The 114,733-nt window shown below is 61.3% G+C and carries 103 protein-coding genes and 1 tRNA gene (2 of these 104 only partly in view); 59 read left to right on the forward strand and 45 right to left on the reverse strand.

What is annotated here, in order from left to right; all coding sequences use genetic code 11:
- From B9A19_RS08120 to B9A19_RS08130, 3 genes are all read left to right on the forward strand, one after another.
- Positions 1 to 117 carry the 3' end of a DUF1223 domain-containing protein gene (locus tag B9A19_RS08120; protein WP_084090291.1) on the forward strand. Its footprint begins 654 nt before the window's first position, so the window shows 117 of its 771 coding nt (coding positions 655–771); the start codon falls outside the window, past its left edge; it ends in the stop codon at positions 115 to 117.
- A 101-nt stretch (positions 118 to 218) separates the two neighbouring features.
- Complete coding sequence (gene pgsA, locus B9A19_RS08125; protein WP_084090388.1) at positions 219 to 788, forward strand: CDP-diacylglycerol--glycerol-3-phosphate 3-phosphatidyltransferase; 570 nt, start codon at positions 219 to 221, stop codon at positions 786 to 788.
- Positions 789 to 792: 4 nt separating this feature from the next.
- Complete coding sequence (locus B9A19_RS08130) at positions 793 to 1,956, forward strand: MFS transporter (protein WP_084090292.1); 1,164 nt, start codon at positions 793 to 795, stop codon at positions 1,954 to 1,956.
- On the opposite strand, the gene B9A19_RS08135 is transcribed toward B9A19_RS08130, so the two are convergent.
- Positions 1,944 to 2,798 carry an HD domain-containing phosphohydrolase gene (locus B9A19_RS08135; protein WP_084090293.1) on the reverse strand — a complete coding sequence of 285 codons (855 nt, stop codon included), beginning with the start codon at positions 2,796 to 2,798 and terminating at the stop codon, positions 1,944 to 1,946. The two genes, B9A19_RS08130 and B9A19_RS08135, sit on opposite strands and share 13 nt — an antisense overlap.
- Positions 2,799 to 2,971: 173 nt before the next feature.
- On the opposite strand from B9A19_RS08135, the gene aroF reads away from it, so the two are divergent.
- The 11 genes from aroF (at position 2,972) to rfaE1 (ending at position 13,162) form a co-directional block, all read left to right on the forward strand.
- Positions 2,972 to 3,988 (forward strand): 3-deoxy-7-phosphoheptulonate synthase, encoded by a 1,017-nt coding sequence (gene aroF / locus B9A19_RS08140; protein ID WP_084090294.1) that lies wholly within the window; start codon positions 2,972 to 2,974, stop codon positions 3,986 to 3,988.
- Positions 3,989 to 4,049: 61 nt separating this feature from the next.
- Positions 4,050 to 4,709 carry an META and DUF4377 domain-containing protein gene (locus tag B9A19_RS08145; protein WP_176216848.1) on the forward strand — a complete coding sequence of 220 codons (660 nt, stop codon included), beginning with the start codon at positions 4,050 to 4,052 and terminating at the stop codon, positions 4,707 to 4,709.
- Positions 4,706 to 5,572, forward strand: a complete 867-nt coding sequence (locus tag B9A19_RS08150) for a prephenate dehydrogenase (RefSeq protein WP_084090296.1) — start codon at positions 4,706 to 4,708, stop codon at positions 5,570 to 5,572. The genes B9A19_RS08145 and B9A19_RS08150 overlap by 4 nt, the downstream gene beginning before the upstream one ends.
- Before the next feature lie 73 nt (positions 5,573 to 5,645).
- A complete protein-coding gene (cmk, locus tag B9A19_RS08155) occupies positions 5,646 to 6,320 on the forward strand; it encodes a (d)CMP kinase (protein ID WP_084090297.1) in 675 nt (224 codons plus the stop codon).
- A 193-nt stretch (positions 6,321 to 6,513) separates the two neighbouring features.
- Positions 6,514 to 8,187 (forward strand): 30S ribosomal protein S1, encoded by a 1,674-nt coding sequence (rpsA, locus tag B9A19_RS08160; protein WP_176216856.1) that lies wholly within the window; start codon positions 6,514 to 6,516, stop codon positions 8,185 to 8,187.
- A gap of 20 nt (positions 8,188 to 8,207) precedes the next feature.
- Positions 8,208 to 8,492, forward strand: coding sequence for an integration host factor subunit beta (locus tag B9A19_RS08165; protein WP_035054101.1), 285 nt, complete (start codon positions 8,208 to 8,210; stop codon positions 8,490 to 8,492).
- 181 nt (positions 8,493 to 8,673) lie between these two features.
- Positions 8,674 to 8,976, forward strand: a complete 303-nt coding sequence (locus B9A19_RS08170; protein ID WP_084090298.1) for a LapA family protein — start codon at positions 8,674 to 8,676, stop codon at positions 8,974 to 8,976.
- Between the two features lie 35 nt (positions 8,977 to 9,011).
- On the forward strand, positions 9,012 to 10,199 hold the full coding sequence (lapB, locus tag B9A19_RS08175; RefSeq protein ID WP_084090299.1) for a lipopolysaccharide assembly protein LapB: 1,188 nt from the start codon (positions 9,012 to 9,014) through the stop codon (positions 10,197 to 10,199).
- Positions 10,199 to 10,894, forward strand: a complete 696-nt coding sequence (gene pyrF, locus B9A19_RS08180) for an orotidine-5'-phosphate decarboxylase (RefSeq protein WP_139798735.1) — start codon at positions 10,199 to 10,201, stop codon at positions 10,892 to 10,894. The genes lapB and pyrF overlap by 1 nt, the downstream gene beginning before the upstream one ends.
- The gene (locus B9A19_RS08185) at positions 10,891 to 12,207 is read left to right on the forward strand and encodes a UDP-glucose dehydrogenase family protein (RefSeq protein ID WP_084090301.1); all 1,317 of its coding nucleotides are present in this window, start codon (positions 10,891 to 10,893) and stop codon (positions 12,205 to 12,207) included. Before pyrF ends, B9A19_RS08185 begins: the two co-directional genes overlap by 4 nt.
- Positions 12,208 to 12,217: 10 nt before the next feature.
- Complete coding sequence (gene rfaE1 / locus B9A19_RS08190) at positions 12,218 to 13,162, forward strand: D-glycero-beta-D-manno-heptose-7-phosphate kinase (RefSeq protein WP_084090302.1); 945 nt, start codon at positions 12,218 to 12,220, stop codon at positions 13,160 to 13,162.
- Positions 13,163 to 13,193: 31 nt separating this feature from the next.
- On the opposite strand, the gene B9A19_RS08195 is transcribed toward rfaE1, so the two are convergent.
- The 6 genes from B9A19_RS08195 to fdxA form a co-directional block, all read right to left on the reverse strand.
- Positions 13,194 to 15,017, reverse strand: a complete 1,824-nt coding sequence (locus B9A19_RS08195; protein WP_084090303.1) for a GGDEF domain-containing protein — start codon at positions 15,015 to 15,017, stop codon at positions 13,194 to 13,196.
- A 136-nt stretch (positions 15,018 to 15,153) separates the two neighbouring features.
- Positions 15,154 to 15,603 carry a 50S ribosomal protein L9 gene (gene rplI / locus B9A19_RS08200; RefSeq protein WP_084090304.1) on the reverse strand — a complete coding sequence of 150 codons (450 nt, stop codon included), beginning with the start codon at positions 15,601 to 15,603 and terminating at the stop codon, positions 15,154 to 15,156.
- A gap of 15 nt (positions 15,604 to 15,618) precedes the next feature.
- A complete protein-coding gene (gene rpsR / locus B9A19_RS08205) occupies positions 15,619 to 15,846 on the reverse strand; it encodes a 30S ribosomal protein S18 (protein WP_084090305.1) in 228 nt (75 codons plus the stop codon).
- 8 nt (positions 15,847 to 15,854) lie between these two features.
- Positions 15,855 to 16,157: a primosomal replication protein N gene (gene priB, locus B9A19_RS08210; protein WP_217807013.1), complete on the reverse strand. Its 303-nt coding sequence runs from the start codon at positions 16,155 to 16,157 to the stop codon at positions 15,855 to 15,857.
- Positions 16,158 to 16,520, reverse strand: a complete 363-nt coding sequence (gene rpsF, locus B9A19_RS08215; protein ID WP_084090306.1) for a 30S ribosomal protein S6 — start codon at positions 16,518 to 16,520, stop codon at positions 16,158 to 16,160.
- Between the two features lie 174 nt (positions 16,521 to 16,694).
- Positions 16,695 to 17,018 (reverse strand): ferredoxin FdxA, encoded by a 324-nt coding sequence (fdxA, locus tag B9A19_RS08220; RefSeq protein WP_084090307.1) that lies wholly within the window; start codon positions 17,016 to 17,018, stop codon positions 16,695 to 16,697.
- A 67-nt stretch (positions 17,019 to 17,085) separates the two neighbouring features.
- On the opposite strand from fdxA, the gene gluQRS reads away from it, so the two are divergent.
- The 15 genes from gluQRS (at position 17,086) to B9A19_RS22775 (ending at position 34,137) form a co-directional block, all read left to right on the forward strand.
- A complete protein-coding gene (gluQRS, locus tag B9A19_RS08225; protein WP_084090308.1) occupies positions 17,086 to 18,030 on the forward strand; it encodes a tRNA glutamyl-Q(34) synthetase GluQRS in 945 nt (314 codons plus the stop codon).
- A gap of 303 nt (positions 18,031 to 18,333) precedes the next feature.
- Positions 18,334 to 21,033 carry a motility hub landmark protein FimV gene (locus B9A19_RS08230; RefSeq protein ID WP_176216849.1) on the forward strand — a complete coding sequence of 900 codons (2,700 nt, stop codon included), beginning with the start codon at positions 18,334 to 18,336 and terminating at the stop codon, positions 21,031 to 21,033.
- Between the two features lie 174 nt (positions 21,034 to 21,207).
- Positions 21,208 to 21,993, forward strand: a complete 786-nt coding sequence (gene truA / locus B9A19_RS08235) for a tRNA pseudouridine(38-40) synthase TruA (protein ID WP_084090310.1) — start codon at positions 21,208 to 21,210, stop codon at positions 21,991 to 21,993.
- A complete protein-coding gene (locus B9A19_RS08240) occupies positions 21,993 to 22,616 on the forward strand; it encodes a phosphoribosylanthranilate isomerase (protein ID WP_084090311.1) in 624 nt (207 codons plus the stop codon). The genes truA and B9A19_RS08240 overlap by 1 nt, the downstream gene beginning before the upstream one ends.
- Before the next feature lie 19 nt (positions 22,617 to 22,635).
- Positions 22,636 to 23,847, forward strand: a complete 1,212-nt coding sequence (gene trpB, locus B9A19_RS08245) for a tryptophan synthase subunit beta (RefSeq protein ID WP_084090312.1) — start codon at positions 22,636 to 22,638, stop codon at positions 23,845 to 23,847.
- An 18-nt stretch (positions 23,848 to 23,865) separates the two neighbouring features.
- Positions 23,866 to 24,669 carry a tryptophan synthase subunit alpha gene (gene trpA / locus B9A19_RS08250; protein WP_084090313.1) on the forward strand — a complete coding sequence of 268 codons (804 nt, stop codon included), beginning with the start codon at positions 23,866 to 23,868 and terminating at the stop codon, positions 24,667 to 24,669.
- 43 nt (positions 24,670 to 24,712) lie between these two features.
- Positions 24,713 to 25,585: an acetyl-CoA carboxylase, carboxyltransferase subunit beta gene (accD, locus tag B9A19_RS08255; protein ID WP_084090314.1), complete on the forward strand. Its 873-nt coding sequence runs from the start codon at positions 24,713 to 24,715 to the stop codon at positions 25,583 to 25,585.
- A complete protein-coding gene (gene folC, locus B9A19_RS08260) occupies positions 25,585 to 26,862 on the forward strand; it encodes a bifunctional tetrahydrofolate synthase/dihydrofolate synthase (RefSeq protein ID WP_084090315.1) in 1,278 nt (425 codons plus the stop codon). Before accD ends, folC begins: the two co-directional genes overlap by 1 nt.
- Before the next feature lie 3 nt (positions 26,863 to 26,865).
- Positions 26,866 to 27,633: an SPOR domain-containing protein gene (locus tag B9A19_RS08265; protein ID WP_084090316.1), complete on the forward strand. Its 768-nt coding sequence runs from the start codon at positions 26,866 to 26,868 to the stop codon at positions 27,631 to 27,633.
- Positions 27,634 to 27,641: 8 nt separating this feature from the next.
- The gene (locus tag B9A19_RS08270; protein WP_084090317.1) at positions 27,642 to 28,133 is read left to right on the forward strand and encodes a CvpA family protein; all 492 of its coding nucleotides are present in this window, start codon (positions 27,642 to 27,644) and stop codon (positions 28,131 to 28,133) included.
- Between the two features lie 92 nt (positions 28,134 to 28,225).
- The gene (purF, locus tag B9A19_RS08275; RefSeq protein WP_084090318.1) at positions 28,226 to 29,770 is read left to right on the forward strand and encodes an amidophosphoribosyltransferase; all 1,545 of its coding nucleotides are present in this window, start codon (positions 28,226 to 28,228) and stop codon (positions 29,768 to 29,770) included.
- A gap of 105 nt (positions 29,771 to 29,875) precedes the next feature.
- A complete protein-coding gene (locus B9A19_RS08280; RefSeq protein WP_084090319.1) occupies positions 29,876 to 31,057 on the forward strand; it encodes an O-succinylhomoserine sulfhydrylase in 1,182 nt (393 codons plus the stop codon).
- Between the two features lie 155 nt (positions 31,058 to 31,212).
- Entirely contained in the window at positions 31,213 to 31,539 is a 327-nt protein-coding gene (gene sugE / locus B9A19_RS08285; RefSeq protein ID WP_084090391.1) for a quaternary ammonium compound efflux SMR transporter SugE, read from the forward strand.
- Between the two features lie 182 nt (positions 31,540 to 31,721).
- The gene (locus B9A19_RS08290) at positions 31,722 to 33,791 is read left to right on the forward strand and encodes a carbon starvation CstA family protein (protein WP_084090320.1); all 2,070 of its coding nucleotides are present in this window, start codon (positions 31,722 to 31,724) and stop codon (positions 33,789 to 33,791) included.
- Positions 33,784 to 34,137, forward strand: a complete 354-nt coding sequence (locus tag B9A19_RS22775) for a YbdD/YjiX family protein (protein WP_084090321.1) — start codon at positions 33,784 to 33,786, stop codon at positions 34,135 to 34,137. The genes B9A19_RS08290 and B9A19_RS22775 overlap by 8 nt, the downstream gene beginning before the upstream one ends.
- Before the next feature lie 90 nt (positions 34,138 to 34,227).
- Here the strand turns inward: B9A19_RS22775 and B9A19_RS08300 are convergent, their stop codons facing one another.
- The 9 genes from B9A19_RS08300 to B9A19_RS08340 all read right to left on the reverse strand — a co-directional run bounded on the left by B9A19_RS08300 (position 34,228) and on the right by B9A19_RS08340 (position 42,932).
- Positions 34,228 to 36,105 carry an MFS transporter gene (locus B9A19_RS08300; protein ID WP_084090322.1) on the reverse strand — a complete coding sequence of 626 codons (1,878 nt, stop codon included), beginning with the start codon at positions 36,103 to 36,105 and terminating at the stop codon, positions 34,228 to 34,230.
- 93 nt (positions 36,106 to 36,198) lie between these two features.
- Positions 36,199 to 38,253: a methyl-accepting chemotaxis protein gene (locus B9A19_RS08305; protein ID WP_084090323.1), complete on the reverse strand. Its 2,055-nt coding sequence runs from the start codon at positions 38,251 to 38,253 to the stop codon at positions 36,199 to 36,201.
- Between the two features lie 106 nt (positions 38,254 to 38,359).
- Positions 38,360 to 39,460, reverse strand: a complete 1,101-nt coding sequence (locus B9A19_RS08310) for an anhydro-N-acetylmuramic acid kinase (protein WP_084090324.1) — start codon at positions 39,458 to 39,460, stop codon at positions 38,360 to 38,362.
- 154 nt (positions 39,461 to 39,614) lie between these two features.
- Entirely contained in the window at positions 39,615 to 39,815 is a 201-nt protein-coding gene (locus tag B9A19_RS08315; protein WP_084090325.1) for a Lar family restriction alleviation protein, read from the reverse strand.
- A gap of 47 nt (positions 39,816 to 39,862) precedes the next feature.
- Positions 39,863 to 40,330 (reverse strand): DUF2269 family protein, encoded by a 468-nt coding sequence (locus tag B9A19_RS08320; protein WP_084090326.1) that lies wholly within the window; start codon positions 40,328 to 40,330, stop codon positions 39,863 to 39,865.
- Between the two features lies 1 nt (position 40,331).
- Complete coding sequence (locus tag B9A19_RS08325; protein ID WP_084090327.1) at positions 40,332 to 41,558, reverse strand: NAD(P)H-binding protein; 1,227 nt, start codon at positions 41,556 to 41,558, stop codon at positions 40,332 to 40,334.
- A gap of 3 nt (positions 41,559 to 41,561) precedes the next feature.
- Positions 41,562 to 41,951 (reverse strand): thiol-disulfide oxidoreductase DCC family protein, encoded by a 390-nt coding sequence (locus B9A19_RS08330; protein WP_084090328.1) that lies wholly within the window; start codon positions 41,949 to 41,951, stop codon positions 41,562 to 41,564.
- Complete coding sequence (locus B9A19_RS08335; protein WP_084090329.1) at positions 41,932 to 42,300, reverse strand: thiol-disulfide oxidoreductase DCC family protein; 369 nt, start codon at positions 42,298 to 42,300, stop codon at positions 41,932 to 41,934. The genes B9A19_RS08330 and B9A19_RS08335 overlap by 20 nt, the downstream gene beginning before the upstream one ends.
- 104 nt (positions 42,301 to 42,404) lie before the next feature.
- Positions 42,405 to 42,932: a GbsR/MarR family transcriptional regulator gene (locus tag B9A19_RS08340; protein WP_084090330.1), complete on the reverse strand. Its 528-nt coding sequence runs from the start codon at positions 42,930 to 42,932 to the stop codon at positions 42,405 to 42,407.
- A 273-nt stretch (positions 42,933 to 43,205) separates the two neighbouring features.
- Here B9A19_RS08340 and B9A19_RS08345 point away from each other — a divergent pair, with 273 nt between their 5' ends.
- From B9A19_RS08345 to B9A19_RS22080, 6 genes are all read left to right on the forward strand, one after another.
- Positions 43,206 to 44,303: an RHS repeat domain-containing protein gene (locus tag B9A19_RS08345; RefSeq protein ID WP_084090331.1), complete on the forward strand. Its 1,098-nt coding sequence runs from the start codon at positions 43,206 to 43,208 to the stop codon at positions 44,301 to 44,303.
- A 24-nt stretch (positions 44,304 to 44,327) separates the two neighbouring features.
- Positions 44,328 to 47,228, forward strand: coding sequence for an RHS repeat-associated core domain-containing protein (locus tag B9A19_RS08355; RefSeq protein WP_176216850.1), 2,901 nt, complete (start codon positions 44,328 to 44,330; stop codon positions 47,226 to 47,228).
- A gap of 3 nt (positions 47,229 to 47,231) precedes the next feature.
- Entirely contained in the window at positions 47,232 to 47,594 is a 363-nt protein-coding gene (locus B9A19_RS22075) for a hypothetical protein (RefSeq protein WP_139798737.1), read from the forward strand.
- Positions 47,595 to 47,757: 163 nt separating this feature from the next.
- Positions 47,758 to 48,606 carry an REP-associated tyrosine transposase gene (locus tag B9A19_RS08360; protein ID WP_084090333.1) on the forward strand — a complete coding sequence of 283 codons (849 nt, stop codon included), beginning with the start codon at positions 47,758 to 47,760 and terminating at the stop codon, positions 48,604 to 48,606.
- A gap of 113 nt (positions 48,607 to 48,719) precedes the next feature.
- On the forward strand, positions 48,720 to 49,202 hold the full coding sequence (locus B9A19_RS08365; protein ID WP_084090334.1) for a type II secretion system protein GspG: 483 nt from the start codon (positions 48,720 to 48,722) through the stop codon (positions 49,200 to 49,202).
- Positions 49,203 to 49,352: 150 nt separating this feature from the next.
- Positions 49,353 to 49,763, forward strand: coding sequence for a hypothetical protein (locus tag B9A19_RS22080; RefSeq protein WP_139798738.1), 411 nt, complete (start codon positions 49,353 to 49,355; stop codon positions 49,761 to 49,763).
- A 207-nt stretch (positions 49,764 to 49,970) separates the two neighbouring features.
- Here B9A19_RS22080 and torT read toward each other — a convergent pair whose 3' ends face one another.
- From torT to B9A19_RS08390, 5 genes are all read right to left on the reverse strand, one after another.
- Positions 49,971 to 51,014, reverse strand: a complete 1,044-nt coding sequence (gene torT, locus B9A19_RS08370; RefSeq protein WP_217807014.1) for a TMAO reductase system periplasmic protein TorT — start codon at positions 51,012 to 51,014, stop codon at positions 49,971 to 49,973.
- A gap of 408 nt (positions 51,015 to 51,422) precedes the next feature.
- Complete coding sequence (locus B9A19_RS08375) at positions 51,423 to 52,253, reverse strand: transporter substrate-binding domain-containing protein (RefSeq protein WP_084090335.1); 831 nt, start codon at positions 52,251 to 52,253, stop codon at positions 51,423 to 51,425.
- 84 nt (positions 52,254 to 52,337) lie between these two features.
- Entirely contained in the window at positions 52,338 to 53,228 is an 891-nt protein-coding gene (locus B9A19_RS08380; protein ID WP_084090336.1) for a histone deacetylase family protein, read from the reverse strand.
- 7 nt (positions 53,229 to 53,235) lie between these two features.
- Positions 53,236 to 53,934 carry a lipoprotein-releasing ABC transporter ATP-binding protein LolD gene (gene lolD, locus B9A19_RS08385; RefSeq protein WP_084090337.1) on the reverse strand — a complete coding sequence of 233 codons (699 nt, stop codon included), beginning with the start codon at positions 53,932 to 53,934 and terminating at the stop codon, positions 53,236 to 53,238.
- Positions 53,927 to 55,162: a lipoprotein-releasing ABC transporter permease subunit gene (locus tag B9A19_RS08390; protein WP_084090338.1), complete on the reverse strand. Its 1,236-nt coding sequence runs from the start codon at positions 55,160 to 55,162 to the stop codon at positions 53,927 to 53,929. Before B9A19_RS08390 ends, lolD begins: the two co-directional genes overlap by 8 nt.
- A gap of 132 nt (positions 55,163 to 55,294) precedes the next feature.
- Between B9A19_RS08390 and B9A19_RS08395 the strand changes: the two genes are divergently transcribed.
- Positions 55,295 to 55,630 (forward strand): c-type cytochrome, encoded by a 336-nt coding sequence (locus B9A19_RS08395; protein WP_084090339.1) that lies wholly within the window; start codon positions 55,295 to 55,297, stop codon positions 55,628 to 55,630.
- A 21-nt stretch (positions 55,631 to 55,651) separates the two neighbouring features.
- Here B9A19_RS08395 and B9A19_RS08400 read toward each other — a convergent pair whose 3' ends face one another.
- Positions 55,652 to 56,554, reverse strand: a complete 903-nt coding sequence (locus tag B9A19_RS08400; protein WP_084090340.1) for a helix-turn-helix transcriptional regulator — start codon at positions 56,552 to 56,554, stop codon at positions 55,652 to 55,654.
- Between the two features lie 166 nt (positions 56,555 to 56,720).
- On the opposite strand from B9A19_RS08400, the gene nagZ reads away from it, so the two are divergent.
- Positions 56,721 to 58,268, forward strand: coding sequence for a beta-N-acetylhexosaminidase (gene nagZ / locus B9A19_RS08405; RefSeq protein WP_084090341.1), 1,548 nt, complete (start codon positions 56,721 to 56,723; stop codon positions 58,266 to 58,268).
- Between the two features lie 64 nt (positions 58,269 to 58,332).
- Here the strand turns inward: nagZ and B9A19_RS08410 are convergent, their stop codons facing one another.
- Positions 58,333 to 59,511: a DUF2863 family protein gene (locus B9A19_RS08410; protein ID WP_084090342.1), complete on the reverse strand. Its 1,179-nt coding sequence runs from the start codon at positions 59,509 to 59,511 to the stop codon at positions 58,333 to 58,335.
- Positions 59,512 to 59,540: 29 nt separating this feature from the next.
- Positions 59,541 to 60,041 carry a GNAT family N-acetyltransferase gene (locus B9A19_RS08415; RefSeq protein WP_176216851.1) on the reverse strand — a complete coding sequence of 167 codons (501 nt, stop codon included), beginning with the start codon at positions 60,039 to 60,041 and terminating at the stop codon, positions 59,541 to 59,543.
- A 100-nt stretch (positions 60,042 to 60,141) separates the two neighbouring features.
- Between B9A19_RS08415 and B9A19_RS08420 the strand changes: the two genes are divergently transcribed.
- Positions 60,142 to 60,477 (forward strand): YkgJ family cysteine cluster protein, encoded by a 336-nt coding sequence (locus B9A19_RS08420; protein ID WP_176216852.1) that lies wholly within the window; start codon positions 60,142 to 60,144, stop codon positions 60,475 to 60,477.
- 10 nt (positions 60,478 to 60,487) lie between these two features.
- Here the strand turns inward: B9A19_RS08420 and B9A19_RS08425 are convergent, their stop codons facing one another.
- From B9A19_RS08425 to B9A19_RS08435, 3 genes are all read right to left on the reverse strand, one after another.
- Entirely contained in the window at positions 60,488 to 60,865 is a 378-nt protein-coding gene (locus B9A19_RS08425; RefSeq protein ID WP_217807015.1) for a VanZ family protein, read from the reverse strand.
- A gap of 149 nt (positions 60,866 to 61,014) precedes the next feature.
- Positions 61,015 to 63,018 (reverse strand): DEAD/DEAH box helicase, encoded by a 2,004-nt coding sequence (locus B9A19_RS08430; protein ID WP_084090344.1) that lies wholly within the window; start codon positions 63,016 to 63,018, stop codon positions 61,015 to 61,017.
- A 558-nt stretch (positions 63,019 to 63,576) separates the two neighbouring features.
- On the reverse strand, positions 63,577 to 64,437 hold the full coding sequence (locus B9A19_RS08435; RefSeq protein WP_084090345.1) for a mechanosensitive ion channel domain-containing protein: 861 nt from the start codon (positions 64,435 to 64,437) through the stop codon (positions 63,577 to 63,579).
- Positions 64,438 to 64,549: 112 nt separating this feature from the next.
- Between B9A19_RS08435 and B9A19_RS08440 the strand changes: the two genes are divergently transcribed.
- Positions 64,550 to 65,026, forward strand: a complete 477-nt coding sequence (locus B9A19_RS08440) for a WbuC family cupin fold metalloprotein (protein WP_084090346.1) — start codon at positions 64,550 to 64,552, stop codon at positions 65,024 to 65,026.
- Positions 65,027 to 65,028: 2 nt separating this feature from the next.
- Here the strand turns inward: B9A19_RS08440 and B9A19_RS08445 are convergent, their stop codons facing one another.
- From B9A19_RS08445 to gcvA, 3 genes are all read right to left on the reverse strand, one after another.
- Positions 65,029 to 65,385 carry a hypothetical protein gene (locus B9A19_RS08445; RefSeq protein WP_084090347.1) on the reverse strand — a complete coding sequence of 119 codons (357 nt, stop codon included), beginning with the start codon at positions 65,383 to 65,385 and terminating at the stop codon, positions 65,029 to 65,031.
- A gap of 95 nt (positions 65,386 to 65,480) precedes the next feature.
- Positions 65,481 to 65,774, reverse strand: a complete 294-nt coding sequence (locus B9A19_RS08450) for a GIY-YIG nuclease family protein (protein WP_084090348.1) — start codon at positions 65,772 to 65,774, stop codon at positions 65,481 to 65,483.
- A 1-nt stretch (position 65,775) separates the two neighbouring features.
- The gene (gcvA, locus tag B9A19_RS08455; RefSeq protein WP_084090349.1) at positions 65,776 to 66,690 is read right to left on the reverse strand and encodes a transcriptional regulator GcvA; all 915 of its coding nucleotides are present in this window, start codon (positions 66,688 to 66,690) and stop codon (positions 65,776 to 65,778) included.
- A gap of 151 nt (positions 66,691 to 66,841) precedes the next feature.
- Here gcvA and acnB point away from each other — a divergent pair, with 151 nt between their 5' ends.
- The 5 genes from acnB to trhO all read left to right on the forward strand — a co-directional run bounded on the left by acnB (position 66,842) and on the right by trhO (position 73,154).
- A complete protein-coding gene (acnB, locus tag B9A19_RS08460; RefSeq protein WP_084090350.1) occupies positions 66,842 to 69,427 on the forward strand; it encodes a bifunctional aconitate hydratase 2/2-methylisocitrate dehydratase in 2,586 nt (861 codons plus the stop codon).
- 168 nt (positions 69,428 to 69,595) lie between these two features.
- On the forward strand, positions 69,596 to 70,708 hold the full coding sequence (gene ada / locus B9A19_RS08465) for a bifunctional DNA-binding transcriptional regulator/O6-methylguanine-DNA methyltransferase Ada (protein ID WP_084090396.1): 1,113 nt from the start codon (positions 69,596 to 69,598) through the stop codon (positions 70,706 to 70,708).
- Entirely contained in the window at positions 70,705 to 71,436 is a 732-nt protein-coding gene (locus tag B9A19_RS08470) for a 2OG-Fe(II) oxygenase (RefSeq protein ID WP_084090351.1), read from the forward strand. Before ada ends, B9A19_RS08470 begins: the two co-directional genes overlap by 4 nt.
- Positions 71,423 to 72,082 carry a DNA oxidative demethylase AlkB gene (gene alkB / locus B9A19_RS08475; RefSeq protein WP_084090352.1) on the forward strand — a complete coding sequence of 220 codons (660 nt, stop codon included), beginning with the start codon at positions 71,423 to 71,425 and terminating at the stop codon, positions 72,080 to 72,082. The genes B9A19_RS08470 and alkB overlap by 14 nt, the downstream gene beginning before the upstream one ends.
- 124 nt (positions 72,083 to 72,206) lie before the next feature.
- Positions 72,207 to 73,154, forward strand: coding sequence for an oxygen-dependent tRNA uridine(34) hydroxylase TrhO (gene trhO, locus B9A19_RS08480; RefSeq protein ID WP_084090353.1), 948 nt, complete (start codon positions 72,207 to 72,209; stop codon positions 73,152 to 73,154).
- Positions 73,155 to 73,217: 63 nt separating this feature from the next.
- Here the strand turns inward: trhO and B9A19_RS08485 are convergent, their stop codons facing one another.
- A complete protein-coding gene (locus B9A19_RS08485; RefSeq protein ID WP_084090354.1) occupies positions 73,218 to 73,679 on the reverse strand; it encodes a YehS family protein in 462 nt (153 codons plus the stop codon).
- A gap of 335 nt (positions 73,680 to 74,014) precedes the next feature.
- Positions 74,015 to 74,088: transfer RNA gene (locus B9A19_RS08490), tRNA-Gly, on the reverse strand.
- Positions 74,089 to 74,249: 161 nt separating this feature from the next.
- Between B9A19_RS08490 and B9A19_RS08495 the strand changes: the two genes are divergently transcribed.
- The 4 genes from B9A19_RS08495 (at position 74,250) to B9A19_RS08510 (ending at position 80,735) form a co-directional block, all read left to right on the forward strand.
- Positions 74,250 to 74,852 carry a TetR/AcrR family transcriptional regulator gene (locus B9A19_RS08495; RefSeq protein WP_084090355.1) on the forward strand — a complete coding sequence of 201 codons (603 nt, stop codon included), beginning with the start codon at positions 74,250 to 74,252 and terminating at the stop codon, positions 74,850 to 74,852.
- Between the two features lie 95 nt (positions 74,853 to 74,947).
- The gene (locus B9A19_RS08500) at positions 74,948 to 76,165 is read left to right on the forward strand and encodes an efflux RND transporter periplasmic adaptor subunit (protein WP_084090356.1); all 1,218 of its coding nucleotides are present in this window, start codon (positions 74,948 to 74,950) and stop codon (positions 76,163 to 76,165) included.
- Positions 76,166 to 76,180: 15 nt separating this feature from the next.
- Positions 76,181 to 79,327, forward strand: a complete 3,147-nt coding sequence (locus B9A19_RS08505; RefSeq protein ID WP_281249550.1) for an efflux RND transporter permease subunit — start codon at positions 76,181 to 76,183, stop codon at positions 79,325 to 79,327.
- Between the two features lie 10 nt (positions 79,328 to 79,337).
- The gene (locus B9A19_RS08510) at positions 79,338 to 80,735 is read left to right on the forward strand and encodes an efflux transporter outer membrane subunit (protein ID WP_084090398.1); all 1,398 of its coding nucleotides are present in this window, start codon (positions 79,338 to 79,340) and stop codon (positions 80,733 to 80,735) included.
- Positions 80,736 to 80,807: 72 nt separating this feature from the next.
- On the opposite strand, the gene phbB is transcribed toward B9A19_RS08510, so the two are convergent.
- Positions 80,808 to 81,542, reverse strand: a complete 735-nt coding sequence (phbB, locus tag B9A19_RS08515) for an acetoacetyl-CoA reductase (RefSeq protein ID WP_084090357.1) — start codon at positions 81,540 to 81,542, stop codon at positions 80,808 to 80,810.
- A 139-nt stretch (positions 81,543 to 81,681) separates the two neighbouring features.
- Between phbB and B9A19_RS08520 the strand changes: the two genes are divergently transcribed.
- The 6 genes from B9A19_RS08520 to B9A19_RS08545 all read left to right on the forward strand — a co-directional run bounded on the left by B9A19_RS08520 (position 81,682) and on the right by B9A19_RS08545 (position 88,611).
- Complete coding sequence (locus B9A19_RS08520; protein ID WP_084090358.1) at positions 81,682 to 82,569, forward strand: SDR family NAD(P)-dependent oxidoreductase; 888 nt, start codon at positions 81,682 to 81,684, stop codon at positions 82,567 to 82,569.
- A 92-nt stretch (positions 82,570 to 82,661) separates the two neighbouring features.
- A complete protein-coding gene (gene pyrG, locus B9A19_RS08525; protein ID WP_084090359.1) occupies positions 82,662 to 84,314 on the forward strand; it encodes a CTP synthase in 1,653 nt (550 codons plus the stop codon).
- A gap of 51 nt (positions 84,315 to 84,365) precedes the next feature.
- A complete protein-coding gene (gene kdsA, locus B9A19_RS08530) occupies positions 84,366 to 85,217 on the forward strand; it encodes a 3-deoxy-8-phosphooctulonate synthase (RefSeq protein ID WP_084090360.1) in 852 nt (283 codons plus the stop codon).
- A gap of 67 nt (positions 85,218 to 85,284) precedes the next feature.
- Positions 85,285 to 86,580 carry a phosphopyruvate hydratase gene (gene eno / locus B9A19_RS08535; protein WP_084090361.1) on the forward strand — a complete coding sequence of 432 codons (1,296 nt, stop codon included), beginning with the start codon at positions 85,285 to 85,287 and terminating at the stop codon, positions 86,578 to 86,580.
- A 77-nt stretch (positions 86,581 to 86,657) separates the two neighbouring features.
- Entirely contained in the window at positions 86,658 to 86,999 is a 342-nt protein-coding gene (gene ftsB, locus B9A19_RS08540; protein ID WP_084090362.1) for a cell division protein FtsB, read from the forward strand.
- 115 nt (positions 87,000 to 87,114) lie between these two features.
- Positions 87,115 to 88,611 (forward strand): aminotransferase-like domain-containing protein, encoded by a 1,497-nt coding sequence (locus B9A19_RS08545; RefSeq protein ID WP_084090363.1) that lies wholly within the window; start codon positions 87,115 to 87,117, stop codon positions 88,609 to 88,611.
- A gap of 26 nt (positions 88,612 to 88,637) precedes the next feature.
- Here the strand turns inward: B9A19_RS08545 and B9A19_RS08550 are convergent, their stop codons facing one another.
- The 9 genes from B9A19_RS08550 to B9A19_RS08590 all read right to left on the reverse strand — a co-directional run bounded on the left by B9A19_RS08550 (position 88,638) and on the right by B9A19_RS08590 (position 102,899).
- Positions 88,638 to 88,928 (reverse strand): hypothetical protein, encoded by a 291-nt coding sequence (locus tag B9A19_RS08550; protein ID WP_084090364.1) that lies wholly within the window; start codon positions 88,926 to 88,928, stop codon positions 88,638 to 88,640.
- A gap of 131 nt (positions 88,929 to 89,059) precedes the next feature.
- Positions 89,060 to 89,365, reverse strand: coding sequence for a DUF2917 domain-containing protein (locus tag B9A19_RS08555; RefSeq protein WP_176216853.1), 306 nt, complete (start codon positions 89,363 to 89,365; stop codon positions 89,060 to 89,062).
- 160 nt (positions 89,366 to 89,525) lie between these two features.
- Positions 89,526 to 91,517 (reverse strand): bifunctional tRNA (5-methylaminomethyl-2-thiouridine)(34)-methyltransferase MnmC2/FAD-dependent 5-carboxymethylaminomethyl-2-thiouridine(34) oxidoreductase MnmC1, encoded by a 1,992-nt coding sequence (gene mnmC, locus B9A19_RS08560; protein ID WP_308418222.1) that lies wholly within the window; start codon positions 91,515 to 91,517, stop codon positions 89,526 to 89,528.
- A 66-nt stretch (positions 91,518 to 91,583) separates the two neighbouring features.
- Positions 91,584 to 92,297: a ceramidase domain-containing protein gene (locus tag B9A19_RS08565; RefSeq protein WP_084090367.1), complete on the reverse strand. Its 714-nt coding sequence runs from the start codon at positions 92,295 to 92,297 to the stop codon at positions 91,584 to 91,586.
- Positions 92,298 to 92,409: 112 nt separating this feature from the next.
- Positions 92,410 to 93,819 (reverse strand): NADP-dependent phosphogluconate dehydrogenase, encoded by a 1,410-nt coding sequence (gnd, locus tag B9A19_RS08570; protein ID WP_084090368.1) that lies wholly within the window; start codon positions 93,817 to 93,819, stop codon positions 92,410 to 92,412.
- Positions 93,820 to 94,175: 356 nt separating this feature from the next.
- Positions 94,176 to 95,684, reverse strand: coding sequence for a lysine--tRNA ligase (lysS, locus tag B9A19_RS08575; RefSeq protein WP_084090369.1), 1,509 nt, complete (start codon positions 95,682 to 95,684; stop codon positions 94,176 to 94,178).
- A 56-nt stretch (positions 95,685 to 95,740) separates the two neighbouring features.
- Positions 95,741 to 96,844 carry a peptide chain release factor 2 gene (gene prfB / locus B9A19_RS08580; protein ID WP_084090399.1) on the reverse strand — a complete coding sequence of 368 codons (1,104 nt, stop codon included), beginning with the start codon at positions 96,842 to 96,844 and terminating at the stop codon, positions 95,741 to 95,743.
- Between the two features lie 50 nt (positions 96,845 to 96,894).
- On the reverse strand, positions 96,895 to 97,998 hold the full coding sequence (locus B9A19_RS08585) for an HD-GYP domain-containing protein (protein ID WP_084090370.1): 1,104 nt from the start codon (positions 97,996 to 97,998) through the stop codon (positions 96,895 to 96,897).
- 170 nt (positions 97,999 to 98,168) lie between these two features.
- On the reverse strand, positions 98,169 to 102,899 hold the full coding sequence (locus B9A19_RS08590; protein WP_084090371.1) for an NAD-glutamate dehydrogenase: 4,731 nt from the start codon (positions 102,897 to 102,899) through the stop codon (positions 98,169 to 98,171).
- Between the two features lie 255 nt (positions 102,900 to 103,154).
- On the opposite strand from B9A19_RS08590, the gene B9A19_RS08595 reads away from it, so the two are divergent.
- From B9A19_RS08595 to B9A19_RS08605, 3 genes are all read left to right on the forward strand, one after another.
- Positions 103,155 to 105,437: a DUF1631 family protein gene (locus B9A19_RS08595; RefSeq protein ID WP_176216854.1), complete on the forward strand. Its 2,283-nt coding sequence runs from the start codon at positions 103,155 to 103,157 to the stop codon at positions 105,435 to 105,437.
- Positions 105,438 to 105,521: 84 nt separating this feature from the next.
- Positions 105,522 to 107,417: an ATP-binding cassette domain-containing protein gene (locus B9A19_RS08600; protein WP_084090373.1), complete on the forward strand. Its 1,896-nt coding sequence runs from the start codon at positions 105,522 to 105,524 to the stop codon at positions 107,415 to 107,417.
- Positions 107,414 to 107,905 (forward strand): retropepsin-like aspartic protease family protein, encoded by a 492-nt coding sequence (locus B9A19_RS08605; protein WP_084090374.1) that lies wholly within the window; start codon positions 107,414 to 107,416, stop codon positions 107,903 to 107,905. Before B9A19_RS08600 ends, B9A19_RS08605 begins: the two co-directional genes overlap by 4 nt.
- Before the next feature lie 12 nt (positions 107,906 to 107,917).
- Here the strand turns inward: B9A19_RS08605 and B9A19_RS08610 are convergent, their stop codons facing one another.
- Positions 107,918 to 109,048, reverse strand: coding sequence for a metallophosphoesterase (locus tag B9A19_RS08610; RefSeq protein ID WP_084090375.1), 1,131 nt, complete (start codon positions 109,046 to 109,048; stop codon positions 107,918 to 107,920).
- A gap of 231 nt (positions 109,049 to 109,279) precedes the next feature.
- Between B9A19_RS08610 and B9A19_RS08615 the strand changes: the two genes are divergently transcribed.
- Positions 109,280 to 110,461, forward strand: a complete 1,182-nt coding sequence (locus B9A19_RS08615) for a phosphatidylserine decarboxylase (protein WP_217807016.1) — start codon at positions 109,280 to 109,282, stop codon at positions 110,459 to 110,461.
- Between the two features lie 220 nt (positions 110,462 to 110,681).
- On the opposite strand, the gene xylB is transcribed toward B9A19_RS08615, so the two are convergent.
- On the reverse strand, positions 110,682 to 112,139 hold the full coding sequence (xylB, locus tag B9A19_RS08620) for a xylulokinase (protein WP_084090377.1): 1,458 nt from the start codon (positions 112,137 to 112,139) through the stop codon (positions 110,682 to 110,684).
- Between the two features lie 103 nt (positions 112,140 to 112,242).
- Entirely contained in the window at positions 112,243 to 114,234 is a 1,992-nt protein-coding gene (locus B9A19_RS08625) for a TonB-dependent receptor (protein WP_245804309.1), read from the reverse strand.
- A 289-nt stretch (positions 114,235 to 114,523) separates the two neighbouring features.
- On the opposite strand from B9A19_RS08625, the gene B9A19_RS08630 reads away from it, so the two are divergent.
- Positions 114,524 to 114,733, forward strand: the beginning of a protein-coding gene (locus B9A19_RS08630) for a Fur family transcriptional regulator (protein ID WP_084090379.1). 285 nt of this gene lie beyond the right edge of the window; the window shows 210 of its 495 coding nt (coding positions 1–210); it begins with the start codon at positions 114,524 to 114,526; its stop codon lies off the right edge, out of view.

Here is a 114,733-nt window from a genome sequence, read left to right on the forward strand (position 1 = left end):
CACGTGGTATTGCAGCCACCGCCAGGGCAGGATTTGCAGCGCAGCGGGGTAGCCGCCTGGCTGGAAGATGCCCAAGGCGGGGTGGTGCAGGCCATTGCCGCGCAGTGTGTACGTTAGCTGTCGCAGACCATTTACGCTTACTTAACAAGCTTACTGCTTCAAGCAAGCCCCGCTTGTGGCTAAAATACAGCATTTACCGCCTCCCGGATCGCCTGTCGATGCCGTTCAATCTGCCCATATTCCTGACCTGGCTGCGCGTGGCGCTGATTCCGGTCTTCGTCGGCCTGTTCTACATGCCGAACGACCTGCCAAGCATCGAGGTCAAGAACATCGTTGGGACGCTGATTTTTGCCGTCGCCGCGCTGACCGACTGGTTCGACGGCTATCTGGCGCGCCGCTGGAACCAGACCTCCAGCTTCGGCGCCTTCCTCGACCCGGTGGCCGACAAGCTGATGGTGGCCGCGGCGCTCATCCTGCTGGTCGAGCTGGGCCGCGCACCGGCGTGGCTGGCGGTCATCATCATCGGGCGCGAGATCACCATCTCGGCACTGCGTGAGTGGATGGCGCAACTGGGCAAATCGAAAAACGTGGCGGTTGCCTACATCGGCAAGCTCAAGACTGCGGCGCAAATGATCGCCATCCTGCTGCTGCTGTGGTGGGGGCCGCTGCTGCCGGGCATTCCCACCCCGCTGTTCGGGCAACTGGCCCTGTATGTGGCCGGGGTGCTGACCATCATGTCGATGTTCTATTACCTGCGCGTCGCCGCCCAGCAGTTCAAGGGCCAGTGAGCGCATGACCCAACCCCGCACCGCCGGTCTGTTTGCGATCGGCGGTTTTTATTTCTGCTACTTCGCATTTACCGGCTTGTTTCAGCCTTTCTGGGGTGTTTATCTGGCGGCGCTGTCGTTTCCGGCCTGGCAGATCGGCATCCTCACCTCGCTGACGCAGATCAACCGCATCTATGCCCCCGTAGCATGGGGCTGGCTGGCCGATCACACCGGGCGGCGCTCGCTGATCTTGCGGGTGGCCGGTGCGGGCGCGGTGGCCGGTTTCGTCTTTCTGCCTTTCGTGCACGGTTTTGGCGGCATCCTGGCTGCCGTCCTGTTTGCCACCTTTTTCTGGAGTGCTGCGCTGCCGCTGGTCGAAGCCCTGACCATGAATCTGCTCAAGGGCGATGGCGGGCGCTATGCGCGCTTGCGCGTTTGGGGATCAATCGGCTTCATCGTGACCTCGATTGTTGGCGGGTACTGGATGCAGGCATTCGGCATCCAGGTGCTGCCGTGGACGGTGCTGGGGGTCATGTGCGGCCTGGCGGCCTATGCCTGCCTGCTGCCCAAGGCACCCGCGCAGGCGCATGCACACGAACGCGCCGCAGGCTTTGGCGAAATCATGGCCCGGCGCGAGGTGCAGGTGGTGTTTGGTTGCTGTTTTCTGATGCTGCTGTCGCACGGACCGTATTACAGCTTCTATTCGATCTTCGTCACTGATCTGGGCGTGGCCAAAAGCAGCGTGGGCTGGCTGTGGGCGCTGGGCGTGACGGCCGAGGTTTGCGTGTTTCTGTCCATGCCATGGCTGACCGCGCGTTGGTCCACGCGGCAATTGTTCCTGTCGTGTTTCCTGGTGGCTACCGGGCGCTGGTTGCTGATTGCCTTCAGCGGCGGCCATCTGGCCTTGCTGTTGCTGGCCCAGCTTGGCCATGCCTGGACCTTTGCCATCTGCCACGCTACCGGCATGAGCTATGTGCACAGGCATTTTGCCGGGCCACACCAAGGCAAGGGGCAGGCGCTGTATATCGGCGCTTCGTTCGGCTTGGGGGGCAGTCTGGGTGGTGTGCTGGCGGGAGCGGCCTGGGTGCCGCTAGGCGGCACTAGCTGTTTCCTGATTGCAGCGGGCATCGCCTTGCTGGGCTGGCTGGTGGCGCGTGCCGGCCTGCGCGAACCGCCTCAGGCGGCCTGAAGCAAGGCCGGGTCGAGGTGCTGGCGGGCGCTTTGCACCAGCCCGGCAATCAATTCGTGGTCAATGGGCAAGGGCTGCGCGGCTGCTTTGCGCCCCGTCGCTACAAAGCGCCAGTCGCCATTGCTGCCAACCGTGCGCAACTCGCTGCGGCAATTGGGGCAATCAAGCAAATCGCCGCTGCGCGCCTTGCGCGGCACCGCAATGATGGGGCCGCAGGCCGGACAGCTTTGCAGCGGGATGCCGGGTTCGGAATGTCCAATGATATGAGTCAGTGCGCCGGCATGACCCAGTGCGATAAAGCGCTCACCCAGCTCCCGGTCGAATTGCCGGCCCAGATTGTCCCCGATGATGTCCAGCGCGCGCTCGATCGGCATGCCGGCGCGGTAAGGACGCGTCGACGTCATCGCGTCGAAGGCATCGGTGAGGCCGACGATGCGCGCAACCAGCGGAATCTGCTCGCCATGCAGCCCGGCCGGGTAACCTTGGCCATCCGGCGTTTCGTGATGCATCAGGATGGCTTCGCGTACCAGTGCGGCCAACGGGTGTTGTGCCAGCAATTTGTCGCCCGTGGCCGGGTGCGTCTTGATGACTGCGTATTCTTCGTCGGTCAACTTGCCAGGCTTGTTGAGGATGGCATCCGGCACGCCGATCTTGCCCAGGTCATGCAGAAAGCCGCCCAGCGTGATGCGTGCCACTTCGGCATCGGGCAGGGCCATGTCCTGCGCCAGCAGGCGGGAGAATTGCGACACACGCCACAAATGGCCGCCGGTATAGGCATCGCGTGCTTCGACCATGGCGGCCATGGTGTAGAGGCTGTTGAGCAGGTGGGTAAACAGGTCCATGAGGCACTCACTGGCGTTGATTCAGGCATTTTAGTCGGCGAATCCGGTAATTTCTGACAGTCGATTTTAGGATTTGCCCCAATAGTGATGAAAGGGTGGATGACCTAGCGTCAGACGCATCGACAACGTGACCCGGTGCCATGCGGCACCGTGCAGACAGAGAGAGCCGGAACATGATTATCGTGATGCAACGTCAGGCCACCCCCGCGCAGGTTGACGGCGTGGTGCAATACATCCGCGACAACGGCTTGCAGGAGCATGTATCGCGCGGCGCCGAGTTGACCATCATTGGCGCGATTGGCGACGAGAACAAGCTGGATTTGGCGCACCTGGAAATCCTGCCTGGCGTCGAGCGCGCTACGCGTATTGCCAAGCAATACAAGATTGTCGCGCGTGATACGCATCCGCAAGGCTCGGTGGTGAACGTGCGCGGCATTCCTGTCGGCGGGCCGCAGGTACAGATCATCGGCGGGCCGTGTTCGGTCGAGACGCAGGAGCAGATGAACTTGTCCGCCGACGCGGTGGCTGCTGCCGGCTGCAGCATGATGCGCGGCGGTGCATTCAAGCCGCGCACCAGTCCCTACGCCTTCCAGGGTTTGGGGGTAACCGGGCTGGAATACTTCCAGAAAGCGGCAAAACGTCACAATCTGCCCGTGGTGACGGAACTGATGGACGTGCGCATGCTCGATACCTTCATGGCGTACGACGTGGATGTGATCCAGATCGGCGCGCGCAACATGCAGAATTTCGATCTGCTCAAGGAAGTCGGGCGGGTCAACAAGCCGGTCATCCTCAAGCGCGGCCTGTCGGCAACGATCGCGGAATGGCTGATGGCCGCCGAATACATCGCTGCCGGCGGCAACCACAACATCATTTTTTGCGAACGCGGCATCCGCACTTTCGAGACCGCCTACCGCAACGTGCTCGACATCACCGCGATACCGGTGCTCAAGCGTGAAACACACTTGCCGGTCATCGTCGACCCCAGCCATGCCGGCGGCAAAGCCTGGATGGTGCCGGCGCTGGCACAAGCCGCCGTTGCCGCCGGGGCAGACGGCCTGCTGATTGAAATGCATCCCAGCCCGTGCGATGCATGGTGCGATGCCGATCAGGCCTTGACGCCGGAGGAGCTGAAAACGCTGATGGGCAGCTTGCGCGCCATTGCGCAGGCTATAGGCCGTCATGTGTGACGTGCAGTGTGGTCGCATCCCGCTGTCGCCACGAACCGATATTCATTACAGGAGAAAATACATGCATCCTTCCATCTGGCTGTCTGCACTGGCCCTGTGTAGCGTGACTGGCATGGCTCAGGCCCGTTCGCTACTGGACGGCGACTACCGCATCGACCGCGTGATTACCACCGAGGGCGAGGTGATCCGCCCGACCGATACACGCATCGGCATGACCGTCGAGGGTGATCGCGTTAGCGGTTTTTCAGGCTGCAACCGCTTCATGGGCGGTATCCGCTACATGGACAGCACTATCAAGCTGGGCCCGCTGGCCGGCACGCGCATGATGTGCATCCAGAATGAAGTCGCCACCATCGAACACGCGGTGCTGGCTACGCTGGACAAGGTCAGCAGCTTCGGGCTGAACCCGCAGCAGCACAGCGTGGTGTTGCGCGGCGCCCACGGCGAACTGGTGTCGCTGCAGCGCCGTGATGGTGTGGAGAAAGAGCTGAGCGTGGCGCCGCAAAAGGTGGGCTGCAGCGGCGTGGGGAAGATGGAATGCCTGCAGGTGCGCAGCAAGGACAGCGAGCCGTGGACGTTGCTTTATCAGCAAATCGAAGGCTTTGAGTCCAAACCCGGTGTAAGCTATCGCCTTCGCGTGCGTGAAGAAGCGGTGGCCAACCCACCGGCCGATGCGCCTGCCACGCGGCTTATCCTGGTGGACATCCTCGAATCGCAATGAACTCAGTCAACAAACTGGTGCTGCTGGGCACTGGCCTGATCGGCGGCTCGTTCGCGCTCGCACTCAAGCGGGCAGGGCGGGTGGGCAAGGTGGTCGGTGTCGGGCGCAATCCCGACAATCTGCAGCGTGCGCTGCAGCTGCGCGTCATCGACGAGGCCTCGTCTGACGCTGCGGCGGCAGTGCAGGGCGCCGATCTGGTCTTGCTGGCCACGCCGGTGGGCCAGATGGGCCGGCTGATGACCCAGATTGCGCCGCATTTGCCGACGGGCTGCATCGTGACCGATGGCGGCAGCACCAAGCAGGATGTGGCCGCCTTGTTCCGTGCCCATTTGCCGCAGCACCTGCTGTATTGTGTGCCCGGGCACCCGATTGCCGGGTCCGAGCTGTCGGGCGCTGCGGCGGCGCAATATGGTTTGTATGAAGGCCGCCGCGTAGTGCTCACGCCGCTGGCCGAGAGCAATCCCGGTGCGGTCGCCACAGTGCGTGCGTTGTGGGAGGCCTGTGGCGCCAACGTTTACGAAATGGATGCGGCCGAGCATGACGGCATCTTTGCTGCCGTCAGCCATGTACCGCACCTGCTGGCGTTCTCCTATATGAACGCAGTACTGGATCGTCGCAATGCCGCCGCCTGTCTGGATTTTGCCGCCAGTGGCTTTCGCGACTTCACCCGCATTGCCGGCAGCCACCCCGATATGTGGCGCGATATCGCGCTGGCCAACCGCGATGCCATTCTGGCCGATCTCAAGGCCAATGCCGCGCAGCTGCAACACGTGATCGAGCTGGTCGAGGGCGGTGACAGCAACGGCCTGACCAGCTATATCGAACGTGCCAGCGCAGCGCGCAGCAGCTGGGGGCGTGGCTGAGCCACGCTCGACCGGTTGTACGGCCCTAACTCGCCCGGCGGCCCTGACCGCCGGTTTGTTTTCTGGAGTATTCATGTCCCTCATTCCCGTCATTGCCATCGACGGCCCGTCCGCTTCCGGCAAAGGCACGGTTGCCCAGCGCGTGGCCGATGCCCTCGGTTTTCACTACCTCGATTCCGGTGCCATTTACCGGTTGACCGCACTGGCTGCACAGCAGCAGGGCGTAGGCTGGCAGGACGAGGCGGGTGTCGCCGCTGTGGCGGCTGGGCTGGATGTGGTGTTCGACGGGGCGCTCATCCTGCTGGGCGGTATGGACGTCAGCGAGGCCATCCGCAGCGAGCAGATCGGCGTTGGTGCGTCGGTGGTGGCCGCGCTGCCGGCGGTACGTGCCGCCTTGCTGGCGCGCCAGCAGGCATTCGCGCAGCTGCCGGGCCTGGTGGCCGATGGCCGCGACATGGGCGCGGTCGTGTTCCCGCACGCACCGCTCAAGGTCTTCCTGACGGCCACCGCCGAGGCACGTGCCGAGCGCCGCTACAAACAATTGCTGGGCCGTGGTGAGGCTGCCGATCTGGCCGCCATCACCGCCGACCTGCAGGCGCGTGATGAGCGCGACCGTAACCGTGCGGTAGCGCCGCTGCAACAGTTGCCTGACGCCGAGCTGCTGGAAACCACGCAACTGGGCATCGAAGAGGCCGTTGCGCAGGTTCTGGCGTGGTGGCAGTCGCGAATAAACCAGCCAAGTGCTTGAACTGCTTAAAAGAAATCCTTAAAATACTGCGATTGATCTGACCCGGGCGTTGTGGCCGGGCTGGATCGCTTTGGGGTCAAACCGGCGCAAGGCCGGGGCGACTGTTGTACAACTAACCCCCCGCTCCCCGCCTGTCTGGGCATGGGAGTATTTGGAAAATTCCTCAATGACTACTGCAACTCTGTCGGGCTCCATGGAGAGCTTTGCCGCCCTGTTCGAAGAAAGCCTTCAGAACCAGGAAATGCGCTCGGGTGAAGTCATCACCGCTGAAGTCGTGGCTATCGACAACAACTTCGTGACCGTGAATGCCGGTCTGAAGTCCGAATCCCTGATCCCGGTCGAAGAATTCAAGAACGACAATGGCGAAGTTGACGTCAAGGTCGGCGATTTCGTACCGGTAGCAATCGACAGCCTGGAAAACGGCTACGGCGAAACCAAGCTCTCCCGCGAAAAGGCCAAGCGCCTGGCCGCCTGGATCGAGCTGGAAGACTGCCTGGAACGTGGTCAGGTCATGACCGGTGTGATCTCGGGCAAGGTCAAGGGCGGTCTGACCGTCATGGTCAACGGCCTGCGCGCATTCCTGCCGGGTTCGCTGGTCGACATCCGTCCGATCAAGGACACCACCCCGTTCGAAGGCAAGCAAGTCGAATTCAAGGTCATCAAGCTGGACCGCAAGCGCAACAACGTCGTTGTGTCGCGTCGCGCCGTGCTGGAAGACAGCCTGGGCGAAGAGCGTCAGAAGCTGCTGGAAACCCTGCGCGAAGGCGCGATCATCAAGGGTATCGTCAAGAACATCACCGACTACGGTGCGTTCGTTGACCTCGGCGGCATCGACGGCCTGCTGCACATCACCGACCTGGCATGGCGCCGCGTCAAGCACCCGAGCGAAGTCCTCGCGGTGGGCGACGAAGTCGAAGCCAAGGTACTGAAGTTCGATCAGGAAAAGAACCGCGTATCGCTGGGTCTGAAGCAACTGGGCGAAGATCCGTGGGTTGGCCTGTCGCGCCGCTACCCGCAAGGTACCCGCCTGTTCGGCAAGGTGACCAACCTGACCGACTACGGTGCGTTCGTTGAAATCGAACAAGGTATCGAAGGTCTGGTCCACGTGTCCGAAATGGACTGGACCAACAAGAACGTTCACCCGTCCAAGGTTGTGTCGCTGGGCGACGAAGTCGAAGTGATGATCCTCGACATCGACGAAGACAAGCGTCGTATCAGCCTGGGCATGAAGCAGTGCGCTGCCAACCCGTGGGACGACTTCGAAGGCAACTTCAAGAAGGGCGACAAGATCAAGGGTTCGATCAAGTCGATCACCGACTTCGGTGTGTTCGTTGGTCTGCCGGGCGGCATCGATGGCCTGGTTCACCTGTCCGACCTGTCGTGGCACGTTACCGGCGAAGAAGCGGTTCGCAACTTCAAGAAGGGCGACGAAGTCGAAGCCATCGTGCTGTCGATCGACGTCGAGAAGGAGCGCATCAGCCTCGGCATCAAGCAGCTGGAAGGTGATCCGTTCAACAACTACGTGTCGAGCAGCGACAAGGGCGCCATCGTCAAGGGTACCGTCAAGTCCCTGGACGCCAAGGGTGCCGTGGTTCTGCTGGCTGACGACGTCGAAGGCTACCTGCGTTCGACCGAAGTCTCGCGTGACCGCGTTGAAGACATCCGCACCGTCCTGAAGGAAGGTGACGAAGTCGAAGCCATGATCATCAACGTTGATCGCAAGAACCGTTCGATCAACCTGTCGATCAAGGCCAAGGACATGGGCGACGAGAAGGCTGCAATGAGCCAACTGTCGTCGGATGCCACTGCTGGTACGACCAACCTCGGTGCATTGCTCAAGGCCAAGCTGTCTGGTTCGAACGAGTAATTGCCTTGAGCGACGGTGGTATGACCAAGTCTGAACTCATTGCAAAACTCGCCGAGCGATATCCGCAACTGGTGGCGAAAGATGCTGAGTTGGCCGTCAAGACCATCCTCGATGCGATGGCGAAAAGCCTGGCGCAAGGTCGTCGCATCGAGATTCGTGGTTTTGGCAGTTTCGACCTTAACTACCGGCCGCCCAGATTGGGGCGCAATCCCAAGTCTGGTACCAAAGTAGAGGTACCGGAAAAGTTTGTGCCTCACTTCAAGGCGGGCAAAGAGTTGCGCGAACGCGTTGACGAATTGCTGTAAATGCAGGTAATGAAAAACGGCGTCCCACAAGGGCGCCGTTTTTCTTTTGTCATGTCAGACTGGCAATATTGAAAGCTTGCCGTTTGCCCTGCTGCTAGCCGGCGCGGGAATCGGCTACAATGCAGGGCATTCATGCTGTTGGCGTGCCGTGTGATGGCCGCCACGTCGTTAGCGAGTCTTTATGCGCATCCTGCTCTGGCCGATCCTGATCCTCCTGTTTCTGATTACGCTGGTTTTCGCGCTGCGCAATGCCCAGCCCGTCACCATCAACTTTCTTGCCGGATATGGCTGGACGGCACCGCTGGTGCTGCAATTGCTGGTGTTTTTCGTGTTGGGTGCACTGGTAGGTGTACTGGCGCTGGTCGGCAAGGTCATCCGCTATCGCCGCGAGGCCATCAAGCTGCGCCGCGAGCTGCGCGTGCGCCAGGCCGCAACGCCGCCCGCGGTGGACGTGGTGCTGGAGCAGCCGCGCGATGCCGTTTAATCCAGCGCTGTTCGCGTCTTTCTGCAGGGCAACCCATGCCTGATACCCAATTCTGGTGGCTGATCGCCTTTCCGATTTTCTTCGGCCTGGGCTGGCTGGCGGCGCGTGTCGATATCAAGCATGTGCTGTCGGAAACGCGCTCACTGCCGGCCTCGTACTTCAAGGGCCTTAATTTCCTGTTGAACGGCGAGACCAATCGCGCGGTCGAGGTCTATGTCGATATCGCCAGGCATCACGCGGAAACGGTTGAGCTGCAATTCACGCTGGGCCACCTTTTTCGCCGTCGTGGCGAGCTGGAGCGCGCCATCCGCATGCACCAGAAGCTGCTTGCGCGCCGTGATCTGGCCGATACGCAGCGCCAGCAGGCGCAGTTCGAGCTGGCGCAGGATTTCATGAAGGCCGGACTGTTTGATCGTGCCGAGGCCATCCTGACCGAGCTGGCAAATACCGATTACGCGCGCCAGGCGCGCACCGAGCTACTGGCCGTGTACCAGCAGGAAAAGGATTGGCACAAGGCGATCGAGACTGCGCGGCAACTGCGTGACGATAGCCACAACTATCAGCACGAGATTGCGCAGTTCTACTGTGAACTTGCCGTGCAGGCGCACACCCGTTCGCATACCGATGAGGCGCGTGCCTATCTGCAGCAAGCGCTGGAGGCCAACCGCCAATGCGCCCGGGCGCGTCTGTTGCTGGCCGATATCGCCGATGCCGCCGGCGACAAGCAGGGCGCCATTGAGCAATGGCTGTTGCTGGAAAACCAGGACCCGCTCTACCTCGCGCTGGCCGCGCGTGCGCTGCTGAATGCCTATGATGCGCTGGAGCAGCACGAGCAGGGTCTGACCTTGCTGCTGCGTCTGCTGCAGCAATACCCCGAACTGGATGTCCTTGATCTGGCCTACGAGCGCATTCTGGCGCAACAGGGCCTGGATGCCGCCTATGCCTTCGTGCGTGAGCGCATGAAAACCCATCCCACCATGCCCAGCCTGCGCAAGGTGCTGGAGGCACACATGCTGGTGGCGCCGGACGATCAGAAAGTCGAGCTGGAGATCATCGTCAAGCTGCTCAACGACACCACGCGCGAGCAGTCCATGTATTTCTGCAATCACTGCGGCTTCAAGGCCAAGCAGTATTTCTGGCATTGCCCGGCCTGCACCGAATGGGAAGTTTTTGCCCCGGTGCGCGGCCGCAAGAATCGTCTACACCAAACGGAAAGTTATTGATGTCCGATCCCCGTATCGTCGTTGCGCTCGATTATCCCGATGCCGCTTCGGCCTTGGCTTTCGCCGCCCGCGTCACACCCGACCAGTGCCGGCTGAAAGTCGGCAAGGAACTGTTTACCGTTGCCGGCCCGCAACTGGTCGAGGCGCTGATTGCGCGCGGTTTCGATGTATTCCTTGACCTGAAATTCCATGACATTCCCAATACCGTGGCACAGGCATGCAAGATGGCTGCCGGCCTGGGGGTATGGATGGTCAATGTGCATGCCTCGGGCGGGCGCAAGATGATGGAAACCACCCGCGATGTACTCGAGGGCTTGCCGCAACGACCATTGCTGATCGCCGTAACGGTGCTGACCAGCATGGATGCCGCGCAACTGGCCGAAATCGGCCTGCCGGAGCCGGCGGTGCAGGTGGAACGTCTGGCGCGCCTGACGCGCGACTGCGGCCTGGATGGCGTGGTGTGTTCGGCGCAAGAGGCCGCCATGCTCAAGGCCGCATGCGGGCGTGATTTCAAGCTGGTCACCCCGGGTATCCGCCCGGCCGATGCCGCGCTGGATGACCAGAGCCGCGTGATGACGCCGCAGGCGGCCATTGCTGCCGGCAGCGACTATCTGGTGATTGGTCGCCCGATCACGCAAAGTGCCGATCCGCTCGCTACCCTGCAAACCATCAATCAAAGTCTGGAAGCTGCATGAAAATCACCGTGATTGGCACCGGCTATGTTGGCCTGGTGACTGGCGCCTGCCTCGCCGAGTATGGCAACGATGTGGTCTGCCTGGACCTCGACAGCAAGAAAATCGACTTGCTCAAGGCGGGTGGCATCCCGATTTACGAGCCGGGTCTCGATACCATTGTGGCCAGCAATGTGGCGGCAGGGCGTTTGCGCTTTACCACCGATGTGGCCGAGTCGGTGCAGCATGGCACCGTACAGTTCATTGCCGTGGGTACGCCGCCGGACGAGGATGGCTCGGCCGACCTCAAGTACGTGCTGGCCGCAGCGCGCAATATCGGTCGCTTGATGACCGACTACAAGGTGGTGGTGGATAAATCCACGGTGCCGGTCGGCACGGCGGAGAAGGTCAAGGAAGCAATTGCCGAGGAGCTGGCGGCGCGTGGCGTGAAGCTGGAATTCAGCGTGGCGTCCAACCCCGAATTCCTGAAGGAGGGGGCGGCGGTCGAGGACTTCATGCGCCCGGATCGCATCGTGATCGGCGCCGAGGACGAACGCGCTATCCACGTGATGAAGGCCATCTACCACCCGTTTCAGCGCAACCATGACCGCACGCTGGTGATGGATATCCGCTCTGCCGAGCTGACCAAGTATGCGGCCAATGCCATGCTGGCCACGCGTATCTCGTTCATGAACGAAATCGCCAACCTGGCCGAGAAGCTGGGTGCGGACGTCGAGCACGTGCGCCGCGGCATCGGCTCTGACCCGCGCATTGGCTACCATTTCCTGTATCCGGGTTGTGGCTATGGCGGTTCGTGCTTCCCCAAGGATGTGCAGGCGCTGCAGCAGACCGCGGTCGAGAACGGCATGCAGCTCAAGGTGCTGAACGCGGTCGAATCCGTCAACGAGGGGCAAAAGCAGGTGCTGCTGCACAAGCTGATCAGCCGCTTTGGCGACGACCTGAGCGGCAAACGCTTTGCCGTGTGGGGGCTGGCATTCAAGCCGCGCACCGACGACATGCGCGAGGCGCCCAGCCTGGTGTTGATCGAGGCTTTGCTGGCGCATGGGGCCAGCGTGGTGGCATTTGATCCGGTTGCCATGACCGAGGCGCGCCGTCATCTGGGTGAGCGCATCACCTATGCGACAGACCCGATCAACGCGCTGGAAGGTGCGGATGCACTGCTGATCGTGACCGAGTGGAAGCAATTCCAGGTGCCGGATTTCGAGGTGGTCAAGGCCAAGCTGAAGACTCCGCTCATTCTGGATGGCCGCAATCTGTACGAGCCGGCCTTTGTGCGCCAGCACGGGCTGGAATACGACGCGATTGGCCGTCGCTGAGAGGTAAGGCATGAATCTGGCTGAACTGCGCAAGGCGGTTGCCGGCGCTCGCGTGCTGGTGGTGGGCGACGTAATGCTTGATCGCTACTGGTTTGGCGATGTCGAGCGCATCTCGCCCGAGGCGCCGGTGCCGGTGGCGCGCATCCGCAAGACGGACGAACGTGCCGGTGGGGCTGCCAATGTGGCGCGCAATATCGCCGCGCTGGGCGGGCAGGCGCATCTGCTGGCCGTGATCGGTGATGACGAGGCCGGAAGCAGTCTGGAAAAACTGCTGCAGACCGAGCGCGTAACGACCACGCTGTATCGCGATCCACAGATTGCCACCACGGTGAAGCTGCGCGTGCTGGCACGCCAGCAGCAATTGCTGCGCATTGATTTTGAAGAGACCCCCAGCCACGACGTCCTTGCTAGCAAGCTGGACGAGTTCCGCAACCTTCTGGCTCGGGTGGATGTAGTCATTCTGTCCGACTACGGCAAGGGTGGCCTGCTGCACGTGCGCGAGATGATTGCGGCGGCACGGCATGCCGGCAAGCCGGTGCTGGTGGACCCCAAGGGCGATGATTACGCGCCGTACCGCAGCGCCACGCTGCTGACACCCAACCGCAGCGAATTCCGCCAGGTGGCGGGCAGCTGGCGCGACGAAGCCGACTTCACTGTGCGTGCGCAGGCGCTGCGTGAGCAGCTCGACCTGCAGGCGCTGCTGGTGACGCGCAGCGAGGAGGGCATGACCCTGTTCCGGGCGCAAGGCGTGGCGCATCAGCCGACGGTGGCGCAAGAGGTGTTCGATGTCTCCGGTGCCGGCGATACGGTGATCGGCACGCTGGGGCTGATGCTGGCGGCCGGGCTGGATTTGCCGGCGGCAATGAACTGGTCCAACCGCGCTGCAGGCGTAGTGGTCGGCAAGCTGGGTACGGCCGTGGTGCACCCGGAAGAGTTGTTCATCGAGCAGGTGTGATGCGCGCCGGCGGCGTTGCTGCTGGCCGGTATCAGGCTGGGCCGGCGTTGTCGCTCGGCTCGGCCACCACCACCAGGTTCTTGCCGCCTTTCTTGGCGCGATACATGGCTGCATCGGCACGCTCCAGCACATGGGCGCGGTGTTCGCCCATCTCGACTTCGGTCACGCCGGCGCTGAAGGTGATCAGTACTTTCTCGTTGTTGTGCATGAAAAAGCGCCGGGTCAGCTCGCGCTGCAGACGCTGTAGTGTCGGCACTGCCTCTTCGATGCGCGTTTCGGGTAGCAGTAGCACGAACTCTTCTCCGCCGTAGCGGGCGACCACGTCGGTGGGGCGCAGCAAATCCTTGATGACGGCCACCAGATGGGTGAGGGCGGCGTCGCCTGCAGCATGACCACGGCTGTCATTCAGTTGCTTGAAATTGTCGATATCCAGCAGTGCCAGCGATAGCGGCTTGCCACTTCGCAGTGCGCGGGCGGTCTCGGTGTCATACGCTTCTTCCATGCCGCGCCGGTTCAGTGCGCCGGTCAGTTGGTCGACGCGGATCTTCTCGCTGATTTCGCGCAGCTCGTTTTCCAGCTGGGCGATTTTCTCCTGTGCCTGGTCCACCTTGGCGCGGGCCTCGCGCATTTCATCGCGGTTGCGCTGTACGTCGAGCTGCATGGAGCGGGTGTCTTGCAGCAGCGACGCCATCACATGGCGGATATCGCCCAGGTCATTGGCCTGCTGCAGCTGTTCGGCATAGCCGGCAATGCGCCCCTGGTATTGATCGGTGCTGTCGGACAGACTGCCCAAGCGGTCGATGAAGCTGGCGATCATGGACTTGAGCGCGTCCTGCGCCTCAAGCAGGCTGCGCTTGAGCATGCTCTGCTTGTAAATCACTTCCTTGAGGCCGGCTTCGGCATCGTAAATCAGCCGCATGTCGAGCGGCTGCGACATGATGTGCTGTACCACGGCGATCTGGCCGTGCAGCATGTCGTCCTCGACCACCAGCTCGCTCATATTGTCGGTGAGCAGGCGCAGCAGATTGAGCAGCCCGTCGCACAGGCGCTGCTCCTGGTCATTGAGCAATTCAAGCTTGAGCCAGAACTTGCGCAGCCGGGCGTTGAATTTCTGTACGTCCGCATCCAGCGTGGCTGCCAGCGCCTCGCTGCCGATCTGGCTGGCTTCGTCGGCCAGTTCAGGGTAGTGCCTGAGCCGTGGCGCCAGCCCCAGTGTCATGGCCTGCGCCAGACCCTGTTGCCAGCTGCTGTCTGCGGAGGCGGGCGAATAGGCTGGCAGGGGCTGGGTACTGGTGAACGAGATGCCGCTGCCGGCTGCAGTCTGCGATGCGGTAGTGCCGGTTTCCTCGGCAACGGTGCTTTCCGTGCTGGTTTCCCCCCAGCTGCGTATCAGTCCGGAGAGTTTGTCGTTCAGCTGCTCGGGATCATTGCCGAAGTGGATGAGTACGCGCTCCAGTGTTTCGGACTTTTTGCTGTGCGAATAAGCGGGATTGCGTAAATCCCATTGTTTGATGAGGTTGCGTACCAGGTCTGCCCAGGATTGGGTCAGCCCGGCCTGGCCGCCCTGCAGCTCAATGTACTTGATGATCAGTGCCGGTATGGCGGGCCAGTCGCCGCTGCGCGCTGCCTTGCGCAGTTGGTCCAGCGTGCGTTTGAGCTCGGGCGACTGGCGTGGCAGGGCGCCCAGTGCTTGTTCGATCTGCAGGACCACGGGTGGCAGGCGCTGTTCTTCCGGCGTGCCGGCAATGGTGTGATACACCTCTGCATAATGGTCCGGGCTGGGCTCAAGGCGTTGCTGGGTCAGCTCCTTGAGGGTCTCGCGGGCAATTTCGGTGGGCTTGGTGAGCTTGCGCATGGCGATGGTTGGCGTGGGCAGATTCCCATTATAAGATGCTGCCGGGCTGCCATGCAGATGTAGCGGTATCGGCGGTGAAAAACAAAAAGGGCATCCGAAGATGCCCCTTTGTCAGTGCTGATGCGCGTGATGCGGCTTATTGCTCGCCAACCACGATCACCTTCACTTGTGCGGTCACGTCGTGATGCAGACCCAGGGCGACTTCGAATTCGCCGATGGTCTTCAGCGGGCCTTCCGGCAGACGCACTTCCGACTTGCTGACTTCGATGCCGGTCGCGGTCACGGCTGCAGCGATGTCTGCAGTTGTGATCGAGCCGAACAGACGGCCGTCAACACCGGCTTTCTGAGCGATGGTGACAGTAGCGTCAACCAGCTTTTCAGCGCGGGCTTGTGCGTTGGCGAGGATGTCGGCCTGGCGGGCTTCCAGCTCGGCGCGGCGAGCTTCGAATTCCTTCAGGTTGGCATCGGTCGCGCGCTTGGCCTTGCCTTGCGGGATCAGGAAGTTACGGGCGAAGCCGTCCTTGACCTTGACCACATCACCCAGTTGACCCAGGTTGCCTACTTTTTCGAGCAGAATGATTTGCATGGTTCTCTCCTCGGCTTAGTGCAGGTCGGTGTACGGCAGCAGGGCCAGGAAACGGGCGCGCTTGATGGCGGCCGACAGCTGACGCTGATAGCGTGCCTTGGTGCCGGTGATGCGGGCCGGGATGATCTTGCCGTTTTCAGCAATGAAATCCTTCAGGATCGCGGTGTCCTTGTAGTCGATTTCCTTGATGCCTTCGGCGCTGAAGCGGCAGAACTTTCTGCGCTTGAACAGATTGCGGGACATGGTAGACCTCAATTCAGTAATTCAAATTCATCGATATGCAAAACGAGTCGCCGGGGCTGTTTCAGATTGGCACTGGCGATAAAACCGGACAGCTGCAGCGCTTGTCCCGGCTGCAGCAGGCTAATTGCCTGTGCGGTTTTTCCGATCGCTTTTGCTTCGACTTCGGCCACAACCTTGCGATTGCTGCCATTTTCGGTTTGCAGTGATTGATGTGCGATTACACACATCACGATCGGCGTTCCTGCCGGGGTGTGCCGCAATGCCGACATTTCTGCCAGCCTGCCGGTCAATTCAACTCGATTGCGATCCAATTAAGCAGCAGCTTGGCCTTGTTCGCTGGTCAGCGAGCGCGACTTTTCTTCCTTCATCATCGGCGACGCTTCGGTCACTGCGTGTTCCATCTTGATGGTCAGATGGCGCAGAACGGCGTCGTTGAACTTGAAGGCGTGCTCGAGTTCGTCCAGAGTGGTCTGGCCGATTTCGACGTTCATCAGCACGTAGTGTGCTTTGTGGATCTTCTGGATCGGGTAAGCCAGTTGACGGCGGCCCCAGTCTTCCAGGCGATGAATCTGGCCGTTACCGGCCGCGATCAGGGTCTTGTAGCGCTCGATCATGGCGGGCACTTGCTCGCTTTGATCCGGGTGCACAATGAAAACGATCTCATAGTGTCGCATGAGTTTTCCTTGTGGTTTAAAGCCTGCCGAGTGCGACCACGGTCAGGCAAGGGACGAAAGGGCTGATTATATAACAAAAACGGCCGCCTTCTCAAGCAGCCGTTTTGCCGTCCGTCCATTCCCGGGCTTGCGTTCCGCGATGTGCCGCAGCGCTCGCCAGGTGGACGGAGGGGGTCAGCGTTCGACCTGGTCGAACTTGCCTTGCACGCCTGCCCACTCTTCGTGGTCCGGCAGCGGGTCTTTTTTCTCGACGATGACCGGCCACAGCTGGGCCAGCTCGGCATTGAGCGGGATGTACTGCTGCATGTCTGCCGGCACGTCGTCTTCGGCGTAGATGGCCTCTACCGGGCATTCGGCCACGCACAGCGTGCAGTCGATGCACTCGTCGGGGTCGATGACCAGAAAGTTGGGGCCTTCATGAAAGCAATCGACCGGGCATACATCCACGCAGTCGGTGTACTTGCATTTCACACAGGCGTCGGTGACGACGTAAGTCATGGCGTTTCCTTTTCTCTTTGTTCTGGCGACAATTGCTCATTCTATCAAAGCTCGTCCGCAGTAAACCATGCTTGAGTCACTCCCTGTGCCGAAAATCGATCTGCCCGAGCCGCAACAGCCTTATTGTGGCCGTTTTGCCCCCAGTCCGACGGGTGACTTGCACCTGGGGTCGCTGCTGGCTGCGCTTGCGAGTTGCCTGGAGGCGCGTAGCCGTGGTGGGCGCTGGCTGTTGCGCATGGAAGACCTTGATCCGCCGCGCGTGATGCCAGGTGCGGCACAACGCATCGTCGACAGTCTGTTGCAGCACGGCTTTGTCTGGGATGGCGAGCTGGCGGTGCAGAGCGAGCGCAGTGATCTATATAAGGCCGCATTGGTGCAGCTGCAGCAATCCGGCCGCCTTTACCCTTGCTGCTGCACTCGCAGGGAAGTGGCACAACTGGCGCATGCCGGGGTGGATGGCCCGGTTTATCCCGGCACCTGCCGCAATGGCTTGCCACCGGGGCGAGAGGCGCGCGCGCTGCGCGTGCGGGTGGACGAACAATTGATCTCGTTTGCGGATGGGGTGCAGGGCCTGCAGCAACAGGTATTGGCCGAGGTGGTGGGTGATTTTGTATTGCAGCGTGCCGATGGGTTGTTTGCCTATCAACTGGCCGTGGTGGTCGATGATGCGTTGCAGGGCGTGAATCATGTTGTGCGGGGCGCCGATCTGCTTGATTCAACCCCGCGCCAAATTCATTTGCAGCGATTGCTCGGATTACCGACCCCGGGTTACGTGCATATTCCGGTCCTCGTCAATCAAGCTGGCGAGAAACTGAGCAAGCAGACATTGGCGCCCGCGCTGCAAGCCGATGGTGCTGTTTCCAATCTTTGGCTGGCGCTCGATTATCTGGGGCAGAATCCGCCGCCGGCGTTGCGCAAATCAAACCTGGCCGATATTTGGCAATGGGCGCATGCGCATTGGGCGCTGGCCCGGGTGCCACGGCAGCGGTCGATACCGATCAAGTCCTTCTGATTGCGCAACTATTAGCTGTGGAAATAGCGTGCGGCAACGTCCGCTTTTATCGTTGATTTCCGCAAATAGTGCTTTTCGCCTTGAATCAACATTTGCTATATCTGCAACTGATTGCGTTTGAGATTGGCATTGCCTTGCGCGCATGTGTAAGGTGATGTTATGTTGCCAGCCGATAGTAAAAGAAGCTGTCTGCGTGTTGCTGTATATGCCTTGTGGGGGAGTACCGTGCCAATCCAGTCGAAATTAAAAGCTTGCGCGCTTGCCTTGTTGCTGGCGAGCTCCTGGTCTGCTCATGCGGCCGGGTTGGGGCGTCTGAATGTGATCTCCGGGCTGGGCCAGCCGTTCCGGGCCGAGATTGATCTGGTCTCCGTGCAAGCCGCGGAAGCGGATTCGCTGGCGGTCAGCCTGGCTTCGCCCGAGGCGTTTTCCAATGCGCAGATCCCTTATCCGCCATCGTCGCTGGGGCTGCGTTTCAATATCGAGAAGCGTGCCGGCGGTCAGTACTATGTGCTGGTGACCTCCTCGCAGGTGGTCGGTGAGCCGTTCCTCGACCTGCTGGTCGATCTGAACTGGGCCAATGGCCGTATCCAGCGTGAATATACCGCGCTGCTTGATCCGGTCGGTTACGGCGGCCAGTCTGCAAGCGCGCAGTCGGGCGAGCGCAGCGCCACCGAGGCCTTGCCGGGCACACGTGTCTCCAGCGCCATCAAGCCGCCCAAGTCCACGCGCAAGGGGCATCATGCCAAGGCTGCCGCTCCGGCTGGCGAGGCCAAGTCGGACAAGACCGAAGCAAGTGCGCCGGCCGCGCCGAGCGACGAGGCCGCTGGCAGCTATACCGTCAAATCGGGCGACACGCTGTCGTCGATTGCCAACAAGGTCAAGCCGGAAGGCGTGAATCTGGAACAAGTGCTGGTCAGCCTGTACAAGGCCAATCCGGATGCGTTTGACGGCAACATGAACCGCCTCAAGCGCGGCAAGATCCTGAATGTGCCGGATCGCGAACAGATTGCCGCGGTGACCAAGTCCGAAGCCGCGCAGGAAATCCGTGTCCAGTCGGAAAACTGGAAGGGTTATCGCAGCAAGCTGGCCGATACTGCCAGCAAGCAAGCGCCGGTGGATACCGGCGAGAAGCCGTCGTCGTCCGGCAAGATTACCGCCAAGGTTGAAGACAAGGGCGCCAGCCAGAACGAATCGGGCAAGGACGTGCTGAAGCTGTCCAAGGGCGATACCAAGGGCAAGAAGGGCACCTCTCCGGCGCAGGGTAAGGTGCAGGCGATGGAAGAAGAGGCCGCCGCCCGCCAGAAGGCGCTGGACGAAGCCAATTCGCGCGTTGGCCAGCTGCAGAAAAACGTCAATGACATGGAAAAGGCCCTGTCGGTGAAGGGCAAGGGCGCTGCGAGCGCACCGGCACCGACCAAGGCGCCGGAGCCGACGGTTGCACCTACCGTTGCGCCGACTGCTGCCTCGGCCGAAAAGGCTTCTGCCGTCACTGAAGTAGCAGCTGCCTCGGCAGTTGCGTCGGGTACTGCTGAAGCGGCATCTGCCGTTGCATCTGCGTCTGCCGTGGCCAGTGCGCCAGCGCGCAAGCATGCCAAGCAGGCGCCTGCACCGGTGCAGGAAGAGTCCTTTATGGATTCCTTGCTGGAAAATCCGGTCGCACTGGGCGGTGGTGGCTTGGCGGTGGTTCTGGCCGCCGTAGGCGGTCTGTTCTGGTGGCGCCGTCGCAGCCGTCCGGGCAACTTTGCCGACAGCATCATTACCGGCGGTGACCTGAAGCCGAATACCGTGCTGGGCAATACCGGTGGCGCAGTGATCAGCACCCAGCCGACCGAAAACTCCTTCCTCACCGACTTCAGTCGCCAGGGCTTGGGCACCATCGACACTGATGAAGTCGACCCGATTGCCGAGGCCGAGGTCTACATGGCCTATGGCCGCGACGCGCAGGCCGAGGAAATCCTGCGTGACGCGCTGTCCAAGGATCCGAACCGCCACGAAGTCCGTCTGAAGCTGTTGGAAATCTATTCGGCACGCAAGGACAAGACCGCATTTGAAGAAGTCGCTTCCGACCTGTATGCCCAGCTGAACGGCCAGGGCCCGGTGTGGGAGCAGGCTGCATTCATGGGGCGCAATATCGACCCGGAAAATCCGCTGTACAAGCGCAAGGATGAGACCGAGTCGGGTGGCGGCTTTGCCGCGACCGCTGCAGTAAGCACGGCTGCCGTGGCTGCTGCAGCCGCATCGCAAGAGCTGGATTTCGATCTGGGCGCGCCGTTTGAAGAAGAGCCTGCACCGACACCGGCATCGCCGGCAGATGTGTTTGATCTGGGCATGTCGCAACCGCCGGCGCCAACACCGGTCGAGCCGGAGTCGGTTGCTGAAGCCGATGATCTCGGCTTCGATCTGGATCATCTGGTGCTGCCGGAAACCACTGCCGCAGCCTCTGCGCTTGACGCGGTCGCCACGACGGAAGAGCCGGCCGAGCTGCTGTCGGTGCCTGATTTTGCCGATACCGCCCCGATGGAGACTGCCGAAGAGCTGGGCGATGATCTCGACTTCTCGCTGGATGACTTGATGGCTGAAACCGCCCCGGCTCCGGCGCCGGCACCTGCGGCCGAACCGGAAGCCCTGGTGGCCAGCGAGCCGGTGGCTGCTGCGGAGGAGGCTGCATCCGATCTGGGTCTTGATTTTGACTTCGCACTGGGTGAAGAGGCTGTGGAAGCTGCTGTGCCTGCGCCGGCTGCCGATGCGATGGCCGACCTGAATCTGGACGACATCAATCTCGACCTGGGTGCAGAAGAAGTGGAAGTCAGCGCCGTGGCTGTGCCGGCTGATGAACATGCCGACTTTGCCGGCGATGATCCGGTGCAGACCAAGATCGATCTGGCCAAGGCCTATATCGACATGGGTGACGTGGAAGGCGCACGCGAAATCCTGCAAGAGGCCATCAGCGAGGGTAATGCTGGCCAGCAGGCGGAAGCACACGGCTTGCTCGATACACTGTAATCAGCGCGCGGCTGCGTGACGGCTGCGACAAATGGCGTGCGCTTGCAGATGCAAGGCACGCCATTTGTTTTTTTGCGCCCGGCCGGTGCGGCAAGGGCTTGGGTGCGGCGGGGCGAGGCTGTAAGATGACGGCCTTGTTGCAAGGATGCCGCCTGCTTTGACTGGAAAGACCTTATGACGCGCTATGCATTGGCGCTTGAATATGATGGCCGCGCGTTCAGTGGCTGGCAGGTTCAGCCTGATCGCGTCACGGTGCAGGGTGCGCTGGAACGGGCGTTGTCGCAGATGGCCGGCGCCCCGGTTCGCGCGCATGCGGCCGGCCGCACGGATGCCGGCGTGCATGCCAGCCGGCAGATCGTTCACTTCGATACCGATGCCAATCGCTCACTGACGGCGTGGGTGCGCGGCGTGAACAGCTTTTTGCCCGAGGGTGTGGCCGTATTGTGGGCGCGCGAGGTGCCCGAGCATTTCCATTCGCGCTTTGTCGCGACGGCGCGCCACTATCGCTATCTGCTGCTCAATCATCCGGTACGTCCGGGCTTGCTGGCCGGCCGGGTCGGGTGGGCGCATCAACAGCTTGATCTGGATGCGCTGCGCGCTGCCATTCCGCATTTGCTGGGCACGCATGATTTCTCCAGCTTCCGTGCTGCCGAATGCCAGGCCAAATCGCCGGTCAAAACGCTGAGCCGTCTGGACATGCGCGTTGACGGGCAGATGATCTATTTCGATTTCTCTGCGGACGCCTTTTTGCACCACATGGTGCGCAATCTGATGGGCGCCTTGCTGCACGTTGCCAGGGGCAACGAAGCGCCGGAATGGATGGCCGGATTGGTGGCGGCACAGAACCGCAGCGTGGCGCCACCGACATTCATGCCGGACGGACTCTACCTTGCTGGTGTAAGCTATCCGGCTGAGTTTGGCTTGTCCACCGAGCCGGAACCCCGTTACGGACTGATTTGATGAACCCGCGTATCAAGATTTGCGGCCTGCGCGACGCGCAAACCGCACGTTTTACCGCCGAAGCCGGTGCCGATGCCATCGGCCTGGTGTTCTATCCGCCCAGCCCGCGTCATGTCGAAACCGCTGTTGCGGCGCAGATTGTTGCAGCGCTGCCGGCCTTCGTGAGCAGTGTCGGCTTGTTTGTCGACGCCGATGCCGCCTTCGTGCGCGAGGTGATCGCGCAGACGGGGATAGACCTGCTGCAATTCCATGGCGACGAGTCGCCGGACTACTGCCGTCAGTTTGGCCGCCCTTATATCAAGGCGGTGCGGGTAAAACCCGATACAAATTTGGTAGAATATTGCACGCGCTATGCCGATGCGAGAGGTGTGCTGGTCGATGCCTTCGTGGATGGCACGCCGGGCGGTACCGGTGAAGCGTTTGATTGGTCCCTGTTGCCCCGGGATTTGCCGCTGCCGTTGATTCTGTCCGGCGGGCTGCACCCGGAGAATGTAACCGATGCGGTGCGCCAGTTGCGGCCGTGGGCGGTTGATGTATCCAGCGGCGTTGAAGCCAGTCGTGGCGTGAAGGACAGGGTGCGTATCCAGTCCTTCATCCAGGCCGTTGCTGCCGCAAACACATAGTCTGCCAAGTGAGAAAGTAATGAACGAACCGCTCCGCTATCACCAGCCCGACGAACGTGGTCACTTTGGCCAGCACGGCGGCATTTTCGTTGCTGAAACGCTGATGCCTGCGCTCGACGAATTGCGCGTCGAGTATGAAAAGGCCATCGTCGATCCGGACTTCATGGCCGAGTATCGTTACGAACTCAAGCACTACGTCGGTCGCCCCAGCCCGGTTTACCACGCCAAGCGCTGGTCCGAGCAACTGGGTGGCGCCCAGATCTACCTGAAGCGCGAAGACCTCAATCACACCGGCGCACACAAGGTCAATAACACCATTGGCCAGGCGCTGTTGGCCCGCCGCATGGGCAAGAAGCGCGTGATCGCTGAAACCGGCGCCGGCCAGCATGGCGTGGCATCTGCCACCGTGGCGGCGCGCTACGGTCTGGAATGCGTGGTGTACATGGGCGCGGAAGACGTCGCCCGCCAGTCGCCCAATGTCTATCGCATGAAGCTGCTGGGTGCCACCGTGGTGCCGGTCTCGTCGGGCAGCAAAACGCTGAAAGACGCGATGAACGAAGCCATGCGCGACTGGGTCACCAATGTCGACAGCACTTATTACATCATCGGCACCTGCGCCGGCCCGCACCCGTACCCGATGCTGGTGCGTGACTTCCAGTGCGTGATCGGCGATGAAGCCAAGCTGCAGATGGTCGATCTGATCGGCCGCCAGCCGGATGCCGTGATTGCCTGCGTGGGCGGTGGCTCCAACGCGATCGGCATTTTCCATCCCTATGTGGAAGTGCCGGGCGTGCGCCTGATCGGCGTGGAAGCCGGTGGCGATGGCGTGGAAACCGGCCGCCATGCAGCGCCGCTGACCGCCAATGCCAAGACGGGCGTACTGCATGGCAACCGCACTTATCTGATGCAGGATGCCGACGGCCAGATCATCGAAACGCATTCGATCTCTGCCGGCCTGGACTACCCGGGCGTCGGCCCGGAGCACAGCTACCTGAAGGATATCGGCCGCGCCGAATATGTGGCTGCCACCGACAAGGAAGCGCTGCAGGCCTTCCACGACCTGTGCCGTTTTGAAGGCATCATCCCTGCGCTCGAATCCAGCCATGCGCTGGCTTATGCAGCCCGCCTGGCGCCCACGCTGTCCAAGGATCAGGTGCTGCTGGTCAATCTGTCCGGCCGTGGCGACAAAGACATCCCGACCATTGCCAAGCTCGAAGGCATCCAGCTTTAAACCAAGAAGAACATCACAATGTCCCGAATTGAATCCACAATGCAGGCGCTGGCGGCCCAAGGCCGTCAGGCGCTGATCCCGTTTGTGACCGCTGGCGACCCGAACCCGGGTATCACGGTTGAATTGATGCACGCGCTGGTGGCTGGCGGCGCCGACATCATCGAGCTGGGGGTGCCGTTTTCCGACCCGATGGCCGATGGCCCGGTGATCCAGCGTGCCTCCGAGCGCGCGCTGGCGCACAAGGTGTCGCTGCGCCAGGTGCTGGCCATGGCGGCCGAGTTCCGCAAGACCGACAGCAAGACCCCGGTGGTGCTGATGGGTTATGCCAACCCGGTTGAAGCCATGGGTTACGAAGCGTTTGCCATCGCTGCGCGCGAAGCCGGTGTCGACGGCGTGCTGACCGTTGATCTGCCGCCGGAAGAAGCCGAAGAATGCGCGGCTATCCTCAAAAAACATGCGATCGACCTGATTTTCCTGCTGGCGCCGACCACCCCGGTGGCACGCCTGCAAGCCGTGGAACGTCTCGCGCGCGGCTATGTGTACTATGTCTCGCTCAAGGGCGTGACTGGCGCGGCCCATCTGGATGTCGACAGTGTGGCCAGCAAACTGGTTGAGCTGCGCGAGCACATTTCGCTGCCCATCGGCGTCGGCTTTGGCATTCGCGATGCCGAATCGGCGCGCAAGGTGGCCAGCGTGGCCGATGCGGTCGTCATCGGTTCGCGACTGGTGCAGGAAGTCGAAGCGGGTGAAGACGGCCTGGCCGGCCGCCTGACTGCCTTCCTGCAAGGCGTTCGCGCCGCGATGGATACCGCTCGCGCTTGATCGGCCCCGTGCCGGTCCAGCCCCGTGATAACAGGAGTAAACAATGAGCTGGTTGCAAAAGCTGCTGCCCCCGAAGATCAAGAGCCGCGAGCCCGGCGCCAAGTCGGCAGTGCCGGAAGGGCTGTGGCACAAGTGTTCGGCCTGCGGTGCCACCTTGTACCGCACTGATCTGGAAAACAACCTCGAAGTTTGCCCCAAGTGTAGCTTCCACAACCGCATTTCCGCCCGCCGTCGTCTCGACATGTTGCTGGATGCGGAAGGCCGTTTCGAGATCGGCGCCGAAGTGCGCCCGGTCGACATCCTCAAGTTCAAGGCCACCAAGCGTTATGCCGATCAGCTGGACCAGTTCAAGGACAGCAGTGGCGAAGACGACGCGATGGTAGTGCAGCAAGGTGCCATCCATAGCGTGCCGGTCGTCGTTGCCGTGTTTGAATACGGCTTTGTAAACGGTTCGATGGGCTCTGTGGTGGGTGAGCGCTTTGTGCGTGGCGTGCAGGTTGCGCTGGAAAACAATCTGCCCTTCATCTGCATTTCCGCCTCGGGCGGTGCGCGCATGCAGGAAGGCCTGAATTCGCTGATGCAGATGGCGAAGACCTCGGCTGCACTGACCAAGCTTGCCGACAAGCGCTTGCCGTTCATTTCCATCCTGACCGACCCGACCATGGGTGGCGTGTCGGCCTCGTTCGCCTTCCTCGGCGACGTGGTGATGGGCGAACCGGGTGCATTGATCGGCTTTGCCGGCCCGCGCGTGATTGAGCAGACCGTGCGCGAAACACTGCCTGAAGGCTTCCAGCGCTCGGAATTCCTGCTGGAGAAGGGCGCCATCGACATGATCGTTGATCGCCGTGAAATGCGCCTGCAGCTGGCCAAATTGCTCACGCTGTTCCTCAAGCAACCGGCTCCGGTTGCTTCCTGATGGCGGTATTCGACGCGGGCCGGTTGCCTGACTGGCTCGCCTATCTGGAAGGATTGCACCCCAAGTCCATCGACATGGGGCTGGCTCGCGTCAGCCACGTGCGCGATGTGATGGGGCTCAAGCCGGGCTTTCCGGTGCTCACTGTTGCCGGTACCAATGGCAAGGGGTCCGTTTGCGCCTTTCTCACCAGCATCCTGACGGCTGCAGGCTACAAGGTCGGTACGCATACCTCGCCGCATCTGCTGCGCTACAACGAGCGTGTGATGCTGGACGGGCAGGAGGCCGGTGACGACCTGCTGGTGGAGAGCTTCCGCGCCATCGAGACCGCGCGTGGCGATACGTCGCTGACGTATTTCGAGTTTGGCGTGCTGTCGGCGATGAAAGTCTTCATCGATGCCAGTGTCGATGTGGCCATTCTTGAGGTTGGCCTTGGCGGCCGACTGGATGCGGTGAATATTTTCGATGCCGATGTGGCATCCATCGTCAGTATCGATCTCGATCACCAGGCCTATCTGGGGGACAACCGCGAGGACATCGGCCGTGAAAAGGCTGGCGTATTCCGTCAGGGCAGGCCTGCCATTTGCGGCGACACCAATCCGCCGCAGAGCGTGATCGACGAGGCCGTGCGCATCGGCGCCCCGCTGGCGCTGATCGGCACGGAGTTCGGCTGGCAGAAAGAAGCCGAAGGTCAGCAGTGGATGTTCTGGCATGGCGACGCCCGCAAGCACGCATTGCCGATGCCGGCATTGCGTGGCCCTTATCAGTTGGGTAATGCCGCGGTGGCGCTGGCCATGCTGCAATCCATACGTGCGCAGCTGCCGGTTGCGCTGGCCGACATCAAGCGTGGCTTGCTCGAAGTAAACTGGCCTGCACGCTGCCAGGTGTTGCCGGGCCGGCCGCAGGTGGTGCTGGACGTGGCGCACAACCCGCACGCGGCGCGTGCACTCAAATCGGCGCTCGATCAGATGGGCTACGCCGAGAGTACCCACGCGGTATTCGGCATGATGGCAGACAAGGACATCGATGAGGTGATCCGCATCCTGGGTGAGCGCATCGCGCACTGGCACGTGGCTGCGCCGGACCTGCCACGCGCCGAGCCCGCCGATGCACTGGCAGCCCGCATTCGTGCCAGCCAGCCGCGTGCACAGGTCGATGCCTGCGAAAGTGTGGCTGCTGCGTGGCAAGCTGCCACCCGGACAGCCGGCGAGAATGATAGAATCCTCGCCTTCGGATCCTTCTATACCGTCGCTGAAGTGATGGCGGCCCGCGGTCAATAGCTCATGGCACGAGACAACGTTAGCGAAGAACTGCTGCAACTCCGTAAACGTGCGCGTCGTCGCCTCATTGGCGCGGTGACACTGGTCATCTTCTCCCTGATCGTGTTGTGGACCGTGCTGGACGGCGAGCCGCCGGCCACGATGACACATCCGGTCGAGATCATCGCCAGTGCGCCGGGCGCGTCGACACCTGCCGCAACCGGCATCTCGAACACTGCGACCGAGGCCACCACAGGTGCGCATGCCGCATCGCCAGTTCAAGCCGTGGCAGAGCCGACGGTAGTGCCGTCGCTGGCCCCCGTGAGCCTGCCGGGCAAACTGGTCAATTCCCAGGTCGAAACCCCGGCGCAACCCAGCCCCAAGCCTGTTGTAAAGCCTGAGCCGCACGCGGTTGAGAAACCGGTGGAAAAACCTGCCGAGAAGCCGACCGACAAACCCAAACCAAACAAACCCGCCAAAGACCCGCAGAAAATCCTGGATGGTCTGGATGATGCCGAAGCCAAACCGGCCGAGCGTCAGACAGAAAAACCTGCCGCTACCGCACATGCAGGCCAGACGCTGGTGCAGATCGGCGCCTATGGCGACAAGGCCAAGGTGAACGAGATTCTGGGCAAGCTCAAAGCCAACGGCATTGCCGCGTATGCGGAGCCGGTAGCCAACAAGGGCGTGGCGCTGACACGCATCCGCATTGCGGCCGGCGATGATGCGCACGCCAAGCAGGTCATGCAGAAAGCGGCAAAACTGGGTTATGCACCGCAACTGGTGCACTGAGGAGCATTGTGACAGGGTTTGACTACGCGGTACTGGTCATCGTTGGCCTGTCCATCCTGCTGTCGGTGATGCGCGGCCTGGTGCAGGAGGTGATGGCGCTGGTCGGCTGGGCTGTCGCAGCATGGTTGGCAATCCACTATGCAGCCCCCATATCGGTATATATGCCCGCTGGCATCCCGGATGAGCGCTTGCGCTATCTGGCTGCGCTGGTGGCGATTTTTGCAGGTGTATGGCTGTTCAGCGCCTTGTTGCGCATCACGATTACGCAGTTTCTGAAGTCGACTGGCTTGAATCCGCTCGACCGCATGCTGGGCGCGGTGTTTGGTCTGGCACGCGGCACCTTGTTCGTGTTGCTGCTGGTGCTGATTGCTGGCCTGACGTCGTTTCCAAGTTCACGTGTCTGGCGCGACGCCATGTTCAGCCCGCCGTTTGAAGAGCTGGCCAAGCTGAGTCTGCCGTGGCTGCCGACGGCGCTGGCGCAGCGCATACACTACGAGTGAGCGCGGGCAGGGCGCTTTGACTTCAGCACGCTGAAGCAGGTTTTTGTGAAGCTGTGGCAACCGCCGCAGCTGGTTTTTAAGGATTGTGGATTATGTGTGGCATTGTCGGCCTCGTTGCTAAAACCCCCGTCAACCAGATGCTGTATGACGGGCTGCTGGTCTTGCAGCACCGTGGCCAGGATGCCGCGGGCATCGTGACCGCCGAAGGCCCGATGTTCCACATGCACAAGGGCCAGGGCTTGGTGCGCGACGTGTTCCGCACTCGCAACATGCGCTCGCTGCTGGGCAACGTCGGCATTGGCCACGTGCGCTATCCGACGGCAGGCTCGGCTTCCAGCCTGGCTGAATCGCAACCCTTCTACGTCAACAGCCCGTTTGGCCTGGTACTGGCGCACAACGGCAACCTGACCAACGACAAGCAACTGAAAGACGAGATGTACCGCACCGACTTGCGGCACATCAACACCAATTCCGATTCCGAAGCGCTGCTTAACGTGCTGGCGCACGAACTGTCCAAGCGCACCAATGGCCCGCGCCTGACCGCTGAAATCGTTTTCGATGCCATTACCGCCGTGCACCAGCGCGTGCGCGGCGCCTATGCGGTTGTGGCGCTGGTAGCCGGTTTCGGCTTGATTGCTTTCCGTGATCCGCATGGCATCCGCCCGCTGTCGCTGGGTGTGCATGACACACCGGAAGGCCCGGAATACATCGTGGCCAGTGAATCGGTCGCCCTCGACACGCTGGGCTTCAAACTGATGCGCGACGTGGCGCCGGGCGAAGCTCTTTACATCAGTTTTGAGGGCGAGCTGAGCAGCCGCCAGTGCCATTCGAACGCCAAACTGGCCCCCTGTATCTTCGAACACGTGTACTTTGCGCGTTCGGACAGCGTCATCGATGGTATCTCGGTGCACGAGGCGCGCCTGAACATGGGTACGCAACTGGCCGACAAGGTCAAGGCCATGGTGCCGGCGCTGGATATCGATGTGGTCATCCCCATTCCGGATACCAGCCGCGATTCGGCGCTGGAAATGGCGAACGAATTGAAAATCCCTTACCGTGAGGGTTTCATCAAGAACCGCTACATTGGTCGCACCTTCATCATGCCGGGCCAGGCCAGCCGCAAGAAGTCGGTGCGCCAGAAGCTGAACCCGATCGCGGTCGAGTTCCGTGGCAAGAACGTGCTGTTGGTGGATGACTCCATCGTGCGTGGCACTACCTCCAAGGAAATCGTGCAGATGGTGCGCGATTGCGGCGCCAAGAAGGTCTATCTGGCTTCGGCTGCGCCACCGGTCAAGTTCCCGCATGTGTACGGCATCGATATGCCGACCCGTGCCGAGCTGATCGCCACCGGCCGTACCGCAGAGCAGATTGCCGAGGAAATCGGCGCCGATGCCGTGATCTATCAGGAACTGGATGCGCTGATCACCGCCTGCCGTGATGCCAGCCAGGGGCTGATTACCGAGTTCGAGACCTCGTGCTTCGACGGCAACTACATCACCGGCGACATCACCGATGAGTATCTGGATGCGCTGGAAGCCAAGCGCTTGTCGCCGCTGTCGGCCAAGTTCAAGGAAGGTGACCCGGATACCCGCGTGCTGGACATGAATATCGGCGTGGCCGAGCAAAATCTGATCTGATATCAGTGCTAAATCGGCAAACTGTGTGCACAACAGTTTGCCGCTTTGCGGTATAAACGGGAGCAGATGCTCCCGTTTTCGTTATGACGCTTTTCGAGACCCGCCATGCAAGACTTCGACTTTGACGACCTTCATCCCGACACCCTGGCTATCCGCGCTGGCACCACGCGCACCGAATTCGGCGAGCACTCGGATGCGATGTATCTGACCTCCAGTTTCTGTGTCGGCAGTGCAGAAGAAGCGTCGCTGAAGTTCACCAACCAGATTCCCGGCTTCATCTACTCGCGCTTCACCAATCCGACCGTGACCGCATTCGAAGAGCGCCTGGCCGCGCTGGAAGGTGCCGAGAAGGCGATTGCTACTGCTTCGGGCATGGCGGCCATTCTGGCGCTGGGCATGGCACACCTGAAGGCGGGTGATCATGTCGTGGCCTCCAATGGCCTGTTTGGCGCCACCATCCAGCTGTTCAACACGTATTTTGCCAAGTTCGGCGTGGAAATCAGCTATGCCAGCCCGACCGATCCGGCGGCGTGGCAGGCTGCGGCCAAGCCCAACACCAGGCTGTTCTTCCTCGAAACACCGTCCAACCCGTTGACCGAGGTGGCCGATATCCGGGCGATTGCCGATATCGCCCACGCCAATGGCGCGCTGCTGGCGGTCGATAACTGCTTCTGCACTCCCATCCTGCAGCAACCGCTCAAGCTCGGCGCTGATCTGGTGGTGCACTCGGCCACCAAGTATCTGGACGGGCAGGGGCGCGTGCTGGGCGGCGCTGTGGCGGGCAAGAATGAGCTGGTTGACCCGGTGTACCTGTTCCTGCGCACTGCTGGCCCCAGCCTGTCGCCATTCAATGCCTGGGTGATCCTGAAAGGCATGGAAACGCTGCCGCTGCGCATGCGCGCGCATTGCGACAACGCACTCAAGCTGGCGCAATGGCTGGAGCAACAACCGCAAATCGAACGCGTGTATTACCCCGGCCTGCCGTCGCACCCGCAATATGCGCTGGCGCAGCAACAGCAGAAGGGCGGTGGCGGCATCGTGTCGTTTGAGGTCAAGGGCGGCCGCGACGCGGCGTGGGCATTGGTTGATCGCGTGCAGTTGCTGTCGCGCACGGCCAACCTGGGTGACGTGCGCAGCACCATTACCCACCCGGCCAGCACCACGCACGGCCGTGTGACGCCGGAAGCGCGCGCCGCTGCCGGTATCCGCGAAGGGCTGATCCGCATCTCGGTCGGTCTGGAAAACATCGACGACCTGATTGCCGATCTGCAACGCGGCCTGGCTTGAGCACCAACAGGCCGGGGTGATCTTGCCCCGGCCGCTGGTACTTTTTCGCTGCCAGCGCATGATGGCGGCGATAAACTGGTTACATTCTTTCCAGTATGGGGACGACCCCATGCTGCGCCTATCGACGGGGACGGCCCCATGTAATGGAGCTGATCATGTCCCCGTCCTTGTTACCCTGGATTTCCCTCATTTTTGCTGGCCTGTTTGAAGTAGCGTGGGCACTTGCCCTCAAGGCTTCGCAAGGGTTCAGCAAACCACTGCCAACCCTCATCTTTGCTGTAACTGCTGCGGTCAGCATGGTTTTGCTGGCCTATGCCATGAAGCATCTGCCGGCTGGTACGGCCTACGCCATCTGGACCGGTATCGGTGCCGTCGGCACGGTGGTACTGGGCATGGTCTGGTTTGGCGATCCGGTCAATATGCTGCGCATCGCGTCCATTGTGCTGATTCTGGCTGGCATCATCGGCCTCAAACTTGCCTGAACCCAGGCCAAGGCTAATAGACGCTTTGGCGCCATTGCTGGCAACCCATCCCGGAAACCCCTGATACCCGATCCACGCACGCGAGTGGAAGATCGCAAGTCTTGCGAAAGAAGTAGTTCTATAGTCTGGACTACAGCCGCGCAACGTTGCGCAGGCAAGGCGATGTCTTCAAGGGGGTATGCATGGACGGAGTGAAGAAATGGGGAGTCTGGCTGCTGGTCGGGCTGGTGGGCGCGTTTGCGTTTGCCACGCTGGCACTGAGCCGGGGAGAACATGTCAATGCAGTATGGCTGGTGACGGCCGCTGTTGCCTGCTATGCGATAGCGTATCGCTTCTATAGCCGCTTCATTGCCGACAAGGTCTTCGAGCTGGATGACCGCCGCCTGACCCCGGCAGAGCGCCGCAATGATGGCCTCGACTACGTGCCAACCAACAAGTGGGTGCTGTTCGGCCATCACTTTGCCGCCATTGCCGGCGCCGGCCCGCTGGTGGGGCCGATCCTGGCGGCGCAGATGGGCTATCTGCCTGGCACCTTGTGGATTCTGATCGGCGTGATGCTGGCGGGCGCGGTGCAGGATTTCCTGGTGCTGTTCATTTCCACCCGCCGCGATGGCCGTTCGCTGGGCGAAATGGCCAAGCAGGAGCTGGGGCAATTTGCCGGCGTGGTGGTCATGCTGGGCGCGTTGGGGGTAATGATCATCATCCTGTCCGCATTGGCGCTGGTGGTGGTCAAGGCACTGGCCGACAGCCCGTGGGGCACCTTCACGATTGCGGCAACGATCCCCATTGCCTTGTTTATGGGCGTGTACATGCGCTTCATCCGCCCCGGCCGCATTGGCGAGATTTCGGTGATCGGCTTCGTGCTGATGATGCTGGCCATCATTTACGGCGAGGACATCGCGCACAGCCCGACCTGGGGCCCGTTGTTCACCTTGCATGGCACCGAGCTGACCTGGGCGCTGGTGATCTACGGCTTTGTGGCCTCCGTGTTGCCGGTGTGGCTGCTGCTGGCGCCGCGTGACTATCTGTCCACTTTCCTCAAGATCGGCGTGATCGTCGGTCTTGCGGTCGGCATCGTGTTTGCTGCGCCGGATCTGAAAATGCCGGCGGTATCGCGCTTCATCGACGGTAGTGGCCCGGTGTTTGCGGGCAGCCTGTTCCCCTTCCTGTTCATTACCATTGCCTGCGGCTCGATCTCGGGCTTCCATGCGCTAGTGGCTTCCGGGACGACCCCGAAGCTGGTCGAGCGCGAAAGCCACATGCGCATGATCGGTTATGGTGCGATGCTGATGGAATCCTTCGTGGCCATCATGGCGCTGATCTGCGCGTCGGTGATCGACCCGGGCGTGTACTTCGCGCTCAATTCACCGGCCGCGCTGATCGGCAAGACGGTGGAATCGGCCTCGCAAGCGATCAACGCCTGGGGCTTCGTAATTACGCCGGAGATGCTGAGCCAGATCGCTGCCGACGTGGGTGAGAAGAGCATTCTGTCCCGCGCGGGCGGTGCACCGACCTTTGCTGTTGGTATGGCGCACATCGTGACCGACATCTTCCACAGCAAGGCGATGATGGCGTTCTGGTATCACTTCGCCATCCTGTTCGAGGCGCTGTTCATTCTGACCGCGGTCGATGCCGGTACGCGTGCCTGCCGCTTCATGGTGCAGGATCTGGCTGGCGTAGTGGTGCCGGGGCTGGGTCGCAGCCGTTCGTGGGCGGGCAACCTGATCGGCACGGCTGTCGCTGTCAGTGGCTGGGGTTATTTCGTCTATCAAGGCGTGGTTGACCCATTGGGCGGCATCAATACCTTGTGGCCGTTGTTCGGTATCGGCAACCAGATGCTGGCATCGATGGCGCTGATCCTGGGCACGGTGGTGCTGTTCAAGATGAAGAAGGAGCGCTACGCGTGGGTGACGGTGCTGCCGACCGCATGGCTGTTCATCACTTCGATGAGTGCAGGCTGGCAGAAGATATTCAGCAGCAACCCCAAGATCGGCTTCCTGGCCGTGGCCGACAAGTTCAACGCTGCCGCAGTGCAGGGCAGCTTGCTGGCACCGGCCAAGACGGTAGCGGACATGCAGCGCATCGCCTTCAACAACCAGATCAATGCGGCGCTGTGCGGCTTCTTCATGCTGGTGGCGGTGGTGATGTTGATTGCTGCTTTCTTCAATATCCGCCGCGCACTGGCCGCGCGTGAAGTGACGGCGCGCGAGATCGATCCGCAATACCGAGGCGAGGTGCCCAGCCATGCTTGATCTGTCACACCTGCTGGGCAAGCCTGCGCCACGTGGTGATGCCTATGCCCAATACCTGCAGCAACATGCCGTGCAGCACGGCAGCGGTCAGCCGATGAGCCAGGCCGACTTCGAGCGCTACAGCCTGGGGTCGGACTGGCTGGGCGGCCTCAAGGATGCCGCGCGCAAAGTGGTGCAGACCTGCCGGTTGATGGTGGGCATCCATGACTACGAGTATTACCTGCAGCACATGCGCGAGCGCCACCCGGACGCAACGCCGATGAGCCGCAACGATTTCTATCGTTACTGCCTGGAGGCGCGTTTTCCGAGTGCGGACAGGGCTGCAGGTGGCAAGTGCCCGTGCTGATGTCCTGGTAGCGCAATAGCAAAAAGGCCGTCATTGACGGCCTTTTTGCTTGGGGTGGCGTGCTGGTTCAGTCCCGGTCGGGGCTGGCTGCTATCTCCAGTCACCGCGCAATTCTCGCACCTTCTGCTCCAGCGCATCCTTGCTGGCCTCGGCTGCCGGCACCGGCTGGCCCACGCGCAGGCCGATTTTCGACCAGATACCGCGCGGCATCTTCATCATCGCTGCGCCATCCTTGCGGCTGAAAAAACTGCCCCACAGGCCCTGCAGCGCAATGGGTACCACTGGCACCGGGGTACGACGGATGATGTCGTCGATGCCGGGGCGGAAGGGCTGGATGTCGCCATCGCGCGTGATGCCGCCTTCGGGGAAGATGCAGACCACTTCGCCTTGCTCAAGATATTCGGCCACACGATCAAATGCCTTGGTTTTGAGCTCGGCATTTTCCTTGGCGGGCGCGATGGGGATAGCACCAGCGGTGCGGAAAATGAAGCTCAGCACCGGAATCCTGAAAATATGGTGGTCCATCACGAAGCGCACCGGGCGGCGCACCGCGCCGGCCAGGATCAGCGCATCCATGAAGCTGACGTGGTTGCATACCAGCACGCAGGCACCTTCCTCGGGAATGCGCTCCAGGCCTTCCTGGTGGATGCGGTACAGCGTGTGGGTGGCAATCCACACCAGGAAGCGCATCAGGAATTCCGGCAGCAGCGTATAGATATAGGCTGCGACGACCAGATTAAGCAGCGCGGCAATCAACAATACATGCGGAATGCTGACTTTAAAATGCGCCAGCGTGGCGGCAAAGATGGCCGAGCCGACCATGAACAGCGAGTTCATGATGTTGTTGGCGGCAATGGCGCGCGAGCGGAAGTCGGCCGGTGCGCGCGATTGCATCAACGCATACAGCGGTACGATGTAGAAACCACCAAATACACCGATGAGCAGGAAGTCCACCATCAAACGCCAGTGTGCAGCCTGCTGGGCAAAGCTGTACCAGGTCAACTCGGTGGCAGAGAAAGCCGGGGTAGCAAAGTAAAGATCAATACCGAACAGACACAGGCCGATGGAACCGAACGGCACCAGGCCCAGCTCGACCTTGCGGCCGGACAAGCGTTCACAAAACATCGACCCCAGGCCGACGCCAAGCGAGAACAGCGTCATCAGCAAGGTATAAACCGTTTCGTCGCCGTGTAATACGTCGGACGCGTAGGTCGGCAGTTTGGAGAGATAAATCGCGCCAAGAAACCAGAACCACGAGATCCCCAGCAGCGACAGCCAGACCGGCCGGCTCTGGCTGGCCTGTGCGATCATGCCCCAGGTCTGGCTGGCAAAGTTCCAGTCCACCTTGAGGTCAGGCACCGCACTGGGCGCAGGTGGCATCTGGCGCGATGACAGATAGCCGACGATGGCACACAGCAGCAATGCGGTGACGATGGTGATGTGGGTCGGGTCGGCCTTCACCAGCAGGGTGCCGGCAATCTGGCCGATGATGATGGAGACAAAAGTACCCATCTCGATCATGCCGTTGCCACCCACCAGCTCCTGCGGTTGCAGGTATTGTGGCAATACGCTGAACTTGAGCGGGCCGAACAGCGTGGAGTGGATGCCCATCAGGAAGATGGTCGACATCAGGATCACGCCGTTGTTGAGCCAGAAGCCCAGCGAGGCGATCAGCATGATGCCGATTTCCAGTACCTTCACCAGGCGGGCGACCACGGCCTTGTCATACTTTTCGCACAACTGGCCGCTGGTGGCCGAGAACAGGAAGAAGGGCAGGATGAACAAGCCGGCGGCGAGCTGGATCATCAGCTCCGGCGACAGGCCGAGCATGCGCATGCCGTGGAAGTTGATCAGTACCACCACGGCATTTTTCAGCAGATTGTCGTTGAAAGCGCCAAAAAACTGCGTAATGAACAGCGGCAGAAAGCGCCGGGTTGTGAACAGGTCAAACTGGTTGTGCTGATGCATGGTCGCCACTTTGTATCAGTTGTCGTGGCAGTTTAACCGAAACCTGCATGCCGCTCTCATCCCGCTTGCATGCGTATTGCGTATTGATCCTGCTCAGATCGTGAACTGATCCAGTTTGTCATGCAGCACGCGCGCCTGTTCGCGCAGATCGCTGGCCGAGCCGCTGTTGCGCTGCGCGATCGACGCATTGGCTTCGGCGCTGTGCGCCACGTTTTCCACACCACGTGCCAGTTGCGAGCTGGCGACCGTTTGCTCGCGCGTGGCCTCGGCAATGTCCTGCAACACGTTGAAGACGCGATCTGCCTCGCTGTGGATGCGCTCAAGCACGCTGCCGGTTTCTTCCACCGATTGCACGCCTTCGCGCATCTGGCTGGATACGGCGACGATCTCGGCAGCCACTTGCTGGGTATCCCCGACAATGCCGCCCACCAGCTGGCTGATCTGTTGCGTGGACGCGCTGGTGCGTTCAGCCAGCTTGCGTACCTCGTCGGCCACCACGGCAAAGCCGCGCCCTTGCTCGCCTGCGCGCGCGGCCTCAATGGCGGCATTCAGCGCCAGCAAATTGGTCTGGTCCGCGATCTCCTTGATGACGCCGACGATGCTGGATATCTCGCTCGACCGTTCGCCCAGGCGGCTGATCTGGCCGGAGGCGTCGTTGGCTGCGGTAGCGATGCGCTGCATCTCCTCCACGGTGCGCTCCATCAGGCGCCGGCCATCCTTGCTGGCCTCCAGCGCGGACTGGCCCGCTTGCCTGGCGCTGCCGGCCGTATCGGCAATGTGCCCGATACTGACGGTGATCTGTTCTACCGTTGCGGCCATGCTGGAGGCGGATTCGCTCTGCCGCATGCTGCTGGAGGCAACCTGCTCGACGGCATCGCCCATATTGCGTGCCGTGCCGTCAACCGCGTCGGCGGTGCTGCGTATCTCGCCGATCAGCGCTTGCAGGCGCTCGGCGGCGTGATTGAAATGCAGTGTGAGCTGGGCGATCTCGTTGCGGCTGCTTTCCTCGGCGGGGATGTCGATGCGGGCAGAGAGGTCGCCTGCGCCAAACCGGTCCACCGCGCCAACCACGCTGGCCAGCGGCTTGAGGCGTGACTTGAGCGCCAGATAGAGCAGCACCAGTATCAATGCACCAAAAATGACGCAAGCCACGATCAGCCGGTTGCGCAGCGCCACACTGTCGGCCGTGAATTCGTCCAGAAAGCTGCCGGAAGCCACTACCCAGTTCCAGTCTGGTACGGCGGAAAACACCACGATTTTTGCAGCAGGCCGGTTGCCCTGATCCGGATTAGGCCAGTCATACCGATAGGTGCCGGTTTTTTGCGTAACCAGGTGGCTTATGGTGGAGAGCGCATCGCCCTGCAGTACGTCGCCTGCATATTTACCGGGATATTGCGGGTGGATGATGAAGCGCGCGACCTTGTCCTTGTCTGCCGCAAGGATGTACACATAGCCGGTCTTGCCGACCTTGATGCCATCGATCACCTTGCCCAGCGTGGCCAGCTCGCGCGACAGGTCGATGCGCGTCTGGTACCAGCCGGCAATTTCTCCTCCCGGGTTCTTGATCGGGCGGGCACGGGTCAGGTAATAGTGATCATTGCGCATTACCAGCCCGAGGTAATCGTGGCCGCCGGTAATGGCCTGCAGGATGGGGTCATCCGCCTTGATGCTGGAACCCAGCATCGACTTGCCGTCCTTGTCCTTGAGCAGCGTGGTGATGCGCACGAATTTACCAGCGCTGGTGCGGGCAATCACGGCGGCCTCGGCCCCGGTTTCGCGCTTCAGGCGTTCAAGGATATCGGTATTGCCGTTGATGACCAGCTCGCCGGCCTTGACCAGTGGCGCATCGCCGGCGCTGCCGGTGGCCTGGGTCTCTGCCGAAATGGCAAATTCGCCCGGTAGCTGTTTCTGGAATAGCTCCATGGTGCCTTCGGAGCGGAGCAGGGCACCCTCGTAGGCCAGCTTCAGGCTGCCCTTGACCAGTTCAAGCTGATCGCTGAGCCCTTTCTGCGCGGTGTCCAGCGCAACGCGGTTCACGCTCAGGCTGGTCATGGCAATCAACGCGGCAAAGACCAGCACGCACACGATGATGGTGAGCATGGCGATCTGCTCGACGATGGGGCGGTGGCGTAGCGTGAACCCGGGCATGGCAATCTCCGCACTCGCGCGATGCGATGTAACCGATATAGTCGATTGCCGAGCGGCTTACAGGAATATGCCGCGTGCCTGCCGATGGAGCGCTGTTATGGCTGCATCAGGCTGGCCAGATTGCCCCAAGCACGCGCGGCCCGTGTGCACCGGTCACCGCCGGCAGATTGGCCGGTTTGCGGGCCAGGCAGCGTTCGGCCAGCCAGGCAAAGGCGTACGCCTCTACCCAGTCCGGATCCAGGCCAAGCTGTTCGGTGGTGCCGACGCGCACACCAGCCAGCCCGGCTGCAATCCGTGCCATCAGCAGCGGGTTGTGTGCACCGCCGCCACAGAGATAGACCTCGTCTACGTCGTCACCACAGCTCTTGATGGCGGCAACAATGCTGTCTGCGGTCAGCGCAGTCAGCGTGGCCTGGATATCGGCAGGGGCGTCATTGCGGCCGGTGAGCTGCGCCTCCAGCCAGCCGATGTCGAACAGGTCGCGGCCGGTACTCTTGGGGGCAGGTTGCGAGAAATACGGTTCGGCCAGCAGCCATTGCAGCAGATCGGGAATGACCGTGCCGCTCGCACCCCAGGCGCCGCCGGCATCAAAGCGCTCCCCTTGGTGGCGTTGTATCCACATATCGATCAGCACATTGCCCGGGCCGGTATCGAAGCCGGTGACCTTGCCGCTGGCCGGCAGATCGGTCAGGTTGGCGATACCGCCGATATTGACGAGGACACGATGCTTGCCGGTGCCGCCAAATAGCGCCTGGTGAAAAGCAGGCACCAGTGGGGCACCCTGGCCACCCGCAGCAATGTCGCGGCTGCGGAAGTCACTGACCACCGTGATGCCGGTCAATTCGGCAAGGCGTGCGTGATTGCCAAGCTGTACCGAAAAGCCCAGCTCTGGCCGGTGCCTGACCGTTTGTCCATGGTTGCCGATGGCGACGATGTCGCGTGCCTGCAGCCCGGCTTTGGCCAGCAAGGCCAGCACGGCATCAGCGTAAACGCCTGCCAGTTTGTTGGCCGCGAGTTGCGCCAGATGCAGCTCGTTCTCGCTGGGCGCCTGCAGGCGCATCAGCGCGCTGCGTAGCTCGTCCGACAGCGGGTGGCCGTGTGCGGCCACCATGCGCGGCTTGATGTCGGAAAAATCGACGATGGTGGCATCGACGCCATCCAGGCTGGTGCCGGTCATCAGACCGATAAAATAGCGGCTTGTGCTCATGGCTGCAGTTTAGGCTGTGATGCGCCCCCGTCGTCAATCCCGGGTGGCTTCATGTTGAAGGAAACTTGCCGTGCTGCTATCGGGTATAGCGCATGCGTGGTGGTGTTGCGCATCACGTGGCGTGCAAGACGAAAGTGTGAGCAGCCTTGCCAAATCAAGTGTTCATGGCATTCCACAGCGCCAGCGCTTCTTTCTTGCTGTCGGCCTGCTGGCTGATCTGATTGCAGTTGCCATTGCGGCCGAATTTGCCGCACTGTACCCAGAAACGTTTGGAGCCGGAACGGCCGTGCTCGCCCGGGGCACCGCATTTCTTGCAGGGTTTCATCGGTGTTGGTGCTGGAGTGGGCGTAGTCATGAGCTGGTTCGCAAGCAAATGACCATTGTAGCCAATTGCGCGGCGCGCTAGAACGGCTTGGCCACCATCAGCCAGTACACCACCAGCAAACCGCCGAAGGCCGGGAAACCCAGCACCGTCCACCAGCGCTCCATATGCCAATAGCGCACGGGCAGGGCGGTGTGCCCCGCTTGGGCAGCCTGCTGCGCCATATCACGCATGCGCAGCTGCAGCCAGACCACGGGCAGCCAGCACAGGCCGGCAATGGTGTAGAGCAGCAGGGTAAGCCCCACCCAGTTCCAGCCCGCTTGCCAGCCGGCCTGTTGCAGCATCCACCAGCCAGACAAGGGTTGGAAAATGACCGCTGGCGTGGTAAACCACCAGTCGGCACGGGCAACCCAGCGCGTGACCACCGCGATGGCCTGCACATTGCGGCTGCGGTTGGTGAAGAACATGTAGAAAGCAGTCCCGAAACCGGTGCCAAACATCAGGGTGGCAGACAGGATGTGCAGGGTCTTGATGAATAGATAGAGCATGTCAGTCGTCCTCGGTATGCAATAGCGCCAGCATGGCGGCCACCAGCACCGCGTTCTTGAGCAAGGGGCCGAATGGGTGAGCCAGGAAATCCGGCAGAAATAGGGCAACGAGCACGGTATACGCTGCAGTCAGCAGCAGTTGCGCCTGCCAGAGCAAACGGCCGGGCCGCCAGAGTGTGAGTAGCCCGAAGCCGGCATCGAGCAACGATGAAGCAATACGCGCAGGTGCTTGCAAGCCCGCCGGCACATGGCAGGCTGCCAGCAACTGCTCGCTGGCGGCTGCCGGGTACACCCACAGCGAGACGACCGCCGTGCCTAGCCAGACCGATGCAAGCCCCAGGCGCAGCATCAATCTGGCCCCGCCCAGGCGCTGCTGCAGCCTTTGCGTTTGCGTCACAAATGCGCCCGGGGTTTGCATGGGGGCCGGCAACAGCGCGGCAAAATCCGTGTTGTCGGCATGGCTGCCGATACGCAGCATGGCCAGACTGTCGCGCGTCAGCAGGCTGCCGGGTAGCGCGTTGCACATCTGCGCAGACAAATTGGCCAGCCAGTCAGGAAACGGCAATCGGCACAAACGTTGCCTGGGGGATAGTTCGCGCAGATAGTCAGCCAGCGTCAACACGCGTGGCCCGGTCGCGGCAACAATGCGAGAGCCTGGCTGGTGCAGCAGGGTGGCACAGCCATGGGCAAGGTCATCAATGTGGATGGGCTGCAGCAGGGTGTCTGCCGCAGGTAGTGGCAACAGGGGCAGCGAGGCCAGCTGCAGGAACAGCTGGCTGCTGGCGCCATCTGCACCGTAAACCAGCCCCGGCCGCACGATGTGCCAATCCAGCCCGGAAGACTGCAGCATGGCCTCGCCGGCAGCTTTGCTGCGCCAGTAGGCGCTGGGGGCATCCGGCGCAGCCCCCAGGGCGGAAATCAACAGCACGCGCTGTACCCCGGCCTGCCGGCAGGCCGCGTATAGCGCCTGTGGCGCGATGACTTGCACGGTTTCGAAATCGCCCGGCTTGCGCTCGCGGAACAGCCCGACGCAGTTAACCACAGCATCGATGCCCTGCAGGCGTGGCAACCAGCTCGCGCTGTCCAGATCGCGCTGGAAATCGACAGCAATCTGCCCCGGCTTGTTGGCGCAGCGCACCCCTTCGATCACCTGATCGCCTTGTTGCAACAACGCAGCCTTGATATGGCGGCCGATAAACCCATCGGCGCCCAACAAGAGTACACGCATGGCTTACTCCCGCCACAACGGCGTGCTGCACCGGCCGTTTGGGCAGGCCGGGGCGATCACGCTGCTGATGCTGTAGCGGTAACGCGCCAGCAGGATATACGCTCGGCGCCACATGGGCCGCAGCAGGCGCACGCGCAGCGGCCATGCCAGCCAGCGCATGCCGGCAGCCAGACAGATCGCTTCCAGCGCCGGCACACCTCGCAGCCACAGACCGTCGTCACGGCGCACATGAATTTCGTACATCATGTCGGCCAGCGGGATGCCGGTAGTGGTCGCGTCAAAGTCCGGGCTGGCGGCGTCAACCAGCTGTATGGCCTGCGGAGCCCGAGCGTGCCAATAGTGCATGCCGGTGCTGCACAGCGCGCATTGGCCATCAAAGTACACGGTCAGCATGCTGGCCTCCTGTTGCGCAAAGTCCCTTGTTGCAGCGGCGGCGCGCGGCAAAACGGGTGTAGGCCATATCAAACAGCTGGCGCAAGCCGGGTAGCTCGGTCATCGCCACCAGCCAGCCCAGCCCCACGCGGCGATACATGTCCCGCACCGCGCTGGCCCCGCGCAGGAAGTGTCCGTCACCGTCACGAACATGCAGATCAACCAGCAGTACATTTGCCGGCAAGCCGCTATCGTTGTCCGGGCCGTGTATATCCACGCAGCGCAGACGGTTGTGGCGATCAAGCCGGCGCAGCATGCCGATTTCATGTCGGCACAATGGACAATGGCCGTCGAAGTAGATCGTGTACATGATTTCTCCTTTTTCTGCATGAACAGAAATATCTGCGCCTTTTAAAGCCCGCCGAGGCGGGCCTTTGAATCAATCACAGCAGTGCGCTGCCAGCTTGTGTCGCCTCAGTCGTCAGCACGGCCAAGCATTTTCTGCACGCGCGCGCCCAGCTTGAGGATTTTCATCAGCGTTTCCGGCGGCAGGCGCTCCATCTCCTTGATCCAGGCCGTCAGCGTCTCCATGAAATCGAGCACATCCTGCATGCGCTGCAGTGCTGCTTCGTCGCCTGCTTCGCCCTGTTCCATCACGCAGTCGCGCAACACCGTCAAGGTGGGGTCGAACTCGCGCCGCTTGCGCTCATCCACAATGGTGCGGAACAACTGCCACACATCCTTGCTGGTTTCAAAGTGATCGCGCCGATCACCCAGCACGTGCACCACTTTGACCAAGCCCCAGTTCTGCAGCTCTTTCAGGCTGTTGCTGACGTTGGAGCGGGCCACCACCAGCGTTTCGGCGATGTCTTCGGCATTCATCGGCTGCTCGGCCAGGAACAGCAAGGCATGAATCTGCGACACGGTACGGTTGACGCCCCAACGGGTGCCCATTTCGCCCCAGTGCAGGACGAATTTTTGTTTGACGGGGGTGAGGTGCATGGTCTGATCTGGCACTAAATTCTGTTAATACAGAAATTAATGCAGCACTGAGAAAAATACAAGTGGCCTTGCATTGAACCGCACTGAAAGCAGTAAGTGCAGGGCGGTTTTTACTTTTTTAGCTGGCTTATCGAATATACCTGGTGAAGTCAGCTTGTTTGATGCTTTTTTTGACTTGTAGAAAGTATTTGTGATAACGGGCAAGCCAATACAGTCAGCTATGGCTATGACAGCCTCTCTCGGCTTGCTACCGTTCAATACCTGGATGGCGGGGTGCGCAAATATGTTTACGAAGACCCGCTCAATTTCTATCTATTGACCGGCATCGTCGACGAGAACAGTGGCCGCTTTGCTACCTGGCACTACAACGACAAAGGCCGGGCGATCTCCAGCGAGCATGCCGGTGGCGTAGAGCGCCAGAGCCTGAGCTTCGGTGGGGATGCAAAAGTTGGCCCGCGCTGGACGGATGTGACTGATGCGTTGTCGGTCACGCGCCGTTACACCTTTACCCTGAATGCGGGGTTGTGGCTGGTGAGCAGCGTAGACCAGCCTGCCGGCGCCGGCTCTGCTGTTGCCAGTAGCAGCACAAGCTACGACAAGGCAGGTAACTTGGCCAGCCATACCGATTTTAATGGCACCACCACCACCTATAGCTATGACGTGGTGCGCGCACTGCAAAACAGCCGTACCGAAGCCAGCGGCACACCCGATGCCCGCACCATCACCACAACCTGGCACCCCACCTGGGCGCTGCCGGATACCGTAACTGAACCGAACCGCAACACCAAGTTCGAGTACGACACCAAGGGCAACTTGATCAAGAAGACGATCACCGCCAGCAATGGTGACAAGCGCGTGTGGAGCTGGACCTACCGTGACTATGGCCTGCTCTGGACCGCCACCGACCCAAGCAACCAGGTAACGACCTACACCTACGACACCAAGGGCAACCTGGCCACCATCAGCAACCCGGCCGGGCAGATCACGCAGTTCACCAATTACGACGCCAACGGCAACCTGCTGAGCATGATCGACATCAACCAGCAAACCACCACGTTTGGCTATGACCTGCGCGGTCGCCTTAAAACCCGTAAAACCGGCAGCGAGCAAACCGTGTTTGATTACGACCTGGCCGGCCAGCTCAAGGTGGTGCACTTCCCGGATGGCAGCACGCTCAGCTACGACTACGACGCGGCGCACCGTCTGACCGACATTCGCGACAGCCGCAACGGCCGCATTCATTACGACCTGTTTGACGACGGCAACATCAAGCGCGAAGACCGCTACGACCCGGACGGCACCTTGGCCACCGCGCTGCAGCAAGTCGCCACCCAGCGCGCCACGCCGGCCCAGCAGGCCAAGGCCCAGTAAAAGATCAAGATCGAGACCTGATACATGCACAAGCGTTCTTCGCCGCGCCTGCTGGCGCACCAACTGGGCCGCACCACGGCTGCGGCCTTGCTGGCCGGGCTGTTGTTTGGCGCCACCGCCTATATTGCCAACGGGGCCACCGCCCCCATAGCCTGGCAGGAGGGCGGCACCTACACCGCCGGCCAGCAGGTCACCTATAACGGTGGGCTGTACCAGGCCACCGTGAACCAGACCGATTATGTCGGCGCCGGCTGGAACCCTGCTGCTACGCCGTCGTTGTGGACCTATATCGGGCCGGCCCCCACCGGCACACCTGTGCCGACTGCAACACCGGCACCCACTGCATCCCCCACACCGAAGCCCACCAGCACCCCGGTGCCGACGGCAACACCGACGCCGAAGCCCACCAGCACCCCGGTGCCAACGGCAACCCCGACGCCCAAGCCCACCAGCACCCCGGTGCCGACAGCAACACCGACGCCGAAACCCACCGGCACCCCGGTGCCAACGGCAACGCCCACGCCGAAGCCGACCAGCACGCCGGTACCGACAGCGACACCCACGCCGCTGCCAACGGCAACACCGACCCCGTTGCCGACTGCAACACCGACGCCGCTACCCACTGCAACACCAACGCCCTTGCCGACGGCTACGCCACAGCCTACGGCAACCCCGACCCCGACCAGCACCCCCATTCCGGTAGTGCTGCCCACCCACGCCCCGATCATCAGCAGCTTCTACACCTATGATGCCTTGGGCCGCGTGAAGACGGTCATGGATGCCAAGGGCTATGTCACCGCCTTTGAATATGATGCCAATGGCAACCGCACCAAGCGGACGGACGCCTATAACCGGGTTACCAAGTACACCTACGATGCGCTGAACCGCCTCAAAACCATTACCGATGCCAAGGGCAAGCTCACCACACTGGGTTACGATGCCAACGATCACCTCGTCAGCGTCAAAGACCCGGAAGGCTTCACCACCACCTACGTTTACGATGGTCTGGACAACCTGCGCCAGCTGATCAGCCCCGATACCGGCACCACCAGCTACACGCCGGATGCTGCCGGCCGCACCGCCAGCAAGACCGATGCACGCAACAAGACCGCCAGCTACGGTTATGACAACCTCGGCCGCATCAAGACCATCGCCTACGGTGATCAGACTCACACCTTCAGCTACGACACTGCCCTCAACGGTGTTGGCCGCCTGGGCAGCTTCAGCGATGCCGACGGCAGCACCAGCTACAGCTACGATGCCCTGGGCCACATCACCCAGGTCAGCCGTACCGCCACCGTCAGCGGCGCCAGCTTGATCCAGAAGGTCGGCTATGGCTGGGGCAACAACAACACCCTTACCAGCATCACTTACCCCTCTGGCGCCACCATCAGCTATGTGTGGACCAACGGCGCCATCAGCGCCGTACAGCTGAACGGCAAAAACCTCATCAGCAACATCGCCTGGAGCAACAGCATCGGCGCGCAAAGCTGGACCTGGGGTAACGGCCAGCTCTGGGGCAGGGCAGCCGACCTCAATGGCCGCATTGCCGGTGCCACATCAGGCGACACCATCGTCACCCATGGCTACGACAACGTCGGCAACATCAGCAGCATCACCGATACCAGCCACGACAGCCTGAGCCAAGCCTATGGTTACGACGAACTCGGCCGCCTTGTTCAAGGCACCACCATTGGCGTTACCCGCAACTACAGCTACGACGGTAACGGCAGCCGCACCAACGAAAACCACGGCGCCAGCAACACCGATTACCTCCACGACGCCAACAGCAACAAACTGCTGAACACCACCGGCAGCAACGCCAACAGCTACAGCTACGACGCCAGCGGCAACCGCGCCAACGACGCCGGCATGGTCAACACCTACAACAACGCCGGCCGCCTGATCCAGCTGCAACGTGGCGCTGCCATCACCCAGTACAGCTACAACGCACTGGGCCAACGGCTGCAAAAGACCAATGGCAACGGCACGCTGCGCTACGTCTACGACGAAGCCGGCCACCTGCTGGGCGAGTACCAGGCCAACGGTAGCGCCATCCAGGAAACCATCTGGTTGGGTGACACGCCGATTGCAGTCATCAAACCGAGCGCCGACCCGCAAAACCCCAGCACCTACTACGTCTGGGCCGACCACCTCGGCACCCCGCGCCAGATCACCGCCGCAGCCAACAACCAGCTGGTGTGGCGCTGGGACAGCGAAGCGTTTGGCGACACCCTGCCAAACCAGGACCCGAGCAACAGCGGTACGACATTTGCCTACAACCTGCGCTTCCCGGGTCAGTACTATGATGTTGAGAGCGGGCACTTCTATAACTACTTCCGGGATTATGATCCGGCGACGGGTAGGTATGTTGAGAGTGATCCGATTGGGCTTAATGGCGGGAGTCATTCCACATATGCTTATGTAAACTCGACCCCACTGGTATCTAGCGATTTTTATGGTCTAGAAGAGGGGAGCGCCTCAAATTTGAGGAAAAGAAAGGCAATTGATGAAAATGCACGAAGGAATAATGGTAGTCAAGACTGGGCTTACGATAGAAAAAAAGACAATTTTCCAATCAACTCTAATAAATGCAATAAATTTGTGTTTGACATGGCCAAGAGTGCTGATGCAACTCCAGTAATAAATGGGAGGCCCCCAATGGCAGCAGAGTGGGCAGATTCTAGGACGAAAATACCCAATTGGAGAATGTTGCTGCCAAGTGAAAGCCCGCTCCCGGGAGATGTTGCCGCGTATAAGTTAAATGGAGGCGGTACGGCTTACTCTGGACATACGGGGTTGATGGTTCAAGGAACGAACAACACAGTACTAAATATTAGTGCTCATGGGGATGCAGTTTATAATGTTTCTGGTCAGTTTGAAAATCAGCCAGAAACTCGTTATAGAAGATACACAGGTGATTGATATATGAAAAATTTGCTTCCATTTTTGGCTTTACTTCTTGTTTCATTTGCCCGTGCTGAGTCAGTGCTCAGTATTCGGCTGGATGGGCATGCTTACTATCTAGAAGGGAGGAGTGTCAAATGGGAGCGGCTCGGCGATGAGCTTTATGAGCGTTCGAGAAAATTTCCAGAAACGTATGTAATTATTGAGAGCTCGACATCGCTTGAACAATTGAGTAATGTTCAGAAATTGCTGATGGCGGCAGGATATCAGCATGTGCGGTATTTTTTTGCGGATAGCGAAAAACGTATGATGGGGGAGGTAAGCTTTCTTAGGAAACCCCCAATTCCTTATCGTGCAATAATAAATGGGGAAATGGCTGATTGAACTTCAGAGTCAGTTCCCACCAGGACTTCGGGGTCATGCATTTCACCCCAGTCTGACCTAAAAATCCGGTAGAAAAATCCGGGGTCAGATACCGCGGAAATCCGGGGTCAGAAATCCGGGGTCAGGTCTTGCAATCCAACATTTTGTTTCCTAGCTTGTTGGTATGGCTCGACCTCTGCGCATCGAACTTTCTGGCGGTCTCTATCACGTCACTTCCCGCGGTGATCGGCGCGAGGATATTTACTTTGACGATACCGATCGGCAAGCGTGGCTGACCTTGCTGGGGCAGGTGTGCCAGCGGCACAACTGGGTCATCCATGCCTGGTGCCAGATGAGCAACCATTACCATCTGGTTGTTGAAACGCCCGAAGGTAATCTGGCGCAGGGCATGCGGCAGCTCAACGGTGTGTATACGCAGCATGTCAATCGCCGCCATCGCCGTGTAGGGCATGTATTCCAGGGGCGCTACAAAGCCATACTGGTCGAGAAAGAGGGCTATTTGCTGGAACTGAGCCGCTATGTGGTGCTCAATCCCGTGCGTGCCGGCATGGTGGCCTTGCCCGAATCCTGGCCATGGAGCAGCTATCTGTGCATGGTGGGTGAAACGTTGGCGCCGGATTGGCTGCAAACCGCTTGGTTACTGGGGCAATTCGGAACGCGGCGCCACAACGCCATGGCTGCGTATGCCGATTTCGTCCGACGCGGCGTGGGTTTGCCCAGCCTGTGGGATCGGCTTGTGGGGCAAATCTTTCTCGGCTCACCCGAATTCGCCGCGCGCATGGCCGCGCTGATCGACAGCGAGCCACTCAAGGAAGTACCACGAGCGCAGCGCCGGCCCCTGGCTCAGCCGCTTGATCATTACTCACGCCATGAAAACCGAAAACAGGGCATGGTAGCAGCCTACCGGACTGGCGATTACACCATGCAGGAGATCGCGATTCACTTCGGCGTGCACTACGCCACGGTCAGTCGGGCGATCAAGGCGGCGGAAATGTATGATTGCAAGACATGACCCCAGAACTGATGTGACCCCGGAACTCTTGGGAACTCCTGTGACCCCGGAACTCTATAAAAAAGCAGATGAAATGAACAAAAATTTATGGCCTGACTTTAAGAAGGTGAGGGATGGTCGTGATAAATAAATTTTTGTCGGTGATATTTTTGACTCTTCTTGCTTCCTCATTCGTATATGGAAGTAAGAGTGAGCATGAGGCAGAGCGATACAATCTTGATAAAATTGTAGATGGCCTTGAAAAATTTAGGGCCGATTTTGGTTGCTATCCAAATGCGGGATGCGGACTGGATTGTTTGAAGTCTAATTTGCGCCATGACATGAAGTGGAAGGGGCCGTACGTTTTAAGTGATGTAGACTTTCAAGATTTAAATGGTAGGCCTGTCATATATCGCTTTAACAAAGGTACGTTCATCTTATATTCTGTTGGGGAGAATGGGGTTGATGATAATGGTGGTGGCGATGATATTAAGCCCCATTTGCCTGGGGACGGATGGAATATACTTATAATAGGTGAGGCTATTTTATTATTTATTTTCTCTGCCTTGATTGTCGTGTTTTTTATCACTAAATTTCTAAGAAAAAAATGGGGTTAAAAAACGGGATTAGATACCAATACTATTTGGTTAGGTCAAGAAAGCCAATCAAAAATATCGCCGCAGGCTGATTTGATATGAAGAAAAACGTCTAACCAAACAGTATTGAGACCTGACCCCGGAACTCTGTGACCCCGGAACTCTGCTTAAATGAATGTGCGGAAAATGATTAGAAAATTTAAAATAGCCCTATTTGTAGCGGTGACTTTATGTGGGCAGTCTATTGCAGGGGGTGTTCGGATTGTTTCTTTTGGTATTGAGACGTACAAGCCAATTTCGGTTTCTGACTTGATAGAGAAGCCAACAGTTATTTGTGATTTAAATAAAAATGGCTTGATAAATGAAATGCAGTCGCTTTCTCGTAAAGGGCCTGGAAAATTCTCAAAATTGAGGGTGCGCGCTCTTGTTAGAGAAGGGAGTGCATCAATGTTGGTTGATGCTGATGGTTATATAAATAGGCGGCGAGACAGGATAAATCTCAAGGTTTTTTTAAATTTGGTCGAAAATTATTCTTCTGCAGGATGTGGGGGAAATCTGAAGAAAATAATACTGCCACAATAAGGTAAAAAAATCCGGAGTCAGGTCTCAATACTGTTTGGTTAGAGCAATCTCCGCTCTTCCCGCTCCTGCACCTGCGCTGACCAGTCCCCCTGCCGTCTTCGTCGCTAGTAATGGTCAGGGACTAGACATTGAGCATCCCCCTGCATGTAGTTATGCAATGGGATTGGCCGACGAAAAATCAGCTGCAAAATATCTCGCTTTCTGGTGCTATTTATCCTCTGCCGGGTTATAAGAAAATACCGGCACAAAATCATCCGGCGCAATGCTGGTGTCGAATTTGTAGTGCGCGTAATTGGCGGGGTCCACCATATCGAGTTTGATCAATATGGTGTGCGGTGATTGCGCAGTGCGTTTTTCCAGGTGGTTTACTACAGCGCTGGTGACTACTCTGGCCTGGCTGACCGCCTTGGTGTCGGCAGAGGCGGCGATATCGCCTGTTTTGATCAGGTTGGCGATTTCTCGGGTTAGATCATAAGCCACTACCTTGATTTTTTTATCCAGGCCGGCGTCCTTGAGCCTGGCGCTGGCGGCCGGTGCGCAGCCGGTGCAGCCCAGGATGTAATCCAGTTTTTTGCCATGTGCATTGATTAATTGCTCGGCCAGTTGTGATTGCGGTATACGGCCGCTATCACCGTATTTTATGGCGAGGATATGAATATCCAGCGGGGCTTTTTTGGCGGCAGCCTGGGTGCCTTCCACTTCGCCGGTTACCCAGCCAGCGCCTTGCGGCCCGGGCAGCAGGCCGATATTGATGCTCTTCAATCCGCGTTTTTGCGCATCGCGAATGATCCAGCGCATGGCTTCCTCGCCCATGCCGCGCAACGAGGTGGTGACCTTGATATTGAAATCGTCGCTGGTGCTGTCATTGGCCAGCTCGAATACCGGAATGCCCTGCGCGCGTGCTTTGGCAATCGATGGGTTGTTTGCTACCAGGTCTATCGGGGATACAACGATGGCATCGTATTTCTCGGTAATCAGCTCGTTCATTTTTCTGAGCTGACCTTTCAGGTCGTCATAACCATCGGCCACGTATATGTCCGCGGCGATGCCCAGGCGTTTTGCCTCGGTCATCACGCCATAGTCGCAGCCCACCCAGTAGGGGTCCTTGATGTGCGGAAAAAGAAAGGCAATGCGCCACGGCTTACTGGCGCGCTCGGCCATGCCGAAATAGCTGGGCTTTACCTGGCCGGTGTTCAGCGCATCATCTGCAGTACCGTTGGGTTTCAGTGGCGGATAGATCGAGAACCCCACGATGCGATCATAAGATTGTACTGCGGGGATGGGTTGGGCGGCGCAGGGCGACGCCGACACAAGGCCTGCCAGCACGCAGAATGCCAGCATGGTGTTGCATTTGATCCTTGCAAATGCTTCGACAGTCTTTTGTTTTTTCATATTATTGCGCAAACAGCGGGTCAATTTTTAGGCAAACGCACGGCTTGCTTATTGAGGGCATTCAATTGAAGTCGCTCGCAATATAGAGTGTGGCAGGAGGAATGAAAAGCACCGTGTGTCTATATATGCGACCGTCGTCGTACAGGGGATATGCGAGGCATCCCGCGGCAATTACTCCGTGTACCGATCATTGTAAGGCCCCACCGCTAAACCAGATTTTATTGGCGGCACCCGGTTTGCGGGCGCCGCCAGGGTCTACCCATGCGCCTACCGCTGTAGTGCAGGTGCTGGTGCAGGCATGGCAAACCATAGCTCTTGCCGATTGAGCGGCGCACTGTCTGGCAGCCACGCGTTTTCCAGATGGATGCGGGTACGTTTTTCCAGCTGCAGCTGTTTCAATACCGGGTCGAACTGGCGATGGAAGAGGCGATCGAAGCTGCCGTCGCTTATGGCGGCTTCCAGCCCGCGCTGCAGATCGGCCGCCAGTTGCGGTCTTTGCCGGCTGACAAAGAAGTAAAATGCGGCCGGATATTCGATCACGATATGCTGTTCCAGTGCGAGTTCGAGTTCGGCGTGGCTGGCCAGCTCCTGGCTGATTTCGAGCACTGAGCGTGGAAAGTAGTCAAAGCGCCCGGTGGCCAGCTGCTTGAACAGCGCTTCATAGCTGCTGCTGGTCTCCACCTTCAGACCACTGTCGCGCAGGATGCGGGTATCGGGCCAGTCATGCATCTGACCGGCGGTGTAGGGTTTGAGGTCTTGCCGGGTTTGGACGCGGCTGAATAATTCGCCCCGGCCGGGCGGCAGCAGGGCGATGCGCCAGCCGATCAATCCCTTGTCGATGGGGATGCGGATGGGCAGCAGGCGGGTTTCCCGGTCGGCATCGGTCATGGTCCAGATGATGTCGATGCTGCCGTTGCTGCGCGCAAGCTCTTCAATGGCGCGACTTTGCACCATGATGATGTCGGATTGCCGCAGGGTGTAGCGCTTGCCGGACTTTTGCACCGCCAGCTTGAGCACGGCCAGCACGTAGTCGAGTTGCGGGTCGTGCGTGGCTTGATGGCGTGGATAAACAATGGTGTCTGCCGTGGCCACACTCATGCACAAACAGCACCAGCATGCCAATAACAGCTTGCGCATGGCTTCCCCTCCAGCAACCGCTCATGCTGAAAGCTTACAAGCTGCTCAACCGAAACGCGCCCACGCCTGCCGAACGGTCTGCGTCTGGATTTGCACCGTATCGCTGATCGGTGTGGCATAGCCACCGCCCATGGTGATGGCAACGGGCAGGCCAAAGCGGGTGCAGGCATCCAGCACCATGGCATCGCGTTGTGCCAGGCCATCCATGCTGAGGGAGAGTTTGCCCAGACGGTCGCCGGCGTAGGGATCGGCACCGGCCAGATAGATGATGAGGTCGGGCCGGGCCAGCTCAAGCAGCCTGGGCAGTGCGCCGGCCAGGGTGGCGAGGTAGTCGGCATCGCCGGTGCCGTCGGCCAGCTCGATGTCCCAGTCGCTGTGCTCTTTCTGGAACGGAAAGTTGTTCTGCCCGTGCATGGAAAAAGTGAACAGCTCGGGTGCATCAGCCAGCATGGCTGCCGTGCCGTTGCCTTGATGCACGTCCAGATCCAGCACCAGTGCACGATTGATCACGCCTTCGGCATGCAACACCCGGAGGGCTACCGCGCTGTCGTTGAACACGCAAAAGCCGCTGCCACGCTCGGCATACGCATGGTGGGTGCCGCCAGCCAGCGAGACGCCACAACCTTGCTGCAGTGCGGTGCGGCAGGCAGCGAGGGTGGCGCCGGTAGAGTAGCGCGAACGGGTGACCAGCTCGGCCGACCAAGGCAGGCCAATGGCGCGCTCCTCGGCAGCGCTGAGCGCGCCGGCATTCAGGCGGGCGATATAGTCGGCGGTGTGGGCGTGCAGCAGCTCGGCATCGCTGGCCGCCGGCGCATCGACGATGAGATGGGGTGCGAAGGCCTCGACCGCCTCGCGCAGCAGCCGGTACTTTTCTGCCGGGAAGCGGTGGCCAGCCGGCAGGGGCAGCGGGTGCTGATCGGTGCGGAAAATCTGCATCGGCAGCTCAGGCCGGTTGCAGCCTGCCGTCGGCAAGGTGGAAAACACGCTCGCAACGCGCAGCCAGCTCGGTGTCGTGGGTGACGATGACAAAGCTGGTGCCGATTTCGCGGTTCAGCTCCATCATCAGCGCGAATACCGTATCGGCGGTATGGCGATCCAGGTTGCCGGTGGGTTCGTCGGCCAGCACGCAGTCAGGATGTGTAACCAGGGCGCGGGCAATGGCGGCGCGCTGCCGTTCACCACCAGACAGTTCGCCGGGCTTGTGCTCAAGCCGGTGGCCAAGGCCCACCCGCTCCAGCATGGCTGCGGCGGTGGCAAAGGCGGCCTGGCGTGGCTCACGGCGGATCAGCAATGGCATGGCCACGTTTTCCTGCGCACTGAATTCGGGTAGCAGGTGGTGAAACTGGTACACAAAACCCAGGTGGCGGTTGCGCAGTGCGCCGCGTGCGGCATCACCCAGTGCAAAGGCATCGACGCCGGCAATGCTGACCTTGCCCGCGCTGGGGGCATCCAGCCCGCCCAGCAAATGCAGCAAGGTGGATTTGCCCGAGCCGGAGGCACCGACAATCGCCACTGTCTGGCCCGCATCAAGCTTGAAGTCGATATCGCTGAGGACCGGTGTTTCCAGCTTGCCGGCCTGATAAGTCTTGGCCAGCCCGCGCGCGTACAGCACCGCGCCGGTTGCTTGCTGTGCATTACTCATAACGCAGCGCCTCCGCCGGATTGATGCGGCTGGCCCGCCAGCTGGGGTAAATGGTGGCGGCCAGCGACAGCAGCAGCGAAATGATGGCAATCGTGGTCACGTCGCTGCCCTGCACACGCGACGGCAGCTCGGTGATCAGATAAACATCGCTGGCCAGGAAGCGCACGCCGATCAGGCGTTCGATGAAGGGCACGATGGTGCCGATATTGAACGCCACCAGCAGGCCGAACACCACACCGCTGAGGGTGCCGATAAAGCCGGACAGCGCGCCCTGGATGACGAAGATTTTCATGATCGAGCCAGGCGTGGCGCCCAAGGTGCGCAGAATGGCGATATCAGCCTGCTTGTCGGTCACCAGCATCACCAGCGTGGAGATCAGGTTGAACACCGCCACCATCACGATGATGAGCAGGATGATGAACATCATGCGTTTTTCGATTTCCACTGCGCGGAAATAGGTCGGGTTCTCTTGTGACCAGTCGCTGACGAACTGATCGGGCATGTCGCGGTTGATCTCGCGCGCCACCAGGCGGGCCTGGAACAGGTCGTCGATCTTCAAGCGCAGGCCGGATACGGCGCTGCCGGTGCGGAACAGTTTTTGCGCGTCGGAGATTTCGATCAGCGCCAAGCCGGCATCGTAGGGGTAATAGTCGGCGCGGAAGATGCCGACAATGGTGAACTGGCGGAAGCGCGGGATCAGCCCGGCCGGCGTTACCTGGCCTTGCGGGGTGATCAGCGTGATCTTGTCGCCCTGGCGCACGCCCAGTTCGTTGGCCATCTGCCAGCCGATGACGGTGCCGAATTCGCCGGGGTGCAGGTCGTTCAGCGAACCAGCCAGCATGTGGTTGGCCACCTCGCTCACTTGTGGTTCGCGCTGCGGGTCCACGCCGCGCATCAGCACGCCTTTGACCTGACTGCCATTGGCCAGCAGTCCCTGGCCATATACATAAGGGGCCGCAGCAAGCACATGCTGGTTCTTGCTGGCGATGCGGGCGGTGCTTGGCCAATCGGCCAGCACATTGTCGTTGCCGGTGATCTGGATATGCGCCGCCATGCCGAGGATGCGGTTGCGCACCTCCTGCTGGAAGCCATTCATGACCGACAGCACGACAATCAATGCCGCCACGCCCAGCATGATGCCGGCAATGGAAGCAAAGGACATGAAGGAGATGTAGCCGTTGCGGCGCTTGGCGCGCGTGTAGCGCAAGCCAATCAACAGTTCGTACATGGGGAAGATCAGTATCGACAGGCCCGCAGTCTACCATGCCGGGCTGCTGCTGCCGTGATGGCAATCGCACCCATACTGGATAGAATGAGCTGAAGTGGGGTTGCTGCCCGCATTTTCGCCACGGAGAACAAGATGAACCATTTCTGTTGTCTGCTCATCGTCTGCGCCGGGCTGCTGGCGCTGACTGCCCGTGCTGCGGATGCGCCAGTGCCCGTGGGGGAGCGGGTGGTCAAGGCCAGCTGCGCTGCCTGTCATTTGCCGCCCGGTGTCGATGGCGCGCCGCTACTCGGTGACCATGCAGCGTGGCAGGACCGCATGGGTGAGGGGCGCGCAGCCCTCTACCGCAATGCCATCAACGGCTATACCGGCTACTTCGTCATGCCGGCGCGTGGCGGCAATGCCAAGCTGAGCGATGATGAAGTAAAGGCGGCGGTGGACTATCTGCTGGATCACTCCGGCGTGCACTGACCTGGGCGGCGCGCCGCGATATCAGGCCTGCGGCCCTGCAGCAGGTACCACCAGGCGTTGATTGAAGCGCGGCAGCGTCTGGCTGGGGCTGAAGCCGAAATGGCGGGCAAACTGGCGCGAGAAACTGGCCACCTCGCGATAGGCAACCGCATTGGCCACGGCGCTGACGCTTTGCCCATGCAACAACAGCTCGCGCGCATGCTGCATGCGTAGCTGAAACAGATAACGCGCCGGCGCCACGCCAAAATGCTGTACGCACAGCCGGTGCAGGTGATTGGGCGTGATGCCGACCTGCTCGGCCATGCGCTCGTTAGGCCAGTCTTGCTGCAAGCGGGCGCCGATGTGGTCAAACAGTGCCAGCAAGGTGCGTGGCCAGCCTGCATGTTCGCGCAGTGGCTGCAGCGCGCGTTCCAGTGCCAGCACCAGCAGTTCCAGCGCCGGCTGGGCCAGATCGCTGCCCGGCTGCCGGTCAAAGCGTTCGGCCTCGGTATGGAACAGCGCCACAGCTTCATTCAGCGCCACGCAGTCCGGGCTGGCGTGCACACTGCAGCGGGGCCGGGCCAGCCCTTGCCAGCGCGATACCGCGCTGAGCAGCACCCAGGCGTATAGCCATGGCTCGCTGCCGCTGTGGCGAAAACCGCGCTGCCCACCCGAGGGCAGGACCGCAATTGTATCCGGGCCGGTGTACCAGCGTTGCTCGCCCTCGAACAGCTCGCCCTGGCCTTGCCGCGTGAACAGCAGCACATGGAAAGGCGCGTCGATGCGCTCGATTTCCAGCGTACCGCCGGCTTCGCTGATGCCGCACATGAAGATGCCCCGGTCCCACATCGGCGGGTAGGACGCCTGATGGCTGAGTTGCGCACCTACCAGCCGTTGCTGCGTGGCATCGCCCAGCTCGAAACGCTCCTGATAGATCTGTGGCATGCAGGCCCTTGCCAAGGCTGAATGTTATTCCAGGACAAATCATACGTGAGCGTGCGACATTCCGCAGCCGTCATGCCTCTTCTAGACTGGTTGCCAGCATGACAAGTGCCCGTGCCGGCAGCTTGCGGCTAGAGAGCTGTTATCAATGGATAAATGAGGAGAGGTCATGTCCGAAGCGCTGCGCCGTGCCGTGGGCCAATTGCTGATGGTCGGTTTTGAAGGCTATGAGGTCAATGCACATATCGAACAGATGATTCGCCGCTACCATATTGGCGGCGTGATCCTGTTTCGCCGCAATATCGATACGCCGGCACAGGTGGCCGCGATGTGTCGCCGTCTGCAGGAAATCAATGCCGAGGTGAGCGATCAGCCTTTGTTGATCGGCATCGACCAGGAAGGCGGCATGGTGATGCGCATCGAAGAAGGCGTCACCCCGCTGCCGTCTGCCATGGCGTATCAGGCTGTTGGCTCGGTGGACGATTGCGTGGCCTTGTCGCGCATCGGTGCGGACGAGTTGCGCCAGATGGGCATTAACCTGAATCTGGCGCCGGATCTGGACATCAACAACAATCCGCTGAATCCGGTGATCGGCGTGCGCGCTTTTGGCGAGGATGTAGCAACGGTCAACCGCTATGGCCTGGCGGCCATGCGTGGCATGCAGGATGCCGGCATCGGCGTGATGGCCAAGCACTTCCCCGGCCATGGCGATACCGCTGCCGATTCCCACTATGCACTGCCGGTGGTGCCGCACGACAAGGCACGGCTGGATGCGGTGGAGCTGGCGCCGTTCAAGGCTGCGATTGCTGCCGGCGTCGATTCGATGATGACCGCGCATGTAGTCTTCCCGGCCATCGAACCGGATACCAGCGTGCCTGCTACTTTATCGCGTGCAGTGCTGACCGGCCTGCTGCGTGACGAACTGGGTTTTGACGGCCTGGTGCTGACCGACTGCCTGGAAATGGCGCCGATTGCCGAAGGCATCGGCATTGCCGAAGGCGCCGTGCTTTCCGTGCTGGCCGGTGCGGACATGGTGCTGGTATCGCACTTGCCGCATCGCCAGACAGCGGCGGCCGAAGCGCTGTATGCCGCAGCCCGGCAGGGCAGGCTGGATGCAGATCAGATCGTCACGGCCACCCGGCGCATTCACGCGCTCAAGCAAAAGCCTGCCATGCAGGATTGGCGCAGCCTGCCGCTGCCGCCCGCCGGCTTGCGCACACCCGATGCGTTGGCACTGGCCGCCCGCGTACAGGCCGATGCCGTGCAGCTGGTCGGTGCATTCCGCCCGCTGGATACCGGCAAGTCCGTGCTGCTGATCACGCTGGAGGTGCACACCCACACCGAAATCGATGAGGTTGCACTGGGCAAGAACAAGGAGGAGCGCGGCTCCTTGCTGCCGGGCTTGCTGGATGCCGGCTTGAGCGTGAGCGAAGCAGTGCTGGAGCCGAATGCCAGGAACGAAGACGTCGCCCGTATCGCTGCATTGGCAAAGCAGGCCGAGCAGATCGTACTGCAGAGCTATAACGCAGTGCTGTTCAGCAGCCAGCAGGCGCTGCTGGCGGCGCTGCCCGTTGATCGCACCTGGCTGGTGGCGGGGCGCTTGCCGTATGACCTTGATCTGGCGCCGCGTGTGCAGGGCAGGCTGGCAGCCTTCGGCAACCGCCCGGCCGCACTGGCGCCAGTGCTGGAGCATCTGCTGGGCAAGCGGGAAGGCTGATCGACGCCGCGCTGATGGAAAAACAGCCCGCTGATGCGGGCTGTTTTCTTTGGAGCCGGCAGGCTTAGTGCAGCGTGGTCGGCTGGGTGTTCTCTTCTTCTTCGGGCATGCCGACGTGCAGCAATTCACCATCGAGGTTGGGATAGAAGGGGCTGCCGCAATCGTCGCAGTATTCCAGCGGAAAATCCTGGTCGTGCACGTGGATGGCGGTGACACCGATTTCCTTGAGGATGGCTTCGATTTCGGCTACGCAATCGGTGTGCTCGTCTTCGCCGTCCAGCAGCGGCCAGACCACGCCGTGCAGCACGGCATCTTCACCATACTTGCTGAAGCCGACGCGGTATTCCTCAAGCTGGGTGCCGTGGAACTGGCCGACGACGGCCTGCAACTGGCGTGGCTCTATGCCCAGTGCGATGGTCAGATAAGCCACCGTGGCCTGGATGGAGTAGCCGCGCGACAGGCGGTCGGACTGGCGCCACGCACTGTGATAGGCACCCGGCATGGCAAACTCGAATGCAGACCCGGCCAGCAGCCCTTGCATGACGGCGCCGCCCTGTTTCTGCCATTGCTCCAGCGCCTGCATGCGGTCGCCGTCTTCTTCCTGCCAGCGGAACATTGCCTGCCCGGTGGGTGCAGCTACCACGCCCAGCAGATAGCGCGTATCGGCAAGGAATGCCTTGGTCTCTGGCAAGCTGCGGGCATCCACGCCCAGGTTCTGGTTGGCGATGGCGGCTTCGGCCAGTGTCTGGGTCAATTCTGCGGTCGGCACAAAGCCGCGTGGCAGCTGGTCCGGGCTGAACAGGAAATCTGCCAACGCTACACGGGCACCAGCAGCCAGTACATGTGCGCCCAGCTGTACCTTGAGATTCTTGAGCGTATCCGGGCTAATGCTGCCGCCACCGATTTGCCAGCGCGACCAGGCCAGTGCCGGCGCGGAGATCAACAGCGCATCCCACGGCTGGCCATCGACCATGATGCGCGTGGTTTCGCAGGCGCCTTCGATCATGTCCGCCAGCGCCTCGTAGGCACGGCCATCGCCTTGCGATACGGCGTCCAGCGCGCTGTTGAGCACGTCTTCCTCGCGCTCGGCGATCAGGTTGGCAATCTTGTGGTGCAGTTGTGCCTCCCAGAAGAGGTCTTCCACCCGACTGGACGAATCGGCCAGTCCATTGGCAAGCCGCAGCAGCTCGTTCTCATCGGCGGTGGTGCGGCCGCGGCGGGCAGGGCGGTTGCGTTTCAGCATGGCGGACTCCAGTCGGTCAATTGCTTATTCTACCCTGACAAGGCATCGGCGCGCTGCATCAATGCCGCGCCATCACCATAGGCGGCAGCGTTACCGATGCAGGCAAAGCCCCAGCGCTCCCAGAACGGTACCGAGCCTTGCACCGCCACCAGCATGGTGCGCGGCAGGCCGTGCGCACGGCCCCACTGCAGCGCAGCCTCGATCAGGCGTGGCGCCAGCCCTTGGCCGCGGGCGGCAGGATGCAGCGCCAGATCGTGCAGAAAGTGGCAATCAGCCTGTTCGGGCAGGGTCAGGGTGGCATGATCAAGCGCGGGTGGGGCATTGCCTGCCCACGGATGGGTCAGAAAGTAACCCATGGCGACGCCATCGCATTCGATCAACCAGTGCGAATCGGGCGAAAGCTGCAGCTTGCGCTCGAAAGTGCCTGTCGCTTCAAGGTATTCGGTGGGGTAGCAGGCAGATTGAATGCGGGTGAGGTGGGGCAGGTCGTCAACGGTGGCATTGCGCACCGTGATTGAATCATGTTTCAAAACAGTAGCTTGGCTTGATTGTGGCGAGGTGGCAGCATAGCGGCTTCGGCCCGCCCGGGCAAGGCGGTAAAATGCCGGGGTCTTGATGCTGGGCCCATGTATGAACCCCTGTCTTTCCTGTGGCGCGTGCTGCGCGGCATTTCGCGTGAGCTTTGATGAATCCGAGTTGCAATCGGAAGGGGGCAGTGTGCCCGACAGCCTGGCCGACCCGGAATCGGGGCGCACCTGGCGCTTGCGCGGTACCGATTATGCGCAGCCGCGCTGCATTGCGCTGATGGGCGAGATTGGCAAGCAGGTGGGCTGCGGCATCTATCGCGAGCGGCCAAATCCGTGTCGCGAGTTTGCCCCGCTGGCCGAAATCGGCGTGTTCTCGGCCGCCTGCAACCGCGCGCGGGCGCGGCACGGCTTGCCGCCGCTGCAGGTGGATGCCGAGTAGCTGCAGGCGCTCAGATGGTCTGGCGCAGCCGTTGCAATTGCGCGTAAGCCAGCTCCAGCAGTGAGACCAGCACAACCGCGACGCTGTCGGCCGCCAGATCGGCCCACTCTGCCGAGCGGTCTGGAGTAAACCATTGCAGGATTTCGATCAGGCCGCCAAAGCCGATCAGGCCAAGGACGACGAGCCAGCCGCGCTGCGGAAACGCGCGCCAGCCCAGCCAGGTCAGCGTGGCAAAGGCCAGCAAGTGATTGCTCTTGTCCCAACCGGTGCTGGGTGATTCCTGCGCCGGAATCAGCGCAAGCACCAGTACGCTGATGGCGCAGCAGGCAAGCAGCCCCCACCAGATAGCACGGGTGCTGCGGTTGCTGGAGGTAAACAAAAGGCGCAACGGTTTATCCTTGATGATGAGGGTATGGCAAACGGCAGGCCGGATTGTAGCCTTGTTGAGTGCTTTCCATTTGCTTGCCGGAACGTAATTTTTGCCGTGCAGGCATGAAAAAGCCCGGCTTGGCCGGGCCTTCTCAAGTCGGGGACGACTTAGCGGAACTTGCGTGCCGGGCGCTCGCCGCTGGGCTGGCCACGCTCTGCGCGGTCACCAAAGCTGCGGGTGCGTTCGCCCTGGCCGAAACCGCCTTCGCGGCGCTCGCCAAAGCCACCCTCGCGGCGTTGTTCGCCGCCGAAGCGACGTTCGCCACTGCCACCTTCACGGTTGCCGAAGCTGCGTTCGCGCTGGCCTTCACCAAAGCTGCGCGGGGCGCGGTCGGCAAAGCTGCGCTCGCCACGCTGCTCGCGATCACCGAAGCTGCGCTGCGGACGATCACCGCCGCCAAAGCTGCGATTGCCACGATCACCAGAGTTGCGTTCGGCGCCATTGCCGCGATCGCCGAAGGAGCGCTCGCCACCTGCGGCACGGTCACCGAAGGAGCGTTCGCCACCGTTGCGGTCGCCAAACGAACGATCGCCGAAGCTGCGTTGCTGGCCGCGATCACCGAACGGACGCTCGCTGCGTTGCGGGCGGTCGCCGCCAAAGCTGCGCTCGCCACCAAAATTGCCACGATCTTCACGCGGCTTGAAGCTGCGTTCGCCATCGCGGTTGAAATCGCGTTGACCTTCCGGGCGGGCGCCTTGATAGCCACCCTCCGAACGACCGCCGCCGAAACCGCCACGGCTTTGGCCGTCACGGTTGCCGCGGTAGCCGCCGCCATCACGCTGGCCGCCACCAAAGCCGCCACTGCGACCGCCACGGAAACCGCCGCCTTCACGCGGGCCACGGTCAGACGGGTTAAAGCGAGCTTCCAGGCCTTCCACTGCCAGGGTAGCCGGCGCAATGTTGTAGCGGCGACGGATCTTGGTCAGCAGATGGAAGTCGTTCTTGCCTACCAGCGACACGGCACGGCCTTCACGACCAGCGCGACCGGTACGACCAATGCGGTGCACGTAGTCTTCGGCAAACTTCGGCAGGTCGAAGTTGATGACGAGGCCAATACCGGCCACGTCGATACCGCGTGCGGCCACGTCGGTGGCCACGATTACGTCGATTTCATTGTGACGCAGGCGGTTCAGCACCTTGGTGCGCACGCGCTGTTGCAGGTCGCCGTGCAGGGCATCGGCGCGCACGCTTTGCATGCGCAGGTAGTCGGCCACCGAGTCAGCGTCCACCTTGGTGGCGGTGAACACGATGGCTTGGGTGCCCGGAGCGGCCTTGATCAGGGCTTCAGTCAGCTTTTGCTTGTGCTCGTAGCCATCGGCAAAGTGGATCGATTGCTCGACGCTTTCGGTCGGAGTGCCGGTGGCAGCCAGCTCGACCTTCTTCGGGTCGCGCATCATCGGCAGCGCGAAACGCTGGATGGTTTCGGACAGCGTGGCCGAGAACAGTGCGGTCTGGCGTTCAGCCGGCAGTTCGGCAACGATGGTGTTGATGTCGTCGATGAAGCCCATGTCCAACATGCGGTCGGCTTCGTCCAGCACCAGCAGTTCCAGGCGACGGAAGTCGATACGACCACCGCGCATCAGGTCCATCAGGCGGCCCGGGGTGGCAACCAGCACTTCAAACGGCTGGGCCAGTTGCTTGTGTTGTACCGGGTAGGGCACGCCGCCAACAACAGCAACGACCTTGCAACGCGGAATGCGGCGCACGAACTGGGTCGCCACCTTGGCAACCTGCTCGGCCAGTTCACGTGTCGGGGTCAGTACCAACACGCGCGGGCCACGGCTGTGGTGCACGGCCGGCTTGGCCAGCTTCTGGATGGCCGGCAGCAGGAAGGCCGCGGTCTTGCCGGTGCCGGTTTGCGCCGAAGCCAGCAGGTCATGGCCTTCGAGAATGACGGGGATGGCTTGCGCCTGGATCGGGGTCGGGGTGGTGATGCCCTGGCGAGCCACGTCGGCTACCAGATCATCAGCGAGGCCCAGTGCGGCAAAGCCGTTTTCGACCGGTGCAGCGTCTGCAGCGGCGGTTTCAGCGGCAGCGGTTTCAATCACGCTGGCGACGACGGCGTCGAGCTTGGTTACGTTAGCGTTGTCGTTGTTTTCAATGTGGGACATCGTGCATTCCTTGCAAGTAAGGCCGCAAGCGAAGCCGAGAAAAAACCGGCAGGAAACCCATGGCAAAGCCATGCGCATCCGGGTTCGTATGGCAACGAACCAAGGTCTAGAGGGCGAAGTACGAATGAATGGCCGGTGCTTCGAGTCGATTCAACAGACGTCGAATGGTGCAGCAGCGCTGGTCGCAATCCAATCCCGCAACATCTCGGCGGAGCTTATCCGCGGCAGGACATCGACGCTAACCAGCAAGAACCGCGCACATCCCTGCGTTCAAAAGCGCTGGGTGAAGCTGTACCGGAGAGAAGGTCAGGTATCGATGCAATCCCCGTGCTCAAAAGGTCGGCACGGGCTGAAGCTGCGCATTATGCCAAGTCTGTGTCGGGTGCGCAACATTTTTTATCAACCCGCACTGATATGCTTGCCACATACCGGCAGGTTTGCTTGGCACGGCCGGATAAATCCGAAGCCATGGCTGGCGCAGCATGTCGCCAAACGCAAGCAGCGCAGGGCGTGCAGACTGCCGGGGCCGAGTTGCCGGCGCGGTCTTGCTGGTGTTGTTTATGGCGCAGTTGCCGCCTGCATGCCCAGCAGATAGTCCCGGATCAGGCGCTGTTCGATGCGTGCCCGCTGCCCCAGTGGCACTGGCAATTGCAGGTGCAGGCCGATTTCTTCGCGGTCATCGAGCGAGATGCGCAGGCGCGGTTCCAGCGTGGGGGTTTCCAGCGCGTAGCTCATGGCAACTTCACGCGCGTGGCGCTGCAGTTCGTCGCGGTATTCATCAACTACCACATGCGCTGCGGTCAGCAGCACGGATTCGGCGCGCTGCCAGTCGTCGTTGCGCTCTATGTTGATATGTATGGTTTGCACGACAAAGGTGCCGAGCATGGTCTCGTTATATAAGGGATTGGACAGCAGCACGCTGTTGGGCAGCGTGACGCCGCGCCCGACCGTGCCCTTGCTGGCCTGCACGTGGCTGGATTCGGTAATGGTAAAGGACAGCAGGTTGGTATCGATGACCTGGCCCTTGATACCGGCGACTTCGATACGATCCCCCACCGTAAACACATTGGTGCTGGTGCGGTAGATCGACCCCATCAGGCACAGGATCATTTCCTTGGTGGCCAGCACGATGGCGGCGGCAATGGCAACCAGCGATACGGCCAGCGTCTGCAGCTCATGCGCCCAGATGGTCACCAGTCCTACCAGGGTGATGATCAGGGCTACATTGCGCAGCGTCACCAACCAGCGGCGTTTTACCTCGGCGGGCAGATCATTGCGCTGCAGGATGGTCCGGCGTATGACGGCGCGCAGCACCAGCAACACCAGCAGGAAGGTGACGGTAGTAACCAGATCACGCACGGCGGTCTTGTCGAAAATGGTGGTCTGCAGTCTGTCGAATAGCTGGGCAAGGGCATTCATGGGCTGGATTCTAGCGGATAGCCGGGCGGATGTCGGAGTCGCAGTTTGGCGTAGATGCTTGCGCTCACCAACCGGCGGCGTTAGGGTGCGCGGCTGAATGAAGGAGCGTGCAATGAAATCCCTCGACACCACCACCTTGCAGCAACTGGCCGATACGGCGCGACAATCGCCGCGCCTGCGGGCAAACCATAATTTTCATCCAGAGCTGCCTGACCCGATCCAGCGTCTGGCGATTGCCATGCAGCCGCGCACCTATGTGCGGCCACACCGCCATCCGCACACTTTCGAGGTGCTATTCCCGCTGGCAGGGCGTTTTGTGGTGTTGCATTTCAGCGATGACGGCGTGGTGACCCGCCGCACTGTACTGGGTGAGGACTGCAAGGTGCTCGAAACCCCGGCTGGCGAATGGCATGCCGTGTTGTCGCTGGACGACGGTGGCGTGATTTTCGAGGTCAAGCACGGCCCCTATATGCCGATTGCCGCCGAAGATTATCTGCCGGGTACCCCGGCTGAGGGCGAGCAGGGCATGGATGCGCTGATCAGCTGGTATGCCGATGCGCAACCGGGTATGCGCTTGCCGGGGCGCTGAAATCAGGCCAGCGCGGAGAGCGTAGGCTCGGGCACAGTCGACGACGCGTAGGCAGCGTCGACCTTGCTGGCATCGACCGCTTTTGTATGGCCGGCTGCTGCCTGTCTACCGGTCAGCGTCAGCCAGTTAAGGAAGTCACGGCTTGTCGCCAGCAGCCAGCCATCTGGCTGGATGACTGGCGCTTCCGCCTCGGCAACGCCATCAGCTTGCGTGGTCGCATGGGGCTGCAGCGCGCCGTAGGGGTTGTGTGGCACATCGGCCAGATCGCCGTTTGGCGCGGCGCCGGGTTTGCGGCGCACCGCGTCTTCATGCCGGCGCAAACGGGCCGGCGACAGCATGTTCGTCAGCACGGGTAGCATGGCTTGCCCTCCCAGTGGTGCTTTTACATGTCTCCAGCTTGAGGTAAACCCGCCTGGTGTGGCTGCGTACGGATACCTGCGATGCAGCCGGAAAATTACCGCTCCGTGCGGGAACCCAGCGCAACGCGCATGGCATCGGCCAACGGGTTTTGCGCGGCCAGGGTGCGCTTTTGCACGGCGGAGAGCTGCTTGATCGCGTATTCCGCCTTGAGTGCTGCCGAGCGGTCGGGCTGTTCCAGCACCATGACCACGGTGCGTGGCGGCCGGGCGCGGGTGTAACGGGCGCCGCGCCCGCTGGCGTGCTCGTCAAAGCGGCGGACCACATCGGTGGCGATGCCGGTATACAGGCTGCCATCCACGCATTCGAGCATGTAAACAAACCAGCTCATTTCAGGTGCTCATGCGCAGGCCACCGCCTTGCAGGCGTGCGGCCACGTCCTCCAACCACTGGCAGAACGCGCCGATGGCCGGATCATCCATAGCCAGCCGGGGCACGATCCAGCAATAGCCGCGCAAGGGCGCGACCGGGCCGGCGAGCGGCACGACCAGCCGCCCGGCATCGATCTCGCCCTGCATCATCGGCAAAGGGCCCAGCGTGATGCCCAGCCCGTCCATGGCAGCCTGCAGCGCCAGGTAAAAGTGGTCGAACTGCTGGGTGGCGGCCGGTTTCAGCTCGGGTACGCCGGCCAGCGTCAACCAGCGTTGCCATGCGGCCGGGCGCGTGTCGGCATACAGCAGCGTGTGATTGGCCAAGTCGGCCGGGCGCAGCAAGGGGAGGCGTTTGAGCAGGGCCGGGCTGCACAGCGGCAGTTCGCGCTCCTCCAGAAAAGGCTTGGCGATATAGCCTGGCCAGTCGCCCGGACCACGGCGGATGGCGATGTCGAACGGGGCGTCCAGCCGGCCGATATCGCGGTCGGACGTCATCAAGCGCAGTTCGACATCCGGATATTGCTGCTGAAACTCGGCCATGTGCGGCAACAGCCAGTGCATGGCCAGCGTCGGGGTGGAGTTGATCACCAGCCGGCGCTGGCGCGTAGGCTCCTTGAGCTGCGCAGTGGCGTTGGCGATCAGGTCGAAGCCGTCCTGCACCTGCACCAGATAGCGCCAGCCGGTATCGGTCAGCTTGACGCGGCCGCCGGTACGGTCGAACAACTGCACCCCCAGCCATTCCTCCAGTTGTTTAATCTGTTTGCTCACAGCACCATGTGTGACAAACAGCTCGTTCGCCGCAGCAGAAAAGCTCTCCAGACGAGCGGCGGACTCGAAAGCGCGCAGTGCATTCAACGGGGGCAGGGTTTGGCTCATGGTGTGAGTATATCTCACAGCGGGTGTCGCGATTACTCGTTTGAATGGCCTGCACGATGCGCGTATTCTCCACTCCGGAAGGCTAGGGTGTTCATGCCCCCAAGCCGTGCATCGGGCTTCGTGCCCCGTCAACCCCATCTGGAAAATCATCATGTTAGAAGCTTACCGCCAGCATGTTGCCGAGCGCGCCGCGCTGGGCATTCCGCCGCTGCCACTGACCGCGCAGCAAGTCGCCGACCTCGTTACGCTGCTGCAAAATCCGCCGGCTGGCGAAGAAGCGTTCCTGGTTGACCTGATTACCCACCGCGTGCCGCCGGGTGTGGACGATGCGGCCAAGGTCAAGGCCGCTTTCCTGGCTGCCGTGGCACAAGGCAAGGATTCCTGTGGCCTGATCAGCCGTACCAAGGCAGTCGAGCTGCTGGGTACCATGCTGGGTGGCTTCAACATCAAGCCGATGATCGATCTGCTGGGCGACGCCGAAGTCGGCGCCGTGGCCGCTGAAGGCCTGAAGAAAACCCTGCTGATGTTCGACTACTTCCACGACGTGAAGGAACTGGCCGACGCAGGCAACGCCAATGCCAAGGCCGTGATCCAGAGCTGGGCCGATGCCGAATGGTTCACCAGCCGTCCGGAAGTGCCGCAATCGGTCAAGCTGACCGTATTCAAGGTCACTGGCGAAACCAATACCGACGACCTGTCGCCAGCCCCGGATGCATGGTCGCGCCCGGATATCCCGCTGCACGCGCTGGCCATGCTGAAGAACACCCGCCCGGGCATCACCCCGGAAGAGGACGGCAAGCGCGGCCCGATCAAATTCCTGCAAGACCTGGCCGCCAAGGGCAACGCCGTTGCCTATGTGGGCGACGTGGTCGGTACCGGTTCCTCGCGCAAGTCGGCGACCAACTCGGTGCTGTGGTGGACTGGCGACGACATCCCGTTCGTGCCGAACAAGCGCTTTGGCGGTTACTGCCTGGGCGGCAAGATCGCGCCGATTTTCTTCAATACGCAGGAAGACTCCGGCGCGCTGCCGATCGAGGTCGATGTATCCAGCCTGGATATGGGCGACGAAATCGAACTGCGCCCGTACGAAGGCAAGGTCATCAAGAACGGCGCCACCGTGGCTGAATTCAAGGTCAAGTCCGACGTACTGTTCGACGAAGTGCGCGCGGGTGGCCGTATCAACCTGATCATCGGTCGTGGCCTGACTGCCAAGGCACGTGAATCGCTGGGCCTGCCGGCTTCGACGCTGTTCCGTCTGCCGACCGCACCGGCTGCGTCGACCAAGGGCTTCACGCAAGCACAGAAGATGGTTGGCCGTGCCGTCGGCCTGCCGGAAGGCCAGGGCGTGCGTCCGGGCACCTATTGCGAACCGCGCATGACTTCGGTCGGCTCGCAAGACACCACCGGCCCGATGACCCGTGACGAGCTGAAGGACCTCGCTTGCCTGGGCTTCTCGGCCGATCTGGTCATGCAATCGTTCTGCCACACTGCGGCTTACCCGAAGCCGGTGGACGTGAAGACCCACCACGAACTGCCGGAATTCATCCGCAACCGTGGCGGCGTTTCGCTGCGCCCGGGCGACGGCGTGATCCACAGCTGGCTCAACCGCATGCTGCTGCCGGATACCGTTGGCACCGGTGGCGACAGCCACACCCGTTTCCCGATCGGCATCTCGTTCCCGGCCGGTTCCGGTCTGGTTGCCTTCGGTGCGGCCACCGGCGTGATGCCGCTGGACATGCCGGAATCGGTACTGGTGCGCTTCAAGGGCGAGCTGCAGCCGGGCATCACCCTGCGTGACCTGGTGAACGCAATTCCGCTGTACGCGATCAAGGCCGGTCTGCTGACCGTGGCCAAGGCGGGCAAGAAGAACATCTTCTCGGGCCGTATCCTGGAAATCGAAGGTCTGCCCAAGCTGAAGGTCGAGCAGGCATTCGAGCTGACCGATGCATCGGCCGAACGTTCGGCTGCCGGTTGCTCGGTGCGCCTGGATAAGGAGCCGATCATCGAGTACCTGAACTCGAACATCGTGCTGCTCAAGTCCATGATCACCAACGGCTATGGCGATGCCAAGACCCTCGGTCGCCGCATCAAGGCCATGGAAGCATGGCTGGCCAACCCGAACCTGCTGGAGCCGGATGCTGACGCCGAATACGCTGCCGTGATCGAAATCGATCTGGCCGACGTGAAGGAGCCGATCCTGGCTTGCCCGAACGACCCGGACGACGTGAAGGTGTTGTCCGAAGTGGCCGGCACCAAGATCGACGAAGTGTTCATCGGTTCGTGCATGACCAACATCGGCCACTTCCGTGCCGCCGGCAAGCTGCTGGAAGGCAAGCGCGACATCCCGGTCAAGCTGTGGATTGCACCGCCGACCAAGATGGACGCCCAGCAGCTGACCGAAGAAGGCTACTACGGTACCTTCGGCACCGCTGGTGCGCGTACCGAAATGCCGGGCTGCTCGCTGTGCATGGGTAACCAGGCACAAGTGCGCGAAGGTGCGACCGTGGTTTCGACCTCGACGCGTAACTTCCCGAACCGTCTGGGCAAGAACACCAACGTGTTCCTGAGCTCGGCCGAGCTGGCTGCGATTGCATCGCGCCTGGGCCGCATCCCGACCGTTGAGGAATACATGGCGGACGTGGGCGTGCTGGATGCCAAGTCGAAAGAAGTTTATCGTTATCTCAACTTCAATGAGATCGATAGCTATCAAGCCGAAGCCGACAAGGCCACCGTTTGATCGCAACGCTGCGTTGACGAAAACCCACCGGGCAACCGGTGGGTTTTTTGTTGCCGGCGCCTATTCCGCCCGGCGTGAAAATCAGATCAATTTGAAAGCAAGCAACGGAGTGAGTGAGGGCTGGCAAGGCGCTACATTCCGGTTCAACATAGTGCTGAGGAGCGCATGATGAACAGCTTGACCCGCAAGGAAGCCACCGCCGCCCGCCTGGCCGAACAGGCCGTCGCCGTAGAACGCGATCCGCGCTGGGCCGATATCACAGCACGCAATCACGCCGCAGATGGCCGCTTTTACTATTCGGTGAAAAGCACCGGGGTGTATTGCCGTCCTTCGTGCGCAGCGCGGCGGGCACGGCCCGAGAATGTAGCGTTTCACGCCAGTTGCGCGGATGCCGAGCGCGCGGGCTTTCGCCCGTGCAAGCGTTGCAAGCCCGATCAGCCCTCCTTGCAGGAGCAATATGCTGCCAAGGTGAGCGCCGCGTGCCGCATCATCGATGCCGCCGAAGTACCACCGTCGCTGGACGAACTGGCCGAGGCTACCGGCATCAGCGCCTATCATTTTCATCGCATCTTCAAGCAACTGACTGGCCTGACCCCCAAGGGTTACGCCAAGGCCCGCCGCGCCGAACGCATGCGCGATGAGCTGAGCCGGGGTTCGCACGTCACCGAGGCACTCTACGAGGCGGGCTATCAATCCAATACCCGCTTCTACGCTGAATCGAATGCAGTACTGGGCATGACGCCCAAGGATTACCGTGCCGGAGGCAGGCAGGCGCAGATCCGCTTCGCCATTGGCCAGTGCAAACTGGGTGCAATCCTGGTGGCGCAAAGCCAGCGCGGCCTGTGTGCGATTTCATTGGGCAATGACCCGGATGCGCTGCTGCGCGAGCTGCAGGATCGTTTTCCACGCGCCGAGTTGATCGGCGGTGATGCCGCATTTGAGCATCTGGTGGCGCAGGTGGTTGGTTTCATCGAAGCACCGGCCAAGGGGCTGGACCTGCCGCTGGATGTGCAGGGCACTGCATTCCAGCAGCGCGTCTGGCAGGCGCTGCGTGACATTCCGGCTGGTGAAACGGCCAGCTATGCCGAAATTGCCAATCGCATCGGCGCACCCAAGGCGGTGCGGGCGGTGGCCGGCGCGTGTGCGGCCAATACGCTGGCGGTGGCGATACCGTGCCACCGCGTGGTGCGCAGCGATGGTGAGTTGTCCGGCTATCGCTGGGGTGTGGAGCGCAAACGTGCCTTGCTCGATATCGAGCTGGCGCTGGAGCACAAGGCATGAACGCCCGACTGTCTGAGGCTACAGCCCTGGCCGGGCGCATCGACGCGCTGGATTGGCACGCCATCGAAGAAGCGCTCAACCAGGAAGGCTGGGCGCAGATCAACGGTTTGCTCGACGCCGAGCGCTGTCACGCGCTGGCGGCCGGCTATGCCGACGCTGCGCAATTCCGCAGCCGCATCGTGATGGCGCGCTACGCCTTCGGGCGCGGTGAGTATCAATACTATGCCTACCCCTTGCCTGAGCCGATAGCCAGCCTGCGCAGCTTGCTCTATCCGCGACTGGCACCATTAGCCAATCGCTGGAACGAAGCAATGGGCGTGGCTGCACGCTATCCGGCAGCGCATGCTGACTGGCTGGCACGTTGCCATGCGGCGGGGCAGCGGCGACCCACGCCCTTGCTACTGCAATACGGGCCGGGCGACTACAACTGCCTGCATCAGGATTTGTACGGTGAGCTGGTATTTCCGCTGCAGGTGGCCATTCTGCTGTCCGAGCCTGGGCGGGATTTCGAGGGCGGCGAGTTCGTGCTGACCGAGCAGCGTCCGCGCATGCAATCACGGCCCATGGTGGTGCCGCTGGGGCAGGGTGATGCGGTGGTGTTCGCCGTCAATCAGCGGCCGGTGCAGGGTACGCGCGGCACCTATCGGGTGCAGCTGCGTCACGGCGTGAGCAAGCTGCGCAGCGGGCAACGGCACACCTTGGGCATGATTTTTCATGACGCAACTTGATCTGCAGCCCTCGCTGTTTGATGACAGCCCGGACTGGCGCGAGGATATCGATACCGGCGTAGTCGTGCTGCGTGGCTTTGCCCTGTCGCAAGCGGATGTGCTGGCGCAGGCGGTGCATGCCATCGCGGCGCAAGCACCATTCCGGCAAATGCATACACCCAGCGGGTTGCACATGTCGGTGGCACTGACTGGTTGTGGTGAGGCAGGCTGGGTGAGTGATGCGCATGGCTACCGTTACGCCCGGCGTGATCCGGATACGGGCCTGCCGTGGCCGGCGATGCCGGATACGTTGCGCAACTTTGCTGCGGAAGCTGCCGCAACGGCAGGTTTTCGCAATTTCGTGCCTGATGCCTGCCTGATCAACCGCTATGCCATCGGCGCGCGCATGTCGCTGCATCAGGACAAGAACGAGCGCGACTTCAGCCAACCCATCGTATCGGTATCGCTTGGCTTGCCGGCGGTGTTCCAGTTTGGCGGTTTGGCGCGCGCGGACAAGGCGCAGCGTATCCCGCTGGCGCACGGTGATGTGGTGGTGTGGGGCGGTCCGGCGCGCATGCGCTTTCATGGCGTTTTGCCGGTCAAGCCTGGCGTGCACCCGCAGTGGGGTGAATTCCGCATCAATTTGACCTTCCGCAAGGCATTGTGATTTTCCGACACCCGGCCGTGCTCATGGCTGGCGCCATGCGCTGATTTTGCTAGAATCGCAGCCCCGCCGGCCTTTGCCGGCCACCCGGTCCACCCTTTGCGAGGGTGACCACCTGGAGATTGCAATGTCTGAATCCAAGACCCCGCCCATCGTGGTGGCGGCTTTGTACAAGTTCGTCACCTTGACGGACTACATCGCGCTGCGCGAGCCGCTGCAGCAATGCATGACTGATCTGGATGTGAAAGGTACCCTGCTGCTGGCCGAAGAGGGCATCAACGGCACCGTATCCGGCACGCGTGCCGCCATCGATGGTCTGCTGGCATGGCTCAAGCGCGATGCGCGCTTTGCCGAGCTGGACCACAAGGAATCCTACTGCGACGAGCAGCCGTTCTATCGTACCAAGGTCAAACTCAAGAAAGAGATCGTGACCATGGGCGTTGAGGGTGTTGACCCCAACAAGCGCGTCGGCACCTATGTTGAGCCGCATGATTGGAATGCACTGATCAGCGATCCGGAGGTACTGCTGATCGACACCCGCAATGACTACGAAGTGGCCATCGGCACCTTTGAGGGCGCCATCGACCCCAGAACAGAAAGCTTCCGCGAGTTTCCGGACTACATCCAGCGGCATTTCGACCCGGCCAAGCACAAGAAAGTGGCGATGTTCTGCACCGGCGGCATCCGCTGTGAAAAGGCGTCGAGCTATATGCTGGGCGCTGGCTTTGAAGAGGTCTACCACCTCAAGGGCGGCATCCTGAAGTACCTGGAAACCGTTCCGCAGGAAGAAACCAGGTGGCAGGGTGACTGCTTTGTGTTCGATAACCGCGTGACGGTGCGGCACGATCTGTCGGAGGGCGACTACGAGCTGTGCCACGCCTGCCGCGAGCCGGTATCGGTGGAAGAACGCAAGTCACCGCACTATGTGCCAGGCATCAGCTGCCCCCACTGCTGGGACAGCCTGAGTGAAAAGACCCGTGCTGGTGCGCGGGAGCGTCAAAAACAGATCGAACTGGCCAAGGCGCGCAACCAGCCCAATCCGATTGGCCGCAAAGTGCACGAGCGGGATGAGTGACGTTAGCCGCCCGATATAAAAAAGCCCGCATTCATGCGGGCTTTTTTTGTAATTTGGGCAACCTCAGGGGCGCAACCGCAGCGTCAGCCCCTTGAGGAAATTGCGCAGCAGCTGGTCGCCGCAAGGGCGATAGTTTTTCTGACCTTCCTTGCGGAACAGCGCGCTCAGCTCCGGTTTCCCGACGGTAAAGCCCGCATTGGCGAGAATGGCATGCAGGTCCTCTTCCTTCAGCTCGAACGCAACGCGCAGCTTCTTCAGAATGGTGTTGTTGCTGACCGGCCAGCTCACAGCAGGGGCGGGGCGGCTTTCGTCCTTGCCGCGGCGGAATACCACCAGCCCATCCAGGAAATAGGCCAGTACTTCGTCGCTGCACTCTGCAAAGTCTGCTTCGTCCGGCTTTTTGAGAAAGCTGTCCACGCTCTCGCGTTGTATCGAGAGGCCAGCCAGGCCGATGATTTCCACCAGCTTGGTATCGCTCAAATCCAGCATGTAACGCACGCTGCGCAGAATATCGTTGTTGATCATGATGGGCTAAACCTTGAAGGTGGATGGATATTTGCCGGTGAGTGCAATCGCGCGTGCATGGACACGCATGCATTCATGAATATTTTATAGAACGTTCGTTCTTTTTGTTGTACATTGCATTCAATGCGTGCTGCACGCTGAAGTGGGTATCACATCAGGATACGCGCCATGCACGGAGCGAATACATGGCATGCACCGGACAGAATTGTATGCCTTGGCGTTTGCAGTGGATGCTATGCCGCTCTGCTGCTTGCTGTAGCAGGTAACTGCAGCTGACCTGTTTTGAAAACTGAATTGAAAAAGCCCCGATGCATCGGGGCTTTCACTGAAAAATCTGGAGCGGGCGACGGGAATCGAACCCGTGTTCCGAGCTTGGGAAGCTAGTGTCTTACCATTAGACGACGCCCGCAGAGGCACGCATTCTATGCGCTTTTGCGCCGGCAAGGCAAATGGGTTGCGCCGATGGAGTAGGGCGGGCAAGGGCATACATAAAAGAACGCATGTCGGTTGACTAGACTGAGTAGTCTAAATTAGACTGGACTCACTAGTCTAACCGCGTCAAGTTTTGCCATGAATGCAACTCCGGCCCATCCGGGCGACAGCGTGGACCGCGTGCTTGAAGCCGCGCGTCAGCTATTTTGCGAAGAGGGTTTCCGCGCCAGTATCGACAAGGTTGCCGAGCGAGCGGGGGTGGCCCGTCAAACTGTTTACAACCGCTTTGGCAGCAAGACCGAATTGTTTCGCGCCGTGATTCAACGTGTATGTACCGATCTGCATGAAACGCTGGAAGCGCGCGATGGCGCGCTGCGCGAGCAGCTGATCGATTTTTCGCTGCACTTTCGCGCGCATGTGATGAGCGCGGAAAACATCAGCGCGCATCGCGCACTGGTGGCAGAAGTACCGCGCTTTCCCGAGCTGGCCAATGCCTTGCTTGAAAACGGCCCGTGCCGCACGCGTGATCAACTGGCGGCGCTGTTGTCACATGAAATGTCCGCCGGTCGTCTTTTGGTGGCGGATCCGATCGAAGCCGCCGAGTTTTTGCTGGAAGTCGTGGTCGGTTTCGATCACACCCGCATCCTGTTTGGCGGCCTGCCGCCATTGCCAGAGCAGGAGCGGGGCAAGGTCGAGCGTATCGTGGACACCTTTCTGCGTGCATACGCACCAAACAAGTAATTGCGATGACACAGGTCAGCGGGAAACCCCTAGTTGCTGACGCCTGTGTCAACGATAAAGTCACTAAAAACACATTTCGTTCTCAGGAGTTCACGATGCTTCAGTCCCATCTGCGTAATTCCATCCTGGTTGCCAGCATCGCGCTGGCACTTGCCGCCTGCGGCAAGCAGGACGCAGGCGCCGGTCACGGCGCTGGTGGCCAGATGCCGCCGCAGGAAGTCGCCGTCATCACCGCAGCGGCAGGTGATTCGTCGCTGACCCGCGATCTGCCGGGCCGGGTAGTCGCTTATCGCTCGGCAGAAGTCCGTGCACAGGTGGAAGGCATTCTGCAAAAGCGCCTGTATGAAGAAGGCAGCGAAGTCAGGGCCGGCCAGACGCTGTTCCAGATCGATGCCAGCACCCTGTCTGCCACCGTGGCTGCCAACGAGGCTGCACTGGCGCGCGCACAGGCCAACGCCGAAATCGCCAAGCAGACGTTGGCGCGCTACCAGAAACTGGTGGATGTCGAGGGTGTATCCAAGCAGGAGCTGGATCAGGCCATCTCGCAGAACAAACAGGCGCAGGCTGACCTGCTGTCGGCTGACGCCGCACTGAAAAAGGCGCGCATCGATCTGGCGCATGCCAGCGTGCCGGCACCGATTTCGGGTCGTACCAGCCGCGCGCTGGTGTCGGAAGGCACATTGGTGGGGCGTGGTGAGGCGACCCAGCTGACCACCATCGAGCAACTTGATCCCATTTACGTGAACTTCAGTCAGGCGGGCAGCGAGGTCTTCAGGCTCAAGCAGATGATGAAGGCAGGCAAGTTGAAAGCCGGTGCCGCCTTGCCGGTGGACTTGCTCCTGGAAGACGGCAGTGTCTACCCGGTCAAGGGCAAGTTGCTGTTCGCCGAGCAGACTGTTGATCCCGCCACCGGTACCGTGACCTTGCGTGCCGAATTCGCCAACCCGGACCGCCTGCTGCTGCCGGGCATGTTCGGTTCGGTGCGTCTGGCGCTGGGTGATCTGGGCGGCTCGATCCGCGTACCGCAGCGCGCAGTGATGTCCAGCCCGCAAGGCCAGTTCGTTTATATCGTCGGCAAGGAAAACAAGGTTGCTGCCGCACCGGTACAAACCGGTGGCATGTCCGGTCGTGACTGGATCATCACCAGCGGCCTGAAGGGCGGTGAGCAGGTCATTGTCGAAGGCCTGCAAAAAATCCGTCCGGACGCGGTCGTTCAGCCTGCACCGTATCAGGCACCGGGTGCGGCATCCGCACCTGCCGCCGCAGCCAATGCCCACGCCAGCGCAGCCTCCGCTGCCAGCCAAGCCAAGTAAAGGAGAGCAACACGCATGTTGGCTCGCTTCTTCACGGATCGCCCGGTCTTTGCCTGGGTGATCGCATTAATCATCGTGCTGGCAGGTTTGCTCGCTTTGCGGGAACTGCCGGTGGCCCAATATCCCGAGGTTGCGCCGCCCGCGCTGACCATCACCACCACATACCCGGGCGCCAGCGCCCAAGTGCTTGAAGACAGCGTCACCGCGCTGATCGAGCAGGAAATGAACGGGCTGGAAAACCTCCTGTACATGGAGTCGACCAGCGAAAGCAGCGGCATCGCCACGATCACGCTGACCTTCAATACCGGCACCAATATCGACATTGCGTCGGTGGAAGCGCAAAACCGCATCAAGCGCGTGGAAACACGTTTGCCCGCAGAAGTGCGCAGCCAGGGCATTCAGGTCAACAAGGCGCGCAACAACTACCTGTTGTTCATCACCTTGTTCTCGCCGGATGGCTCGTACGACAGCACCGCGCTGGGCAACTATGTCAGCGCACAGGTGCTCGATTCGATCCGCCGCGTGAAGGGCGTGGGCGAAGCCAACCTGTTTGGTGCCGAATACGCGATGCGGATCTGGCTTGATCCGGTCAAGCTGGCCGGCTTCAAGATGACGCCGTCGGATGCGCTCAACGCAGTGCGGGCGCAGAACGTGCAGCTTGCCACGGGCGAACTGGGCCAGTTGCCGGCCGTGCCGGGGCAGGAACTGAATGCGTCGGTGGTGACCCGCGGGCGCTTCAATACACCCGAGGAATTCGGCAACATCATTCTGCGCGACGGCGGTAACGGTGCGCAGGTACGTCTGAAGGATGTCGCGCGTGTCGAGCTGGGTGCTTCGGATTACTCGGTGTCTGCCCGTCTGAACGGCAAGGAAACTGCTGCCATCGGCGTCAAACTGTCGTCGGACGGCAACGCGGTGGAAACCGCCAAGCTGGTCAACGAAAAAATGGCCGAGCTGTCGAAGTATTTCCCCAAGGCTGTGGCATGGGAAATTCCGTACGACACGTCCAAGTTCGTTGAAATCTCGATCAAGGAAGTGTTGAGCACGCTGGTTGAAGCCGTGGTGCTGGTGTTCCTGGTGATGTATCTGTTCCTGGGCAACCTGCGCGCTACGCTGATTCCGACCATCGTGGTGCCGATTGCGCTGACCGGCTCGCTGCTCGGGCTTTACCTGTTCGGCTACTCGATCAACGTCTTGACCTTGTTTGCGATGGTGCTGGCGATCGGTATCCTGGTGGACGATGCCATCGTGGTGGTCGAGAACGTCGAGCGCATCATGTCCGAAGAAGGGCTGGCGCCGCGCGAAGCCACGCAGAAGGCCATGGGTCAGATCGTCGGCGCGATCATTGCGATCACGCTGGTGCTGATGGCCGTATTCATCCCGATGGCTTTCTTCAGCGGCTCGGTCGGCGCGATTTACCGTCAGTTCTCGGTCACGCTGGTCCTGACCATGGCGTTCTCGGCGCTGATGGCACTGACCTTGACACCTGCTTTGTGCGCAACCCTGCTCAAACCCATCCACAAGGGTGACTTGCACGAGCAGAAGGGCTTCTTCGGCTGGTTCAACCGCAAGTTTGCTGCCACCACCAATGGCTACGGCAATATCGTGCAGGGCCTGCTCAAGCGCACCTGGCTGGGCCTGATCATCTTTGCGGTGATTTTTGGCATCATGGCCTTGCTGTTCTCGCGCTTGCCTGCATCGTTCCTGCCGGACGAAGACCAGGGCTATTTCATTACCATGGTGCAATTGCCGGCCGGTGCCACGCGTGAGCGCTCGCTGGAAATCGTCAAGCAGGTAGAGGACTTCTATCTGGCGCAGCCGCAAATCCAGCGTACCGTTGGTGTGGTTGGTTACAGCTTCAACGGTCGCGGCCAGGCTGGCGCGCTGGTGTTCGTGCGGATGAAGGACTGGGATGAGCGTCCCAAGCCGGAAGACCAGGTAGGCTCGCTGGTTGGCAAGGCCAATATGACGCTGTTCCGCCTCAAGGAAGCCTTCATCTTCGCGCTCAACGTGCCGCCGATTCCCGAACTGGCCTCGGTGGGTGGCTTCGACTTCCGCCTGCAAGACCGTGGCGGTGTCGGTCGCGATGCGCTGTACAACGCCCGCAACATGACACTGGGCATGGCTGGCCAGAACAAGACGCTGCAAGGCGTGCGCCCTGAAGGTCAGGAACCGGGCCCGCAGCTCTATCTGGACATCGACCGCGTGAAGGCCAGCCAGCTTGGCATTTCCGCCAGCGACCTGAATGACACCTTGTCGATTGCACTCGGCTCAGCCTATGCCAATGACTATGTGCGTGAAGGCCGCATCCAGCGCGTATTGATGCAGGCAGATGCCGTATCGCGCTCCACGCCGGAGCAGCTGCTGCGACTGCAGGTGCGCAATGGTGCAGGCAACCTGGTGCCGCTGTCGGAAATCGCAACCGCCAAATGGGTGGTGGGTGCACCGCTGCTGAACCGCTTCAACGGGCTGCCGTCGTACAAGATTTCCGGTACGGCTGCACCGGGCAAGAGTACCGGTGATGCCATGGCTGCAATGGAAGAAATTGCCAAGCAATTGCCGGCGGGCGTAGGTTTCGAGTGGGCCGGGCAGTCGTATCAGGAACGTGTTTCGGGTTCGCAGGCACCGGCGCTGTATGCCTTGTCACTGCTGGTGGTGTTCTTGTGCCTGGCTGCGCTGTACGAGAGCTGGTCCATCCCGTTTGCCGTGTTGCTGGCGGTGCCACTGGGTGTATTCGGCGCGGTGCTGGCAATGACCGTGCGCGGCCTGCCGGACGACGTGTACTTCAAGGTAGGCTTGATCGCCATCATCGGCTTGTCGGCCAAGAACGCGATTCTGATCATCGAATTTGCGCGTGAGCAGATGCAGGCAGGCCATGATCTGATCTCGGCGACGCTGGAAGCTTGCCGTCTGCGTTTCCGTCCCATTCTGATGACGTCGATCGCCTTCGTTGCAGGCGTGTCGCCGCTGGTGACATCGAGTGGTGCAGGTGCGGCCAGTCGTCATGCCATCGGGACTGGCGTGGTGGGGGGCATGATCGCAGCGACGCTGTTTGCGGTATTCCTGGTGCCGGTGTTTTTCGTGGTGGTGCGGCGCATCTTCCCCGAGAAGGCTCGCAAGGCACCGGAAGTCAGCGACAACATCACCGATGACCATCGTTAAGGATAACGCCATGCGAAATGTTTTGACTTTACTCCCGCTGGCGGCGCTCATTTCGGCTTGCTCGCTGGCCCCGACCTACGAGCGTCCGGCTCTGCCGGTACCGGTGGCGGCAGGCAACGCGACTGCGGCGCAGGATGTATCGCTGCCGCAGTGGCAGTCCTACTTTGCCGACCCGGTACTGCGCAGCCTGATTGAGGCTGCGCTGGACAACAACCGCGACCTGCGCGTTGCGACCGCCCGTATTCAGGAGGCCCGCGCCCTGTATGGCGTAACCAATGCTGATCGCCTGCCCACCCTGAACGCAACCGCTGCCGAGTCGGCCAACCGTGTGCCGGCCAAGGTGGCCGGTGCGCCGGATGATGTGGTTTCACGCACTTACAGCGCAAATGTCGGCATTACCGCCTACGAGCTGGATTTCTGGGGTCGCGTGGCCAATCTGTCCGAATCGGCCAAGGCCAGCTATCTGGGTACCGTAGAGGCCCAGCGTTCGGCGCGCATCTCGCTGATTACGGCTGTGGCCAATGCCTACTGGAGCGCACGCAGCCTGAACGAGCGTGCAGACTATGCCGGCAAAACAGCTGGCGCCTACCGTGACAGCCTCAAGGTCGTGAAGCGTCAGTATGAAGTGGGCACCACCAGCAAGCTGGATGCGCTGCAAGCCGAGGCCGCCGTTGATTCGGCACTGGCAGAGCAGGTGAGCCTGCAGCGCCAGGCCCGCAATGCCGTTAACGCCTTGCAGCTGCTGGTTGGCCAGCCGGTTGCTCTGCCTGCACCCTCGGCGGCACTGGTCGACACGCTGGCCGCCAGCAAGGTACCGGCAGGCATCAGCTCCAGCACCTTGCTGCTGCGCCCTGACGTTCGCCAGGCCGAGTTTGCACTGAAGTCTGCCAATGCCAACATTGGTGCGGCACGTGCAGCGTTCTTCCCGTCGATCACACTGACGGCCAGTACCGGCGTGGCCAGCAATGAGCTGGGCACGCTGTTCAGCAGTGGCAGCGGGGCATGGAGCTTCCTGCCGCAAATCAAGCTGCCGCTGTTTGACTGGGGTCGGAACAAGGCCAGTCTGGACGTGGCCGAAGCGCGCAAGGTGATTGCCGTCGCCCAGTATGAAAAGACGGTGCAGACCGCGTTCAGTGAGGTTGCCAACGCACTGTCCGACCAGCAGGGCTTGGAAGACTATCTGGTGGCGCAGCGCCGCGTGGTGGCGCGCCAGTCGGATCGTTTGAAGATTGCCATGGCGCGTTATCAGGCCGGCGTGGAAAGCTATCTGCAAGTGCTGGATGCCCAGCGCTCGCTGTTTGCCGCGCAACAATCGCTGATTGAAGCATCACGTGCGCGTCTGGCGGTTACCGCCGACGTGTTCAAGGCGCTTGGTGGCGACGAGCAAAAGGCATCCGACGCTTCCTGACCGGATGTCGCAGCAGGCAGGAATGAAAAAACCCGGCAAACGCCGGGTTTTTTCTTGCTCAGCTACTGCAGATCAGCAGGTGTGCTGCCCGCCGTTGATGGCGACGTTGGCCCCTGTCATGAAGCCGGCCAGGTCAGACGCCATATAGGCCACCAGCGCGGCAATCTCTTCCGGCTTGCCCAGACGGTTGACCGGAATGCCGGCAATGATCTTGTTGCGCACGTCTTCCGGCACGGCCATGACCATGTCGGTGGCGATATAGCCCGGGCTGATGGTGTTCACGGTCACGCCCTTGCGCGCTACTTCCTGCGCCAGCGCCATGGTGAACCCGTGCATGCCAGCCTTGGCTGCCGAGTAGTTGGTCTGGCCGAACTGGCCCTTCTGGCCGTTGATCGACGAGATATTGATCACACGACCCCAGCCACGCTCGGTCATGCCATCAACAAACTGTTTGGTGACATTGAACACGGAGTCCAGGTTGGTCTTGATGACCGCATCCCAGTTCACCTTGTCCAGCTTTTTGAAGGAAGCATCGCGCGTGATGCCTGCATTGTTGACCAGCACATCGACCGGGCCGACGTCGGCGGTGATCCGGCCAGCCAGCGCAACGCATTCATCAAAATCGGTCACATCGCATTGATAGGCATGGAAGGAATAACCCGCTTCCTTGCCCGATGCCAGCCATTCAACTTCCTTGCCCGGCTTGGAGTATGTCGTGACCACGGTGTAGCCTGCGTCGGCCAGCGCCTTGCAGATTGATGTACCGATACCACCCATGCCGCCAGTAATCAGCGCCACTTTTGCCATGCTAAAACTTCCTTTTCTGTTCGTCAGACTGGGTATAAGGGAAAATCCCAATGTTCGGCGCCTTCGGGCACTCTTTTGAAGCGCAAACTTTGCAGTTATGAAATGTTTTAGTCAACAAAAACACGAATAGGTAGGATGAATGTCACAAGCAGTTGACGGAACAAACAAAATTGTTCTGATTTCCGGATGTTCTTCGGGGATCGGTTATACGGTTGCGCATGGTTTGCGGGCGGATGGCTGGCGGGTATTTGCCACCGCGCGGGATACTGAAGATGCAGAGGCGCTGCAGGCGGAAGGGTTCGACAGTTTCGTACTCGACATCGCCGATCCGGATAGCATAGCGGCAGGTGTCGCCCATCTGCTGGCACAGACCGACGGGCGGCTGGATGCGCTGTTCAATAACGCCGGTTTCGGCCTGCCTGGTGCAGTGGAAGACCTCAGCCGCGCTGCCATGCGCCATCAGTTTGAAACCAATGTATTCGGCAGCATGGAGCTGACCAATGCCCTGCTGCCGGTGATGCGCAAGCAGGGGCAGGGCAGGGTCATCTTCAACAGCTCCATCCTGGGCTTTGCGGCCATGCCATATCGTGGTGCCTATAACGCCAGCAAGTTTGCGCTGGAAGGCTTTGCCGATACGCTGCGCCAGGAATTGCATGGCAGTGGCGTGCATGTGGTGCTGGTAGAACCCGGCCCGATCAGCAGCCGCTTTCGCGCCAATGCGCAGATACAGTTCGAGCGCTGGGTAGGCGGGAGTGGCAGTTTTCACGAACCAGCCTATCAGGCCATGCGTGCACGGCTGGCCAAGGAAGGCCCTGCATCGCCATTCACGCTCTCGCCCGATGCCGTGCTGGTGGCGGTGCGCAAGGCGCTGCAGGCCCGCCGTCCGGCGGCACGTTATCGCGTGACGCTGCCTGCTCGCGCATTCTGGTATCTGAAGCGCTTGCTGCCCACATGCCTGCTCGACCGCATGTTGCTGGCCGCCAGCGGTGACGAACCGGGTGTCGCCTATGGCCGCAGGCGCGCTTAAGCTGCCTCACGCATATTCACGCATGCTTGTCCAGAATTGAGGACGGGGCTGGGCTCGGGTAGAATGCGGGATTCAAATTGCTCCACATTGCCATGACCAAGTACATCTTCGTTACCGGCGGCGTTGTCTCCTCTCTGGGTAAAGGCATCGCCGCCGCGTCACTTGCGGCCATCCTCGAATCACGTGGCCTCAAGGTCACCATGATGAAGCTCGATCCGTACATCAACGTGGACCCGGGCACCATGAGCCCGATGCAACACGGTGAAGTCTTCGTCACCGAGGACGGCGCTGAAACCGACCTGGATCTGGGCCACTACGAACGCTTCATCAAAGCCAAGATGAAGAAGAGCAACAACTTCACCACCGGCCAGATCTACGAATCCGTCATCAAGAAAGAACGTCGCGGTGATTACCTCGGCAAGACAGTGCAGGTCATTCCGCACATCACCGACGAAATCCGCCACTTCATCGGCCTCGGCTCCTGCGATGCCGATCTGGCGGTGATCGAAATCGGCGGTACGGTGGGCGACATCGAATCGCTGCCATTCCTTGAGGCCATCCGCCAGATGGGTGTGACGCTGGGGCGCGACAATACCTGTTTCGTGCACCTGTCCTACGTGCCCTATATCGCGGCTGCCGGCGAGATCAAGACCAAGCCGACCCAGCACAGCGTGAAGGAACTGCGCGAAATCGGCATCCAGCCGGACGTGCTGATCTGCCGCGCCGACCGCATGGTGCCGGACGACGAGCGCCGCAAGATCGCGCTGTTCACCAACGTGAGCGAGAAGGCCGTCGTGTCCTGCCCGGACATGGACAGCATTTACAAGATTCCGCGCGTGCTGTCCGAGCAGGGCATTGATGACATCATCGCCAAGCAACTGCAGCTTGATCTGCCGCCGACAGACCTCAGCGTATGGGACAAGATCGTTGATGCGATCGACAACCCGAGCCAGACCGTCAATGTCGCCATGGTGGGCAAGTATGTCGACCTGACCGAATCGTACAAATCGCTGATCGAAGCACTCAAGCACGCAGGCGTGCATACCGGCAGCGATGTGAAGATTCACTACATCGATTCGGAAGCGCTGGAAACCGAAGGCACCAGCAGCATCGAAGGCATGGATGCCATCCTGGTACCGGGCGGCTTCGGCAAGCGCGGCGTGGAAGGCAAGATCCGTGCGGTTAAATATGCACGCGAGAACAATATTCCTTACCTGGGCATCTGTCTGGGCATGCAGATCGCGCTGATCGAATACGCACGCGATGTGGCCGGCCTGAAGGGCGCCAACTCGACCGAATTCGACCTTGATACCGATTACCCGGTGGTGGCGTTGATTGACGAGTGGGTCAACCACGACGGCAAGATCGAAAAACGCGATGCCAATTCCAATATGGGCGGCACCATGCGCCTGGGCGCACAACAGTGCAACCTGGAAGCCGGCAGCCTTGCGGCACGCATCTATGGCGCCACCGGTATTACCGAGCGCCATCGTCACCGCTACGAAGTGAACAATCACTACCTGCCGCGCCTGCTGGAAGCCGGTCTGACGATCAGTGGCAAGTCGGCTGGTGCCGAGCAGCTGGTGGAAACCATCGAGCTGCCGAAGCATCGCTGGTTCTTTGCCTGCCAGTTCCACCCGGAGTTCACCTCGACCCCGCGCGACGGCCATCCGCTGTTCAAGTCCTACATCGAGGCAGCCATTGCCTACGCCAAGGAACACGGCCGTGAAGGCCTGAGCTGTTAATCGCGCTTTGTCGCCGGTCAAGGCCGGCGACCGCCTGACGGAGTAACATCTATGAAGCTGTGTGGATTTGACGTTGGTCTGGATCGGCCGTTTTTCCTGATCGCCGGCCCGTGCATCATCGAAGGTGAGCAATTCTCCATCGATGTGGCCGGCCAGTTGAAGGAAATCACCACCGAGCTGGGCATCAACTTCATTTTCAAGTCGAGTTTCGACAAGGCCAATCGCTCGTCGGGCAAATCGTTCCGTGGCTATGGCATGGACGAAGGCTTGCGCATCCTTGCCAAGGTGAAAGAACAGATCGGCGTGCCGGTATTGACCGACATCCACGAAATCGAGCAAATCAAGCCGGTTTCGGAAGTGGTGGATGTGCTGCAGACGCCAGCCTTTTTGTGCCGCCAGACCGATTTCATCCGCGCTTGCGCCCAGTCGGGCAAACCGGTGAACATCAAGAAGGGCCAGTTCCTTGCCCCTGGCGACATGAAGAACGTCATCGACAAGGCGCGCGAAGCCGCCCGTGAAGCCGGCCTGAACGACGATGCCTTCATGGCCTGCGAGCGTGGTGCCAGCTTTGGCTACAACAATCTGGTGTCCGACATGCGCTCGCTGGCCATCATGCGCGAAACCGGTTGCCCGGTGGTGTTTGATGCCACCCACTCGGTGCAGTTGCCGGGCGGGCAGGGCGACAAATCGGGCGGCCAGCGCGAATTCGTACCGGTACTGGCGCGTGCTGCGATTGCCGCAGGTGTGGCGGGCGTGTTTGCCGAAACGCACCCGGACCCGGCCTGCGCCAAGTCGGACGGCCCCAATGCGTGGCCACTGGGCAGGATGAAAGAATTGCTGGTGACGCTGCAAGCCATCGACCGTGCGGTCAAGGCCGGCAGCTTCATCGAACACACTTTGTAATCTGAGCCGGCTACCGTGGTAGCCGGTTTGCACGTTCACGTTTCACTATCCCAAAGAGGAAAGACCAATGAGCGCTATTGTTGATGTGATCGCCCGCGAGATCCTGGATTCGCGCGGCAACCCGACCGTTGAAGCCGATGTATTGCTGGAATCGGGCGTGATGGGCCGCGCGGCTGTGCCGTCGGGCGCATCCACCGGCGAGCGCGAAGCGCTGGAACTGCGTGATGGCGACAAGAGCCGTTACCTGGGCAAGGGCGTGCTGAAGGCCGTCGAGAACATCAACACCGAAATCGTTGAAGCCATCATCGGTCTGGACGCTGCCGAGCAAGCTTTCATCGACAAGACCATGCTGGATCTGGACGGCACCGAAGACAAGAGCAAGCTGGGCGCCAACGCCATCCTCGCCGTGTCGCTGGCCGTTGCCAAGGCTGCTGCTGAAGAAGCCGGCCTGCCGCTGTACCGCTACGTTGGCGGTTCGGGCCCGATGGCCCTGCCGGTACCGATGATGAACGTGATCAACGGTGGCGAGCACGCATCCAACAGCCTGGATTTCCAGGAACTGATGATCGTGCCGGTTGGCGCGCCGACTTTCCGTGAAGCACTGCGCTATGGCGCGGAAATCTTCCATGCACTGAAGAAAATTCTGCACGACAAGCACCTGCCGACCCAAGTGGGCGACGAAGGTGGTTTCGCGCCGGACGTGGCCAATGCCGAAGAAGCACTGGACCTGCTGCTGCAAGCGGTGGAAAAGGCTGGCTACAAGGCTGGCGAACAAATCCTGATCGCTCTTGACTGTGCCGCTTCCGAGTTCTTCGACAAGGCCACCGGCAAGTACGTGTACAAGAAGAGCGACAAGCGCGAGCTGACCAGCGCCCAGCAAGTCGATTACCTGGAAAGCCTGGCCAACAAGTACCCGATCATCTCGATCGAAGACGGCATGGGCGAGCGCGACTGGGACGGCTGGAAGCTGCTGACCGAGCGTCTGGGCGACCGCGTGCAGCTGGTGGGTGACGACCTGTTCGTGACCAATACCAAGATCCTCGCCGAAGGCATCAAGCGCGGCATCTGCAACTCGATCCTGATCAAGGTCAACCAGATCGGTTCGCTGACCGAAACCCTGGCCGCCGTTGATCTGGCCAAGCGCCATGGCTACACCTCGGTGATGAGCCACCGCTCGGGCGAAACCGAAGACAGCACCATTGCCGATCTGGCCGTGGCCACCAACTGCATGCAGATCAAGACCGGCTCGCTGAGCCGCTCGGACCGTATCGCCAAGTACAACCAGATCCTGCGTATCGAAGAGGAACTGGGCGATGCTGCCTACTATCCGGGCATCGAAGCTTTCTACCAGGTCAAGAAATAATCGGTAGCAGCACAAGCTGTAGTAACATCCAAAGCCGGGGCCTGCGGGTTCCGGCTTTTTTCATTACGATTCATCTCATGCGCATTCTTGCTATCGTTCTCGCCCTGATGATTGCCCTGCTGCAATGGCCCTTGTGGATAGGCAAGGGCAGCTGGCTGCGTGTCTGGCAGCTGGACCAGGAACTGGCGGTGCGCAAGACGCAGAATGGCAAGCTCAGGGAACGCAACGGCGCACTGGAGGCCGAAGTGCTGGACCTCAAGACCGGCACCGATGCGATTGAGGAGCGTGCGCGCAACGAACTGGGCATGATCCGCCCGGATGAGGTGTTCTTTCAGGTGCTCGATTCGCGCAAGCTGGCCTCTGCCGCCAGCAGCGTTGCACTGGCATCGGCACCACTGGCAGCTTCCGCAGCCCGCTAGCAAACTGTGCTGCTGGTGTGGGCCATTCATCATCAAAACACCTGCTGTTATCCCTAACTGTTACCCTTTTGTGCGCGCCGCTATAGTCTGACGATACCGTCAGGAGCGCCGTGTCATGACCGACTTTTCGCACCCGCGCCGCAAGGCCGATACCCTGTACTTCCAGTTGGCGGAAGAACTGGCTCAGGCCATTGCCAGCGGCCTGCTCAAGCGTGGCGAAAAGCTGCCCTCCATCCGAAAATTGTCCACGCAGCGCCAGGTCAGCCTGTCGACGGTGATGGAAGCCTATCGCGAGCTGGAAGACCGTGGCGTGATCGAAGCACGCCCGCAAAGCGGTTTCTATGTGTGCGAGGCGGCCAGCGCTTTTGTCTGCCCTGCGCTGACCCAGCCACCATCGGTGCCACGCAACGTGGTCACACCGGCCGAGCTGTGGCCCTATCACGCGCATGACCTGCACAAGATCAAGGTGGACTTCGGCTTTGCCGTGCTTTCGCCCGAGGTATTTCCCACCCAGCCCCTGCAGCGCCTGCTGGCACAAACCACGCGCTATCAGCCGCGCATGCTGGCCGACTACGGCAAGCCGGCCGGCGATCTGGAGCTGCGCCGGCATATCGCGCGCCGGGCGCTGGCCTGGGGCGGGCACTTCGAGGCCGAGGACGTGCTGATTACCAATGGCTGCATCGAGGCGCTCAACCTCTGCCTGCGGGCGGTCACACAGCCGGGTGACGTGGTGGCGATTGAATCACCCACCTATTTCGGCCTGCTGCAGATCCTGGAGAGCTTCCAGCTCAAGGCGCTGGAAATCCCGACCCACCCGCAAACCGGCATCTCGATTGAAGCGCTGGAGCTGGCCACGCGCAATGGCGAGGTCAAGGCCTGCCTGCTGATTCCCAACTTCTCCAATCCGCTGGGCAGCCTGATGCCGGACGAGAACAAGAAACGTCTGGTCGAATTGCTGGCCAGCCGCAATATCCCGTTGATCGAGGATGACATTTACGGCGAGTTCTATCGCAGCGGCAACCGGCCGCGCCCGGCCAAGGCCTTTGATACCACCGATAACGTGATGCTCTGTTCGTCGTTTACCAAGGTGCTGGCACCGGGCATGCGCATCGGCTGGGTGGCTGGCGGTCGCTGGCGGCGCGAGATCGAAAAGCTGAAGTTCATCAACACCTATTCGACGCCGCTGGCGTTCCAGCAAACCATCGCACGCTTTCTGGAGAACGGTGGTTATGATCACCACCTGCGCCGGCTGCGCCGCATTGTGGCAGAGCAGGTGGATGGTGCCGTAGCAGCCATCCGGCGCTATTTCCCGGCCGATACGCGCCTTAATGTGCCACAGGGGGGCTTTGCGCTGTGGATCGAGTTACCGGAGGCCATCAATACGCGCGAATTGCTCAATCTGGCCATGCCGGAAGGGATCAGTTTTGCCTATGGCGAGCTGTTTTCGCCCAGCCACAGCTATCAGAACTGCATGCGCATCTGTGCGGTGGAGCCGTGGACAACCCGTCATGAGCGGGCGATCCAGCGGCTGGGCGAGCTTTGCCAGCAACTGCTTGCGCAACGTGCTGCAGATGGCGCGGCAAGCGTGCTGCCGGCAGGAGAGGCCGCCTGAGCATGTCGTCCGGGCAGGTTGCCGGGTCAGTACGTGGAAACGCTCATCATTGCGTCGTCATCGCTCGGCGCAAGGCGCATGACGACCTCGCAGCTGGCCGGCCCCTGGTACTGCATCTCTTCGCAGTGCTGCGAATACGACATCATGCAAGGGGGGAGCTGTTCGGATTCATCAAGCATGATGACGTCGAAGCGGCTGCCGCACAGCGAATCCAGCGCCCCTTTGAGGGCGGCCAGATCGTCGATCAGTTCGGCATGGGCGGGCGTGGTGATCAGGCAGGCAGCAATGGCGAGCGCACTGCAGAAAGGACGGAACATGGTGCACCTCCTTTCAAGAGGGTGCCGGGCTAGGGCAAAGGTATGCAGACCCGCTCAAACGGTATTACCGAATTTGAAGGGTGTCTTGATCTGACTATAGCCAGCCCGGCGAGTTTCACCTTACAAAGCGCTCAACCGGATGTGGTCTCCAGACGGACGGAAAGCAGGAACGGGCGGGGGCAGCTGCGCACCCGGCGTGCAGCCTTGGCCGGCTGCGCCACGGGCCGGATTACCGGCTGCTCCAGCACGCTGAAGCGCGCGATGCTGACCGCCTGTACGACCACGCGCTGACTGGTGGTGATCTGACAGGATTCGCCGCTGCGCAGCACGATGTCTTTACCATCGGCAGTCATCCAGATCAAACCGCGTTCGCAGTGAATCCAGCAGCCGCGAATATTGTCCAGACTCAGCAATTCATCGGGGGCAAGTAGCGGCATGGCAGACTCCTGAACGGTGGGGGAATGCATTCAGGATATGCTGCGGCCATGCCGCGAGGCAGAGGCAAACTGTATTGGCAAACAGAACTACACAGTGCAAAAACCAGTGACTGTTATGGTGATTTGGCAACAAAACTGTTTTGATCAGTAAGCGAGTCCATCATTCCATGTCATCACTTGCCATGCCGAAGGCCGCCACCTGATAAGGCTCGCCACGCCGCAAGGCACGCAGCAGGAATCTGGCAGGGTCGATGGCGTCGATCAGCTTGCGCTCAATCGGACAGGGCTCGCCGTTGAGCTGACTGGCCAGCAGCTCGCCTGCCAGCACCGCCCAGGTCAGGCCGCGTGCACCAAAGCCCAGCGATGCATACAGCCCGGCCTGCCGGGGTATTTGCCAGGGCTGGTGGCAGGCGGGGTAGCCGGAATGCCATGGCTGCGGCAAAGCGCCCACCAGCGGTAAACGGTCCGGCGTGGTCGGGCGCTTGCAGGCGCGGCTGCTCAGCACCTGCAAGGCCGTGTTTTCCACCTGAGGCAGCACCGCACGCAGGGCGGCAATATTGCTGGCTTCGGCAGCCTGCAGGTCGCCGCTGAAATCGCTGGCGCCGATGATGCGTTCGCCCTGATAGGCCGCTGTCACATAGGCACGCCCGGCCAGGCTATGCACGGGCAGCGCTGCGCTGTCTGCAATGCGCGTGGCAACCCGCCAGCCATCCCAGACCGGCAGGTCTGCTGCCTGCACCAGTTGGCGCGCGGCAGCTGCATTGGCCAGAATGACGACCGGCGCCTGCGCCAGCAACATACCTTGCGCATCACGGGCCTGCCAGATGCCTGCAGCGGTCTGCTGCAGCACCGTCACTTCCGCGCCATACCGCGCGCTGATGCGATCGCCATGTGCGTTTAGCCAGCCTTGGCAGGCATTGCGTGGGTTGATCCATGCCCCAGTCGCAAACCACCAGCCCCCGTGGGCCACTGGCTGCCCCAGATGCAAGCTGGCGGCATCTGCATCAAGAAAGCGCACCAGCTCGGGCGGCCAGTTTGACTCTGCTGCCAGGGCGGCCATTTGCCCGGCCTGGGCGGCATCCTTGGCCAGTTGCAGTACGCCGTCGGCCGCGTGAAACGGTGCAGCTTCTACGGGCAAGCGGGCCAGACTTTGCAGAGTGGCTGCAGCCCCCGCGCGTGAAAGCCGTGCCAGCAGGTTGTCGTCGCGGGAGCAGTAAACGTGCATCAATCCGGCATGGTTGCCGGACGAGCCGGTAGCGAGGCCGTCGGCAGCCTCCAGCACACTGATCTGCCACCCCCTTGCTGCCAGCCGTTCTGCCGCCGCGCAGCCCGCCAAGCCGGCGCCGATCACAATGGCTGCATGTTCGCCAGCATAGACAGGCTGCGAGCGCGGTATGCGGGCTAGCCTGCCGCGCAGCATGGCCCACTTGGTGCCGAAGCCCTTTAGCTTTTCCACCGCGAAGCCAGCCTCGGTCAGCCCGCGACGGACATCACCAGCGACGGAGTAGGTCGCCAGCGTGGTGTGGGCATGGCTCAGGCGCCACAACTGACGGAACACAAAGGGCGACCAGAGATCGGGGTTCTTGGCTGGCGAAAAACCATCCAGATAAATCGCGTCGGCACGTACATCCAGCTCCGGCAGCATGGCATCGGCGCTGCCGAACAGCAGTGTGAGGGTGACGGTGCCATCGTCAAAGCTCAGGCGATGGAAACCCGGCGTCAGCAGCGGCCATTGGGCCCGCAGCTGCGCAGCCAGCTCCGCCACTTGCGGATAGCCGGCATGCAGGGTGGCCAGATCGGCCGGCGTGAACGGGTGTAACTCCACCGAGACGAAATGCAGGCGCTTGCCGCGCAGCGGGTCTGCCCGCCAGGCCTGCCAGGTGGCCAGGAAGTTCAGCCCTTGGCCGAAGCCGGTTTCCACAATGGTGAAGACATCGCACTGTTGCCAGCGCTCGGGCAGGCCATTGCCCGCCATGAACACGGATTGCGCCTGGCCAAGGCCGCCATCGGGCGAGTGATAGATGTCGTCAAAGCTGGCGGAATAGGGGATGCCGTCAGCATTCATGCTGAGCTGCGCGGGCTGAATGGTGTTCAATTGCGTTACCAAGGCAGATGCGTCAGCCAGCCACGGGGCTGGCCAACGCGCGTACAAAACCGGATTTAACCAGTTTGCACTAGCAGGCGTAAATCCATCTTTGCCGCATTGGCTGGTACAGCATCAGGGCAGCGTATTCCACGGCCGGATAGCCTGGCTACGCAAGCGCAACATGGCCAGGCTCAGGCGTCCCAGCAGCAGGCCGTTCAGGGTGTGCCACAGCCAGTGCGTGCCGAGCGGGAAGCCCTCGCACCACGCTTTGTCGAAGGTGCGGAACCACAGCGAGATGCTGAAAAGCAACCAGCCCTGCCATAGCGCTTTGGCCATCTCTGGCGCAATGCGGCGATGCGCGATGGCCAGCAGCAGCAGTGCCAGCCAGGTGGGCAGATAGAACACCGAGCCATTGAGCGTATCGGCCGGCAGCTGTGTGGCCAGTAGCTGATTGCATACCTGATAGGCCAGCCAGCCGGCCAGTACCTCAAACCAGCGCCAGTGCAGGCCAAAATGCAGCGCCGCCAGCAGATAGACATTGATGAAGAGCAGGATGGGAATAATGTCGAACCAAAGGGCTTCTTCGTCGGCCACCACATGCCAATAAGTGCTGCCGAGGCAGATACACGCCATCAAGCCAACTAGCAGCAAGATGGTTTTGCCATGCCGCACGCCCAGCTCGGTGCCGCGCCATGCGCGCCAGACCCAAAGCGCGGCCAGCAGGAACGCCAGGTTGCTGAGGGTATTGACCGGCTCGCCCCACAAACCGGGTGCGATGCGTTCACAGTATTGGTCGAGATAGGTGCTCATGCCGTGCAGTTTAGAGGGCTGCGGCAACAGCGACATGACATTTTTCTTGCATGCCCGCAGTCAAGTGGGGCGGCCCGCATTGCGGGCAAGAAAAATCCGGCCCAAGGGCCGGATTTTTTGTGCTGCGCCTGATGGCTACAAGGCAGGATCAGAACCACTGGGCGTGGAAGATGCCTTCCTTGTCGGTGCGCTCGAAAGTGTGTGCGCCGAAGTAGTCGCGTTGGGCCTGGATCAGGTTGGCCGGCAGGCGGGCTGCGCGGTAGCTGTCGAAGTAGGCAATGGCCGAGCCGAAGGTCGGCAGCGGGATGCCGGCCTGCACGGCTGTGGCGACCACGTCACGCAACGCAGCCTGATATTCGTTGGCGACGCCGGCAAAGTACGGATCAAGCAGCAGATTGCTCAGCGCCGGGTTCTTGGCGTAAGCGTCGGTGATGTTCTGCAGAAAGCGCGAGCGGATGATGCAGCCAGCACGGAAGATCTTGGCGATCTCGCCATAGTGCAGGTTCCAGTTGCTTTCTTCCGACTGGGCGCGCATCTGTGCGAAGCCTTGGGCGTAAGAGGCGATCTTGGACAGATACAGCGCGCGGCGTACCTTCTCGATGAAGGCGGCTTTGTCGCCCACGGCCGGCTTGCTGGCCGGACCGTTCAGCACCTTGCTGGCGGCGACGCGTTCGGTCTTCAGCGCCGAGATGAAGCGCGCGAATACCGATTCGGTAATCAGCGGCAGCGGCACGCCAAGGTCCAGCGCGCTCTTGCTGGTCCACTTGCCGGTGCCTTTCTGACCGGCTTGGTCGAGGATGTAGTCAACCAGCTCGCCACCGGTGTCTTCATCTTTCTTCTTGAAGATGTTGGCGGTGATTTCGACCAGGAAGCTGTCCAGCTCACCCTTGTTCCAGTCGGCAAACACGTCGGCCAGCTCGGCGTTCGACAGGCCCAGCACGTTCTTGAGGATGTCGTAGGCTTCTGCAATCAGCTGCATGTCGCCGTATTCGATGCCGTTGTGCACCATCTTCACATAGTGGCCAGCGCCATCCGGGCCGATATAGGTCACGCACGGCTCGCCGTCCGGCGCCTTGGCCGAGATTTCCTTCAGAATCGGTGCCACCAACTCATAGGCTTCGCGCTGGCCGCCCGGCATGATGGACGGGCCTTTCAGCGCGCCTTCTTCACCGCCCGATACGCCGGTGCCGATGAAGTTGAAGCCGAGGTCGGACAGTTCCTTGTTGCGGCGGATGGTGTCGGTGTACAGCGTGTTGCCACCGTCGATGATGATGTCGCCCTTGGCGAGCAGCGGTTTGAGTTGTTCGATGGTGGCGTCGGTCGGGCCGCCGGCCTTGACCATCAGCAAAATGCGGCGCGGGGTTTCCAGCGAGTCTACGAACGATTCGAGCGTATGAAATGGCACCAGCTTCTTGCCCGGGTTCTCGGCGATCACTTCGTCGGTCTTGTCCGGCGAGCGGTTGTAGATCGATACCGAGTGGCCACGGCTTTCAATATTCAGCGCCAGGTTGCGGCCCATGACGGCCATACCGATGACACCGATTTGTTGCTTGGACATTTCTTCTGCTCCTGTCGTTGCGCAAGTTGGTTCAACTGCGCCGGGTCCCAAGATGATTCAGCCTGATGGGCTTCACGCTGATATCGGGGTCTATCGCCACCAGATCAAGATGCCGAAGCCCAAATATAGGTGTTTAAAACAAATTCGTTGACTGCGCTGCCGCAGCCCGGCTGTCTGCACGGACCGGATGCTGAGTCATTTCGTCAGCATCTGCGGCTACCTGACGAATCCTAACATTAAAGCTGCCGGGTTGCAGATACGGATGCACCCTAGATGGCGCGATTTGACTGGATTTTGCGCCGAAAAATGAAAAAGGCCGGCATGTAAGCCGGCCTTGCAAACTACATTGCTGCGTATCAGTCTTCGCGGCGCATTTGCGGGAACAGGATGACGTCGCGAATGCTCGGCGCATCGGTCAGCAGCATCACCAGGCGGTCGATGCCGATACCGCAGCCGCCGGTCGGGGGCAGGCCGTATTCCAGCGCGCGGATATAGTCGGCATCGAAGTGCATGGCTTCATCGTCACCCTTGTCCTTCAGGTCCACCTGGGACTGGAAGCGGGCGGCCTGGTCTTCGGCATCGTTCAACTCCGAATAACCGTTGGCGTGCTCACGACCAACCATGAACAGCTCAAAGCGCTCGGTAATGCCCGGATTATTGTCGTTGGCACGTGCCAGCGGCGACACCTCGGCCGGGTAGTCGATGATGAACGTCGGCTCCCACAGCTTTTCTTCGGTCGTCTCGTCGAACAGGCTCAGTTGCAGGCCACCGATGCCGTCGGTCAGCACCGGCTTGGCGCCCAGACGAGCCAGCTCGGCCTTGAGGAAGGCGCGGTCGTGCAGTTGTTCGCTGGTGTAGTGCGGGTTGTAGTGCTGGATCGCGCCGGCGATGGTGAAGCGCGCGAACGGCTTGGACAGATCAACCTGCTTGCCCTGGTATTCGATCACGGTGTGGCCGATGACTTCCTTGGCAGCATAACGGATGACGCCTTCGGTCATGTCCATCATGCGCTGGTAATCGGCATACGCCTCGTAGAATTCCATCATGGTGAACTCGGGGTTGTGGCGTGTGCTCATCCCCTCGTTACGGAAGTTGCGGTTGATCTCGAACACGCGCTCCATGCCGCCCACGACCAGACGCTTCAGGTACAGCTCCGGCGCAATGCGCAGGAACAGCGGCATGTCGAGGGCGTTATGGTGCGTGGTGAAAGGCTTGGCCGTGGCACCGCCCGGAATCGGGTGCATCATCGGCGTTTCCACTTCCAGATAACGCTCGTTCACCATGTATTCGCGGATCTTCTGCACGATCTTGCTGCGCTTGATGAAGGTGTCGCGGCTTTGCTCATTGGTGATCAGGTCAACGTAGCGCTGACGGTATTTCTGCTCCTGATCAGCCAGGCCGTGGAACTTGTCCGGCAGCGGGCGCAGGCTCTTGGTCAGCAGGCGCAGCTCGGTCACCTGCACCGACAGTTCGCCGGTCTTGGTCTTCATCAAGGTGCCACGTGCGGCGATGATGTCGCCCATGTCCCAGGTCTTGAAGCTGGCGTAAACGTCCTCACCCACGCTGTCGCGGCTGATGTAGAACTGGATACGGCCCGAGGTGTCCTGCACGGTGGCAAAGCTGGCCTTGCCCATCACGCGCTTGAGCATCATGCGGCCAGCCACGCTGACAGTGACTGCCTTGGCTTCCAGCTCTTCTTTCTCGACTTCGCCATATTTGGCATGCAGGTCAGCAGCCAGGTGCTCGCGCTTGAAGTCGTTCGGGAAGGCGATGCCTGCCTCGCGGATCGCCTTCAGCTTGGCACGGCGCTCAGCCATGATCTGGTTTTCGTCTTGCTGGACGACTTGTTCTTGTTGATCGCTCATCTTCAATTCCGTTTTTCGCTGCGGCGCGTTGCGCCAAATAATCCTTAGGGCAGGGCTTAGACGCCTTGTTTCAGGCTGGCTTCGATGAAGCCATCCAGATCGCCGTCCATTACGCCCTTGAGGTTGCCCACTTCGTAGCTGGTACGCAGGTCCTTGATACGGCTCTGGTCGAATACGTAGGAGCGGATCTGGTGCCCCCAGCCGATGTCCGATTTACCGGCTTCCAGCGATTGCTGGGCTTCCATGCGTTTGCGCAGCTCCAGCTCGTACAGCTTGGCGCGCAGCATCTTCCATGCCTCGTCGCGGTTCTTGTGCTGGGAGCGGTCGTTCTGGCACTGCACGACGATATTGGTCGGGATGTGCGTCAGGCGCACGGCCGAATCGGTCTTGTTGATGTGCTGACCACCGGCGCCCGAGGCGCGGAAGGTGTCGGTGCGTACGTCGGCCGGGTTGATTTCGATTTCGATGCTGTCGTCGACTTCCGGATAGACGAAGACCGAGCAGAACGAAGTATGGCGGCGCGCGTTCGAGTCAAACGGCGACACGCGCACCAGGCGGTGCACGCCGGTTTCGGTGCGCAAGAAGCCGAACGCGTAGTCACCAGTCAGCTTGATGGTGGCGCTGGTAATGCCGGCCACTTCGCCTTCCGATTCTTCCATTACCTCGACATTGAAGCCCTTGCGCTCGCCGTAGCGGATATACATGCGCAGCAGCATGCCGGCCCAATCCTGCGCTTCGGTGCCACCGGCGCCCGACTGAATGTCGATGAAGCAGGGACTCGGGTCCATCGGGTTGTTGAACATGCGGCGGAATTCGAGCTTGGCGATTTTCTCTTCCAGCGCCTGCGCATCTTCACCGATGGCGGCGAGGGTGTCGAAATCGTCTTCCGACTTGGCCATGTCGAACAATTCCTTGGCGTCGGCGGCGCCACCGGCCACCTCGTCCAGCACCACCACCACGTCTTCCAGCGCTTTGCGCTCGCGGCCGATTTCCTGTGCTTTCTTCTGGTCGTTCCAGATATCCGGGTCTTCGGACAGACGGACCACTTCCTCAAGACGATCACGCTTGCCCGGATAATCCAGGTAGCGTTTCAGTTCGTCCGCGCGGTTGGCGAGGTCGGTCAGGTGGTTGTCGATCTGGTTGAGCTGTTCGGCTTCCATCACGTTCTGCATCGATTGGAAAACCGGGCATTATACCGTATTGGTGCGCATCAATCGGGATAATGCTTGGCGATTTGCTCCAATTTGTCACCGATGCCCAGCAAAGCATCGACGATATCGGGATCGAAGCCGCTGCCACGCAAGCTGCCGATGATTTCACGCGCAGCCTCGTGCGTGTGCGCCGGCCGCCACGGGCGATCAGAGGTCAGCGCATCATAGACATCCACAATGGCCACCAGCCGCGCAGGCAGCGGGATTGCCTCGCCCGCCAGCCCTTGCGGGTAGCCGCTGCCATCCCAGCGCTCATGGTGACCCCACGCCATGTCTTCCGCACTTAGCAACAACGGGGACGGGGTATCGACCTGCCTGGCCATGGCCAGGATCAGCTCGCGCCCACGGGCAACGTGCTGGTGGATTTCGCTCATTTCAGATGCCGAGAGCGTCTCTGGCTTGTTGAGTATCTGCGCCGGCACGCCGATCATGCCAATGTCGTACAGCGCCATGGCCTTGAACAACAACTCGATCTTTTCCTCGCCCAGCTCGGCAGCCAGGCGCGGGTGCTCGTGCAGTTGCCACGCCAGTGCCGCCAGATAGTGCTGGCGGCGCTGCAACGGCGCACCTTGCTGGCCGGTTCCCAGCTGCGTGAGGGCGGCCATGGCTCGCAAGGTGGCATCCTGCATCGCAACCAGATCGCGCGTGCGCTCCTTCACCAGATGCTTGAGGTATTCATCCTGGCTGTGCAGGAAGATGCGGGCATGGGAAAGCTCGACCAGCGTCTCGATGCGCGCCAGCAGCAGCGGCAGATGCAGCGGCCTGGCCAAGTAATCGGCTGCGCCATGACGCAGGCTGGCATCGATGTCGGCCGGGGCTGCAGCATCGGCGATCAGCAGGATGGGCAGGTGCTGGGTTGTGCCGTCTTGCTTCAGCTGACGGCAGCAGTCGAGTCCGTCCATTTCCGGGGCCGAGATATCGATCAGGATCAGATCGATGGCATTTGCATCATAGCGCGCGGCAAGCAGTGCTTTTTCAGCGCTGGTGGCAAGCTTGATGTCGACATGGGGCTTGAGCAGATCGTTGAGCGCCACCAGCGCATCCGACGCGCTGTTGACGATCAGTACCGTCCGCTTCTGGGTATAGTCCAGCGGGTTGTTCATTCAGTGTCCGTTTTGCCGTTGCCGGTCTATCGCCGGCGTTCAGGTGCCGCGCGGGCGGCACCCTGCCTTGGTATAGCCAGTGTGCTGGCGAAACGCCAAGCACACCAGCTTGCCATGGCAATTTTTACGGCTTGTGACCCCGGCGCACGCGGTCTGCACCCGCGTCGGTGTCAGCCCACCAGCCGGCCACGCAACTCGCGCAACGCGGCGGAAATCATCGCCAGATCAGGCGCGGCTTCGCGCAGCTCTGCCAGCATACGCAGCCATTGTTGCAGGCTGTTGCCGGATTGCAGCTGCCACTGTTCCAGCCGCTGCACCACGTCTCCTGTGGTTGCCAACCAGACCCGGCCGGTGAGGGCTGCATGCATGTCGAGCAAATCATCCCGCGCGGCAAGGCGGGCCAGCGATTGCCAGCGGTTGTCGCGTGGCAGGCGCTCGATGGCGCTGGTCAGCCAGTCAAAACCGATCAGCTCGCCCAAGCCGAGGTAGAGCGCCATGCGCTCGCCCACGCTGGCCCGTTCGGCGGCATCACGTGCCAGATCGAACAGTGCGCCGGTCTGCTCACGCGCAGCAACTTCGCCAGCCAGCGCCTCGCCTACGCCGGCATCCAGCCATGCCACCAATGCAGAACCTGGCGTGTGAACGCAGAGCTGCCGCCCCGCCAGCGCGGCGAACTCGGCGGCCACCACGCGGGCAAAGTCGCCGTCTTCGACGATATCGGGCTGGCGCAAAGCCCAGCGCGTGGCGCGCTCGGTGTGGCGGCGCAGCGCCAGCAGCAATGAAAAGCGGGTTTCGGCAGCAATGCCGGCAGCGGCTTCGATGCGTAGTGCAATGGTTTCGCTGTCGAGCAAGCGGGTGGCCGCCATCCAGGCCTGCACCACGGTGGCTGGCGTTTGCTCGGTTTCCTCCGCCAGCCGGAACACAAAGCTGATGCCCTGGCGGTTGACCACATGATTGGTCAGCACGGTGGCAATGATCTCGCGCCGCAGCGGGTGATCGGCCAGCCGGCTGCCAAAACGCTCGGCCAGCAGCGCGGGGAAGTAATCGACCAGCAGGCTGTCCCAGCGCGCATCGTCAGGCAGCGGCGAGGCCAGCAAGTCCTGATACAGCACGATCTTGGCGTAGGCCAGCAGCACGGCCAGCTCCGGCCGTGTCAGCGCCTGGTGGTTTTGCACGCGCTCCAGTAGCTGGCTGTCGCCGGGCAAGTATTCCAGCCGGCGCGACAGCTTGCCTTCGCTCTCCATGCGCTGCATGAAGCGCTGGTGCACCGGCAGCAGTGACATGGCTTGCGAGGCCTCCAGCGCCAGTGCCAGCGTTTGCAGTTCGTTGTCGCGCAGCACCAGCCGGCCAACGTCGTCGGTCATGTCGGCCAGTACCTGATTGCGCTGCTTGAGCGTGAGATCGCCCGCTGCGACGATACGGCCCAGCAGGATCTTGATGTTCACCTCATGGTCGGAGCAATCAACCCCAGCCGAGTTGTCGATGGCATCGGTGAGGATGCGCCCGCCAGCGAGGGCGTACTCAATACGACCAAGCTGGGTAAAGCCCAGATTGCCGCCCTCTGCCACCACCTTGCAGCGCAGGTCGCGGCCGTCGATGCGCAGCGCGTCATTGCTGCGGTCGTTGGCCTCGGCATGGCTTTGCGTACTGGCTTTCACATAGGTGCCGATGCCGCCGTTGTACAGCAGGTCGACCGGGGCCTTCAGCAGTGCCTGCAGCAGGGCGCTCGGTTCCAGCTCATTGTCCTGCACGCCCAGCAGTGCCTGCACTTGGGGCGACAACGGAATGGTCTTGGCGCTACGCGGCCAGACGCCGCCGCCTTCAGAAATCAGCGTACCGTCATAGTCGGCCCAAGACGAGCGCGGCAATGCAAACAAGCGTTCACGCTCGGCAAAGCTGCGTGCCGGGTCAGGGGTGGGGTCGATGAATATGTGGCGGTGGTCAAAAGCGGCAACCAGCTTGACCGCTTGCGAGCGCAGCAGCCCGTTGCCGAATACATCGCCCGACATGTCGCCGATGCCGACAATGGTGATCGGGTCGGCGGCAACATCGATGCCCAATTCGCTGAAATGGCGCTGCACCGATACCCATGCGCCGCGCGCGGTAATGCCCATCTTCTTGTGGTCGTAACCCACCGAGCCACCCGAGGCAAAGGCATCGTCCAGCCAGAAGCCGTAATCATGCGCGATGCCGTTGGCGATGTCGGAGAAGGTGGCCGTACCCTTGTCGGCCGCGACCACCAGATAGGGATCATCCTCATCCAGCCGGTGCACCTGCGGTGGTGGCACGATGCGACCATCCTGCAGGTTGTCCGTCAGGTCCAGCATGCCGCGGATCAGTGTCTTGTAGCATTCCACACCCTTGGCGAGGAAGGCTTCGCGTTCGGCCGGCGGGTTCTTGACGATGAAACCGCCCTTGGAGCCCACTGGCACGATGACGCTGTTCTTGACCATTTGCGCCTTGACCAGCCCCAGCACCTCGGTGCGGAAGTCCTCGCGCCGGTCCGACCAGCGCAGCCCGCCGCGTGCCACCTTGCCACCGCGCAGGTGGGTGCCCTCCATATCGGTGCTGAAGACGAAAATCTCGAACAAGGGCGCCGGCTGTGGAATGCCCGGGATGCGGGCCGAGGCCAGCTTGAACGACAGATAGCTCTTGGGCTGGCCCTCGCCATCGGTCTGGAAGTGATTGGTGCGCACCGTAGCACTGATGGCAGCCCGGAAACCATTGAGGATTTTTTCGTCATCCACACTGGTTTGCGCCACCGCCAGCGCGTGCAGCGACTGGTCGAGTGCTTCGGCGGCCTCGGCCTGGGGTGCTGCCGGGTTCAGGCGCAGGTTGAACAATTCGGTGAGCGTGGCGGCATAGCCTGGGTAGCGCAGCAGCGTTTCGGCCAGCGTTTCCACCGCATATTTCTGGCCAATCTGCTTGAGAAAGCGTGCATAGGCGCGCAGCACCAGCACATCGCGCCAGGCGAGGCCGGCCACCAGCACCAGCCGGTTGAAGCCGTCATTGTCAGCCTGGCCGGCAAAGACCGCACCGAAAGCATCAATCAGCCGTTGCCTTGCTGCCGGTGATTCAAGCTGCGTGCCGGACGGCAATTGCAGGCCGATATCGATGATCCAGGCTTGCTTGCCGTCGTCGAAGTGCAGCGCATAGGGGCGTTCGTCCAGCACGCGCACGCCCAGGTTTTCCAGCAACGGCAGGCAATCGGACAGGGCGATCTCGCCACTGCGATACAGCTTGAGCCGCCAGCGCAATGTATCGGTGGCATTGCCTGGCGACAGTGTGGCAAGCAGGGTATTGCCGGCCAGTGCAGCATCGAGTGCATCGATGTCATGCACGGCCACGCGAGCCGGAAAGTCGGCGCAATAGGCAGCCGGGAAGGCCCGTTGGTATTGCTGGAAGCGATCTGCCCCCAGCTCCTCGCCACAGTGCTGCAGCAACTGGCGCTTGAGTTCGTCCTGCCAGCGCTGCGCCAGCTCGGCCATCAGCACTTCAATGTCGCGTGCGTCATAGCTGGGCCTGTGACCGTGCGGCAGGCGCACGATGAAGTGGATGCGTGCCAGTGGCGAATCGGACAGCAGCACATTGAATTCGGCACCGTCGCCACCCAGCTTCCGGGTCAGCAGTTCTTGTGCCTTGATGCGCACCTCGGTGGTGTAGTTGTCACGCGGGACAAACAGCATCACCGAAACATAGCGGCGGTAAATGTCTTCGCGGAAGAACACGCGCACGCGGCTGCGTTCATGTAGTCCGACGATGCCGTTGGCGATGCGCGCCAGCTCGGCCACATCGATTTCCACCAGCTCTTCGCGCGGGTAGGTATCCAGCACGTGCATCAGCGCCTTGCCACGGTGGCCGCTGAGGCTGGCCTGCGACATCTGCAGCACCTGCTCGATCTTGCGGCGCAATATCGGCACTTGCCGGGGTGGGGCGCTGTAGGCGCTGGCGGTGTAGAGGCCAAGAATGCGCAGCTCGGCAACCACCTTGCCGCTGTCGTCTATCGCCTTGAGGCTGATCATGTCCAGATAGACCGGCCGGTGTATGGTCGAGCGGGTATCCGCCTTGGTAAGCACCAGCAGGTGATCGGCGGCGTAGGCCAGCTTGCGCAGGTCCTCCGGCAGATTGGCATAAAGCCGCGACGGGCCGCCCTCGCCACGGTCACGCAGCAGGCCAAGGCCCGAGCCCGGCACCAGGTCGAGACTGCTGCCATCGCTGCTGAAGCGATAATCACGACAGCCCAGGAATACGAAATGGCCATCAAGCAGCCAGTCGAGGAAGGAAACGGTTTCATCCACCTCGTCGGCGGGGATGGGTGGCAGGCCGCTGCGCAGCGCGGTCAACGCCTGATTGACGCGCTCATTCATGGCGGGCCAGTCGGCCACCACACTATGCAGATCGCTTAGCGCGCGGGAAATCTCGTCGTGTATGGCCTTGAGCGTTGCCGCACTGGTGGCGCGATCGATCTCGAAATGCATCCAGGATTCGGCTGCACCGTGTTCATCCAGTTGCTGCAGCTGCCCGTCGGCATCACGCACGGCCTGCAGCACCGGATGCACCACCAGGTGGATGTTGTGCCCGAGCCGGCCCAGCGCCATGGCCACGGTATCGACCAGAAAGGGCATGTCGGCCAGCACCAGCTCGACTACGGTATGGCTGGTCTGCCAGCCGTGTTCGGGCAGGGTGGGGTTGTAGACCCTCAGCAGGAAGTCGCCCTTTGCGCGCCGGCCGGCAAACCGCCAGTGTGCAAGCGCTGCGCCCGCCCAGTCAGCTGTTTCTCGCTCCGCGTAATCTTCTTCGGGCAAGTTGGCGTAGTATTGACTGAAGAGCTGTTTGCCGTTGTCCGGCAGGGTGGATTCATACGCTTGCAGCGCTGCAAGCACGGGGTTGTTGGCAACCATTGAAACGTCCTTTTCCGACACCGGCCTGCATTGAATCTATACCCGCAGTCAGACTGCCGCCACTTGCTGGAAACCTGCATGAATCATGGATTGCGGATGCGGGTGCCCCGCACTGGATCGGGCTGCCTGACAAGTGGCCCGCGTCACCCCTGTGGTGGACGAACCACAGGTAGGATAAGAGTGACAAAAGGTATTTAATTGCGCATATCATTATGTTCTAATATGCAAACCTGACCCGACATGCGAGATAACGCCATGCAACCCGTACGCCACACCGTGAAGGCTGGGCCGCCCTCGGCAACGTTGCTCGCTTGCCGCGATCTGGCGCTCAAGCTGCTGACCGAATCGCTGGACGGTTTCTTTACCCAACTGGAAGAAAACTACTTCAAGCTGGCCGAAAGCGCGCTGGATCGTGATCTGCGCGATTCCTATTTCCAGGCCCGGGTCGAGGCAAAGTCAAAGAAAGAAGAGATCATTCGCGCCTTCCGCGAGCAGTTCATGGATGCGTTCAACCAGCGCATGAAGAGTGGCGTCGAGGGAGAAGCCGGCCGTGCCTACTTCAAGCTGGAGCTTGATGCCGACAAGATGTCGCTGGTGGCCAACGATGACTACGAGCAGAACCTCACCGTAACCAACGTGGCCACGGCCTTCAAGCAAAAGGGCGGCGACACGCTGTCCCAGCTTGAACAACGGCTGGCCTCGCTGATGCCTAGCAGCGGTGGTGACGACAGCGAAGGTAATCCGCTGAGTCCGATGGCGATCTGCGAAGCTTTCCTGGGGGCTTTTCAGCAGCTGGAAAGCGGCGTCGGTGCGCGCCTGGTGGCGTTGCGCACGCTGGAAACCGAGTTGTCCGAGCAGGTGGCCTCGGTTTACAAGCATATCAACCAGTACCTGATTCAGCAGAACATCCAGCCCACCATGCGGCGCACGCCGCAGCGGCGTGCCCCGTCCCCGGCTGCCCGGCCGGGTGAGCAGGCCATGCCGCCACAGCAAACCGACGGCGCAGCCGGCAGCTTTGGTCAGGGCGGCTATCCGCAGGGTGCGGGGGCTGGCTACGATCCGGCATATGGCGTGCCGGGAGGCGGTGCGCAGGGCGGTGCGGGCGGCAGGCAATTGCTGTCGGTGGATCACAGCGCACTGGCGGGTTTTCTCGACCAGCTCACGCATGATTTTGTCGAGCCACAGCGGCTGGTACGCCCGGTCTGGTTCAACGTGCTGGACAAGCTGCAGCAAGACCCGCCCACGCCCAAGCACAGCGAAGGTGATATTGGCACCGGCGGTCCGGAAAACCTGCTGACCTTGCTGCGCGCATCGCGCTGGGCTGGGGATCTGAACCGCGTCGATACCATGACGCTCGAACTGGTGGCGATGCTGTTCGACCGCCTGTTCGAAGACCCGCGCCTGGCCAACGCAGCCAAGGGCCTGCTGGCCCGGCTGCAGATCCCGGTGCTCAAGGCCGCATTGCTGGATGGTGGCTTCTTCGGCAACAAGAGCCACCCGGCGCGCTTGCTGATCGACTTGCTGGCCGAAGCCTGCCTGGCCTGGGAGGCCGAGCCGGCCAGCGACGACCCGGCACTGGTCAAGTACAACGACACCGTCGCATGGATTGCCACCCATTACGCCGACGATATCGGCATCTTCCAGACCGCACTGGAAGACCTGGAACGCTTCAACGCCAGCGAAGGCGAGCGCGCCGAGGAGAAAATCACCTCCGAAGCACAGGCGCTGCTTGAAAACGAAATCAAGGAGCTGGCCTCGGCCACGGCCAGCGCGCTGATTCAGGCCCGCATGGCCGGCCAGAGCCTGATGTCGGCGTTCAGCAGCCCGCTGGTGAATGATTTCCTGCTGCAAACCTGGCACGGCGCACTGGTTGCCGCCTATGGCCCGGAGGGCGAAGCCGAAGCCTTGTTTGCCACGCGTGTGGCCGCCATGGACATGCTGTTGTGGAGCATACAGCCCAAGCGCGGTGCGGAAGAGCGCCTGCGCCTCGTCAACGAACTGCCTGCCATGCTCAAGACGCTGGAGGAAGGCGTACAGGCCGCCGGTGCCAACAAGGAAAAGGCACAAGCCTTCTTTGCCGAGCTGGTGCAGCTGCATGCCGGCGCCATCCGCAGCGGCATGAAGGTGCAGCCGCAAGATACCGCCCCGGTGTTCCAGCCAGTACCGGCCACATCGGTACAGCCAGCCCCGGCCATCCGCGATGCCATTGCGGCCGCCGAGCACAGCGAAGACCTGTCCATTCCGGTGGTGATGGAACCAGCCGAGCCCATCATCGTACCCAGCGATGGCCTGCCCACGCGTGGCGAGTGGCTGGAGTGGCGCGAGGACAACGGTGAATTCCGCCGCTATCGCCTGTCATGGATCAGCCCGCAGAAAACACGCTACCTGCTGACCAACCGGGGTGGCGAGAATGGTCTGGGCTTTACGCAGATCGAGCTGATTGAACATCTCAACTCGGGCCAGCTGCGCCGCCTGAGCGGCACCGCGACACTGACCGAAATGGCACTTGGCCAGGTGCGCGCACAGCTGAACGGTTGATTGGCACCCGCCATCTACAGTAGAAAACCCGCATGCCGCATGCTTGAGTAACGGCGCATGCGTTCCGGCTGTTAGAATTGCCGGATGATCAGACTCAAATCCCTCACACTGCGGCGTGGTCTCAAGGTCTTGCTGGACCGCGCCGATCTCACGCTTCATCCCGGACAGAAAATCGGTGTCGTTGGTGCCAACGGCGCCGGCAAATCATCATTCTTTGCCCTGCTGCGCGGCGAATTGCACGCCGACGCTGGCGATCTTGAACTCCCCCCCCGCCTGGTCATCGGCCATGTGGCGCAGGAAACACCGGCACTCCCGGTCTCTGCGCTTGATTACGTGCTCGATGGCGATGCCGAGCTACGCGCGCTGGAAGCAGAGCTGGCAGCAGTGGCTGGCGACGGCATCCAGCATGGCGAATTATTGGGCAAGCTGGAGGCCATCGACGGCTATAGCGCACCGGCGCGTGCCGGCAAGCTGCTGGCCGGGCTGGGTTTCTCCAGCGAGGAAATGAGCCGGCCAGTGTCGACGTTCTCGGGTGGCTGGCGCATGCGCCTCAACCTTGCTCAAGCGCTGATGTGCCGCTCGGACATCCTGCTGCTCGACGAACCGACCAACCACTTGGACCTCGAAACGGTGGTCTGGCTGGAAGGCTGGCTGCGCAGCTATCAGGGGATGTTGCTCATCATTTCGCACGATCGGGACTTTCTGGATGCCACCATCAACGGCATCCTGCATGTCGATGCCGGCAAGCTGGATTTGTACACCGGCAACTATGCGTCGTTCGAGGCGCAGCGTGCCGAAAAGCTCTCGCAGCAGCAGCAGGCCTACGACAAGCAGCAGCGCGAGATTGCGCATCTGGAATCCTTCATCACCCGCTTCAAGGCCAAGGCCAGCAAGGCCAAGCAGGCGCAAAGCCGGGTGAAGGCGCTGGAACGGATGGAAACCATCTCGGCCGCGCACGTCGATTCGCCGTTTACCTTCACGTTCCGCGAACCGGAATCCAGCCCCAGCCCCCTGATCAGGCTGGAACTGGCAACCTCGGGCTATAGCGCCGACAAGCCACTGCTGAATGACTTGAACCTGAGCCTGGAAAAGCAGGCCCGCATCGGCCTGCTGGGTGTCAACGGGGCAGGTAAATCCACGCTGATCAAGACGCTATGCGGTGATCTGGCCTTGCTGTCTGGCCAGCGCATAGAGGGCAAGGGGCTAAAGATCGGCTATTTTGCCCAGCACCAGCTTGAACATTTGCGGCTGGATGAATCCCCGCTGTGGCATTTGCAGAAGCTGGACCCGCTCACGCGCGAGCAGGATCATCGCAATTATCTCGGCGGTTTCGATTTCCATGGCGATATGGCGACCGGGCCGGTACGGCCGTTCTCCGGCGGTGAAAAGGCGCGCCTGGCGCTGGCCTTGCTGATCTGGCAAAAGCCCAACCTGCTGCTGCTCGACGAACCAACCAACCACCTGGATATTGAAATGCGCCAGGCGCTCACGCGCGCGCTGACCGATTTCGACGGCGCCATCATCCTGGTTTCGCACGACAGGCATTTGCTGCGTGCCACCGTCGATGACTTCTGGCTGATCGAAGCCGGGCGCGTGCGTCCCTTCGATGGTGATCTGGACGACTACAGCCGTTACAGCCAGGAACGCCGTGCCGAGGCCAATACGGCGCTGCGTGCCTCGGATGGCAGCGCGGACCGCAAGGCCCAGAAGCGCGAAGAGGCCGAAGCCCGCCAGCGCCTTGCCAGTGCACGCAAGCCGATAGAGCAAAAGCTGGCCAAGGTCGAAAAGGCGCTGACGCCCAAGCAGACCGAACACGGCGAGCTGACCGGCAAGCTGCAGGATGCAGCCTTGTATGACGCCGAACGCAAGTCCGAGCTGCAGCAGGTACTGCAGCGCGAGGCCGAACTCAAGGCCCAGATCGAAACGCTGGAGCTGGAGTGGCTGGAGCTGTCCGAACAACTGGAGCAGTTGCAGGCATGATGCGCTCGACGCCGGTGTTGGTCATCCTGTGGCTGAGCGTCATCGGCATCCTGTTCTTTGGCGCCCGGCTCGTGTTGGAGCGGCAAGCCACGCCTCCCAGCAGCTTCAGCAGTGAAAATGGTCAGCGCACCTTGCTGCTGCAGCGTGCCAACGACGGTCATTTCCGTGTCAAGGGCAAGATCAATGGTCAGGAGGTCGTGTTCCTGATGGATACCGGCGCCACCACTGTGACGCTGGATACAAAGCTGGCCTCGACCCTCGGCCTGCCGGTGGGCCAGAAAGTGACTTCACAAACTGCCAACGGCACAGTGGAGGGCTTTGAAACGCGCATCCCGCTACTGCAGTTTGGCGGTTATACGCTGCAGAGTGTGCCGGCCATGGTGGTGCCGGAACTGGGCGACGAAATGCTGATGGGCATGAACGTCATTTCCCGCTTTGATGTGAGCCTGAGCCGCGACGAGATGAAGCTGACCGCCCGCAAGCCCTGACCCAAGCTCAGATCAGGCGCTGACCAGTCGCAAGCGGGTAATCTCGGACGGGGCGCCAAAGCGCTTGGGCGGCCCCCAGTAGCCGGTGCCGCGGCTGATGTAGATCCACAGCCGGTCCAGCCGATGCAGCCCGGCGGTGTAGGGCTGCTGCAGGCGGACAAAGTGATTCCACGGCCAGAACTGCCCGCCGTGCGTGTGGCCCGAGAGCTGCATGTCAAAACCTGCTGCAGCAGTGGCCGGCGCGCTGCGCGGCTGGTGGGCCAGCACGATGCGCGGGTAGGCATGTGCCGGTGCGTTGGCCAGTGCTGCTTGCGGGTCGCTGCGCTGTGCCGGGTCGAATTGATGCGCGGTGTAATCGGTAATGCCGGCCAGCAGCAGGCTGGCATCGCCCCGCTGCAGCACCACATGCTCGTTCAGCAGCACCTGGACACCCAGGCTGCGCAGTTCGTCTATCCATTGCGGTGCACCGGAATAGTATTCGTGGTTGCCGGTGGCAAAGAACACACCGTGCCGCGCCCGCAAGCCGGCCAGCGGGCGGGTGTGCTCGCGCAGGGCCGCCACGCTGCCATCGACCAGATCGCCGGTGATGGCAATCGCATCGGCATCCAGCCGGTTGACGCGCTCGACAATCGCTTGCAGATAGCCGGCCTTGATGGTTGGCCCCACATGGATGTCGCTGAGCTGCGCAATGGTGAACCCCTCCAGCGCGGCTGGCAGGCCGGCAATCGGCACGTCGACATCCACAACCTGTGCACTGCGGCGCGCGTTCACAAAGCCGACCAGCGTCATCAAGATGGCCAGACCAAGCACGCCCCATGCGGACCAGCCTGCCCACTGCTGACCGGCAGGTGCGAACAGCCAGCCGGCCAACAGCAGTGGTTCACGCAGCAACGTCAGCACCAGCAGCGACGAGAACAAGCCCATCAGCAGCATGCCCACCCACGCCAGCCGGTCTGCCAGCGGTTGCCGGTGCGAGCGCGACATCAGCAAACCCAGCGGCACCAATACAGCGGAAAGCAAGAACAGCAATGCACCCAGCAGGGTAGCAACGGTACTCAGACCCAGTGCCGGCAACAGCCGCCAGGCGATATAGCCATGCAGCAACACCGACAAACCACCTGCCACCAAGAAAAATCGCCGCATTGCTTTCTCCATATCCTGCAGCTGCAGATATGGGCACTTCTCCGCCGCACAAGCGGGGCAGGTGATGTGTACAAATTCACACCAATTCGTTAACACAAAGAAACAAATGTGAAATTTACATGAATGGAATGGCAAGCAATTGGCAAGCATCCTACAAAGAGGTATTCCAACGGGGTCGGCAGCAGCATGCGGCCGGCACAAACGCGGTTCTCACCTTCTGGAGGAGTGGTCATGAGTCAGGAAGAAATCGGGATGAGCTTGAGCGATCTGCCCAAAGCAGGCCTGCATGGTGTGGTGCTGGAGCTGATCGACCTGATCGCCCGCAACGGCTGGGAGGCGCGCTTTCACGAGGCGGTGGCGCAGTCCCGGCACTGGAATATCCCGGAAATGGCCGACATCCAGTCGCTGGCCGATTTTGTGCGCTGGATCAACGGCCTGCTGTACTGGGTACCGTCAGAAAACCATCAGGGCCGCGAGGTGTACAACCACCTGTGCAAATTCTATTTCGTGTTCGATCAGCCGGCCGTGCTGCCGCTGCAGAACAAGGTAGTGCCACACGATCAGGCACCACCGTTGACCGAGCTGTCGGCATGGCTGGTGCGCTATGCCAAGGCCATGGGCGAGTTCCTCGATACGCCGGAATCGCTGACGGCCGAATCGCTGCAATCGTTCTTTGATTCGCCCAGCTACAACATGAACGATTACGTCGTGCCGCATGGCGGCTGGAAGACCTTCAACCAGTTCTTTGCCCGCAACTTCAAGCCCGGCTACCGCCCTGTAGCGGCCGTTGCCGATCAGAGCGTGATCGTCTCGCCGGCCGACTCAACCTTTGCCGGCCAGTGGGAAATCCGCAGTGATTCGGGCGTGACGGTGAAGAACCTGCACTGGCAGATCAGCGAGCTACTGGAAGGCAGCCCATACAAGGATCGTTTCAACAACGGCTTGTTCATGCATGCCTTCCTTGGCCCCAATGACTATCACCGCCAGCATGCGCCGGTAGGCGGCACGGTGCTGGAAGCACGCGTGATCCCTGGTCAGGTCTATCTGGAAGTGCAGGCCGAGCCGATTGCCGGCGATGCCAATGGCAGCCACCGGCTGCGCCCGGTGCGGGCCTTTGATGCGCCGGACAACGCCGGTTACCAGTTTGCGCAGGCGCGCGGGCTGATCGTGCTCGATACCGCCATCGGCCTGGTGGCCGTGCTGCCGATCGGCATGTGCCAGGTGTCGTCGGTGATCATCACCGCCGAGGAAGGCGTGACGGTGCGCAAGGGCGAGGAGTTGTCCTACTTCCAGTTTGGCGGGTCGGACATCATTCTGCTGTTCGAGGCCAGGAGCAATGTGAGCTTCACTGCCCAGCCGGGCGTGCATTACAAGACGGGCACACGCATCGCGCAGGCATTTCCGGAGCGTTGATCCGCCGCTGTCCATGCAAAACGGGAGCAATTGCTCCCGTTTTGTCATTCCAGCACGTGCTTGATTGACTGCAGGACCGTGGATCAGCGTTTCCCGGATCACATCGTTTCATCGTTCGGGGCGGCCTTGGGGCGCACATCATTGACCAGCTGCCGAGCATTTTCGGCAGATCGACGCCCGGCCGGTTGCGATGGGCGCGGCAGGCGTTCCAGGGTCGCCGTCAAAACCGGAATGTACTCCGGGTGTAGATGGCACGGTATTGCTGCAGCCGCTTGGTCAGTACATCGCGCTTTGCTGGATCGGGCAGGTATTCGGCGCTGATGGCCGGTTTGATGCACACTTCGGCCGTGCGGCCGCCTGCCGCCAGCCAGGCCAGCCGCGCGGCACCGAGCGCACCCCCGGCTTCGCCACCGTGATGGGTAACGATGCGCAGATCGAGTACGTCCGCAATCAGCTGTGCCCAAATGGCGCTGCGAGCACCGCCGCCAGTCAGTGAAAGCGTGTCGACGTCGGTGCCGGCGCTGCGTAGCGCATCCAGCCCGTCCTGCAGTGCGAATGCCACGCCCTCGAGCACCGCGTAGCCCAGCATGGCACGGTTGGTATCGTGCGTGAGACCGTGCAGCACACCTTGGGCATACGGGTCGTTATGCGGTGTGCGCTCACCGGATAAGTAGGGCAGGAAGAGCGGGGCGCGCTCGCGCGCTTCAGCAGGCAAGGCAGCCACCTCGTCCAGCAGCGTGGCTTCGTCGGTGCCCAGCAGGGAACATAACCAGCGCAAGCTGCTGGCGGCGGACAGGATCACGCTCATCTGGTGCCAGCGGCCGGGCAGGGCATGACAGAACGCATGCACCGCCGAGGCAGGATTGGGGCGATAGCGATCATTCACCACAAACAGCACGCCAGAGGTGCCGAGTGAGATGAACCCATCACCCGGCTCGGTCGCGCCCATGCCCACTGCGCTAGCAGCATTGTCGCCACCACCGCCGGCGACCACCACGCCCTCCGCCATCCCCCATTGCGCAGCCAGTTCGGGCTTGAGCACGCCCGATACCGCCGAACCCTCAACCAATGCCGGCATGTGCGCCCGTGTCAGTCCGGTGGCGGCCAATAGTTCCTCCGACCAGTCGCGCCTGGCCACATCCAGCCACAGTGTGCCGGCCGCGTCGGATGGATCGCTGACCTTGTTGCCGGTCAGCAACCAGCGCAGATAATCCTTGGGCAGCAGCACGGTGCGTATCTGCGCAAAGAGGTCAGGCTCGTGTCGTGCCAGCCAGAGCAGCTTGGGTGCGGTAAACCCCGGCATGGCCAGATTGCCTGCGATCTGGTGCAGGGCTGGTGCACGCTCGGTCAGTACGCGGCATTCGTCGGCGCTGCGCATGTCGTTCCACAAGATGGCCGGGCGCAGCACCTGGTCATGTTTGTCCAGCACCACCGCGCCATGCATCTGCCCGGACAGACCAATGGCTCGCACAGTGCCAAGCTGTTGCGCAAAACCGGCCTGTAGCTGGCCAATGGCCGCGCAGGTGGCCTGCCACCAGTCCGCCGGATTTTGCTCGGACCAGCGGGGCTGCGGCCGGCTGATGGTGAGTGGTGCACCCGCGCTGCCGACCACTTGGTGATGGTCATCCAGCAACAGCACTTTGACTTCCGACGTGCCCAGATCAATGCCCAGATACATGCAACGCTCCCACAGAACAGCTACGCACCGGGCAAGCCCGGTGCCCATACATATATGCGGGAGCCTAGCCTAGCCTGCGGCCCGTCCCAATACCGGAAAGCGCTTAGAACGCTGCCTTCAAACCGACTTTGACGCTGCGCCCCGCCTCTGGCGCGATATCGCGCAGTACCGAGCTGGCCTGCCTGATTTCCGCATTGCCCAGATTGTCGCCACGCAGATAGGCCAGCCACTGCACCTGCTGCAGGCGGAACTGGTACGACACGTTCAGCCCGACCGTGGTGTAGGCATCGCTGGGCAGGTCGTTTGCGGGGACACGATCCTGCGCCCAGGCATGAGTGACGTCCAGCCCGCCCAGCCAGTTGCCATCGCCATAGCTGGCGCCCAGCGTCATGCGTAATGGCGCAATGCGTGGCAGCGGTTCACCGGTATCGCGGTTGTTGGCACGGATGTAGTCACCGCGCAGGCTCAGGTCGAAAAAGCGGCTGCCAGCATCGTAGATGCGCGTACCGCCGGAAAACTCCACGCCATAAAACTCGGCCGCCACGCTGCTGTAGCGTGCCTCGGGCAGGGCATCCGGCTCGTCGCGGTCGACCACGTCGCCAGCATCATTGCGATAGCGGCCGGTATTGAGCTCGGCCAGATAGTTGCGGAAGCGGTTGTAGAACACACCCACACTGGCTTGATCATGCCGTTCGCCATAACGCAGTGCCAGATCGAAGGACAGCACCTGCTCCTTTTGCGCATCGGCATTGCCAACCAGATATTGCCCGGTAGCCGCATGTGGCCCGTTGGCATACAGCTCGTAGAATGTCGGCGCGCGTTCGGTGTAGCCACCATTTGCAACGATCTTCAATGCTGGCGTCAGGGCGTACTGCGCGCCCAGCGATGCGCTGCCAGCAGCAAAGCTGCGCGCGCTGCTGCCGGCAAAGCGGCTGTCGGTAGCCGGGGCAGGGCTGGTTTCGGTGTGTTCCAGCCGCCCACCCAGTTGCAACAGCCAGTTATTGGATGCTTGCCAACTCTCCAACGCGAACAGGGCTGCCGTGCGTGTTTGCGTTTCAGGCACCAGCGCCTCGTCGCCCAAGGCGGCAAAACGGGTATTGGCAAACTGCGCGCCGATGACGCCCTGCAGCGGACCCAGCGGCGCATGGCGGGCCTCGATGCGCCCTTCATAGCCCCGATTCTTGAATTGCGTGCCCACCGTGCCATCGTCAATTTCCATATGCTGGTAATCGGTGTAGCCGAGGTTGAATTTGACCGACTGTATCGGCCCGGCCAGATCGCGTACCTCGCCCGCGAGCTTGAGCTGATCCTGATGCATGCGCAGCCGCACCGACGGCTCGGCCACCGAGCCGTAGTTGGCGTCGTATATCCCGTATGACAGCCCCAGGTAGCCGTTATCCCAGAACAGGCTGCCGCCCACGCCGGCGCCATCGGCCCGGCCATCACTATTGGGCAGCTGATCCTGTGGCTGATCCACGCCATCAACGGCACGCAGCCGGGCAGAGCGCGCATAGCCGGGTATGCGCAGCAAGCCACTGTCCTGGTGGAAGGCATCAACGTGCAGGGCGAAGCGCTCGGTGCCGGCGGCAAAGTCAGCGGCGACCTCGCGGGCACGGTTGGCACTGGCGTAGTCCAGCTCGACGCGCCCTTGCGGTGTGGTGATCGGCTCGCTCGGGATGCGGTTATCCAGCGTATTGACCACACCGCCCACTGCGTTACCGCCATAAAGCAGCGCCGCCGGGCCGCGCACGACCTCGATGCGTTCAGCGCTCAGCGGGCTTTGCGGCAGCGCATGGTCGTACGACAGCGCGGAAGCATCGACGATGCCGACACCGTTTTGCAGGATGCGGATACGGTCACCATCCATGCCACGAATGATGGGGCGCGCCACCCAAGGGCCATAGCCGGTGGTACTGACACCCGGCTCGCCATCCAGCGTGGCACCCAAGGTACTGCCGCGCTTCAAGCTCAAGGTGCGGCCCTCAAGCACGGTGGCCGGTGCCAAAGGCTGGTCCAGACCCAGCGGATTGGCCGTGACCAGCACCGGGGCGAGTGTTTCTGCATCGTCGGCAGCATGGGCCGGCAGGGCCGCCAACGCTGCCAGCACAGGTAACAGAACGCGGCGCCGTACGCGGGACACCGGGTGGGATGGCGAATACTCAATAGGGTGAGACGGAGACATGACGACCTCTAGCAGGAGAATTTAATGCAACAATGTTGCGTTATGCTAAGGCTTGTCATGCAATTTATGCAACACTATATCATTGCAATTTTGTTCGCAGGCATAGCAAAAACCGGGAGGCTATGCCGCGACAGGCCTTGATTCGACGCCGTTTGGCTGCTGCGTTAAGCTAGCGGTTCATACGCAGAAAACAGCTTGCTCCATGACCCACACTCACCCACAACCCGCGTCAACCGACATCGAGGCGCGCCTTGCGCACGCTGAAAACCGTTGTCGCGAGCACGGCAGCCGGCTGACGCCCATCCGCCGCCAGGTGCTGGGCTTGCTGCTCAAGCACGGCCATGGCGTAAAGGCCTATCAACTGGTGGACGAGATGAAGTCGTTGCACGCCAGCACTACCCCGCCCACGGTC

Origin of the sequence: Andreprevotia lacus DSM 23236, from assembly GCF_900176275.1 — a bacterium.
Classification (GTDB): domain Bacteria; phylum Pseudomonadota; class Gammaproteobacteria; order Burkholderiales; family Chitinibacteraceae; genus Andreprevotia; species Andreprevotia lacus.

Coding starts and splice junctions, on each gene's coding strand:
- B9A19_RS08150 (WP_084090296.1), top strand. CDS start 4,706: ATGAACTCAGTCAACAAACTGGTGCTGCTGGGCACTGGCCTGATCGGC.
- trpA (WP_084090313.1), top strand. CDS start 23,866: ATGTCCCGAATTGAATCCACAATGCAGGCGCTGGCGGCCCAAGGCCGT.
- fdxA (WP_084090307.1), bottom strand. CDS start 17,018: ATGACTTACGTCGTCACCGACGCCTGTGTGAAATGCAAGTACACCGAC.
- B9A19_RS22080 (WP_139798738.1), top strand. CDS start 49,353: ATGAATGTGCGGAAAATGATTAGAAAATTTAAAATAGCCCTATTTGTA.
- trpB (WP_084090312.1), top strand. CDS start 22,636: ATGAACGAACCGCTCCGCTATCACCAGCCCGACGAACGTGGTCACTTT.
- B9A19_RS08605 (WP_084090374.1), top strand. CDS start 107,414: ATGATGCGCTCGACGCCGGTGTTGGTCATCCTGTGGCTGAGCGTCATC.
- trhO (WP_084090353.1), top strand. CDS start 72,207: ATGTCTGAATCCAAGACCCCGCCCATCGTGGTGGCGGCTTTGTACAAG.
- xylB (WP_084090377.1), bottom strand. CDS start 112,139: ATGTATCTGGGCATTGATCTGGGCACGTCGGAAGTCAAAGTGCTGTTG.
- B9A19_RS08450 (WP_084090348.1), bottom strand. CDS start 65,774: ATGAGCTGGTTTGTTTACATGCTCGAATGCGTGGATGGCAGCCTGTAT.
- pyrF (WP_139798735.1), top strand. CDS start 10,199: ATGTCCGATCCCCGTATCGTCGTTGCGCTCGATTATCCCGATGCCGCT.
- B9A19_RS08280 (WP_084090319.1), top strand. CDS start 29,876: ATGCAAGACTTCGACTTTGACGACCTTCATCCCGACACCCTGGCTATC.
- B9A19_RS08420 (WP_176216852.1), top strand. CDS start 60,142: ATGAACCCCTGTCTTTCCTGTGGCGCGTGCTGCGCGGCATTTCGCGTG.
- B9A19_RS08325 (WP_084090327.1), bottom strand. CDS start 41,558: ATGCGTGTACTCTTGTTGGGCGCCGATGGGTTTATCGGCCGCCATATC.
- B9A19_RS08355 (WP_176216850.1), top strand. CDS start 44,328: ATGCACAAGCGTTCTTCGCCGCGCCTGCTGGCGCACCAACTGGGCCGC.
- B9A19_RS08495 (WP_084090355.1), top strand. CDS start 74,250: ATGAATGCAACTCCGGCCCATCCGGGCGACAGCGTGGACCGCGTGCTT.
- B9A19_RS08410 (WP_084090342.1), bottom strand. CDS start 59,511: ATGCTGAAACGCAACCGCCCTGCCCGCCGCGGCCGCACCACCGCCGAT.
- B9A19_RS08130 (WP_084090292.1), top strand. CDS start 793: ATGACCCAACCCCGCACCGCCGGTCTGTTTGCGATCGGCGGTTTTTAT.
- B9A19_RS08265 (WP_084090316.1), top strand. CDS start 26,866: ATGGCACGAGACAACGTTAGCGAAGAACTGCTGCAACTCCGTAAACGT.
- B9A19_RS08165 (WP_035054101.1), top strand. CDS start 8,208: ATGACCAAGTCTGAACTCATTGCAAAACTCGCCGAGCGATATCCGCAA.
- prfB (WP_084090399.1), bottom strand. CDS start 96,844: ATGGAAGCCGAACAGCTCAACCAGATCGACAACCACCTGACCGACCTC.
- B9A19_RS08440 (WP_084090346.1), top strand. CDS start 64,550: ATGAAATCCCTCGACACCACCACCTTGCAGCAACTGGCCGATACGGCG.
- B9A19_RS08310 (WP_084090324.1), bottom strand. CDS start 39,460: ATGAGCACAAGCCGCTATTTTATCGGTCTGATGACCGGCACCAGCCTG.
- accD (WP_084090314.1), top strand. CDS start 24,713: ATGAGCTGGTTGCAAAAGCTGCTGCCCCCGAAGATCAAGAGCCGCGAG.
- phbB (WP_084090357.1), bottom strand. CDS start 81,542: ATGGCAAAAGTGGCGCTGATTACTGGCGGCATGGGTGGTATCGGTACA.
- B9A19_RS08170 (WP_084090298.1), top strand. CDS start 8,674: ATGCGCATCCTGCTCTGGCCGATCCTGATCCTCCTGTTTCTGATTACG.
- rfaE1 (WP_084090302.1), top strand. CDS start 12,218: ATGAATCTGGCTGAACTGCGCAAGGCGGTTGCCGGCGCTCGCGTGCTG.
- B9A19_RS08545 (WP_084090363.1), top strand. CDS start 87,115: ATGACCGACTTTTCGCACCCGCGCCGCAAGGCCGATACCCTGTACTTC.
- alkB (WP_084090352.1), top strand. CDS start 71,423: ATGACGCAACTTGATCTGCAGCCCTCGCTGTTTGATGACAGCCCGGAC.
- rplI (WP_084090304.1), bottom strand. CDS start 15,603: ATGCAAATCATTCTGCTCGAAAAAGTAGGCAACCTGGGTCAACTGGGT.
- B9A19_RS08375 (WP_084090335.1), bottom strand. CDS start 52,253: ATGAGTGTGGCCACGGCAGACACCATTGTTTATCCACGCCATCAAGCC.
- B9A19_RS08305 (WP_084090323.1), bottom strand. CDS start 38,253: ATGCCCGGGTTCACGCTACGCCACCGCCCCATCGTCGAGCAGATCGCC.
- B9A19_RS08445 (WP_084090347.1), bottom strand. CDS start 65,385: ATGCTACCCGTGCTGACGAACATGCTGTCGCCGGCCCGTTTGCGCCGG.
- B9A19_RS08365 (WP_084090334.1), top strand. CDS start 48,720: ATGGTCGTGATAAATAAATTTTTGTCGGTGATATTTTTGACTCTTCTT.
- eno (WP_084090361.1), top strand. CDS start 85,285: ATGAGCGCTATTGTTGATGTGATCGCCCGCGAGATCCTGGATTCGCGC.
- B9A19_RS08360 (WP_084090333.1), top strand. CDS start 47,758: ATGGCTCGACCTCTGCGCATCGAACTTTCTGGCGGTCTCTATCACGTC.
- B9A19_RS08390 (WP_084090338.1), bottom strand. CDS start 55,162: ATGTACGAACTGTTGATTGGCTTGCGCTACACGCGCGCCAAGCGCCGC.
- B9A19_RS22075 (WP_139798737.1), top strand. CDS start 47,232: ATGAAAAATTTGCTTCCATTTTTGGCTTTACTTCTTGTTTCATTTGCC.
- B9A19_RS08430 (WP_084090344.1), bottom strand. CDS start 63,018: ATGTCCCACATTGAAAACAACGACAACGCTAACGTAACCAAGCTCGAC.
- sugE (WP_084090391.1), top strand. CDS start 31,213: ATGTCCCCGTCCTTGTTACCCTGGATTTCCCTCATTTTTGCTGGCCTG.
- acnB (WP_084090350.1), top strand. CDS start 66,842: ATGTTAGAAGCTTACCGCCAGCATGTTGCCGAGCGCGCCGCGCTGGGC.
- B9A19_RS08435 (WP_084090345.1), bottom strand. CDS start 64,437: ATGAATGCCCTTGCCCAGCTATTCGACAGACTGCAGACCACCATTTTC.
- B9A19_RS08600 (WP_084090373.1), top strand. CDS start 105,522: ATGATCAGACTCAAATCCCTCACACTGCGGCGTGGTCTCAAGGTCTTG.
- pgsA (WP_084090388.1), top strand. CDS start 219: ATGCCGTTCAATCTGCCCATATTCCTGACCTGGCTGCGCGTGGCGCTG.
- B9A19_RS08195 (WP_084090303.1), bottom strand. CDS start 15,017: ATGCGCAAGCTCACCAAGCCCACCGAAATTGCCCGCGAGACCCTCAAG.
- B9A19_RS08340 (WP_084090330.1), bottom strand. CDS start 42,932: ATGCACCTCACCCCCGTCAAACAAAAATTCGTCCTGCACTGGGGCGAA.
- B9A19_RS08550 (WP_084090364.1), bottom strand. CDS start 88,928: ATGTTCCGTCCTTTCTGCAGTGCGCTCGCCATTGCTGCCTGCCTGATC.
- folC (WP_084090315.1), top strand. CDS start 25,585: ATGGCGGTATTCGACGCGGGCCGGTTGCCTGACTGGCTCGCCTATCTG.
- B9A19_RS08290 (WP_084090320.1), top strand. CDS start 31,722: ATGGACGGAGTGAAGAAATGGGGAGTCTGGCTGCTGGTCGGGCTGGTG.
- B9A19_RS08470 (WP_084090351.1), top strand. CDS start 70,705: ATGAACGCCCGACTGTCTGAGGCTACAGCCCTGGCCGGGCGCATCGAC.
- rpsR (WP_084090305.1), bottom strand. CDS start 15,846: ATGTCCCGCAATCTGTTCAAGCGCAGAAAGTTCTGCCGCTTCAGCGCC.
- lapB (WP_084090299.1), top strand. CDS start 9,012: ATGCCTGATACCCAATTCTGGTGGCTGATCGCCTTTCCGATTTTCTTC.
- cmk (WP_084090297.1), top strand. CDS start 5,646: ATGTCCCTCATTCCCGTCATTGCCATCGACGGCCCGTCCGCTTCCGGC.
- purF (WP_084090318.1), top strand. CDS start 28,226: ATGTGTGGCATTGTCGGCCTCGTTGCTAAAACCCCCGTCAACCAGATG.
- nagZ (WP_084090341.1), top strand. CDS start 56,721: ATGTCCGAAGCGCTGCGCCGTGCCGTGGGCCAATTGCTGATGGTCGGT.
- B9A19_RS08555 (WP_176216853.1), bottom strand. CDS start 89,365: ATGCCGCTACTTGCCCCCGATGAATTGCTGAGTCTGGACAATATTCGC.
- B9A19_RS08335 (WP_084090329.1), bottom strand. CDS start 42,300: ATGTACACGATCTACTTCGACGGCCATTGTCCATTGTGCCGACATGAA.
- ftsB (WP_084090362.1), top strand. CDS start 86,658: ATGCGCATTCTTGCTATCGTTCTCGCCCTGATGATTGCCCTGCTGCAA.
- B9A19_RS08510 (WP_084090398.1), top strand. CDS start 79,338: ATGCGAAATGTTTTGACTTTACTCCCGCTGGCGGCGCTCATTTCGGCT.
- pyrG (WP_084090359.1), top strand. CDS start 82,662: ATGACCAAGTACATCTTCGTTACCGGCGGCGTTGTCTCCTCTCTGGGT.
- B9A19_RS08185 (WP_084090301.1), top strand. CDS start 10,891: ATGAAAATCACCGTGATTGGCACCGGCTATGTTGGCCTGGTGACTGGC.
- B9A19_RS08615 (WP_217807016.1), top strand. CDS start 109,280: ATGAGTCAGGAAGAAATCGGGATGAGCTTGAGCGATCTGCCCAAAGCA.
- aroF (WP_084090294.1), top strand. CDS start 2,972: ATGATTATCGTGATGCAACGTCAGGCCACCCCCGCGCAGGTTGACGGC.
- B9A19_RS08585 (WP_084090370.1), bottom strand. CDS start 97,998: ATGAACAACCCGCTGGACTATACCCAGAAGCGGACGGTACTGATCGTC.
- truA (WP_084090310.1), top strand. CDS start 21,208: ATGACGCGCTATGCATTGGCGCTTGAATATGATGGCCGCGCGTTCAGT.
- B9A19_RS08320 (WP_084090326.1), bottom strand. CDS start 40,330: ATGCTCTATCTATTCATCAAGACCCTGCACATCCTGTCTGCCACCCTG.
- lolD (WP_084090337.1), bottom strand. CDS start 53,934: ATGAGTAATGCACAGCAAGCAACCGGCGCGGTGCTGTACGCGCGCGGG.
- ada (WP_084090396.1), top strand. CDS start 69,596: ATGAACAGCTTGACCCGCAAGGAAGCCACCGCCGCCCGCCTGGCCGAA.
- B9A19_RS08520 (WP_084090358.1), top strand. CDS start 81,682: ATGTCACAAGCAGTTGACGGAACAAACAAAATTGTTCTGATTTCCGGA.
- B9A19_RS08610 (WP_084090375.1), bottom strand. CDS start 109,048: ATGCGGCGATTTTTCTTGGTGGCAGGTGGTTTGTCGGTGTTGCTGCAT.
- gluQRS (WP_084090308.1), top strand. CDS start 17,086: ATGCTTGAGTCACTCCCTGTGCCGAAAATCGATCTGCCCGAGCCGCAA.
- B9A19_RS08595 (WP_176216854.1), top strand. CDS start 103,155: ATGCAACCCGTACGCCACACCGTGAAGGCTGGGCCGCCCTCGGCAACG.
- lysS (WP_084090369.1), bottom strand. CDS start 95,684: ATGAGCGATCAACAAGAACAAGTCGTCCAGCAAGACGAAAACCAGATC.
- gnd (WP_084090368.1), bottom strand. CDS start 93,819: ATGTCCAAGCAACAAATCGGTGTCATCGGTATGGCCGTCATGGGCCGC.
- B9A19_RS08505 (WP_281249550.1), top strand. CDS start 76,181: ATGTTGGCTCGCTTCTTCACGGATCGCCCGGTCTTTGCCTGGGTGATC.
- B9A19_RS08135 (WP_084090293.1), bottom strand. CDS start 2,798: ATGGACCTGTTTACCCACCTGCTCAACAGCCTCTACACCATGGCCGCC.
- B9A19_RS08485 (WP_084090354.1), bottom strand. CDS start 73,679: ATGATCAACAACGATATTCTGCGCAGCGTGCGTTACATGCTGGATTTG.
- B9A19_RS08400 (WP_084090340.1), bottom strand. CDS start 56,554: ATGCCACAGATCTATCAGGAGCGTTTCGAGCTGGGCGATGCCACGCAG.
- B9A19_RS08240 (WP_084090311.1), top strand. CDS start 21,993: ATGAACCCGCGTATCAAGATTTGCGGCCTGCGCGACGCGCAAACCGCA.
- B9A19_RS08315 (WP_084090325.1), bottom strand. CDS start 39,815: ATGACTACGCCCACTCCAGCACCAACACCGATGAAACCCTGCAAGAAA.
- B9A19_RS08145 (WP_176216848.1), top strand. CDS start 4,050: ATGCATCCTTCCATCTGGCTGTCTGCACTGGCCCTGTGTAGCGTGACT.
- rpsA (WP_176216856.1), top strand. CDS start 6,514: ATGGAGAGCTTTGCCGCCCTGTTCGAAGAAAGCCTTCAGAACCAGGAA.
- B9A19_RS08380 (WP_084090336.1), bottom strand. CDS start 53,228: ATGCAGATTTTCCGCACCGATCAGCACCCGCTGCCCCTGCCGGCTGGC.
- B9A19_RS08395 (WP_084090339.1), top strand. CDS start 55,295: ATGAACCATTTCTGTTGTCTGCTCATCGTCTGCGCCGGGCTGCTGGCG.
- gcvA (WP_084090349.1), bottom strand. CDS start 66,690: ATGAGCCAAACCCTGCCCCCGTTGAATGCACTGCGCGCTTTCGAGTCC.
- B9A19_RS08565 (WP_084090367.1), bottom strand. CDS start 92,297: ATGTCGCTGTTGCCGCAGCCCTCTAAACTGCACGGCATGAGCACCTAT.
- B9A19_RS08590 (WP_084090371.1), bottom strand. CDS start 102,899: ATGGTTGCCAACAACCCCGTGCTTGCAGCGCTGCAAGCGTATGAATCC.
- B9A19_RS22775 (WP_084090321.1), top strand. CDS start 33,784: ATGCTTGATCTGTCACACCTGCTGGGCAAGCCTGCGCCACGTGGTGAT.
- rpsF (WP_084090306.1), bottom strand. CDS start 16,520: ATGCGACACTATGAGATCGTTTTCATTGTGCACCCGGATCAAAGCGAG.
- B9A19_RS08300 (WP_084090322.1), bottom strand. CDS start 36,105: ATGCATCAGCACAACCAGTTTGACCTGTTCACAACCCGGCGCTTTCTG.
- kdsA (WP_084090360.1), top strand. CDS start 84,366: ATGAAGCTGTGTGGATTTGACGTTGGTCTGGATCGGCCGTTTTTCCTG.
- B9A19_RS08330 (WP_084090328.1), bottom strand. CDS start 41,951: ATGCTGACCGTGTACTTTGATGGCCAATGCGCGCTGTGCAGCACCGGC.
- B9A19_RS08500 (WP_084090356.1), top strand. CDS start 74,948: ATGCTTCAGTCCCATCTGCGTAATTCCATCCTGGTTGCCAGCATCGCG.